Raw genomic sequence first — 86,530 nt, 5'->3', positions numbered from 1 at the left:
GCGCGCCCCCCAGCGGCTCTTCGACCCGCCCCCCCGGCGCGGCGCCGGCGCCGCGCGCCGATTCGCGGATCGCGCGGCGCTCGACCTGGGTCGAACCGCAAGGCACGCAGATGATGATGCGCGGCGACGGGCGGAAGAACTTGGAGTCGTGCACCATGCGGATGAACTGCTTGAGCATCTGCTCGGTGACGGTGAAGTCGGCGATCACGCCGTCCTTCATCGGGCGGATGGCTTCTATGTTGCCCGGCACCTTGCCCAGCATCTGCTTGGCTTCCTTGCCGACCGCCTGGATCGTCTTCTTGCCGTTCGGGCCGCCTTCCTGGCGGATGGCCACGACCGATGGCTCGTCCAGGACGATGCCCAGGCCGCGGACGTAGATCAGCGTGTTGGCGGTGCCGAGGTCAATCGCCAGGTCGTTCGAGAAGTAGCTGCGTAAAAAACCAAACATGTGTGTCCTGATGCGCATCAAGGTGCGCCTAAACATTGATCGGGATGTCCTTGCCGCGCCTGTTCGATCGAGCACCGCGGTCTTTTCATGCGCCGGCCGTGTACTGGGAGCAGCTTTCGGCACGACAACGCATTAGCCCGCCATTCTACCTTATAATTTGACGTTTACATGCCGAATACAGGGGCTTTTACCCCCCAATTCGAGTGCGAGATCGGCGGTGTTTCCAAGCTTTTATCGGCTGTAGCGCGCCGTTGGCTGGTAACTTGCCAACATTCATTATTCGCTCAACCACATTTTGCGCGCGGCCCGCGCCGCGCCCGACATCATGTCCCTGACCCTTTCAGATGTAAAACGCATCGCCAACCTGGCCCAGCTCGATATGGACGAGGCCCACGCCGAGACCATGCTGGGTGAATTGAACGGCATTTTCGCGCTGGCCGAGCAGATGCAGGCGGTCGACACCAGCGGCGTGGCGCCGCTGGCGCAGCCGCTGGCCGCCATCCTCGCGCTGCCGTTGCGCCTGCGCGACGACGTGGTCACCGAGGCCAACCGCCGCGAGGACTACCAGGCGCCGGCGCCGAAGACCCAGGACGGCCTGTACCTGGTGCCGAAGGTCATCGAGTAATCCGCTTTCACGAATCGACACGCACATGCATACCAAGACCATCAAAGAGCTGTCCGCGGCACTGCACGCCAAACAGGTATCGGCCACCGAACTGGCGCGCCACTACCTGGGCCGCATCGAGGCCAGCGGCCACAACGCCTTCCTGCACGTGGATCCGGAGCTGACCCTGGCGCAAGCCGCTAGCGCCGACGAGCGCCTGGCGCAAGGCACGGCCGGCCCGCTGACCGGCGTGCCGATCGCGCACAAGGACATCTTCGTCACCCGCGGCTGGCGCACCACCGCCGGCTCGAAGATCCTGGAAGGCTATGCCAGCCCCTTCGACGCCACCGTGGTCGACCGCTTCAAGGCGGCCGGCATGGTCACCCTGGGCAAGGCCAACCTGGATGAATTCGCGATGGGCTCGGCCAACGAGAACTCGGCCTACGGCGCGGTGAAGAACCCCTGGGACCCGCTGGCCGTGCCGGGCGGCTCCTCGGGCGGCTCGGCCGCCGCGATCGCCGCGCGCCTGGCGCCGGCCGCCACCGCCACCGACACCGGCGGCTCGATCCGCCAGCCGGCCGCCTTCTGCGGCGTCACCGGCATCAAGCCGACCTACGGCCGCGTGTCGCGCTTCGGCATGATCGCCTTCGCCTCCTCGCTCGACCAGGGCGGCCCGATCGCCCAGACCGCCGAGGACTGCGCCCTGCTGCTGAACGAAATGAGCGGCTTCGACGAGCGCGACTCGACCAGCCTCACCCCTGACCAGGGCAATATCGGCGAGGACTACACCCGCGACCTGAACAAGCCCCTGAACGGCCTGCGCATCGGCGTGCCGAAGGAATACTTCGGCGAAGGCCTGGCAAGCGACGTCGAAGGCGCCGTGCGCGCCGCCCTGGACGAATTCGTCAAGCTGGGCGCCAGCCTGGTCGAGATCTCGCTGCCGAAGACGGCGCTGTCGATCCCGACCTACTACATCATCGCCCCGGCCGAAGCGTCGTCCAACCTGTCGCGCTTCGACGGCGTGCGCTATGGCCACCGCGCGGCCGAGTACAAGGATCTGCAGGACATGTACCGCAAAACCCGCGCCGAAGGTTTCGGCCGCGAGGTGCAGCGCCGCATCATGGTCGGCACCTATGTGCTGTGCCATGGCTACTACGACGCCTACTACGTGCAGGCGCAGAAGATCCGCCGCCTGATCGCGGACGACTTCCAGGCCGTGTTCCGCGACCAGTGCGACGTGATCATGGGCCCGGTGGCCCCGACCGTGGCCTGGGACCTGGGCGCCAAGTCGAACGACCCGGTGGCGAACTACCTGGCCGACATCTACACCCTGTCGACCAGCCTGGCCGGCCTGCCGGGCATGTCGGTGCCTTGCGGCTTCGGCGGCGCCGGCGGCAAGCGCCCGGTCGGCCTGCAAATCATCGGCAACTACTTCGGCGAAGCCAGGCTGCTGAACATCGCGCACCAGTACCAGCAGGTCACCGACTGGCACACGCGCGCGCCGGAAGGCGTGTAAGCGTAGGGTGGGGGGGGGGGCCCCCCCCCCCGGGCCCCCCCCCCCCCCGGGCCCGGGGGGGGGCGGGGGGGGGGCCCCCCCCCCCCCCCCAACCCCCACGCCTCTAACGCTTCGAATGCGTACTGGACTTCATCCCCGAACTTGTCGAGGAACATCAGCGCGCGCACGCCCTGCGCCGCGCCGTGATAGTCGCCGGCGTCGAGCTGCCTGCCGACCTGCTCGAGCATCCCCTTGCGCTCGCGCTTGAGCTGCGCATCCAGCCCGTCCAGCGCCGCGGCGTCCTTGCCGGCGCGCGCATCGTCGAGCGCTTCGCGCCATTCCATCTGCTGCATCAGGAAGGCCATCGGCATGGCCGTGTTGGACTCGGTCTGCAGGTCGACGCCGTTGATCTCGCACAGGTACTGGGCGCGCTTCTGCGGATTGCGCAGGGTCTGGTAGGCCTCGTTGGCGCGCGTCGCCCACTGCATCGCCACGCGCTTCTCGGTGTCGGAAGCGTTGACGAAGCGGTCCGGGTGCACCTGGCCCTGCACCTCGCGGTAGGCCGCGTCCAGCGCGTCCATGTCGACGGCGAAGCGGGCCGGCAGGTGGAACAGCTCGAAGTGGTTCTGCATCACGCTCAGATACGGAAGCTCTCGCCGCAACCGCAATTGTCCTTGACGTTGGGGTTGTTGAAGCGGAAGCCTTCGTTCAGTCCTTCGCGGGCGAAATCCAGCTCGGTGCCGTCGATGTAGGGCAGGCTCTTGGGGTCGACGAAGACCTTCACGCCGAAGGACTCGAACACGGTGTCCTCGGGCGACATGTCGTCGACGTACTCGAGCTTGTAGGCCAGGCCGGAGCACCCCGTGGTGCGCACACCGAAGCGCAAGCCGATGCCCTTGCCCCGGCGTTCGAGGTAACGGTTGACGTGCTTGGCGGCTTTTTCGGTCAGGGTGATTGCCATGTGGTTCTCCAGCTTGTTCAACAGTGGTTGTTACGCTGCCTTGTCGGCGTGTTTCGCCTTGTAGTCGGCGACGGCGGCCTTGATCGCGTCTTCGGCCAGGATCGAGCAGTGAATCTTGACCGGCGGCAGTGCCAGTTCTTCGGCGATCTGGGTGTTCTTGATGGCCAGCGCTTCGTCCAGCGACTTGCCCTTGACCCATTCGGTCACCAGCGAGCTCGAGGCGATCGCCGAGCCGCAGCCGTAGGTCTTGAACTTCGCGTCTTCGATCAGGCCCTGGTCGTTGACCTTGATCTGCAGCTTCATCACGTCGCCGCAGGCCGGCGCGCCGACCATGCCGGTGCCGATCGCGTCGTCGCCCTTGTCGAAGGCGCCGACGTTGCGCGGGTTTTCATAGTGGTCGAGAACTTTGTCCGAGTAAGCCATGGTGATACTCCTTGAATACAGTAATTAGTGGGCTGCCCATTGGATCGAGTTGAGGTCGATCCCTTCCTTGAACATGTCCCACAGCGGCGACAGTTCGCGCAGTTTGCCAACCTTCGCTTTCAGCAGGTTGATGGCGAAGTCGACTTCTTCCTCGGTCGTGAAGCGGCCGATGGTGAAGCGGATCGAGCTGTGCGCCAGTTCGTCGCTGCGGCCCAGGGCGCGCAGGACGTAGGATGGTTCCAGCGAAGCCGAGGTGCAGGCCGAGCCGGACGACACGGCGATGTCCTTGATCGCCATGATCAGCGACTCGCCTTCGACGTAGTTGAACGAGACGTTCAGGTTGTGCGGCACGCGGTGTTCCATGTCGCCGTTGACGTAGACTTCCTCGATCTCGAGCAGGCCCTTGGCCAGGCGGTCGCGCAGCGCCTTGATGCGCGCCAGTTCGCTGTCCATCTCTTCCTTGGCGATGCGGAAGGCTTCGCCCATGCCCACGATCTGGTGGGTCGGCAGGGTGCCCGAGCGCAGGCCGCGCTCATGGCCGCCGCCGTGCATCTGCGCTTCCAGGCGCACGCGCGGCCTGCGGCGCACGTACAGGGCGCCGATGCCTTTCGGGCCATAGACCTTATGGGCGGTGAAGGTCATCAGGTCGACCTTCAGCTTTTCCAGGTCGATCTCGACCTTGCCGACGGCTTGCGCGGCGTCGCAGTGGAAGATGATGCCCTTCGAGCGGCACAGCTCGCCGATCTCGGCGATCGGCTGAATGACGCCGATCTCGTTGTTGACCATCATGACCGAGACCAGGATGGTGTCCGGGCGGATCGCCGCTTCCAGCTGCTCGAGGGTGATCAGGCCGTTTTCCTGCGGCTCGAGGTAGGTCGCCTCGAAGCCCTGGCGCTCGAGTTCGCGCACGGTGTCCAGCACGGCCTTGTGCTCGGTCTTGACGGTGACGATGTGCTTGCCCTTGGTCTTGTAGAACTGGGCCGCGCCCTTCAGCGCCAGGTTGTTGCTTTCGGTCGCGCCCGAGGTCCAGATGATCTCGCGCGGATCGGCGCCGACGATGGCCGCGACGTGGCCGCGCGCCTCTTCGACCGCCGCCTCGGCGGTCCAGCCGTACATGTGGCTGCGCGATGCCGGGTTGCCGAACTGCTCGCGCAGGAAGGGAATCATCTTGTCCGCCACGCGCGGATCGATCGGCGTGGTGGCCGAGTAATCCATGTAGATCGGGAAGTGGGGCGCAGTCGCGAAGCTCTGCTCGGTTTTCTTGTCCAAAGGCGCGTTCATCAGTTCACTCCAGTATGCTTCAATTTTGTCCGACGGCGGCGTGGGTGCGGTGCACCACCACGACGTTCTGTTCCTTCTGCTTCTGCTGGTCGACCAGGTCTTGCAGGGAGACCGAATCGAGGTAGTCGACCATCTTCTCGTTCAGCGTGGTCCACAACTCGTGGGTCATGCACCGGGTGCCGCTGGCGGCGTCGGCGCCGTGGCAGTTTTCCTTGCCGCCGCACTGGGTCGCATCGAGCGGCTCGTCGACGGCGATGATGATGTCGGCCACCGTCACCTTTTCCGCCGGACGCGCCAGGCTGTAGCCGCCGCCCGGCCCGCGGATCGATTCGACGATCTCGTGGCGGCGCAGCTTGCCGAACAGTTGCTCCAGGTACGACAACGAAATGGCCTGGCGCTGGCTGATGCCCGACAGCGTGACCGGACCATTGCCCTGGCGCAGGGCAAGATCGATCATCGCGGTAACAGCAAAACGGCCTTTGGTGGTCAGACGCATCACAGCCCCGGTTAGTGTTAAAATATTCCTCTTGCCCAACTTAAATCCGACTGCGTCATCTCTCGATTGCAGCTTGTTAAAAACCGGATTAGTTGAACGATTTAGTCAAGTATAGCAAAACGCAAGCGTCTTGTCTTGGCAGCCCCAAAAACGGCAGCCGCCTCCCCTTCCCCGCCTTCCCCTGATGGTCTATTGCGCTTTTTTCATTGCGCCTCGAGCAGCCGCATGGGGCCGAAGAGTTCCTGCATGCCCTGGTGCTGGATAAAAGACAGGTTATACGGATGCTCGGCCGCGATCTGCGGCAGCCCGGCCGTTTCCGGCAGCTTGCGCAGCTGCTCGGCGATCTTGCCCCACAAGATCAAGGTCGGCCGCTCGGCCCGGGCCGCCAGCGCGGCCAGCACGGTCTGCAGGAAAGGCAGCCAGGCGCGCGCATCGACCGCGGGCGGGACATGGCTGCGGAACACCAGCGAGGCGTTCAGCAGTAAAAAGCCGTTCTGGTGCAGCCGGTCCTGGAGCTGGGCCAGGGTCTGGATCGCCCCGCCGGCGCGGGCGGCCTGGGCCACCGGGACCATGGCGGAGCCGCCGGTGTCGTCCGCCTGCAGCTGGCCTGCGGCGACCAGCAGCATCTTCATGAAGTTGCGCAGCGAGGTGGCGCGGTTGACGGGCTTGGAGAGGCCGGTTTCGCTCCACAATTCCTTGACCGCGCCGTCCATGAAGCAGACGCCGGTGGCGCTCTCGGCGCGCGGGTAAGGGCCTTCGCCGACCAGGACGTAGCGGACCTTGTTCAAGGGCTGGGCGAAGGCGGCGAACAGGCGGTTGTCGGTGGGCAGGTAGTCGTCGCTTGCCAGGGCCGGGAGATAGCCGGGGGTGGCGGCGGCCATGGCGTGCAGGCCCTGCTCCAGGATCGGGCGCCAGGAGGGGGCGGCGAGGGACAAGGCTTGCAGGAGCTGGGTGGGGATGGTCATGGCGGCGGGTACGGTTTGGAGGGGCGGATTGTAGCGTACGGACTGGGGGAGAGGTGCGCGGCCTGCTGGCAAACCTGGGTTCCGGCCTTCGCCGGAACGACGTGCTGAGGTTGTGGTAACGCGATACTCTGCCACCTGCTTGGAGACCGTCGTTCCGGCGAAGGCCGGAATCCAAGTTCGCGGCGCACCACCACCCTCCCCTTGCACCACCCACCCCAGGCATTCCAAGCTTCAATCTAGCGTCCGGCTTTCCCATTTCAGTGCATGATTTTCGCATCCCCTGATGGGACATCGACCAACGCAAGGAGGCAATCATGCAGACAATCCAGGACATCATGACCCCGGACGTACAAACCATTTCGCCGCAAGAAAGCGTGCGCCGCGCGGCGCAGTTGATGGATGAGCTTAACGTGGGGGCGATCCCCGTGTGCGACGGCGACCGCCTGGTCGGGATGATCACCGACCGCGACATCACCGTGCGTTCCACCGCCGCCGGCCAGGCGCCGGACCAGACCTGCGTGGCGGATGTGATGAGCACCGACGTGCGCACCTGCTACAGCACCCAGCAGGTGGACGAGGTGCTGGGCCAGATGGGCGACGTGCAGATCCGCCGCGTGCCCGTCATCGACGAGCAGTCGCACCAGCTGGTGGGCATCGTCTCGCTCGGCGACATCGCCACCAAGCACTCGGCCCAGGTCGACAGCACCCTGGACGAGATCTCGACGCCGTCCGAGCCGGACCGCTCGGTCACCCGGCACTGACGGCGCCACGCACCCGCCGCAGGCGGGTGCTTACTCCGCGTCCGGCTGGCGCGAGGGATGCGCGTCCTTGAAGGCCGGCAGGTCGGTGCACAGCGCATTGATGCGCGCGATGTTCGGGAAGGCCGCGACATCGACGTCGAAGCGCTGCGCATTGAACACCTGCGGCACCAGGTAGCAGTCGGCGATCGTCGGGCGGTCGCCGTGGCAGAACGGGCCCGCGCCCGGGTCGCGCGCCAGGTGCGCCTCGAGCGACTTGAAGCCCTCGATCACCCAGTGGCGGTACCAATCGCCCTTGGCCTGTTCCGACAAGCCCAGCTGCTTGACCAGGTAGCTCAGCACACGCAGGTTGTTGATCGGGTGGATGTCGCAGCCGATGATCTGGGCCAGTTCGCGCACGCGGGCGCGGCCCGGCGCGTCGCCCGGCAGCAGCGGCACTTCAGGGTGCGCCTCTTCCAGGTACTCGATGATCGCCATCGACTGGGTCAAGGTGATCCAGTCGTCCTGGAAAGCCGGCAGCAGGCCGCTCGGGTTGATGCGGCGGTACTCCTCCTGGTGCTGCTCGCCGCCGTTCTTCAGAAGATGCACCGGGACCGCCTGGTAGGTCAAACCCTTCAGGTTCAGCGCGATGCGCACGCGGTATGCGGCCGAGCTGCGGAAGTAGGTATAGAGCTTCATCGGTGCCTCCAGTGGTAATGCGCGACTTCTTGATCGATGGCGCCGAAGATGCTGGCGCCGCTGGCGTCGAGCATTTCGATGCGCACGGTGTCGCCGTAGCGCAGGAAAGGCGTCTGCGGGGCGCCCTGCTCGATCGTTTCGTACATCCGTACTTCGGCCAGGCAGCAGTAGCCCACGCCGCCGTTCTCGACGCTGGAGCCGTGCAGGCTGCCCTGCTTGTTCGACACCGTGCCCGAGCCGATGATGCTGCCGGCGCCCAGCTCGCGGGTCTTGGCGGCGTGCGCCACCAGCTGGGCGAAGCTGAAGGTCATGTCCTCGCCCGCGTTCGGGCGGCCGAAAGGCTTGTCGTTGAGGGTGACCTGCAGCGGCAGGCACAGCTTGCTGTCGCGCCAGGCGTCGCCCAGCTCGTCCGGCGTGACCGCCACCGGCGAGAAGGCGCTGGCCGGCTTCGACTGGAAGAAGCCGAAGCCCTTGGCCAGCTCGTTCGGGATCAGGTTGCGCAGCGAGACGTCGTTGACCAGCATGACCAGGCGGATCGCGGCGGCCGCCTGTTCCGGCGTGGCGCCCATCGGCACGTCGCCGGTGACCACGGCCACCTCGGCTTCGAGGTCGACGCCCCATTCCTCGGACTGGACCATGATCGGGTCGTTCGGGCCGACGAAAGAATCCGAGCCGCCCTGGTACATCAGCGGATCGGTATAGAAGGAGGCAGGGACCTCGGCGTTGCGCGCCTTGCGCACCAGCTCGACGTGGTTGATGTAGGCCGAACCGTCGGCCCACTGGTAGGCGCGCGGCAGCGGCGAATGGCATTCTTCCTCGATGAAGGACTCGGCCTTCTCGGCGGTGCCGGCGTTGAGCTTGTCGTAGACCTTCTGCAGCTGCGGCGCGACGTGTTCCCAATCGTCGAGGGCGCATTGCAGGGTGCGGGCGATCTTGGGGACGGCCTGGCAGGTGACGAGATCGCGGCTGACGACGACCAGGGTGCCGTCGCGGCCGCCCGTTTTGAGGGTGGCGAGTTTCATGGTGTTTCCTTTGCTAAAACTTGTTCTTCGCCATTACAAATCAAAACGTACTATCATACAAACAGTATTTTCCGCCCGATTTATCGGACTATCTTATGAATCCTACTTTACGCCAGATGCGCGCGTTCGTGGCTGTCGCCAAGACAGGCCACTTTACGCTTGCTGCTGAGTACTTACACATTACTCAATCAGCCTTGTCCGGTTTGATCAAAGAACTGGAACAGACCCTCGGCGCCCGCGTCGTCGACCGCAGCACGCGCAAGATCGGGCTCACCGATATCGGCCGCGAACTCTACCCGCTATTTAGCCAGATGATCGATGATCTCGACGGTGCGCTGGCTAACGTGGCGGACCATACGCGCCTCAAAAAAGGCATCGTGCGCATCGCCGCGCCCCAATTGATGTCCTGCACCCTGCTGCCGGAAGCGATGGCCGCCTACCGCGCGCTGCATCCCGACATCCAGGTGCGCCTGGCCGATACGGCGGTGGAGAGCGTGATCGCGCGCGTGCTGTCGGGCGAGGCGGATTTCGGCATCGGACCGGAGCGCGACCCGGCCCCTACCCTGCACGTGCGTACGCTGTTCGAGATGCCCTTCGCCCTGGTCTTCCCCAAGGGCCACGAACTGGAAGCGCAAGCGCGCGTGACCTGGCACGACGTGTCGCGCTATCCCTTCATTTCGCTGCAGGGCCAGTTCACCGAACGCCTGCTGGACGATATGCATGCGTCGTTACGCGAAGTGCCGGTCAAGCCGGCCGGCGAGGTGACCTTCATGACCACCGCGCTGGCGATGGTCGGCGCGGGACTGGGCCTGACGGTCTGCCTGCCGTATGCCGAGCGCCTGGCGACGTCCTACGGCCTGGCGATGCGCCCGATCGAGGAGCCGCAGCTGACGCGCCGCTTCTTCGTCTATACCCGCCCAGGGCGTTCGCTGTCGCCGGCCGCGGAGAGCTTCATCGACTTCCTGTTCGACCATGTGGGACGTACCTATGCCGAGGCAGCGGTGCGCGACACGCCGCCGCGTTAGAATGGCCGGCATCGCTACTTTCCACCCGCCACGATGTCCCACAACACCATCGCGATCAACCAGCGCATGGACAAGTTCGACAGCCATGACAGCGTCTGGCTGTTCGGCTATGGTTCGCTGATCTTCAAGGCCGACTTTCCCTTCCTCGACCGCCGCCCCGCCGCCATCCGCGGATGGTCGCGCCGCTTCTGGCAGGGGTCGCACGACCACCGCGGCACCGAGACCGCGCCAGGGCGGGTAGTGACCCTGGTGCCCGAACCGGGCGCGCATTGCGACGGCATGGCCTACCTGGTGACGCCGGAAGAATTCGCCCACCTCGACTACCGCGAGAAGAACGGCTACCTGCGCCTGGCGACCGACATGCATTTCGACGATGGGTCGAGCGCCGAGGGCATCGTCTACATCGCCACCCACGAGAACGCGGCCTATCTCGGCCCTGCCCCCGAGCGCGACATCGCGCGCCAGATCGCGCTGGCGCGCGGCCCGAGCGGACCGAACGCGGAATACCTGCTGCACCTGGCCCAGGCCCTGCGCGAGATGGGCAAGGCCGATGCGCACGTGTTCGAGATCGAACGCCACCTGGCTGCCTTCGGGATCAAGTCCGGCATCAAGCCGCCAAATCCTCCAGCACCTGCATGACGCGCGCCGCGCGCTGCTCGACCGTTCCCGTCAGGACGGTGAAGGCGATGCCGCGCGCGTCGAGGTCTTTCAACACCAGCTTCTGGATGCGCGTGCGCCAGTCCGCGTGTTCGCGCACGCCCGGTTCTTCTTCGTAGGGAATGTCGTCGGCGCAGACGAAATGGTGGAGGTAGCGCGTGCGGCAGTCAATGGCGTGGCGCAGGAGCGCCGGCGGCGCGGGATCCGGCACCTGGCCGAAGCAGCGGCCGAGCAGCAGGGTCGTGAGCGCGTTGGTATCGACGAATACATACGGGCCCTGCGCCTGCGCCAGGGCGGCGTCCTCGGCGTCGCGGTGGCGCTCGGCGATCTCGACGTAGTCGGCGGCGTCCAGCTGCCCGCGCTTGTCTTCCCAGATAAAGCGGCCGATCTCAGGCACGAATGCCGTGCCGCATTGCCGCGCCAGGTGCAGCGCCAGGGTCGACTTGCCAGTCGACTCGGCGCCGACGAAGACCACCAGTTTGCTGCCGTGCCGCCCTTCCATGCCTGCTTCCATCGCGCTTCCTTCCATCGGGGACCGCCATCCTAGCCGGAAGCGCGCGCAAGCTCAAGCCGCCGGCGCAATGTCCTCCAGCACCAGGTGCAGCGGTGTGGCCGGCCGCAGGGTCACGTTCAGCTGTGGTTGTGGCGCCGGCATGCCCTGCGGGACCGACAGCCTGAAGCGCTGCAGGATCATCGCCGCGATCACCGTCATCTCGGCCAGGGCCAGGTGCTGGCCGAGGCAGACGCGGGGCCCCGCCCCGAAGGGCATGAAGGCGCCGCGCGGCGCGCCCGCGCCATGCTCGAGGAAGCGATCGGGGCGGAAGCGTTCCGGTTCCGGGAACCAGCGGGCGTCGCGCTGCATCAGGCCGAGCGGCACGGTGAGGATGGTGCGCGCCGGCAGCGTCCAGCCGCCCAGGCGGATCGGCTTGAGCGCGCGGCGGCTCATCAGGATCGGCGCGGCCGGGTAGAGGCGCAGGGTTTCCTGCAGGCTGCGACCCAGGTAGCCGAGCGCGGGCAGGTCCTCTGCCGTGGGCGCACGGCCGTCCAGCACCGCCGCCACTTCGCGCCGCGCCGCCTCCTGCGCCTCGGGATGCGAGGCCATGCACCAGGCCCACCAGGTGAGCGTGGCGGCCGTCGTCTCGTGCCCGGCCAGGAAAGCCGTCATGCATTCGTCGCGCACGGCGCCGAGCGGCCAGGCGGCGCTGTCCGCGCGGTGCAGGTCGAGCAGGCGGGTCAGGAGGTCATCGGGCCAAGTCCCGTAGGGCATGCTCAGGCGGGCGGCGACATGGCGCTCGACCAGCGCCTTCAGCGCGCGCTTCATGCGGCGCTGCTCGCGCTTCCAGGGCATCCAGTCGGGCCAGCTGGCGGGCCAGAACATCTCGTCGTTCGCATCGGCGCTCAGCAGGTGGAGGGCGCGCTCGGCCAGGCGGGCATCGTCGCCGATTTCGCTCGAGAACATCATGCGCATGATGACGTCCATGGCCAGCGCCGTCAGTGCACTCTCGACCGGCATCGCAGCCGCGCCGGCCGGCCAGCGCGCCAGCGCCTGGGCGCACGCGGCGGCGATGACGGGCGCGAAGGCCTTGACCGGTTTCGGCGCGAAGGCCGGCTGCAAGGCCTGGCGCTTGGCCTGCCAGCGCTCGCCCTCCTCGATCAGCACGCTGCGCCCGTGCACCTGGGAGAAGATCTGGATACCGCGCTCCCAGCGCACGTGGGCGTCGTGCTGGTTCACCAGCAGCTCGCGCACCAGCTGCGGATCGCTGACGATCACCTGGTGCTCGGGCCAGATGCGCAGGTGCACGACATCGCCATGGGCGCCGCGCCAGTCGGCAAGCGCGGCGGGCATGTCGCGCGCCATGCGCGCCAGCAGGCTCCAGCCGGTGATGCCGGCTCGGGGACCGGGGGGCCACATGCCCGGCGGGTGGAAGTCGGGAGCGGGCGGCATGCCGTCCGCATGGAAGGGGCAGCGGGAGGAAGTGGGCGTCGTCATGTCGGGCATTCTTGTCCATCGCAGAGATCGCGTCTTGAATCCAAACGACATCGACAGCCCGCGGCAAGCTCCTTATACTCGGGCGTCATGGACCTTGCCAACCTGCACATCGCTCCGCCCTGTCCCGACCCGCTGCAGCGCGCCCCCCGTGCGTTCGACAGCGGCGGCGCGCGCGACCGGCTGATGCTGGCGCCGCCCGCGCTGCAGGGCGCGCTGGTGGCCCTGGTCAGCCGCGACATCGCGCACCTGAGGCTCGACGATGCGCAGCGCCTGTCGCACTTCCCTGCTTCTCCCATGGTCACGCTGTCGTGGTACCACGGCGTCGACGCCGGCCTGGTCGACGCGCGCGGCTGGCATGCCTTTGGCGCACGGGTCGTCATCTCGGGCAGCCAGTCGCATCCTACCGTCAGCTGGGCGCCCACGAACGGGCGGGGGCACATGGCCTGCTTCGCGCCGGACGTGGCGCAGCAACTGTTCGGGCTGGACCTGGCCGCGATCCAGGACCGCTTCCTGCCGGCGCACGAGGTGCTCGGCGCCGGATGGACATCTTTCTTCGATGCCCTGCTGGGCGCTGCCGACGACGACGCGATCATGGCGGTGCTGAGCGAATTCCTGGGCGCGCGCTGGCGCCTGGCGCAGGGCCGCGATTCCGACCGCCCTTCGCTGCGCCAGTTCGGGCGGCACTGGGTCGAGAAGCTGGCATGGCAGGCACACGAATGGCGCCGCACCACGGGCGCGCGGCAGGTGGAACGGCGGGTGAAATCCTTCAGCGGACGCTCGCTGCGGCAATGGCAGGCGCTGACGCGCACCGAAGGCCTGTTCTTCGCCGCCCGCGAACGCTTTGAGAGCGGACGCGCATTCGACTGGGCCACGCTGGCGCAGGACGAGGGTTTTGCCGACCAGGCCCATATGAGCCGTGCCGTCAAGCAGATCACGGGTTTTGCGCCGACCGAGTTCACCCAGCGCTTCATCGAGGATGAGTCGTTCTGGATCTACAGGCTGTGGGTGTGAGACGGCCTGAGGAAACGCGCTTCAGCGTCCGGCTTCGGGCCGCGGCTTGTGGTGGAAGATCCGGTCCGGGCGCAGCAGCACCATCAAGCCGCCGATGATGCCAAATACAAGCAGCGCGTCTTCATCGGCAAAAATGCCGTTGAGTACCAAAAACCAGACGGCTGCCGCTGCGACGCCCGCCGACAGCCCTATCCTTTGAATCCACCGCATGTATTCCCCTGCTACCAATCGCCACGCCTGGACGATGTTATTTTGCTTATTCGCCAGTTCCAAGAAGGGGCGTATTCTGACAGGAATTCTTTGGCGAAAATCCTCGGATCGTCACATTTGTGGAGAAAGTGACATGAGATCGGGTCAAATTCGGGGCGAGGAATAGTTGTTGCTCAACTATTAACGTGCTAGGCTGCTTTCCTATGCCGCTATAGAACGGCCGATACGATATGCGAGGAGATTCCCCATGTGGAAACAGACGCTGCTTGGCGCGCTCATGCTGTGCGCGCTGGGCCAGGCCGCGGCGCAGCAAGCCGCAGCCCCACCGCCCCAATACGACAGCGTGCTGGCCAGCTCGCTTGGCGCCGACGAGCGCGGCATGCGGCCTTATGTGTTCGTGATCCTCAAGACCGGTCCCAGCAAGATGCCGGAAGGCGCGGAGCGGACCAAGATGTTCCAGGGGCACTTCTCCAACATGGCGCGTTTGGCTGCCGAAAAGAAGCTGGTGATGGCCGGGCCGCTCGACGGTGTCGAGGGACGCCGGGGCATCTTCATCTTTGCGACGCCGGATATCGACGAGGCGAAGAAGATGGTGGCGACCGATCCAGTGATCATCAACGGCGAGATGGTGGCGGAGTATCACAAGCTGTATGGCTCGGCGGCGTTGATGATGGTGAATGATGTGCATAACAAGATTCGGAAGAAGTAGCCGGCCGGGGTAAGCCAGTGAACCAGCACTGCGAGACGACACCGAACCTGCCCAATGAGAGTCGTCCGATGTCGGCTCACATGAAGTGACTGAAACAGCGGTTCGCCACAACGGCAAACCTTCTTCACCAGGTGAAGCTGATCGCGCTGGCCGCTGCACTAAATGCGCGGTTTGATCGCCGCCGGCGGGCAGACTGCCGCGCGCAAGCGTGGTCTCCCAAGAACAATCTCGACGAATCTTGCTTGCTTGGTAAGCTGAGTCAGCTTTTCCGCAGACGCTTTTGCTGCAGAAGACCTGCTGCTGCCCCTATTGCGAGAAGCCAGAGTGAGGGTGGCACAGGTACCGGTCGAGGAATAGTGCCTGCCGTAAGTGTGCGCGAGTCCAACCAATCGGTTTCGTTCACTCCCGCGCCCCCTCCACCGAGTCCAACTAAGGTCTTGGACCAAAATTCGATTGTGGGCATTTCGTTCGAATTTCCCGAATTCTGCTGATACATACCGAACCAGAACATGCTGGGTTCAAAAACATCATTTTCTTCTTCAAGCGTCATCTCCCAACTTACCCAATCTCCATTGGAACGGTGCAAGTCACCGCGTCCCACCAATGAAAAACTGAGGCCTGGTCGGTTCACCTGGCTGACACTCATCACAAACGACCTGATGGCGCCTCGGAATAAGCCTCTGTTGTTGTCGTGATCTGTATCGGGAATCAAGGGATCGTAAATCAGAGTGAAACTTCCTCTTTCTACGTGGTCGCGATCATCATACTGCTCGAACCCTCCGGTACCCGTGTAGCCGCCGAATGCAATCTCGCCGCTGACCTGCACGAGCGGCATCGGCCCGGCCGAGCTATGGGCTGCGGCAATCGCGAGGATGAGTCCACTGATGTAGCGAAACAATAGAGAGTTCAGCACCATGTTTGGTCTCCTTGGCAGTATTGGGACGGCGACCATTGGTCGTGCAAAATATGTGCCCAAGTAATTTTGACTAACAAATCAGGTGCTTAGTTTAAAGTTGATTCCAGACCGTAAAATATGTCGACAATGGGTCATGTCCGGCTACGACGTAGCCATGCCTAATCCTCTAGCACGGAGATAACCGATAGGTTTTCAAATCATCGGAGATTCGCCGGGGGATTGTGACCGTTGCTTCTTGGCTGGTTGGAGCGTCGGAATAGCTCAGTGCAATCGCACCCTCACTCAGATCAAAACAGATCCAACTGTCCCGCCGCCTTCCCACCATGCTTGCCCGCGGCAGCCGGCACCATCAATGGCCGCCTGAACTGCGAGGTATCCAGCCGCCCGAACCGCCCACGCAATTCGCTCATGCCAAGCCGCTCGACAGTCTTGTAAAAACGCTGACGTATCAGATCCGCCCACACGCCCTCCCCCGCCATGCGCGTGGAAAAATCGCTGTCGTAATCCTTCCCGCCCCGCATGTCGCGAACGCGATTCATCACCCGCTGCGCCCGGTCGGGAAAATGTGCCTGCAGCCATTCCTGGAACAGCGGATTGACCTCGTGCGGCAATCGCAACACCACGTAGTGCGCCCCGCTCGCACCGGCATCGAAGGCCGCCTCCAGGATACGCTCGATCTCCGGCTCGGTGACAAACGGAATGATGGGCGCCACGCTCACGCTCACGGGAATGCCCGCTTCGCTCAGCGTGCGGATCGTGCGCAGGCGCCTTTCCGGCGCCGCCGCACGCGGTTCCAGCGTGCGCGAGATGCGCGGATCGAGCGTGGTCAGCGTCACCGCCGCACAGGCCAGGCGCTGCTCGGCCATGGGCGCGAGGATGTCGATGTCGCGCTCCATCAGCGAGGACTTGCTGATCAGCCCCACCGGATGCCTGCATTCATAAAGCACCTCCAGCACCCGGCGCGTGATCTTCAGCTCGCGCTCGCAGGGCTGGTAGGCGTCGGTGTTGACGCCGAGGGCGATGTTCTCGGGCACGTAGCCCGGCTTGGCCAGCTCGCGGCGCAGCAGCTCGGGTGCGTTGATCTTGGCGAACAGGCGGCTTTCGAAATCCAGCCCCGGCGACAGGCCGAGGTAGGCATGCGTCGGCCGGGCGAAACAATAGATGCAGCCGTGCTCGCAGCCGCGGTAGGGATTCAGCGAGACATTGAAGGGAATGTCGGGCGAAGCGTTGCGCGTAAGGATGCTCTTCGCGACTTCGTCGGTGACGACCGTCTTGAGCGCCGGGGCATCATCCTCGTCGTCGTCCCAGCCGTCGTCGAAGCGTTCGCGGCCGTTGACCTCGTAGCGGCCTTGCAAATTCGACACCGCGCCCCTCCCCTTGCGGGCGGCGGCAGGCAGCGGGCCGAGCATAGTCTGCTCGTCCACGGGCTCGCGGCGAATTGGGGGTTTGGGATCGGACACCTTGGCTCCATACTGTACGTTTATACAGTATGGTACGCCCACATCAGGATCGATTCAAGTGCGGGTCGTAGGCGGCTTGCTGCTGCACAAAGCCGCCAAAGGCTTCCAGCAGCGGCCGGCATGCTTCCGGATCGCCCTCCAGTTGGCCCAGCGCCAGTGCGGCCGCCTCCAGGCTCGACAGCTGGTGCGGCGCATGCGCCTTGCGGATGCGGTAGTTGGAGGGCGCCACATCCATCAGCGCCAGGCGCGGCAGGCGTTGCAGCGCCGGGTTCAGGTAGAGCATCTTGCGGCTCTTGCGCCAGGTGGCGTCCAGCACCACGAGCCGCACCTCGCCTGCCGGCAATCCCTGCCATGCGGGTGGGGCCGGCAGCAGCGGGTCGCCGGCGGTGTCAGGGTACAGCAACACAGGCTTGCGCCCGCCCGCATGCAGCAGCGCCTCCAGCTGCGCCGCGTCGAAGGTCTCGCCCACCGCCAGCTCGCTGCCGGCCACGCTCAGGTGCAGCAGGCGCGCGCTGTTCTTGGCGTTATGGACTTCCAGCGGATGCTGCAGCACCAGCAGCGCCGCCTGGGTCTCTACCGGCGCGATCCAGCGGCAGATGCAGGCGGAGGCGGCGCGCAGGCAGGTGGCGCAGGTCGGGCGTTTGGACGTGGATGGGCTCATGCGGTGATCGAACAGGAAGGCCGGCGATTGTAACGCAGTCGCCGCCTGTCCTCAGGGCGCCGGTATCCAGCCGCCGCCCAGCGCCCGGTACAGGTCCACATGGGCGGCCAGCAGGCTGGCGCGCAGCTGCAGTACGCCCACCTCGGCGCTGAAGGCGTTGCGCTGGGCGTCCAGCTCTTCCAGGTAGGACGCGTAGCCGTTGGCGTAGCGGTTGTGGGCCACGCGCAGCACTTCGCCGGCCGCCACCCGGCGCGCTTCGGCCTCTGCCAGCTGGCGCTGCAGGCCCTGCATGCCGGCCAGGGCGTTCTCGGTTTCGGCGAAGGCCGTGCGCACCACGCTCTCGTAGGCATAAACGGCGCGGTCACGGCCGCTCGCGGCGATCTCGGCCTGGGCGCGCAGGCGTCCCGCATCGAACAGCGGCGCCAGCACGCTGCCGCCGATGCTCCACAAGTCCACCGGCGACTGTAGCAGACCAGGCAGGGACCGCTCCGCCACGCCGACCGAGGCGTTAAAGCGGATCGACGGCAGCAACTGGTCGCGCGCGGCGGCCAGGCCCGCGTCGGCCGCCGCCACCAGTTGTTCGGCCTGGGCGATGTCCGGACGGCGGCGCAGCAGTTCCGAAGGCAGGCCGGGACCGGGCGCCGGCATGCGCAGCGCCGCCAATCCCGCGCCGCGCGCCACCGGGCCGGGGCTGGCGCCCAGCAGCAGGTTCAGGGCCTGCTCCTGCTGGGCGATGGCGCGTTCCAGCTGGGGCACGGCGCCGGCGGTGGCGTGCAGCTCGGCCTCGGCCTGCGACATCTCCAGGCGCGAACTGTAGCCGACCTCGAACTGGTGCCTGGCCAGCGCGAACGAACGCTGGCGCGAAGCCAGGGTCTCGCGCGCCAGCGCCAGCTGGGCGTCCAGGCCGAGCAGGTTGAAGTAGCCGGACGCCGTGCTGGACGCCACCGCCAGCGCGGCGGCATCCAGCGCCGCCTGCTGCGACAGCGCTTCGAAGCGCGCGGCGCGGGTGGTGCTGGCAAGGCGGCCGAACAGGTCGAGCTCATAGCTGGCCTGCACGCTGCCCACCAGCGAAGTCGTTTCGACCGGTTCGCCGAAGGGGCCGATGGCGCGCGCCCGCGTCGGCGAGAACGCCAGGTTCAGCGCAGGCAGGCGCGCGCTGTCGGCCACGCGCACCCGCGCCCCGTATTCCTGCAGGCGGCTGCGTGCGATCTTCAGGTCGCCGTTATTCTCGAGCGCACGCCGCACCAGCGTGTCGAGCGCCGGGTCGCCGAAGGCGCGCCACCAGTCGCGTTCCACCGCTGCGGAGGCAAGTGGGGCGGTGCGCCAGGCCTGTGGCACGACGAGCGACGACTCGGGCGCCGGCTGCGGCTTCATGGCGCAGGCCGAGACCAGCAGCGCCGCAAGCGGCAAGACCAGGTGGCGCCTCCTCATCGCGCTTCCTTGCCGGCCGAGGCGGTGTCGATCGTCGCCACCACCGACATGCCTGGCCGCAGGCGCTGCGCCAGCGGCTGGTTGGCGTCGATGCTGACGCGCACCGGAATGCGCTGGGCGATCTTGACGAAGTTGCCGGTGGCGTTGTCCGGCGCCAGCACCGCGAACTCCGAGCCGGTGGCCGGCGAAATGCGTTCGACGTGACCGCGGAGCCGGGCGTCATTCAGTGCGTCGACCGTGAAGCTGACGGCCTGGCCCAGGCGCACGTCGGCCATCTGGGTCTCCTTCATGTTGGCGATCACCCACAGCTGGTTCGGCACCAGGGCCGTGAGCTGGGCGCCGGCGTTCACGAAGGCGCCCTGGCGCACCGTCACCTGCCCCAGCTGTCCGTCGCGCGGCGCGACAATCCGGGTGTTGGCCAGGTCGATCTCGGCCAGCCTGACGGCCGCCTCGGCGCTTGCCACCGCGGCCTCGAGCGAACCGCGGCTGACGTCGACCGAGCGCTGGTTCTGGCGCGCGATCTCCAGCGCCGCTTTGGCCTGGTCGCGCGCGGCGGCGGCCTGGGCCTGGGCGGCGCGCGCGGCGTCGCGCTCGCGCGCCGACAGCGAACCATCCGCCGCCAGTTCCTCCACGCGGCGCAGGTCGGCCTGGGCCTTGCGCGCCTGGGCTTCGCTCGATGCCAGCGCGGCCCTGCCTTGCTCGATGCTGGCGCGTGCGCTGCCGCGGGTCTGGGCATAGTTCTCCAGCGCCGCGCGGCGGTTGGCCAGTTCGGCCTGGGCCTGCGCCAGGCGCTGCGCCGGGATGCGGTCGTCGATGCGCATCAGGAGCTCTCCCGCGCGCACTTGCTGGAAGTCGGCGACCCGCACCTCGACCACGTAACCCGAGAGCTGCGGGCTGATGATGGTCACCTGCCCGCGTACCAGCGCATTCTCGGTGCTCTGCAGGGCGCTGCGGAAAGGCGGCAGGCGCCAGGCGTAGAGCACCAGTAGGACGCCGACCAGCGCGACCGCGCCGAAGATCAAGGCGCTGAGCAGGATTTTGCGGGGCGAACGGGCGGCGCTGGCGGGGGTAGTCGAGGGTTCTGGCATATCAGTCGGTCACGGGTTCGGGTGGCGGCGCGGCGCCGGGCGGCGGCGCGGGCGGAGCCGTCTTGGGCGCCGGGTAGTAATGCAGCCACACGGCGTGCAGGAAGATCCATGCGGCGCTCACGGTGGCCAGGATGGCAAGGACAAGGAAGACGTCGTTGTAGGCGAGGATGTTGGCTTCGCGCGTGGCACTGCTGGACAGTGCCGCCAGGCCCTGGCGGGTGCGCGCCTGCGGGTCGGCGAGCGCACGCGCGGCCGCGCCGGCGCCCTGCTGGATGCGGCTGGCCACGAGCGGATCGAGCGAACTCAGTTGCTCAACCAGCACCGAGGAATGGAATTTTTCGCGCATCACCTGGAAGGTGCCGGCAATCGCCGAACCGAGCAGGCCGCCCAGGTTCTGGCTCAGGCCGAACAGCACGGAAAAGCTGATCAGGTTGGCGGGGTTGCCGATCACGGTGCCGATCAGCGAGATCACCGAGGGCCCGATGAACAGGGTGCCGCCGAAGGCGAGCAGGCTCTGGCTCAGGTACATCTGCTCGGGCCGGGTCTGACTGGTGGCGTGGGCGTCGAGCCAGGCGCCCAGGGCCATGAACAGCAGCGAGATCACCTGCGGCGCCATCAGGTGGTTGACGTTGACCGTGAGCGCCGATACCGCGATGCCGGCGATGGTGGCGCCCAGCACGATGGCGTACAGGGTCTGCAGCTGGTCGTTGTCCATGCCGACCGCGCGCAGGAAGCCCACCGCGCCCACGCTCTGCTCGGACAGCACGATGCGCACCAGCACCAGCGACAGCAGCAGGCGCGCGATGTTGGCGTTGGTGAGCCAGCGGATGTTGAGGAGCGGATTGGCGCGGTTGTGCTCGACGCAGACGGCGGCCGCCAGCAGCACCAGCGACACCGCCAGCGCCACGCCCAGCCAGGGCTGCTCGAACCACCACAGCACGCGTCCGAAGGTCAGCACCACGCACAGCAGGGCCACGCCCGGCGCGAACAGGGCGAAAGTGACGAAGTCCATGGGCCGGAAAGCCTTGAAGCGGTCGCCCGGCGGCAGCTTGAGCAGCAGCACGGCGGCCAGCGAGACGACCGCCAGGCCCAGCTCGAAGATGTACAGGCCGCGCCACTCGGCGATCTGCAGCAGGTCGTTGGAGAAGATGTAGGCCAGCGGCAGCGCCAGCTGGGCCGCGCCGAGCGACAGCGCGACGCCCTTCAGGCGCCATTCCTTCTTGAAGGCCTGCAGGGTGTAGTAAAGGCCGAGCGGCGTCACCGCCGCGCCCAGCATGCCGTGGGCGGCGCGCACCGCGATCGCCGAGTTCAGGTCGTTGACGAAGAGGTGGGCGAAGGTCACCAGCGCATACAGCACCAGGAAGAATTCGGTAAAAAGGCGCAGACCGAACTGTTGCCGGAATTTCACCAGCAACAGGTTCATCGACGCATTCGTCATGACGTAGGCCACCGGCAGCCAGTTGGTCTCGGTCGAGTAGGCGCCGAGCACGCCCTGCAAATTGACCAGGTTGACGACCACCAGCGCATTGCCGAGGCCGCCCGTGATGGTGACCAGGATGCCGACGAAAAGATAAGCGAAACGCAAGCGGGTCGGGTGGGCCGGCGTGGACGGCGAGCCGGGCAGCATCGGCTTTTCGTCTGGGGCCCACTGGCGCGGAGCGTAGCTGCTCATGCGTTACTCATCCGTTGTATTCCTCGGCTTTTGTTACCCACGCATGATAACCGCTCGAGAAAAAGCGCGTCGGACGCCCATCCGATAACCAAAGGGATAGCTCTTTTTGCCACACGCAAAAATTTAACGCCCGAGTTGCCGAAACGGATATTGCTCTGCCTATTCAGCCTGCCTAGAATCAATTTATTCCATGCGGAAATTGTTCCGTATCGGCAGCTGTCCAGAGTAGATATGTTAAGAGCACGTCCATCTGTCCGTACCCTCTCTTCGCTCTTCGTGGCGGCCCTGGCCATGGCGCCGGGCTTCGCGATCAACCAGGAGTTGCAGCTCGACTACCGGATGAACGAACACATCGTTCAAGTGCCGGCGGGCCCGCAAGACCGGGCAATGCTCGAGACGACCGTGTTCCAGCCGAACGGTCCCGGCCCCTTCCCGCTCATCATCATCAACCACGGCAAGGACCCGGGCCGCCCCAGCCTGCAGCCGCGCGACCGCTTCTATCACATGGCCACCGCCTTCGTGAAGCGCGGCTACGCCGTGATGGTGCCGATGCGCCAGGGCTTCGCCAATTCCACCGGCCGCTATGCCGACCACGGCTGCGACATGACCGCCAACGGCTACAGCCAGGCCGAGGACATCCGCGATACCCTCGACTACGCGCGCCAGCAGCCCTGGATCGACAAGGAACACATCGTGGTCGCCGGCCAGTCGTACGGCGGCCTGGCCACGATCGCCCTGGGCGCCCAGCCGCTGCCGGGCGTGCGCGGCCTGATCAATTTCGCCGGCGGCCTGCGCGACGACAGCGACCGCTGCGCCTGGCGCTCGCAGCTGGTGTCGGCCTTCGCCGAATACGGCGCCAGGAACACCGTCCCGACGCTCTGGATGTACGGCAAGAACGATTCGCTGTTCGGCCCGGAACTGGCCAAGCGCATGCACGCCGCCTTCGAGGGCGCGGGCGGGCGCGGGCGCCTGGTCGAGTTCGAGCCTTTCAAGCGCGACGCCCACGGCATGCTGGCCAGCCGCGATGGCGAGAAGGTATGGCTGGAAGACACCGAGAAGTTCCTGAAGCAGGTCGGGATGCCGACCGAGGTGCTGCACGAGGTGCCGCCGCCGCCCACCCCGGCCAAGACCGATTACGCGCGCGTCGACGATGTCGAGGCCGTGCCCTTCCTGTCCGAGCACGGCAAGCGCGCCTACCAGGAGTACCTGACCAAGATGACGCCGCGCGCCTTCGCGGTGTCGCCGAGCGGCGCCTGGACCTGGGCCGAGGAAGGCGAAGACCCGGACGGCCGGGCACTGGCCACCTGCAGCGCCAAGAGCACCGAGCCTTGCCGCCTGTATTCGGTCGACGACTACGTGGTCTGGACCGGCGAGCGCATCGACGCCGCCGAGAAGGCCGCGGCGACCGCCTCGCTGTCCCCGGCGCCCGCCTCTGCTACGGCATCGGCCCCGACCACCTCGGTGGGCAGCACCACGCGCTGATCCGGCCGGCAGGCTGTCAAGCCTGCCGCGCACTGTTTCCGCGCGTCCAGGCGGCCTGATGCGTTGCCACCCGACGCAGCGCAAACCGTCCCTCCCCGCCTCCTCAGACAATGTGGCTGACGGCTCATCGATTGGAGAATCCCATGTTGCGCCTTTTTCAAGCCTGCGCGGCCGCCCTGCTGGCGGCCTGCGCCTGCTGCGCGCCGGCCTGCGCCGCCAACAACTACCCCGTCATCCTGGTACACGGCGTGCTGGGCTTCGGCCCGGACGAATTCCAGCACAGCGGCTTCAATTACTGGGGCGGCTATGGCGACATCGCGCGCCGCATGCAGGTCTACCACGGCCCGCGCAACGTGTTCGTGGCGGCAGTGGGGCCGATCAGCTCCAACTGGGACCGGGCGGCCGAGCTCTACGCCCAGATCAAGGGCGGCTGCGTCGACTACGGCGCGGCCCACGTGCGCAAACATGGAACGCCGGGCCAGGCGCAAAAGCCCCCCGGTAAATGCTGGGCCGCCGACCCGGCCGACAATCCGCAGGCTTATCCGCCGGCCTTCTATCCGGCCTGGGATGCCCGGCATCCCATCCACCTGATCGGCCACAGCCAGGGCGGCACCACCATCCGCGCCCTGGTCGAACTGCTCGAGCACGGTTCGCCCGAGGACGAGGGCGACGGCGAGCTGTACCGGGGCGGCAAGCTTGGCTGGATCCGCAGCGTGACCACCATCTCGGCCCCGCACAACGGCACCACGCTCAGCGATGCCGTGTTCGACATCGCCCCCAGCCTGCGCACGCCGCTGCGCGAGCTGCTCAGCCACCGTGCGGCGCAGTGGGAACTGGCGCCGGACGGCGCGCGCGAATTCAACCGCTGGGCGCGCACCTCGCCCCAGGTTTATTACTATTCGGTGGGCACCCTGGCCACCGAGGCCGGCAGCTGGTGCTGCAACGACACCGACCGCGTGATCGCCCCCATCCAGACCACGGCCTTCCAGTACCCGCGCGCCGACATGATCCCCTACTTCAAGCTGTTCGCGGGCGAATGGATCGTGCCGTCGCCGCTGCAGCGCGGGATCGGCGGCTACACCCAGGACGCGCCGGGACGGCAGCGCATCGACAGCGACTGGTTCGCCAACGACGGCGTGGTCAATACCGTGAGCATGCGCGCGCCGAGCGGGCATCCGGTGCGGGACTACGACGGGACCTCGGTCAAGGGGAGCTGGAATTACCTGGGGACGTGGCGCGGGTACGACCACTTCGATATCTTGAACTGGCCGAACAAGGGGCCGTCGGCTGATGCGCTGTACGAGAAGATCAGCGATATTATTTTTGGGTTGTAAACGGTGCTAGATCGTCGTCCGGTGGCGGATCAGCGGTCGACTATCACCGCGTGGACGGGGAACCCGTCCACGCGTTCAACGGACGCTTTTCCTGCCTGATACGCAGACACGGCAACGATCAGTGCACGCTCCGCAAGCTGCGCGCCAGGTCCGACAACCTGTACGGCTTGCTGACAAACGCAAACTCCCCCAGCTTGCCACGGTCCAGCTTGAGCGCCGGCTGCGGATACCCCGAGGCCAGCATCACCTTGATGTGCGGGTAGTTCTCGCGCGTGAAGGCCGCCAGGTCGATGCCGTTGATCCCGTCGGGCATGACGACGTCGGTGAACAGGATGTCGACGTCGCGGCTGGCCAGCACGTTCATGGCTTCCTGGCCGCTGGCGGCGGTCACGACGTCGTAGCCCATGCTCATGAACAGCGAGGACGCCACGTCGAGCAGGTCCGGTTCGTCCTCGACGATCAGCACCGTCTCGGTGTCGGCCTTGCGGTAGTCGTGATCTTGCGAGGAGGCGGCCGGCAGGTAGATGGCGATCGTCGTGCCCTCGCCCAGCATGCTGCGGATCGCGATCTCGCCGCCCGATTGCTTGATGAAGCCATACACCTGCGACAGGCCCAGGCCGGTGCCCTTGCCCACCTCCTTGGTGGTGTAGAAGGGTTCGAAGGCGCGCGCCACGGTCTCGGGGTCCATGCCGGTGCCGGTGTCGGTCACGGTCAGGCGCACGTACTCGCCGGCCGGCAGGTTGTCGACCTCGCCGTCGGCCAGGACGGCGTTGGCGGTGGCGATCTCGATCCTGCCGCCCTCGGGCATGGCGTCGCGCGCATTGACCACCAAATTGAGTAGCGCGGATTCGAAGCGCGCCGCGTCGACCACGGTGTTGCGCACCTGCGGGTCGAGCTTGACCTCGAAGGCGATCGAGGTGTTGGCTGCGCGCCGCAGCACCGATTCGAAGCCGGTGATCAGGCGGTTCACGTTGCGCGTCTCGGGCTGCAGCGGCTGCTGGCGTGCGAAGGCCAGCAGCTGCTGGGTGAGTGTGGCGCCGCGGTCGATCGCGCGCCGCATGCTGTCCAGGGTCTTGAGGTCGCTGCCGTGCTGGCGCTGCATGGTCAGCACTTCCAGTCCGCTCGCGATCACCGACAGCAGGTTGTTGAAGTCGTGCGCGATGCCGCCTGTGAGCTGGCCGATCGATTCCATCTTCTGCGACTGGAACAGCGCCGCCTGCGCCTTCTCCAGCGCTTCGGCCGCCTGCTTTTTCTCGGTCAGGTCGCGCGTGATCTTGGCGAAGCCCAGCAGCTCGCCGTTCTCGTCGCGGATGGCGTCGATCACCACGTGGGCCCAGAAGCGGGTGCCGTCCTTGCGCACGCGCCAGCCTTCGGCCTCGTAGCGGCCGACCTGGCCCGCCGTACCCAGGGCGCGCGCCGGCACCCCGGACAGGCGGTCCTGGTCGGTGTAGAAACGCGAGAAATGGCTGCCAATGATCTCGTCATAGGAATAGCCCTTGATGCGCTCGGCCCCCACGTTCCAGTTCGTGACCACGCCTTCGGGCGACAGCATGTAGATCGCATAGTCAGTCACACCCTGCACCAGGATGCGGAAGCGCTGCTCGCTCTCGCGCAGGGCATCCTCGGTCTGCTTGCGCTCGGTGACGTCGCGGGTGATCTTGGCATAGCCCAGCAGGGCGCCGTGCTCGTCGTAGATCGGATCGATCACCACGTGGGCCCAGAAGCGGGTGCCGTCCTTGCGCACGCGCCAGCCCTCGGCCTCGAACTTGCCGTCCTCCAGTGCATGCTTCAGCGCGCGCGCGGGCAGGCCGGTGGCGCGGTCCTCGGGCGTGTAGAAACGCGAAAAATGCTGCCCCAGGATCTCCTGCTCGACATAGCCCTTGAAGCGCTGCGCGCCGGCGTTCCAGCTCGCGACATAGCCCTGCGGATCGAGCATGTAGATCGCGTAATCGCTGATGCCGGAGACCAGGTACTGGAGCCGTTGCTCGTCGGTGATGGATTGCTGGACGGGGGGCGAAATACTGTCCATATGGAGAGTGCTTCCTGAAAAGATGGACCTAAAATGATCCTATCATACTACCGCTCATCTTCGACCGCCCACGCGCCTGGCTGGCCGCGGCGCGTCAATACGGTCCCGCGCCTTTGTAAAAGGGGTCAGCGGTTTCGCGTTACAATACTGTCCTGTTCCCCAAGTTCGTTTCCTCAAGGCACCATGACCCCGGCAGCGCCCGAACAACTCGACCTGACCGCCTGCGATCAAGAGCCGATCCGCACCCCCGGCAGCATCCAGCCGCATGGCTTCATGCTCACCCTGTCGCCCGCCCCCGCGCTCGAGGTCCTGCAGGCCAGCGCCAACCTGGCGCAATGGACCGGCCTCGACGCCGGGCAGGCTGCGGGCAAGCCGATGGCGCGCGTGGTCGGCGAGGCAGCGCATGCGCGCCTGGCCCCGGAACTGTCGCGCGGCGCCCTGGGCGCCCGCCCGCTCTATCTGGGCACCGTCAGCCTGGAGAACGGCGCCCACTTCGACGTGCTGGCCCACCTGTGGGACGGCCTGGTCATCGCCGAGTTCGAACGGGTCGACCGTCCGCAGCCGGCGGATTTCCGCCACCTCTACCCGCTGATCAGCGATTTCCTCGCCAAGGTCAACCAGCATGCCTCGATCCCGGCCCTGACCGACCTGGCCGCGCGCCACGTGCGCTCGGTCACCGGCTTCGGCCGTGTCATGGTGTACCAGTTCGACCCGGACGGCCACGGCCGCGTGGTGGCGGAATCCAAGGCGGACGACTACGATTCCTACCTCGGCCAGTCCTTCCCCGCGAGCGACATCCCGGCCCAGGCGCGCGAGCTGTACACCCTGTCGCCGATCCGCCTGATCCAGGACGCCAACTACCAGCCGGCCGCGCTGGTCCCGGCGCGCAATCCGGTCACTGGCGCCGCCAACGACCTGTCCTTCGCGGCCCTGCGCAGCGTCTCGCCCGTGCACCTGCAATACATGCGCAACATGGGCACGCTGGCCTCGATGTCGGTGTCGCTGATCGTCAAGGGCAAGCTGTGGGGCCTGATCTCCTGCCATAACGCCACGCCCTGCCCGGTGCCGGTCGAGCAGCGCACCGCCTGCGAGCAGCTGGGCCAGATCCTGGCGCTGTGCATCGAATCGCGCGAGGACGCGGCCGAGCTGCAGTTCCGCCTCGACGTGCGGCGCGTGATGGTGGAGCTGATGGGCCACCTGACCAAGGGCAGCGACTTCCTCGAGAACATGAGCCGGGTCTTCCCCGAGCTGCTGCGCTTCGCGCGCGCCGGCGGGGTGGCGATCGTCGCCGACGAGCGCATCATGACCTATGGCGACACCCCGGACGAGGAGGCGATCCGCGCCCTCTCGACCTGGCTCGCCCTGCAGGGTCATACCGAGGTATTCCATACCAGCCACCTGGCGGCCAGCTACCCGCCGGCGCGGGACATGATCCGCAACGCCAGCGGCCTGCTGGCGCTGCCGATCTCGCGCATCCACAAGCACTACCTGCTGTGGTTCCGTCCCGAGCTGGTGCAGGTCATCGAATGGGCCGGCAACCCCTACGAGAAGACCGCCCCGCCAGGGGCCCCGACCCAGCTTTCGCCGCGCCAGAGTTTCGCCGCCTGGCGCGAGACCATCCACGGCCACAGCCTGCCCTGGCACCAGGCCGAGATCGAGCTGACCGTCGAATTCCGCTCCGCCCTGCTGGGCATCGCGCTCGAGCGCGCCGAACAGATGGCCGAACTGGCCGAGGAACTCGGGCGCGCCAACAAGGAACTGGAAGCCTTCTCCTACTCGGTCTCGCACGACCTGCGGGCGCCGCTGCGCCACATCGTCGGCTTCTCCGACCTGCTGCTGGAGTCCAACGGCGCCGAGAATCCGGACCGGCGCCAGCGCTTCCTGAAGAACATCAAGGAATCGGCGCGCCTGGCCGGCAAGCTGGTCGACGACCTGCTGTCCTTCTCGCAGATGGGCCGCGCGGCCCTGCGCCCGACCACGGTCGACATGAACGACCTGGTCTCGGCCTGCATCGACAAGCTGGGAATCGACATGGGCAGCCGCAACGTCGACTGGCACCTCGAGCACCTGCCCGCGGTCTGCGCCGACCCCAGTTTCCTGCACCTGGCGGTCTACAACCTGCTGTCCAACGCGGTCAAGTTCACCGGTGGACGCGACCCGGCCGTGATCCGGATCTGGGCCGACGAAGGCGAGCACGAAACCGTGTTCCACGTCGCCGACAACGGCGCCGGCTTCAACATGGATTACGTGCACAAGCTGTTCGGCGTGTTCCAGCGCCTGCACCGCATGGAAGACTTCCAGGGCACCGGCATCGGCCTGGCCAACGTGCGCCGCATCGTCGAGCGCCATAACGGCCGCGTGTGGGCCGAATCCGTGCAGGGCGAAGGCGCAACCTTCTCGTTCAGCATTCCGAAACAAACCCCAACCCCGTAAGGCCGCATCATGCTCAAGCCCATCCTGCTGGTGGAAGACAACCCCCACGACCTCGAGCTCACGCTCATCGCGCTGTCGAAAAGCCAGCTGGCGAACGAAGTCGTGGTCGTGCGCGACGGCGCCGAGGCGCTCGACTACCTGAACCGGCGCGGCGAGTTCGCCGAGCGCCCGGTCGGTAACCCGGCCGTGATCCTGCTCGACCTGAAGCTGCCGAAAGTGGATGGATTGGAAGTGCTGAAGGCGATCCGCGAGACCGAGCTGCTCAAGCCGATTCCTGTGGTGATGCTGACCTCGTCCAAGGAAGAGCAGGACGTGATCCGCAGCTACGCGCTGGGCGTGAACGCCTACGTGGTCAAGCCGGTGGACTTCAACGAGTTCGTGCGCGCGATCGCCGATCTCGGCATCTTCTGGGCCGTGCTGAACGAGCCGCCGCCGGGATCGCGCCGCTACGTCAAGCCCAAGTGAGCTTCGTCCGCCGCCTTGCCCACGCCCCTGGCTGAAGCGCGCCGCGCGCCGCGGCGCAGCAGGTGGCGGATGCGCGCGCTGAGCGCATCCGGATGATAGGGTTTCTGCAGCAGGTGCACCGAGGCATCCAGCTTGCCCTCGTGCGCCAGCACCCCTTCGGCATAGCCCGAGGTGTACAGGATCTGGGCGCCGGGCAGGCGCTCGCGCACGATCTCTCCCAGTTGCAGGCTGCTCACCGGTCCCGGCATGATCACATCGGTGAACACCAGGTCGATATGGCGGCCGCTGTCGATGATCTCCGCCGCACTGGCGGCGTCGCCCGCCTCCAGCACCTGGTAGCCGAGCGCGGACAGGATGCCGCAGGTCGCGGAGCGCACGTCGTCCTCGTCTTCCACCACCAGGATGGTTTCCAGTCCCCCGGCCAGGAGCGGCGCATGTTCGGGCTCGTCCGCAGCCGGCGCCGCGTCGCTGCGCGGCAGGTAGATCGACACCGTGGTGCCGCGCCCCGGTTCGCTGCGCAGGACGATCTCGCCGCCGGACTGCTTGACGAAGCCATAGGCCATCGCCAGTCCCAGGCCGGTGCCCTGCCCGGTCGGCTTGGTCGTGAAGAAGGGCTCGAAGGCGCGCTGCATCACGTCGGGCGGCATGCCCTTGCCGGTGTCGCTCACTTCCAGCACCACGTAGTCGCCGCGCTGCACTTCTGGAGGCAAGGCGCTGCGGCCGTCGTCGCCGTAGGCGTTGCGCGCCGTGATGGTCAGGGTGCCGCTGCCGGCCACGCTGTCGGACATGGCGTCGCGCGCATTGATCGCCAGGTTCAGCAGCACGTTGCCGAGCTGGTTGGGATCGACCGTCACGCTGCCCAGGTCGGGAGCGATCTCGGTGAGCACGCGGGCGCCCGGCCCCAGGACGCGGCGCATCATGTCGTCCATCTCGCGCAGCAGGCTGCCGGGATCGATCACCACCGACTGCAGCGGCTGGCGCCGCGCGAACGCGAGCAGGTGGGCGGCCAGCTTGGCGCCGCGCTCCACGCCGTTGAGCGCCATCTCGACGCGGGTGCGCCCGGCGTCGCTCATGCCGCCGATCAGCTTGAGCAACTGGAGGTTGCCGCCGATGATCTGCAGGACATTGTTGAAGTCGTGGGCCACGCCCCCGGTCAGCTGGCCGATCGCTTCCATCTTCTGGGCCTGGTGCAGGGCCGACTGGCTGGCGGCCAGCTGTTCCTGGCTCAGGCGCAGCGAGGCGAAGGCCTGGTCGCGCTGGCGCCGCGCGCTGCAGGCGCCGCTGTGGTAGCGCACGCGCGCCACCAGCTCGCGCGCATCGGGCCACTTGACCAGGTAGTCGTTGGCGCCCACGGCGAAGGCCTTGGCCTTGATGTCGGGATCGTCCTCGGACGAGAGCAGGATGACGGGAATGTCTTCGGTCTCGGGATCGGCGCGCAGCCTGGCGGTGACGTCGAAGCCGTCGAGCCCGGGCATGCGCAGATCGACCAGCACCACCGTCGCCTTCAGCTCGCGCGCCACCTCGACGGCGCGCGCCGGGCTCGATTCGTAGCACAGCGTATGCTTGATGCAGCCCTCGAGGCCGTGGGCGATGATGTCCTGCGCAAACGGCTCATCGTCGATCAGCAGCACGGAGCAGGTGGAGGAATCGTCATCGATCATTGCAACGGCATCGCTTTCAGGGCACGGGGTATGCTGGGTGTTACCAGATTCTTACCAAATCTGTTGCAAAATGGTAAGCGTTAATTCTACACCATTAACTTGTCACAAGTACCGGCCCATCCGTGGCGTGCGCGGTATTGACAGGCGCTACCTTGCAAGGCCTGCGGACGCCTCCATCTGGAGGAGGAGCCAACGAGTCGGAGCACGCATGAGCGACGAGCTGTGCCCCTTGTGCGGGAGGCCGCTGGGAACGGAGAACATCGACCGCCACCACCTGGTCCCGAAAACCTTCAAGGGCAAAGAGCAATTCCCGATACACAAGATTTGCCATCGCAAGATTCACTCGGCATTTACCGAGCGGGAACTGTTGAATACATACCATACCTGGGAAGCCTTGCGCGCACACGAGGACATCCGGTCCTTCATCGCCTGGGTGGCGAAGAAGCCGCCGGGCTTCTACACTCGTACCTATACGGCCAACGACAAGAAGCGGCGCCGCTGACGGGACTGCCCGGGAGGACGAGGCATGGACATCGACTGGGAACACTTTACGCCCTGGATGGCGCTGGCCGGAGGCGTCCTGATCGGACTGGCGAGCGCCGCCTTCCTGCTGCTGAACGGGCGCATCGCGGGCATCAGCGGCATCCTGGGCGGCTTGCTGCGCCCCGCCCCGGGCGAGCGCGCCTGGCGCCTGGCCTTCCTGGGCGGGCTGGTGGCCGCGCCCCTGCTCTACGGACTGCTTGCACCGCTGCCGCCCGTTCGGATCGACGCCGGGCTGCCGGCCCTGCTGCTGGCCGGCCTGCTGGTCGGCATCGGCACGCGCTACGCCGCCGGCTGCACCAGCGGCCACGGCATTTGCGGGCTGGCGCGCGGCTCGCCGCGCTCGCTGGCCGCCACCGCCGCCTTTACGGGCGCCGGTTTCGCCACCGTCTACCTGCTGCGCCACATCCTTGGCTGAGGCGCATGAACGCTCTCACCGCATTGTTTTCCGGCCTGGTGTTCGGCCTCGGCCTGGTCGTGTCCGGCCTGAGCAATCCGGCCAAGGTGCTCGGTTTCCTCGACCTGGCCGGCCGCTGGGATCCCTCGCTCCTGTTCACCATGGGCGCCGCCCTGCTGGCGGCGGCCCCGGCCTATGCCCTCGCCAAGCGCCGGCGGCGCAGCCTGCTGGGCGAACCGCTGCGGCTGCCGTCCGCCACCGCCATCAGTCGTCGTCTGGTGCTGGGCAGCCTGGTGTTCGGCATCGGCTGGGGCATCGCCGGCTATTGCCCGGGTCCGGCCCTCGCCTCGCTTGCTACAGGCGGCTGGAAGCCCCTGCTCTTCGTCGCAGCCATGCTGGCGGGCATGGCCGTGTACGAACTGGCCGAACGCAGGAAGCATTAATCGCCGCCCTGGCAGTTTTTCCTTGACAAGGAGAGCGGCAGAATATTTCATCTTGGGCAAGTTCAACTTCGGGGCCCGCTTCCCGGTTCATCATTTGCCCATGCACTTCCACGACTACCTGCGCCATGACGCCACTTCCCTTGCCGCTCTCGTTGCCGAGGGCGCCGTCACGCCGCAGGCGCTGCTGGACACGGCGCTGGCGCGCCACGCCGCCGTCCACGGCAGGCTCAACGCCGTGTGCCGGCTGATGGAGGATGAAGCCCGGGCCCGGCTCCAGGGCCCGCTGGCCGGTCCCTTCGCCGGCGTACCCTTCCTGATCAAGGACGGCCTGCAGGATTACGCGGGACTGCCCACCACCAACGGCAGCCGTTCGATGCGCGGCTACGTGCCGCGCGAGCATGCGGCCGTGGTGCGCCGCTACCTCGATGCCGGCCTGGTCGTGTTCGGCAAGACCAACCTGCCGGAGTTCGCCTTGAAAGGCGTGACCGATCCGCTGCTGTCCGGCCGCACCAGCAATCCCTGGAACCTGGACCATACCCCGGGCGGCTCGAGCGGCGGCGCGGCCGCGGCGGTGGCCGCGGGCATCGTGCCGATGGCGGCCGGGAACGACGGCGGCGGCTCGATCCGCATTCCTGCCGCCTGCTGCGGCCTGTTCGGGCTGCGCCCCTCGCGCGGCAGGGTGTCGGCCGGGCCGCATGCCGGCGAGATCTGGTTCGGCGCCTCGAGCGAAGGGGTGCTCTCGCGCAGCGTGCGCGACAGCGCGCGCGCCCTCGACCTGCTGCAGGGCGCCGAGCCGGGCGATCCCTTCGTGATCGCGCCGCCCGCCGCACCCTACGAGGAACTGATGCGGCGCGCGCCCGGCCGCCTGCGCATCGGCTTCAGCGCCGCCTCGCCGATCGGGGCCGAGGTGCATCCGGAAGCGGTGGCCGCGGTGCGTCACGCGGCCAGGCTGCTGGCCAGCCTGGGCCACGAGGTGGAAGAAGCGGCGCCCGAGATCGACGGCGCGGCCCTGGCCAAGAGCTACCTGCACATCTACTTCGGCCAGGTCCCGGCCATCGTGGCGCGCAACAAGGCCCTCGGCATCGAGGGCGGCGAGGTCGAGCCGATGACCCGCCTGCTGCTGACGCTCGGCAGGGCGACGAACGCGCCCTCGCTGACCGAGCAGCTGGCGCAGTGGAATACCTATGCGCGGGCGCTCGGGCGTTTCCACCAGCGCTACGACATGCTCCTCACGCCGACCCTGGCCCATCCTCCAGTGAAGCATGGCGCGGGCGACCTGCCCGCCTCGCAGCAGGCGATGCTGGGCTTCCTGCAGCGCAGCGGCGTGCTGGGACTGCTGGCGCGCCTCGGCCTGCTGGACGCCACGGTCGACGGCATCGCGCGCGACAACCTGCGCTACGTGCCTTTCACCCAGCTGTCGAATCTCACCGGCACGCCCTCGATGTCGGTGCCCCTGCACTGGACGGCCGACGGCCTGCCGCTGGGCGTGCAGTTCGTCGCGCCTTTCGGACGCGAAGACAGCCTGCTGCAGCTGGCCGCCCAGCTGGAACAGGCCCAACCCTGGTTCGAGCGGCTGCCGGCCATGACCCGGGCATGAGGCAGGCATGACGCATGACCCGGCCTTCGCGCTGCGCTTGCGCGACCTGGCGCGCCTGCGCCGGGTGCGCGACCGCATCGACCGCGACTACATGCAGCCGCTGAACGTCGAGGAGCTGGCGCGCGGCGTCCACATGTCGGCCGGGCACCTGAGCCGCCAGTTCAAGCTTGCCTACGGGGAGTCGCCCTATTCCTACCTGATGACGCGGCGCATCGAGCGCGCCATGGCCCTGCTGCGGCGCGGCGGCATGAATGTCACCGAGGTCTGCTTCGAGGTCGGCTGCTCCTCGCTCGGCACCTTCAGCACCCGCTTCACCGAACTGGTCGGCGTGCCGCCCAGCGTCTACCGCAGCAGCCAGCCGCCCCAGGCCCTGGACGGCATCCCGCCCTGCGTCGCCAAGCAGGTGACGCGACCGATCAGGAATCAAGAAGCGCCGCTTGACCCGCCCGGCTAAGCTGGCGTCTCCATCCACCTGAAAGAGGCTCACACCATGGACATCTCCATCCACTCGACCTTCCTCCCGCACCAGGACGCGGAAACCTCGCTCGCCTTCTACCGCGACGTCCTCGGCTTCGAGGTGCGCAAGGACGTCGCCTACGGCGCCATGCGCTGGATCACCGTCGGCCCCGTCAACCAGCCCGGCACCTCGATCGTGCTGGCGCCGGCCGGCGTGGCGCCGGGCGTCACCGACGAGGAGCGCCGCACCATCGCCGAGATGATGGCCAAGGGGACTTATGCGATGCTGCTGTTCGCCACCCGCGACCTGGACGCCGTGTTCGATCGCCTGCAGGCGCGTGAGGCCGATATCGTCCAGGAGCCGACCGAGCAGCCCTATGGTGTGCGCGACTGCGCGGTGCGCGATCCGGCCGGGAACATGCTGCGCATTCAGCAACTCCGCTGAGCTTGTTGTTGCCAAAATGAACAGTTACACTGGGGCACGACCATTCTTCCGGAGTGCCCCAGATGTCCCTGTACAAACTGCTTCCGATCGCCGCTCTCCTCCTGGCCGGCGCCGCTTCCGCGACCCCGGCCAATGACCCGGCGCACGCCAAGGCGCGCGAGCTGCTGGAGCGCACGGTGAACATCCCGACCACGCCCGGCAGCCCCAAGCTGATCGAGATGGCGAACTACCTGGCGGGCGAATACCGCAAGGCGGGTTTCCCGGAGGCCGACATCAAGGTCATGCCCTACGAGAAGGTGGCGGCCCTGATCGTACGCTGGCGCGCGCCGAACCCGAGCGCGCGGCCGATCATGCTGATGGCCCATATGGACGTGGTCGAGGCGCGCCGCGAGGACTGGGGCGACACGGACCCGTTTGTCTTCACCGAGAAGGACGGCTACTACTATGGCCGCGGCACCAGCGACATCAAGCAGGGCATCGCGGCCACCTCGGCGGCGCTGATGAAGCTCAAGGCCGAAGGCTTCCAGCCGACGCGCGACATCATCGTGTTCTACACCGGCGACGAGGAAACGGTCAGCCATGGCGCTGAACTGGGCGCGACCGAATGGCGCAATCTGCTCGACGTCGAATTCGGCCTCAACGCCGACGGCGGCGGCGGCGCCTTCGCCCCCGACGGACGGCCGCTCGGCTTCTCGCTGCAGTCGGCCGAGAAGACCTACGCCACCTATACCTTCACCGTGCGCAACCGCGGCGGGCACTCGTCCAAGCCGCGCGCCGACAACGCCATCTATGCCCTGGCGAACGCCCTCGCGCGCCTGGAGAAATACCGCTTCACGCCGGTGATGAACGAGACCACCCGCGCCTATTTCGCCGGCCGCGAGAAGACCGAGCGCGGCGCCCTCGGCAACGCGATGCGCGCCTGGCTCAAGAACCCGAAGGACGGCCGCGTCGCCGACCTGATCGAGGCCGACGAAGGCGAGACCGGCCTGACCCGCACGCGCTGCGTGGCCACCCGCCTGGCCGGCGGCCATGCCGACAACGCCCTGCCCCAGCTGGCCACGGCCACCGTCAACTGCCGCATCATGCCGGGCGTCTCGCCCGATGCGATCAAAGTCGAGCTGGAAAAGATCGCGGCCGACAAGAACGTGGCCGTGACCCGCAACGACCAGGCCGTGTCCTCGCTCGACTCGCCGCTGCGCGCCGACGTGGTGAATGCCTACACCGACGCGGTCAAGGCGCGCCACCCGAACTCGCCGGTGTTCCCGGAAATGAGCGCCGGCGCCAGCGACGCCAACCCCTTCCGCATCGCCGGCATCCCGATCTATGGCGTCGACGGCTCCTGGGGCATCGTCCCGACCGACATGCGCGCGCACGGGCGCGACGAACGGCTGCCGGTCAAGGCGCTGGACGACGATGTCGACCACTGGGTGTTCATGCTGCGCCGCCTGGCGGGCAAACCCTGAACCGGTGGCGGACATGGCGCTTGACCTCGACCTAAGTTGAGGTTTTACACTGCCGCCATGTCCATTCCCTGAAGGAGTTCGCACAATGATCGACCTGTCCTGCTACTTCGACCTGATCGGCTACCGCCACGAGGGCAAGCCCGGCATCGCGGCCCTGAAGGCGCTGCAGCTGCGCCATACCCACACGCTGCCCTTCGAGAACCTGAACCCGCTCACCGGCCTGCCGGTCAGGCTGGACATCCCTGCGCTGCTGGACAAGTTCACCCAGGGGCGCGGCGGCTACTGCTACGAGCACAACCTGATGTTCGGGCATGCCCTCGCCAGCCTGGGTTTCGCGACCCGGCCGCTGGTGGCCCGCGTGCGCCTGAACGTGCCGCAAGAGGTGATCACGCCGCGCACCCACATGCTGGTGCTGGTCGAGGCCGAAGGCGAAACCTGGATCGCGGACACGGGCTTCGGCCGCGCCACGCTCACCGCGCCGCTGCGCCTGGCGCCCGGGCTCGCGCAGTCCACGCCGCATGGCGAGTACCGCGTGATGGACGACCCGGCCGGCTACCGCCTGGAAGCCCGGCTCACGGGCGACTGGGAGCCGCTCTACATCTTCGAGATGGCGCCCGCCTACCAGCCGGACTTCGAGATGAGCAACTGGTACGTCTCGACCAACCCGGCCTCGCATTTCACGCGCGACCTGGTGGCCGTGCGCACCACGGCCGGCGGACGCCACGTCATCAACAACACGCGCTACAGCTTCTATGGCCTGGACGGCGCGCCGAGTACCCGCCAGCTCGAGAGCGTGGACGAGATCGTCGGGCTGCTGGAGACGGAATTCGGCATCGTCACCGCGGGCGTTCCCGGCCTGCGCGCGCGCCTCGGCGGCATCGTCGACAAGGCCCGCGCGGCTGGCTGAAAACTAAGCAGGACCCGGGCCACGCGCGGCTCTTTGGCAGGCCGCATTGGCCAGGTCGGCGATGGGCGACAGGATGGCGGGGTCGAATTCCTCGGCCGGTTCGCCCGCGCGCAGGCGGCGCGGCCAGTCGGCGTGCGTCAGCGCGCCGCGGCCCAGCGACACCAGGTCGGCTTCGCCGCCGTCGAGCAAGCCGGCCGCGCGCGCGGGATCGTGCAGCGAACCGTTGGCGATCACGGCCAGCCCGGCATGCCGTTTCGCCAGCGCGGCCAGGCTCGGGCCGCTGCCGAAGGCGCTCTTCCAGGCTTCGAATTCGGTGGTGTGCAGGTAATCGACCGGCAGCCTGCCGAGCGCGCCGAAAATGGCCGCCGCATCGGCTTCCCCGCCGGCCCATTTGTGCTCGAAATCGTTGACCTTGGCCTGCGAAATGCGCACGCCCACCGCGAAATCGTCGCCCACCGCATTGCGCACCGCTCCCGCCACCTCGAGCAGAAGCTGCAGGCGGCGTTCGAGGCTGCCGCCATAGCGGTCCTCGCGCAGGTTGATTCCGTCGCTCAGGAACTGGTCGAGCAGGTAGCCGTTCGCGCCGTGGATCTCGACGCCGTCGAAGCCGGCCTCGCGCGCCCGCGCCGCCGCGTCGGCAAAGCCGCGGATCGCATCCAGGATGTCCGCCTCGGTCATGGCCTGCGGCAGGCGGTAGGGGCCGTTGCCGCGGTAGAAATGCATCTGTTGCCCCTTCGGGCGCACGACGGAGGGGCCGCGCGTCTCGCTGCGGTAGGGATTCCCTTGCGACAGCGCGCCCGCATGCATCAGTTGCGCGACGATGCGCGCCCCGCCCGCGTGCACGGCGCGCACCAGCGGCGCCCAGGCGTCGCGCTGCACGCCGTCGGACAAGCCGGGCTGGTACAGGTAGCCTTGCGAGTAGGCCTTGTCGGTATAGATCCCTTCCGTGATCACCAGGCCGAAGCCGCCTTCCGCGAAGGCGCCGTAGTAGGCCTGCATCTCGGCAGTGGCGGAGCCGTCGGCGGTGGCGCTGACGCGCGTCATCGGCGCCACCGCGAGACGGTTGGGCAGCACCAGGCGGCTAATCGCGAAGGGTTCGAACAATTGCTGGTGCGGCGCGCAGCCGCGCAGGTCGCTTGCACCCATCTCAGCGCTCCCCGCCGGCGCGGACGGCGGCGATGGCCTCGATCTCGATCATCGCCCTGGGATCGTACAAGGCCTTGATCTCGGCGATGGTGTCGGCCGGATAAGGCGCGGAAAAGAAGCGGCGGCGCAGTTCCACGACCTCGCTGAAATTGCCCATGTCGGTCACAAAAATCGTGACCTTGATGACGTCCTTCAGGCTGGACCCGCCCGCTTCGAGCGCGCGGGCCAGGTTGGCGAAAGCCTGTTCGCCCTGGGCGCGAAAACCGCCGTCGACGATCTTGCCGTCGTCGCCCGCGCCGGCCTGGCCGGAGATGAACAGCAAGTCGCCGAATTTGATGCCCTGCGAGAGCAGGAAGGGTTCGTAGTTGTCGGGTTGGGTGATGACGCGCTCAAACATGATGGACTCCTTGGATGAATGCCCCTGGACCTGTCCCATGGGGCGATAGCGGAACGATAGGCCTCGCTCCTCGCGTTGACAAACGCGAAGTTGTCAGGCATAAGCTGAATTTATTTCACCTATCGAGCCATGCGGCGACTTCCTCCCCTCTCGGCATTGCGCGCTTTCGAAGCGGCGGCCCGGCGCGGCAGCTTCAAGCTGGCGGCCGACGAACTGGCGGTGACGCCGACCGCGATCAGCCATCAGATCCGCTCCCTGGAGGAGTACACCGGCCTCGCGCTGTTCGACCGGCAGGTGCGCAAGGTGGTCCTGACCGAGGCCGGCCAGGCGCTCTACCCCGTGCTGCGCGACGGCTTCAATGCCTTCGAGATGGCGCTGCAGGGACTGGACAACAGGAAGGCCCGCCGCGTGGTGACAATCTCGGCGACGAACGCCTTCATGGCGCGCTGGCTGGCGCCGCGGGTAGCGCGCTTCCGCCGCCTGCATCCGGACATCGACCTGGAGCTGCATGCCTCGGACCAGGCGGTCGACCTCGGCGCCGACCACGCCGACCTGGCGATCCGCTACGGACGGGGGCCCTATCCGGGCATGGTGACGGAAGCGCTGTTCACCGACCGCTTCGCGCCGCTGGCCAGCCCCGCGCTGGGCGTGGCCGCGCCGGCGGACCTCGGCGCGCTGCCGCTGATCGATTTCAAGTGGAGCCGCCAGCATCCGCTCAATCCGACCTGGAAGAACTGGTTCGCGGCCGCCGGCCTGCCCTGGCGTGCGCCCAAGGGCGGGCTGCGTTTCTCGGACGAGGGGCACGCGATCCAGGCCGCGCTCGCGGGCCAGGGGATCGCTCTGCTCAGCCTCGAGCTGCTGGCGGACGAGATCGCGGCGGGGCGCCTGGTGCAACCGTTCGGCCCCGCGATCCCCGGCCACACCTACCACCTCGTGCGCAGCGCGGGCCACGCGCCGGCGCCGCAGGTCGAGGCCGCGCTGGACTGGTTGCGTACAGAAGCGGCCGGCCACGGCTGAGCATCTAAGCGCTGTCTGCCGAGCCTGGCCACAGTTAGTCTGATTCGTAGGGTGGACGGCTTCGCCGTCCACGCGGTGATAGGTAGAGGCTCCGCTTTCGTGCGGGATGATCTCGACGCAAACTATCACCGCGTGGACGGGGAACCCGTCCACCCTACGAATCGCGTCAACAATCGAGTTATCGCCTCCGGGTTCGGTCAGACAGACCCTAGGCGTCCGGACGCAGCGCCGCCAGCGCCTCGACGGCGCCGATGATCTCCTCGTTCTGCAGGGCCGCGAAGCCGAGCAGCCAGCCGTCCTGCCTGCGCTCGCCCATGTAAAGCGCCGACAGCGAAGGCGTGGCGATGCCGCGCGCCGCCGCCTGGCGCGTGAGCGCCGCCTCGCTGCCCGCCGGCAGGCGCACCGCCAGCTGCAGGCCGCCGGCGCCTGGCAGCGGCGTCATCCAGTCCATGCCCGCCGCGCCCAGCCGCTCGAGCAGCAGCGCGCGCCGGCTGGCGTACAGCAGCCGCATCTGGCGCAGGTGGCGCGCGAAGTGGCCGTGGGCGATGAACTCCGCCGTCACCGCCTGCGCCAGCTGGGCGCTGTGGCCGTCCATCACCGTGCGCGCCTTCACCGCCGGCTCCACCAGCGCGGGCGGCAACACGGCGTAGGCCAGGCGCAGCGAGGGGAACAGCACCTTCGAGAAGGTGCCCAGGTAGATCACGCGGCCATGGCGGTCCAGGCCCTGCATGGCCGGCAGCGGACGCGCATCGTAGCGGAACTCGCTGTCGTAATCGTCCTCGACGATCCAGCCGCCATCGCGCTGTGCGGCCTCCAGCAGCGCCAGCCGGCGTGCGAGACCGAGCGTGGCGCCGGTCGGATACTGGTGCGAGGGCGTCAGGTAGGTGAGCCGCGCCGCACGCGCCGGGACTGCCATGCCTTCGGCGTCGACCGCGGCCGGCAGCAGCCGGGCACCGGCGCTGGCGAAAGCGTTGCGCGCACCGACATAGCCCGGCTCCTCGATGTGCACCGCGTCGCCCGGATCGAGCAACAGCATGGCCAAGAGCTGCAACGCCTGTTGCGAGCTGGTGAGCACCACCACCTGCCCGGCGTCGCAGCGCACGCCGCGCGACTGCGCCAGGTAGCCGGCGATCGCTTCGCGCAGCGGTGCGTAACCCTGCGGGTCGCCATAGCCCATCAGCGCCTCGCCCTGGCTGCGCAACTGGCGCGCCGTGATCTGGCGCCAGGTCTCGACCGGGAAGGCGCGCAGGTCGGGGCTGCCGGCGCAGAAAGCGCGCGGTACGAGCGGGTCACGGCAGCCGCCGGTCCCGACGATGGCGGCGCCGCGGCGCGACAGCGTTGCCGCTGCTTGTGCAACGCGGGCGGGGGCCTGCCAGCCGGGCGAAGCGATGGAGACGACGGTGCCATGGCCAACGCGACGCGTCACATAGCCTTCGGCCTCCAGTTGCGCATAGGCCGCCTCCGCGGTCACGCGCGAGATCGCCAGGTCGGCCGCCAGCACCCGCGTGGCGGGCAGGCGCGCGCCCTGCCCCAGCTCGCCGCGCCGGATGGCGCCGCGCAGGGCCGCACAGACGCGCTCGCGCAGCGGCAGGCCGGGCTGGTCGTGGCTTTGGAACAGGTTGATCCAGAGGGCGGGCGTAGTCTGGGATTCCGGCATTGGTCTTATCGATGACTGGAAATTGGCATCCGCCATCATGCCATGCGCGCCCTAGAATGACAGCGTCCCCAATACAGGAGCCATCCATGTCCATCCCTTCGCTGGTGCTGCAATTCCCCGCCCCCGATCCCGAGCAGAGCGCCGCCTTCATGCAGGCCAAGCTGGCCTACCACACCGACTCCGCCGACCTGGCGCAAGACCTGCTGAACGGGGTCAACGCCATCGTGGTGATCGACACCCGCAGTCCGGACCTCTATGCGGCCGGCCATATTCCCGGCGCGATCAGCTTCCCGCACCGGACCATGGACGACCACAGCACCTCATCGCTCGAGCGCGGCAAGACCTATGTCGTTTACTGCGACGGCATCGGCTGCAATGGCTCGACCAAGGGCGCGTGGAAGCTGGCGCGACTGGGCTTCAAGGTGAAGGAGCTGCTGGGCGGCCTGGACTTCTGGAAGCGCGACGGCCATCCACTGGCCACCGGCATGGAGCCGGGCCGCCTGGGCGCTTCCGCGCAGTGCGGCTGCTGACGCGGCTCAGGCGCCGGCCACCTGCGCCGCGATCGCGTCGCCCACCTCCACGGTAGGCGCCTGCCCGCCCAGGTCGGCGGTGCGCGGCCCCGCGCGCAAGACCTGCTCGACGGCCGCCAGGATGGCGTCGTGCGCGGCGCGCAGTTCCGCGCCCGCATCCGGCGCGCCGGCCAGGAAGTCCAGCATCATGGCGCCGGACCAGATCATCGCCACCGGGTTGGCGATGCCCTTGCCCGCGATGTCCGGCGCCGAGCCGTGCACCGGTTCGAACAGCGACGGGAAGCGCCGCTCCGGGTTCAGGTTGCCCGATGGCGCCAGGCCAATGGTGCCGGTGCAGGCGGGACCGAGGTCGGACAGGATGTCGCCGAACAGGTTGGACGCGACCACCACGTCGAAGCGGTTCGGCTGCAGCACGAAGCGCGCGGTGAGGATGTCGATGTGCTGCTTGTCGACCGCGACGGCCGGGTAGTCGCTGGCGATCGCGTCGGCGCAGCCGTCCCACCAGGGCATGCTGATGGCGATGCCGTTCGACTTGGTCGCCACCGTCAGGTGCTTGCGCGCGCGGGCGTCGGCCAGCTCGAAGGCGTAGCGCAGCACGCGGTCGGTGCCGTGGCGGGTGAAGACCGATTCCTGGATCACCAGCTCGCGCTCGGTGCCGGGGAACATGACGCCGCCGAGGTTCGTGTATTCGCCCTCGGTATTCTCGCGCACCACGAAAAAGTCGATGTCGCCGGGCTTGCGGCCGGCCAGCGGGCAAGGCACGCCGTCGAACAGACGCACCGGGCGCAGGTTGATGTACTGGTCGAATTCGCGGCGGAACTTCAGGAGCGAGCCCCAGAGCGAGATGTGGTCCGGCACGGTGGCGGGCCAGCCGACGGCGCCGAAGTAAATCGCGTCCATGCCGGCCAGCTGGTCCTTCCAGTCGGGCGGCATCATGTCGCCGGTTTTCAGGTAATAGTCGCAGCTGGCCCATTCGAAGTGGGTGAATTCCAGCTGCAGCTTGAAGCGCCGGGCGGCGGCCTCCAGGACCTTGAGGCCTTCGGGGAGGACTTCCTTGCCGATGCCGTCGCCGGCGATGGCGGCGATCTTGAATGGGCGGGTCATGGGGGCTCCTTTCGAAAAAAGGCATGGTACCGCTATTTCATCCACTACTCTGCGCTCCGTCATCCCCGCGAAGGCGGGGACCCAAGTTTGCGTGCAGGACGACAACGTTGATCCTGGCTGCTCAACGGAATTGGGTCCCCGCCTTCGCGGGGATGACGTGCGAACGGTAGGGGCCAAAAGAAACACCGATACGCAGCCCGCCGCGCCAAAAACAAAAGGGCCGCATTCACATGCGGCCCTTCGAATTCTGGCTCCCCGACCTGGACTCGAACCAGGGACCTGCGGATTAACAGTCCGTCGCTCTACCGACTGAGCTATCAGGGAAAAGAGGCCGCATTATAACGGCTGGTTCCGGGTTTGACCAGTGCCGGCTTTCAATAATCGATGGAGCGATGGAAAGCCCCTCTCCCAGCAGGCTGGGTTGACAGCACGCACATGCTAAATGATAATTATTCTCATTATCATTCGCACTAACAAAAAGAAACCCATGCCCATGCCTGTCATCCCGAAGCGCAGCCTTGCCAGCCTGCTCGTCCTGTCCACCCTGATTCCCGCAACCGCCCAGACCGCTACCGAAGACACCGCCCAGGTGCGCGTCACCGCTACCGGCTACCGCACCACCGGCACCAAGTCCGACCTCAAGCCGCTGGAATCGCCGATGAGCTACGAGGTCTACGACAACGAGCTCCTGAGTTCGCGCCAGGCCGACAGCGTCAACGAAGCGCTGCGCTACGTGCCGGGCGTGACGCCGGAAAGCCGCTCGACCGTCACCATCTTCGACCAGTACACCATCCGCGGCTTCGAAAGCTACCGCAACTACTACGACGGCCTGCCGCTGCAGTACGACGGCTTGTGGAACCTGGTGCCGCAGGTGGACGCCTTCGCCACCGAGAGCGTCGAAGTGCTGAAAGGCCCGGTGTCGGTGCTCTACGGCTCGGCGCCGCCGGGCGGGATGGTCAACCAGACCGCCAAGCAGCCCCGCTCCAAGCAGGAGACCCTGGTGCGCGCCCGCATCGGCACCAATGCCTTGCGCGAACTGGCCCTGGACAGCACCGGTCCGCTCTCGCAGGACGTCGATTACCGCGTGGTCGCGCTGGCGCGCGAGCGCGACGGCCAGCAGGTGACAACCAGGGAAGAACGCCGCCTGTTCGCGCCCTCGCTCACGTGGCGCATCAGCCCCGCGACCCGCCTCAACCTGAACCTCTACTACCAGGATGACCCGGCCCTGGTTCCCTCGACGCCGCTGCCGGCGACCGGCACCCTGCGCGACGCGCCCTACGGCCGCCTGGACGCCGACACCTTCGCCGGCGACGCCGTCTGGTCGGGCATGGAGCGCGAGACGCTGCTCTCGGGCTGGAAGTTCGAGCACGCCTTCAACGACAGCGTGAGCTTCCTGCAGAACTTCCGCTATACCAAGGCCGACGGCTTCCAGCGCAACACTTACAACAACGGCCTGCTGGCCGACAAGCGCACACTGCTGCGCTCGGCCTACTTCACCGACGAATCGATGCGCGGCTACGTGGTCGACAACCAGTTCGCCTTCCGCTTCGCTACCGGCGCCTGGACCCACCGCGTGCTGGCCGGCGCCGACTACCAGAAACTGCGCACCAGCGTGCGCTATGGCGACACGCTGGGCACCGGCACGCCCTCGATCGACCTGGGCAACCCGAACCACCACCTGTTCGACGTGGCTGCCCTGCCCTTCGGCTTCTACACCGAGCGCCACGGCATCCGCCAGTCGCAACTGGGCTTCTACCTGCAGGACGAAGCCAAGCTCGGCCCCCTGACCCTGCTCGGCGGCCTGCGCCGCGACCGCTACCGCAGCGAAGACGCCAAGCAGTCGAGCTACGACGGCTTCCCCTCGAGCGGCGTCACGGCAATCGCCCAGGAACGCACCAGCGGCCGCATCGCCGCGATCTACCAGGTCGGCAACGGCCTGGCGCCCTACCTCAACTACTCGACCTCGTTCGAGCCGGCTTCCGGCGTCGATTCCCTCACCGGCGCGGCCTTCAAGCCGACCACCGCCAAGCAGATGGAAGCCGGCGTAAAGGTCCGCTCGCAGGACGGCCGCACCCAGCTGACCGCGGCCGGATTCGAGATTCGCAAGCAGAACGTGGTGGTCAACACGCCCGACTTCATGCAGTACACCCAGAACGGCGAGGTGCGCTCGACCGGCGTGGAAGTCTCGTGGAACCAGGCTATTAGCGACAAGCTGGACTTTACCCTGGGCCTGACGCGCCTGGACATGGAGGTGACCGAGAACGCCTCCGATCCTTCGCTGGTCGGCAAGACCCCGGTGTGGGTGGCCGGCAAGCAGGCCTCGCTGTGGCTGAACTACCAGCCGATGGATGCGCTCGACCTCAGCGCCGGCGTGCGCTACGTGGGCGAGAGCCAGATGAATGCGGCGAACAGCGCCACCGTGCCTGCCTACACCGTGTTCGACGCGGCCGCGATGCTGCGCCTGAACAAGACGTGGCGCCTGGGCCTCACCGCCAGCAACCTGGGCGACAAGCGCTACGTCGGCGCCTGTCACAGCGCGCAGAACTGCTGGATGGGCGCCGAGCGCAGCGTCGAGCTGACCCTGCACGCCGCATTCTGATTCGGAGGATCGCATGAGTTTTCGCGCCTGGTACGCCGTGCACAAATGGACCAGCCTGATCGCGACGCTGTTCCTGCTGATGCTGTGCCTGACGGGGCTGCCGCTGATCTTCTCGCACGAGATCAGCCACCTGCTGGGCACCAGCGCCGATGCGCCGCAACTCGCTCCTGGACAGTCGGGCCGCGCCAGCATCGACGCCATCGTCGCCGATGCCCAGGCGCGCCGTCCGCGGGACGTGCCGCAGTTCCTGGTGGCCGAGGCGGACGAACCGGACCTGCTCTATGTGCGCATGGCCGACCGCATCGATTCGCCGGGCCTGACGGCCTTCTACACCTACGATGCGCGCACCGGCGACTTCCTGAGCGAATACCCGCTCGGCCAGGGCTTCATGGACGTGATGCTGCGCCTGCACGTCGACATGTACATGGGCATCGGCGGCACCCTGTTCCTGGGCTTGATGGGTTTGCTGCTGGCGGCCTCGATCGTGTCGGGCATCTACGTGTACGGGCCCTACATGAAGAAGCTGCGCTTCGGCAGCATCCGGCGCAACCGCGCCACGCGCCTCAAGTGGCTCGACCAGCATAACCTGCTGGGCATGGTGACCCTGGTGTGGCTGCTGGTGGTCGGTGTGACGGGCACGATCAATGCGCTCAACCAGCCGATCTTCGCGGCCTGGCAGGCGAGCGAACTGAAAGCCCTGGCGGAACCGTTCAAGGGCCAGCCGGCGGTGACGGGGGCCGTGTCCGCCGACGCGGCCGTGAAGGCGGCCTTGAAGGCCGCGCCGGGCAAGACGCTTGGCTTCATGGCCTATCCGGGCAACGACTTCGCCACGCCGCAGCACTTCATGGCCTTCATGCAGGGGAACACGCCGGTGACCTCCAAGCTGCTGTCGATCGTGATGATCGACGCGCGCACGGGCGAGGTGGTGACGACGGGTGAGATGCCGTGGTACGTGTCGACCCTGATGCTGTCGCAGCCGCTGCATTTCGGGGATTATGGCGGGATGGCGCTCAAGGTCCTGTGGCTTGGGCTGGATCTGCTGAGTATCTGGGTGCTGTGGAGCGGCTTGATGCTGTGGTGGAAGCGGCGCTCCGTGACGGCGGAGCAGAAGCAGGCCATGCTTCAAGGCCTTCCCGAGCAGGCCATCGGCTAAGCCGGAGTCCGCCCACCCTCTTGCCGTTTTCCCTGTTAACGTCATCCCGGCGAAGGCCGGGATCCAAGTTTGTTCGCGGACCAACAACCGCATTCCCATGCGGGTTTTTCAGTCTTTGCCTCCTGGGGCATCAAGGCAGGTGCTTCAGTGTCAACTGCAACTGCACGTCCCGTCCCTTGCTGTCCTTGAAGTCGAAGGACTTCCGCTCGTCCAGAGGCAAATCCAGCTTGACGGGAACGGCCAACTGGCCGGCGCACTGGACTTTGCCGGTAATCACATTGACGACACCGGGGGAAGCTCCGTTGAGATCGAGCCTGTAGCCGCAACCAGCCTGCGTCGACGCGGCGTTGAAGCGCACCTCCCCGCCACGCAGAAGCGACACCGTGGATTTTCTCGCTGGTTCGGCCTCGCCATCGACCGTCAGGTTCGCAACGAGTTGATGCTTCTGGCAATCGCCACCACCCGAACCGCGAACCTCTCCGACAGCAGGAAAAATCACATTGGCGAATTTCGCGGCAACGCCGTCTTCCCATCGTTCCTCTTGGGCAGCGGCATGGATGATCCAGGCGGAGTGACGGACCACCGGGACATCCAGTGCCTGCGGCGCGTCGAGAAATGCAAGCTCTTCATCCCCTCCGGAGTGGCAGGTACGATGCTGGCTGGCGTAGTCCAGCCAACTGACGACGCGATGATCGGGCCCTTCGCGCTCGACATGGGAGGTCGAGAACGAGTCCTGCACCGTGTGCAGGAGTGCGCCCAGGGCCATCGCCCGCACCTGGTCCCCGGTCAGGTCGAGCGTCGCGAGCTTCTTGTAGTCCCCGATGTTGGCAAACAGATCCTTGACCGTCCAGCCAGCATTCTTCTTGAGCCCCGCAAAATGGCGCGCGAAGGTGTAATCGGCTTTCAGTCCCGCGAGCCGCGCGCCGGGCCTGATCCTGCCGGTCGCGACATCGTAGGCAAACCGTGCCCAGTCCAGCACATCCATGCGCGTCTCCTCGTATGAACGCGAAGCCGGACTCATTGCGTGCAAAAACTGCAGGTCGCCGTAGTGGCTGCGATGCTGGAGTGGATCGGTCGGTTTCACCTCCATGCCGGCTGCCTGGAACATCCAGAAGAACCAGGTTACATGCTGAAGAGAATGGAAAAAGTTATTCGGATCGTCGTTCCAGTGTACGCCGTCGATGACGGTGTCGACGTCCAGCCCGGCGACCTTGCCGTCTCCCCCTGGTTGGCATGCATGTGCCTCACCAGTAAACTGGGCCGCGCACCGGTAGGCCATACGGCTGATCCGTTCATGAGCAGGAGCCGAAAACCGGTCGACGAAATCCCAGTATTTCCGGTTGTTCTTGCGAACGTCTTCCACAGTCGTGGTCGCCGGATTGATGGGAAACGCGCCGCACTGGGCGGCGGCCATGACGAGCGCCAGCAGCCATATTCTTCTCATGATCCGCCCTCCAAGCGTATTGAAAGATTAATAATATCTTCGAAGACACCCGGAAATCTCACACAAGATCACGCCGCTTCTGGCGCACAAAACGAAAAGGGCCGCATCTTGCGATGCGGCCCTTCGAATTCTGGCTCCCCGACCTGGACTCGAACCAGGGACCTGCGGATTAACAGTCCGTCGCTCTACCGACTGAGCTATCAGGGAAAGGAGGCCGAATTATACCTGCTTCTTCCGGTTTGGCAAATGCCGAGATAACAAAAAGAAATCAGCCCTTCACCTCGGCCCTGGCGCGCGCCACCAGCCGCGTCAAAGCATCCAGCACGAACTCCGGTTCCGACATCTGCGGGAAATGCCCGCTGCCCTTGGCGACGACGCGCTCGCCCAGCGGCGACAAGGCCGCCAGCCCCAGCTGAGTGCGTTCGCGCTCGCGCACCGCCGCGTCCGGCATCAGCCAGCGCGGCAGCCGCTTGCCGCCCGAGATCACCGTGACCGGCACCGCGGGAAACGCCGGCGCCTCCGCGATATCCTTCACCGTCTCCAGTTCATTGCGGATCTCGTCGTTCGGATCGCGTGGCGAGAGCCGGTCCAGGAAGCCCACGAAGGCGCGCTGCAGACGGGACTGGTAACGCTTCATCACCGTGACGTCTTCCGGCGCGGTCGCCTCGAGGAACAGCACTCCGCAGACCTCGTCCGCGAACTCGCGCGCGAACAGGTTGGCGTGCAGCCCGCCGAAGGAATGGCCGACAAGCAGGAAAGGCGGCTTGACCTCCGCCGCCAGCAGCAGCTGGCGCAACTGGGCCACGACGGTCTCGCCATACTGCGGCTCGCGCGGCTTGGCGCTGCCGCCCACGCCGGGGCGGTCGTAGGCGAACACGGTGCCGAGCTGTTCGATAGCGGGATAGAGCTTGTACCAGGAATCCAGCGGCCCGCCTGCGCCGCTCAGCAGCACGATAGAGGGGCTGCCCTGCCCCGAGGCGGAGAAGCGGAGCATCTGGCCCTCGATCAGGGTGGCATGGCTCTTTGGCAAATGTTTCACGCGGCAGTCCTTATTCGACACGATGCGGCGAGGCTACCCGCCCCCTCGCCGCGACGCAACCCGATTCCGATGCATATCATCGGCGCAAAAACAAAAAGGCCGCATCGTGCGATGCGGCCTTTCGAATTCTGGCTCCCCGACCTGGACTCGAACCAGGGACCTGCGGATTAACAGTCCGTCGCTCTACCGACTGAGCTATCAGGGAATAGGTAAGCATTATATGGCTGCCGGATCAGGTCTGTCAAACTCACGCCTGTTTCCGAAACCACATTTGCTGCTCTCCAGAACCGGACAACAGTTCCAGAGAGCCGCGATTTTAGAGAACTTTGGCGATGGCGTCAACGACGCGGTCGATGTTCTTCGAGTTCAGCGCAGCGACGCAGATGCGGCCGGTGTCCACCGCGTAGATCGACTGTTCGCGCAGCTTGCCGACCTGCTCTTTCGTCAAGCCCGAGTACGAGAACATGCCGACCTGCTGGCGCACGAAACCGAAGTCGCTGCCCGGGGCCTTGGCCTTGAGCTTCTCGACCATGGCGCCGCGCATGTCGCGGATGCGCACGCGCATCGCCGCCAGCTCGTCTTCCCACAGCTGGCGCAGTTCCGGGTTCGCCAGCACGGTGGCCACTACCTTGCCGCCATGGGTCGGCGGGTTCGAGTAGTTGGTGCGGACCACGCGTTTCACTTGCGACATCACGCGCGCGGCTTCCTCGGCGCTGGTGGCGACGATCGACAGCGCGCCGACGCGCTCGCCGTACAGCGAGAAGGACTTCGAGAACGAGTTCGAGACCAGCAGCGGCATGCCGGTGTCGGCAAAGCGGCGCACCACGGCGCCGTCTTCGGCGATGCCGTTGGCGAAGCCCTGGTAGGCCATGTCCAGGAACGGCACCAGGCCGTTCTCGCGCACCACCTCGATCACCTGGCCCCACTGGTCCTGGGTCAGGTCGGCGCCGGTCGGGTTGTGGCAGCAGGCGTGCAGCACCACGACCGAGTTCTTCGGCATGGCCTTGAGCGCTTCGAGCATGCCTTCGAAGTTCACGCCGCGGGTGCGCGGGTCGTAATAGGTGTAGTTGTTGACAACGAAGCCGGCGCTTTCGAACAGCGCGCGGTGGTTTTCCCAGCTCGGATCGCTGATGTAGATTTCCGCGCCCGGCACGAAACGCTTGAGGAAATCGGCGCCGATCTTGAGTGCGCCTGTGCCGCCCAGGGCCTGCACGGTAATCGCGCGCTTCTCTTGAATTACGGCGCTGTCGGCCCCAAATACCAGCTCTTGCACGGCCTTGTCGTACGCCGCCAGCCCGTCGATCGGGAGGTAGGTACGCGGCGCCGGCTGTTCCATCAGCTTCGCTTCCGCCTTTTGCACGCACTGCAGCAAAGGCACCTTGCCATTGTCGTCGTAGTACACGCCCACGCCGAGGTTGATCTTCTCGGGGTTCGTGTCGGCGTTGAATGCTTCGGTAATGCCCAGGATCGGGTCGCGCGGGGCCATTTCAATGGCGCCGAAGAGGCTGGCAGAGGCGGTGGAAGTCATCGTGATAAACTGAATTTGGCGGCTGTTCGCAGCGGTTGTATAGACAGCGACACTACTGCAAGATACGTGCTGCAGTGCCGCAAGCGGACTCCCATTCTAGCAAAGGTCTGAAAGTATGGCTGATCTATCCATCGCAACTTCTCCCGAACCCACCGTCATCACCTACCCTGGTTCGCCGTTCAAGCTGCACCAGCCCTTCCCGCCGGCGGGCGACCAGCCGACCGCGATCGAAGGCCTGGTCGAAGGCATCAACGACGGCCTGATGTACCAGACGCTGCTTGGCGTGACGGGCTCGGGCAAGACCTACACGATGGCCAACGTGATCGCGCGCGCCGGCCGTCCCGCGATCGTGTTCGCACCGAACAAGACCCTGGCGGCCCAGCTGTATGCGGAGTTCCGCGAATTCTTCCCGCAGAACGCGGTCGAGTATTTCGTCTCCTACTACGACTACTACCAGCCGGAAGCCTATGTGCCGCAGCGCGACCTGTTCATCGAGAAGGACTCGTCGATCAACGAGCATATCGAGCAGATGCGCCTGTCGTGCACCAAGTCGCTGATGGAGCGGCGCGACGTGGTCATCGTGGCCACCGTGTCGGCGATCTACGGTATCGGTAATCCGAACGAATACCACAAGATGATCCTGACCCTGCGCCACAAGGACAAGGTGGCGCAGCGCGACATCATCGCGCGCCTGATCCAGATGCAGTACACGCGCAACGAGATGGACTTCTCGCGCGGCTCCTTCCGCGTGCGCGGCGACACCATCGACATCTTCCCGGCGGAGCACGCCGAGCTGGCGATCCGCGTCGAGATGTTCGACGACGAGATCGAGTCGCTGCAGCTGTTCGACCCGCTGACAGGCCGCGTGCGCCAGAAGATCCCACGCTTCACGGTCTATCCCGGCTCGCACTACGTGACGCCGCGCAGCACCGTGATCCGCGCCGTGGAATCGATCAAGGCCGAGCTGCGCGACCGCCTCGAGTACTTCCGCAACGAGAACAAGCTGATCGAGGAACAGCGCCTCGAGCAGCGCACCCGCTTCGACCTCGAGATGCTGGCCGAGATCGGCTTCACGAAAGGCATCGAGAACTATTCGCGCCACCTGTCCGGCGCCATGCCAGGCGAGCCGCCGCCGACCCTGATCGACTACCTGCCCAAGGACGCGCTGATGTTCATGGACGAGTCGCACGTGATGATCGGCCAGCTCAACGCGATGTACAACGGCGACCGTTCGCGCAAGACCAACCTGGTCGACTACGGCTTCCGCCTGCCGTCCGCGCTCGACAACCGGCCGCTCAAGTTCTCCGAGTTCGAGGGCAAGATGCGCCAGACGATCTTTGTCTCCGCGACGCCGGCCGAGTACGAGAAGGAGCACGCCGACAACGTGGTCGAGCAGGTGGTGCGCCCGACCGGCCTGGTGGACCCGAAGGTCATCGTGAAACCCGCGCTGTCGCAGGTGGACGATTTGATGAGCGAGATCACCGACCGCATCGCCAAGGACGAGCGCGTGCTGGTCACCACGCTGACCAAGCGCATGGCCGAGCAGCTCACCGAATACCTGAGCGACCACGGCATCAAGGTGCGCTACCTGCACAGCGACATCGAGACCGTGGAGCGCGTCGAGATCCTGCGCGACCTGCGCCTGGGCACCTTCGACGTGGTGGTCGGCATCAACCTGCTGCGCGAAGGCCTGGACTTGCCGGAGGTGTCGCTGGTGGCGGTGCTGGACGCGGACAAGGAAGGCTTCCTGCGTTCCGAGCGTTCTCTGATCCAGACCATCGGCCGCGCGGCGCGTAACCTGAACGGCGTGGCGATCCTGTACGCGGACCAGATGACCGATTCGATGAAGCGCGCCATCGACGAAACCGAACGCCGCCGCGCCAAGCAGATCGCCTTCAACGAGGCGAACGGCATCACGCCGAAGGGTGTGCAGAAGAAGATCAAGGAAATGATCGACGGCGTGTACAGCAACGCCGCGCAACGGGCCATGGTCGAGGGCGTGCACGAGGATGCGGCGACCGCCAAGGTCGAATCGATGAGCGAGAAGCAGATCAGCAAGGAGATCAAGCGCCTCGAGAAGCTCATGGTGGACCACGCCAAGAACCTCGAGTTCGAGAAGGCGGCACAGGTGCGGGATCAGCTGCATGTGCTCAAGCAGCAGGCGTTTGGGGCGCCGGGGGCGGATAATGTGGTGTCGATGTTGGGCAAGTAAGCGGTTCGGCAAATCGCTTCATTTGTCAGCTTAAAAAGCGTCATCCCCGCCTGCGCGGGGATGACGTTTACGCGTTGCGGGCCGAAGGAGTTACCGCATCAGCACTTCGCCGGCCTCCCGAACATCCTCGGATCAAACCCGAACGACCGCGCGATACTCAGCTCCACCCGTCCATACGCCGGATGCTCCGGATTGATCACCAGGTTCCACCCTTCCCGCACGATCACCGACGGCACCCGCATGTAAAGGAACTCGCAGTCCTTCAAGAAGTTCGTCCCGAAGTTCGCCGCACTCCCCGCATCCTCGAGATCGTCCCAGCCATTCGGCAGCCGTTCGGGCGGCATATCGACACCCAGGCCCGGATCATCGGGCAGGTCGACCGCCACCAGCACCAGGTCCGGCTCGTCGCCTTCGCTGTGCACGAATTTCTCGAGCACCGCCAGCTCCGCCGTCATCGCGCTGTACAGCGCCGCGCAGCCTTCGTCGTGCCAGTGCCCGCCGCTCTTCTTGGCGCCCTCGCACGAACGATCGAGGGCCGCGCCTTCGTTGGCAATTCTCCAGGTTCTCATGGGATCCAATCGGTTTTCGCTTTCGGAACCAGCATACAACGAGGCCTGCGGCCCGGCGCGCACGGATGGTGCACCGGCGGAGAGTCAGCGGCGCGCTTCCTTCACCTCGCCCAGCAGTTCGAGCAGCCGCGCCAGGTCGGCCGGCTTGACCATGTGGTGGTCGAAGCCGGCGTCGCGCGCGCGTTTCTGGTCCTCTGGTTGGCCGTAGCCGGTCAGCGCGATCATCACCGTGCCCGCCATCTCCGGCATCGCGCGCAGCTTGCGCGCGAGCTCGTGGCCGTCCATGTCGGGCAGGCCGATGTCGAGCAGGGTGACCTCCGGACGATCCTTGGCGACGTGTTCCAGCGCGCCCTTGCCGTCGTACTCGATGCTCACGTGGTGGCCGTGCATCTCGAGCAGGGTCGCCAGCATCTGCGCGGCGTCGACGTTGTCGTCCACCACCAGCACGCGCAGGCCGTCGTCGGTGTTCACGGGTTCCGGCTCGGGCGCGGCTTGCAGCACCATGGGGGTGGACAGGAGCGGCAAGTGCACGATGAACTCGCTGCCGCGCCCCACGCCCTCGCTGCGCGCCTCGACGCGGCCGCCGTGCAGCAGCACCAGGCTCTTGACCAGCGCCAGGCCGATGCCGAGGCCGCCCTGGGATCGGTCGGGCGTGCGCTCGGCCTGGATGAACAGGTCGAAGATGTAGGGCAGCACCTGCCGGTCGATGCCCTGACCGTTGTCGCACACCGCGATCACCACGCCCTCGGCATCGCGCCGGACGCGCAGCACGAGCAGGCCGCCCGGCGCGGTGTACTTGGCGGCATTATTCAAGATGTTGGAGAGCACCTGGATCAGGCGCGTGCGGTCGCCCGCCACGTGCAGCGCGACGTTCTCGATCTCGGTGCGCAGCTCGTGGCGGCGGGCGTCGATCAGGGGCCGTACCTGCTCCACCGCTTCCGCCAGGATGTCGTGCAGGTCGAGGTCTTCCTGTTCGATGCTCACCAGGCCGCGCGTCACGCGCGACACGTCCAGCAGGTCGTTCACCAGGTCGGTCATGTGCTCGGCCTGGCGCGCGATGATGTTGCTGGCGTTGCGGATCCCCTGGGCATCGAGCTGGCCGCTTTGCAGGAGCTGGGCCGCCGTGGTGATCGGCGCCAGCGGATTACGCAGCTCGTGGGCCAGCATGGCCAGGAACTGGTCTTTCTGGCGGTTGGCGGCGCGCAGCTCGTCCTCCACGCGCTTGCGCGCGGTGACGTCGCTGCCTTCGACGAAAATCCCTTCCACGTCGCCCTTGGCGTCGCGGAAGGGCTGGTAGACGAAGTCGATGTAGCGTTCTTCCAGCGGCGCGTTGGCTTCGCGCTGGATACGCACCGGCAGGTCGTGGCCGACGAAGGGCTGGCCCGACCGGTAGACCTCGTCGAGCAGCTCGAAGAAGCCCTGCCCCGCCACCTCGGGCAGCGCCTCGCGCGCCGGCTTGCCGACCAGCTCGCGCTGGCCGATCAGCTCCAGGTAGGAGTGGTTGGTGAGTTCGAACACGTGGTTCGGGCCGCGCAGCACGGCGATGATGCCCGGCGCCTGCTCGAACAAGGCCATCAGGCGCTGGTTCTCCGCCTCGCGGTAGCGCTCGGCCAGGACCTCGGCCGTGGCCTCCACGCAGGCGCAATACATGCCGGCCACGGTACCGCCTTCGTCGCGCACTGGCGAATAGGAAAAGGTGAACCAGGTGTCCTCGTCGTAGCCGTGGCGGTGCATCCGCAGCGGCAGCCGGTCCATGTAGGTCGACTCGCCCCGCAGCGCGCGCACGATGAGGGGATGGATGTCGTCCCAGATCTCGCCCCAGATGTCGTGGAAGCGCATGCCCAGCGAGGCCGGATGCTTTTCACCGAGGATCGGCACGTAGGAGTCGTTGTACAGGAAACCGAGCTCGGGTCCCCAGGCGACGAACATGGGGAACTTCGAGTTGAGCATGAGGCCGACGACCGTGCGCAGCGCCTGCGGCCAGTCGCGCGGATGACCCAGCGGCGAGCCGGACCAATCGTGCGAGCGCATCATGGCGCCCATCATGCCGCCGCCACTCAGGAAGGGCAGCCATTCGGAAGGTATCGCGTGTTCCTGTTTCATTCTCGGTGGGAGCAGGTAAAAGACGCGTCGTGGACGCGTCAGGCGTCTATCGCAGTGTGCCAGAATTGTCCGGCATCCTTCCGCACGGCTGACCGGCTTACAGCGTCTTGACGAACTCGCGGATACCGCCGAGCAGCATTTCGATCGACATCGCCGTGAGGATCAGGCCCATCAGGCGCTCGAAGGCCGTCATGACCTGCGGCCCCAGCTTCTGCTGCAGGCGCTCGGCGCTCAGGAACACGGCCAGCCACACGATGCCCACCGCCGCCAGCGCGGCGACATGGACCATGGTTTCGGAGAAACTGGTCGAGCTGAACAGCAGCACGGTGGCCAGGGCCGACGGGCCGGCCAGCGCCGGGATCGCCAGCGGCACGATGAAGGGCTCGCCATGTTCGCTGCGGCCCAGCACGCCGTCCGGATGCGGGAAGATCATGCGGATCGCGATCATCAGGAGAATGACGGCGCCGCCGATGCGCAGCGAGACCGGGCTCAGGTGCAGCGCTTCGAGGAAGTGCTGGCCGAAGAACATGAACACCAGCAGCAGCAGGAAGGCGATCGCGCATTCGCGCACCACGATGCGCGGACGGCGCTGCGGAGCCACGTCCTTGAGAGCGGCGGCGAACAAGGGAACGTTGCCGAAGGGGTCGGTGACGAGGATCAGGAGGATGAAGGTCTGGAAGAAGCTTTGGGTCATGGGATTCTTGTTGTTGGATTACCCGAAAGTAACGAATGAGAGCATCTTAACATCCCGCACGCCTGCGCCGCGATTCGCGCAGGGTCGGCGGATTTCCGCCGACGCGTGATCGTTGGCATATGAAATTCCTCGACCGTGCCGGCGCTGGGTGAACGCGTCGCGGCGAAGCCGCCAACCCTACGATAGTGCCAAAGAAAAAGGCAGGAAAAGGCTTCCGCCCTTCCCTGCCCCATTCGGTATGCCTACCGAAGAATTACTTCTCGAACTTCTTCATCCAGGCCGCCAGCTGGTGCGGACGCAGGCCGTCGTAGTCCTCGAACGGCTGGTGGATCCACGGGTTGTGCGGCAGGTCTTCCAGGTGGTAGTCCGGCTTGAAGCTTGACGTGCCCTTGACCCAGATGACGGCCGATTTCACTTCCGAGACGTCCGGGTAGTTGGTCTGCAGGTGCTCGCGCACCTTTTGCAGGGTCACGCCGGAGTCGGCCAGGTCGTCGACCAGCAGGATGCGGCCGGCCAGCGGGCCCTTGGTCATGGTCATGTACTTGGCGATGTCCAGGTTGCCCTGCTTGGTGCCGGCTTCTTCGCGGTAGGAGCTGGTCGACAGGATCGCCAGCGGCACGTCGAAGATGCGCGAGATCACGTCACCGGGACGCACGCCGCCGCGCGCCAGGCACAGCACCATGTCGAACTTCCAGTTCGATTCGTAGACTTGCAGCGCGAGGCGCTCGACCAGGCGGTTGTACTCGTCCCAGGAAACCCAGAGGTCCTTTTCGGTCGATGCAGGGGTGTTCATGTTCAGGCTATTCCTATTTTTATAATTTGAATCAGGCTGCGAACGGGTGGCGCAGCACGATGGTTTCTTCGCGGTCCGGGCCGGTCGACACCATGTCGATCGGGATGCCGACCAGTTCTTCGATGCGCTTGATGTAGGCGCGCGCATTGGCCGGCAGGTCTTCCATCGACTTGGCGCCGACGGTCGATTCGGTCCAGCCCGGCATTTCTTCGTAGACCGGCTGGCACAGGGCGGCTTCTTCGGCGCCGACCGGGAAGATGTCCACGTCGCGGCCGTCGATCTTGTAGCCGGTGCACAGCTTGAGCGACTCCAGGCCGTCCAGCACGTCCAGCTTGGTCAGGCACATGCCGGTCACGCCGTTGATCTGGACCGAGCGGCGCAGCAGCGCGGCGTCGAACCAGCCGCAGCGGCGCGCACGGCCGGTCACGGTGCCGAACTCGTGGCCCACGCGCGACAGGTGCTCGCCGACGCCCTGGTCGGTCGGCAGTTCGGCCGGGAACGGGCCCGAACCGACGCGGGTGGTGTACGCCTTGGTGATGCCCATGATGTAGTGCAGCATGCCCGGGCCCACGCCGGCGCCTGCGGCGGCGTTGCCGGCCACGCAGTTGGACGAGGTGACGAACGGGTAGGTGCCGTGGTCGACGTCGAGCAGCGAGCCTTGCGCGCCTTCGAACAGCAGGCTGCCGCCAGCCTTGTGGGCGGCGTACAGGGCCGACGAGACGTCGCCGACCATCGGGCGCAGGCGCGGCACCAGGGCCATCGCGTCGTCGAAGGTCTGCTGGAAGTCGATCGCCTCGCCGCCCAGGTAGTTCACCAGGACGAAGTTGTGGTACTCAAGGTTTTCCTTCAGCTTCTCGGCGAAGCGCTCTTCGTTGAGCATGTCGGCGATGCGGATCGCGCGGCGCGCCACCTTGTCTTCGTAGGCCGGGCCGATGCCCTTGCCGGTGGTGCCGATCTTGTTCTCGCCGCGCTTGGCTTCGCGCGCCTTGTCGATGGCGACGTGGTAAGGCAGGATGACCGGGCAGGCTTCCGAGATCTTCAGGCGCGACACGACTTCGACACCGGCCGCGGCCAGCTTGTCGATCTCGCGCAGGACGTCCGGCACCGAGACCACGACGCCGTTGCCGATGTAGCAGGCCACGCCTTCGCGCATGATGCCCGAGGGGATCAGCTGCAGCGCGGTCTTCTGGCCCTTGATCACGAGGGTGTGACCCGCGTTATGGCCGCCCTGGAAGCGCACCACGCCGGCGGCGTGGTCGGTCAGCCAGTCGACGATCTTCCCCTTGCCTTCGTCGCCCCATTGGGTGCCGATGACGACGACGTTCTTTGCCACGTTAGTATTTGACATCACTTAACCTAAGTTTTTGAGAATCCAATTTCCGTTTTCGAGGACGAGCACGCGGTCGCACTCGAACTCGTCCTGAACATTGTCGTGACCCGGCATGCTCTGGATCACGACTTCGCCTGCCTTGCGCAGGTCAGCGATTTTTTCCCGCAGTTCCGGGGCGTTGCCCCAGGGCGCGCGGATGGAATGCTTGCGCTCGGCGGTCGGCAGCAGGCGCGCCAGCTCGCGCAGGTCGAGCGAGAAGCCGGTCGCGGGACGCGCACGGCCGAAGGCCTCGCCTACGTGGTCGTAGCGGCCGCCGCGCGCCACCGCGTTCGGCAGGCCCGGCACGTAGAGCGCGAACATGGCGCCGCTTTCGTACTGGTAGCCGCGCAGGTCGGCCAGGTCGACCGCCACGTCGGCGCGGCCGATGGCCGAACCCGCCAGCGCGGCCAGTTCGGCCAGCGCGCGGGTGATGCCCGGCAGGGCCGGCAGCATTTCCTTGGCGCGCGCCAGCACGTCGATGTCGCCGTACAGCTGGGGCAGCGCCAGCAGGGCCTGGCGGGTCTGCGGGTAGTAGTTCTTCGAGATCTCGTCCAGGCTGGCGGCATCCTTGGCGCGCAGCAGGCAGTAGATCTGGGTTTCGTCGCGCCGCGCCGCCGGGTCTTCCGCCAGCAGGGCGCGCAGCACCCCGACGTGGGACAGGTCCAGGCGCACGTCGGTGAAGCCGGCCAGGGCCAGCGAGCCGAGGGCCAGTTCCTGGATCTCGGCATCGGCCTCGAGGCCGGCGTGGCCGTAGATCTCGGCGCCGATCTGCACCGGCTCGCGGGTCGCGTGCAGGCCCGACGGACGGGTATGCAGCACCGAGCCGGCGTAGCACAGTCGGGTGACGGAATCGCGGTTCAGCAGGTGGGCGTCGATGCGGGCGACCTGGGTGGTCATGTCAGCGCGCAGGCCGAGCAGGCGGCCGGTGAGCGGGTCCACCACCTTGAAGGTCTTGAGTTCGGTGTCCTGTCCGGCGCCGGCCAGCAGCGAGTCGGTGTACTCGAGCAGCGGCGGCATCACCAGTTCGTAGCCGTACAGCCGGAAATTATCCAGCATCAGGCGGCGCAGTTCCTCGATCTTGCGCGCTTCGGACGGCAAGACATCGGCAATATTCTCAGGCAATAGCCAATTCGGCATGGGCAACAGCGGTTGGGTGATGGATTTTAAAGAGAGCAACGACGTGACGGCAACAGACGTGCCGACGCGCGGCGCGAGCGCCGAATCGGTGATTTTAACCGAAAACGGCGGTTAACTGGCGGGGAATGCTTGTTTGACAGGATGCGGGTTGGCAAATTGCCACGATAGACAAGTTGCTTATTTCTGTCATTCAGGGTGCGAAGGGCGTTCGTGGTGCGCAAGGAACTTGGGTCCCCGCCTTCGCAGGGATGACGTTCGGAGGGAGCGGGTGCAAGGCGACGAAGCCTTCAGCACAACTGACCTCCAAACCGTCATCCCTGCGAAGACGGGGACCCAAGTTTGTATGATCTGCCACCCTGCCCGCCCTCACCCCAAGTGTGAGCGGACAGAACAAGCATTACTTCGAGCCCGGCTGCTTGAAGTACTTGAAGAACTCCGAATTCGGATCCATCACCAGCACATCGTTCCGGTCCTTGAAGCTGGCGCGATACGCCTCCAGCGAGCGGTAGAACTTGGCGAACTCCGGATTCTTGCCAAACGCTTCGGCATAGATCACCGACGCCTTCGCATCGCCGTCACCCTTGATCTTCTCGGCCTCGCGGAAGGCTTCGGCGATGATCACGGTGCGCTGGCGGTCTGCATCGGCGCGGATCTGCTCGGACTCGGCGGCGCCGGTCGAACGCAGCTCGTTGGCGACGCGGACGCGCTCGGCGCGCATGCGTTCGTACACCGAGTTGTTGATCTGCTCGATGTAGTCCACGCGCTTCAGGCGCACGTCGACGATGCCGACGCCGATTTCCTTGGCCTCGGCCACCACCTTCTGCTGCACCGCCGCCATCACGGCGCCGCGTTCGCCCGAGATCACTTCGCGCACGGTGCGCTTGGTGATCTCGTCGTTCAGGGCCGCCTTGATGATCTGCGACATGCGGTCGCGGGCGCGGCTTTCGTCGCCGGTGAAGCTGATGTAGTACAGGCGCGGGTCGACGATGCGCCACTTGACGAAGGCATCCACCAGGATGTTCTTCTTCTCGGCCGTGATGAAGCGGTCGGCGTCGGGCGTGTCGAGCGTCAGGATGCGCTTGTCCAGGTAGATCACGTTCTGGAACGGCGGCGGCAGCTTGAAATGCAGGCCCGGCTCGGTGATCACGTCGCGCACCTGGCCCAGGGCGAAGACGATGGCGAAGCGGCGCTGGTCGACCACGAACACGGTGGACGACAACAGCATCAGGGCAATAAAGCCCGCCACGAAAAAGGTTACGAGGCGGTTCATCAGCGGCTCTCCCGGTCACGTGAGGAATCGCGGCTGCGCTCGTCGCGCTGGCGCACCGAATCCATGGCTTGCGTTACTTCCGGCGTCGGCTGGGACTGGGGTACCTGCACCGGGCCGGACTTGTTGCCGACGGCGGAATCGTTGGCGGCGCTCTGCGCGAGCAGCTTGTCGAGCGGCAGGTAGATCATGCCGCTGTTGTTGCGCGTATCGACCATCACCTTGGTGGTGCTGGTGAAGATCTGCTGCATGGTGTCGATGTACATGCGGTCGCGCGTCACGCCCGGGGCCTTGCCGTAGGCGGCCACCACCTGGTTGAAGCGGGCGGCGTTACCGGTCGCGTTCTCCACCACCATCGAGCGGTAGGCTTCGGCGTCCTGCTGCAGGCGGAAGGCCTGGCCGCGCGCCTGCGGGATCACCTGGTTGGCATAGGCCTCGCCCTCGTTCCTGGCGCGGGCGCGGTCCTGGCCGGCGCGCACGGCGTCGTCGAAGGCGGTCTGCACCTGCTCCGGCGGCTGCACCGCCTGCATGGTCACGTTGGTGATCAGGGCGCCCAGCGCGTAGCGGTCGACCATCTGCTGCAGGATCGCATGCACGTCGGCGGCCACCTTCTCGCGGCCTTCGTAGAGGACGAAGTCCATCTTGTTCTTGCCGACCACTTCTCGGATGGCGGTCTCGGCGACCTGGCGCACGGTGTCGTCCTGGTCGCGGTTGTTGAACAGCCACTGGACCGGGTCCTTCAGCGTGTACTGCACCGCGAACTGGATGTCGATGATGTTCTCGTCGTCGGTGAGCATCAGCGACTCTTGCGGCTGCTTGTTGCGGACGTTGGCGCGGTAGCCGATCTCGGCGGTGCGGATCTGCGAGACATTGACCGTCTCGTGCGCCTGGAAGGGATAAGGCCAGCGCCAGTTGAAACCGGCCGAGGTGGTGTGGCTCAGCTTGCCGAAGGTCGTGACGACCCCGGTCTGGCCTTCCTGCACGATGAAGGCGCCGCTGGCCAGCCAGATCAGGCCGACGATGACGGCGACCACGCCGGCGGTGACGCTGGCGCCGCGCATGTCGCCGCGGCCGGGTCCGCCATTATTGCCGTCGCCGCCATTGCCGCGGTTGCCGAACATGCGGTTCAGGCGGGCGTTGAAGTCGCGCCAGAGCTGGTCGAGGTCGGGCGGACCTTCACCCGGACGGCGGCCCTCCTGGGCCTTGCGGTCATCGTCGGGATTGCGGCCCCAACGCGGATCGTTCAGCGACATTTTGATGCCGAAACGTTTTAGTAAAGAAACAAGCATAGGCTAGTGTGGCCCGTGATGGGTGGAAGTTGGCATATTGTCGGCAGGACCGCCCAGCGAACCGCCCACCGAGGGTTCGTCCAGTGCGAAATCGAGTACGGAGTCCTGCGCTTCGTTTTGTTGCTGCCCGGGTTCGGCCAGGGCCGCTTCGACGATCGCGCCGCGCAGCAGGTCCAGGCCGGCGCCACTATGGGCGCTGATGAAAACGCGGCTGATCTTATCATATTCATCACGCTCGACCCCGGGCTCCAGCCCGGCCGCGTCGATCTTGTTCCAGACCAGGATCTGGGGCACATGATCGGCGCCGATCTCGCGCAATACCTCGTTGACCTGCTCGATCTGCTCCATGCGCACCGGTGAGTTGCCGTCGACCACGTGCAGCAGCAGGTCGGCGTGGATGGTTTCCTCGAGGGTGGCGCGGAAAGCCGCGACCAGCTGGTGGGGCAGTTCGCGCACGAAGCCGACGGTGTCGCTCATGACGACGCTGCCGACCTCGTCGCCGAGGTAGAGGCGGCGGCTGGTGGTGTCCAGGGTCGCGAACAGCTGGTTCGCGACATAGACGCCGGCCTTGGTGAGGGTATTGAACAGGGTCGACTTGCCGGCGTTGGTATAGCCGACCAGCGACACCGAGAAAGTCTGGTTGCGTCCGCGCGCGCGGCGCTGGGTCTCGTGCTGCTTGCGCAGCTTGGTCAGGCGGGCGCGCAGCATCTTGACGCGTTCGCCGATCAGGCGGCGGTCGGTCTCGAGCTGGGTTTCACCTGGGCCGCGCAGGCCGATACCGCCCTTCTGGCGCTCCAGGTGGGTCCAGCCGCGGATCAGGCGCGTGGCCAGGTGCTGCAGCTGGGCCAGTTCCACCTGCAGCTTGCCCTCGTGGCTCTTGGCGCGCTGGGCGAAGATGTCGAGGATCAGGCTGGTGCGGTCGACCACCCGGATTTCCAGGCGGCGTTCCAGGTTGCGCTGCTGGGCCGGCGACAGCGCGTGGTTGAAGATGACGATGTCGATGCGCTCGGCCTTGCAGGCCATCGCGATTTCGTCGGCCTTGCCGCTGCCGACGAAGTGGGCGGGATCGGGACTGGCGCGCTTGGCCGTGATCGTGGTGATCGGCTCCGCGCCGGCGGAGCGCGCAAGCAGCGACAGCTCTTCCAGGCTGGCGGCAAAGTCGCCAGCGCCAAAATCGATGCCGACCAGCGCTGCGCGCATGGAAGGCGTGCCGGGGGCGTCAGCCATCGGCCTTACTCGGCTTCGGAGTCGAGGTTGAGGTTGACGGCGCGGGCCGGCACAACGGTGGAAATGGCGTGCTTGTAGACCATCTGGGTCACGGTATTACGAAGCAGGACGACGTACTGGTCGAAGGACTCGATATGGCCCTGCAGCTTGATGCCGTTGACCAGGTAGATGGAGACGGGGACGTGCTCCTTGCGCAAGGCGTTCAGGAATGGGTCTTGTAACAGTTGCCCTTTGTTGCTCATAACAGCTCCGTAATGTTGTTGTAGTTTAAAAATTGTGGCGATTTGCCGGATTTCAAGTGTCAAGGCGACATTCCGCTGTAGCGAATGAAAGCCCTAAGCTACTGTAACCTGTTTTGCCACTTTTTGTCGTACTGCTACGGCTATTTCTGTTCCTTGGCAAACGGGTTCTTCCCGCTCTTCAGTTCGATGCGCAGCGGGGTGCCGACGAGGTTGAACGTATCGCGGAAATGTTTCTCCAGGTAACGTTTGTACGGCTCGGTGATTCCCTCCAGCGCATTGCCGTGGATGACGATGATCGGCGGATTCTGGCCGCCCTGGTGCGCATAGCGCATCTTGGGACGGATGCTGCCCTTGCGCTTGGGCTCCTGCTTTTCCACGGCTTCCTGCAGGGCGCGGGTGAGCTTGGGCGTCGACAGGTTGGTGGTGGCGGCCTTGTAGGCCGACTCGACCGACTTCATCATCTGCGGAATGCCGGTGCCCTTCAGCGCCGAGATGAAGTGGGTCTTGGCGAAGCCCAGGAAGTCCAGCTTGCGGTCGAGGTCGATCTTGACCTGGTCGCGCTGGTGCGACTGCAGGCCGTCCCACTTGTTGACCACGACCACGAGCGCCCTGCCCGCTTCCAGGATGAAGCCGGCGATGTGGGCATCTTGCTCGGAAATGTCCTGCTGCGCATCCAGCAGAAGGATGACCACGTTGGCGTCCGAGATCGACTGCATCGTCTTGACCACCGAGAATTTCTCGATGGCTTCGAAAATCTTGCCGCGGCGGCGGATGCCGGCGGTGTCGATCAGGGTGTATTTCTTGCCGTCGCGCTCGAACGGCACTTCGATCGAGTCGCGGGTGGTGCCCGGCATGTCGAAGGCGATCACGCGCTGCTCGCCGACCAGGGTATTGATCAGGGTCGACTTGCCCACGTTCGGGCGGCCGACGATGGCGATCTTGATCCCGTGGTCCGGGTGCTCCGGCTCGTCCTCTTCGTCGGGACGGTCGGCGAAGGCGATGTCCAGGGCTTCGCGCACCAGGTCGTGCACGCCGTCGCCGTGGGCGGCGGAGATGACATAGGGGTCGCCCAGGCCCAGCTCGTAGAAGTCGGCGGTCACGGAGGTGTACTTCATGCCCTCCGACTTGTTGACCACGAGCATGACCTTGCGGCCGGCCTTGCGCAGGTAGTCGGTGATGGTCTTGTCGTGCGGAGTCAGGCCCTGGCGGCCGTCCACGATGAACACGACCACGTCGGCTTCGGCCACGGCCTGGCGCGTCTGCAGCGCCATTTCGTGCATGATGCCTTCCTTGGCGACCGGTTCGAAACCACCCGTGTCGATGACCAGGAACGGACGTTCGCCGATCCGGCCTTCGCCGTAGTGGCGGTCGCGGGTGAGACCAGGGAGGTCTGCCACGAGCGCGTCGCGCGAACGGGTCAGGCGATTGAACAGGGTCGATTTCCCGACGTTGGGACGACCTACGAGTGCGATTACCGGCTTCATGTACTTATTCTATTCGACCGCGATGGCGGTCACAGTTCCATTTTGTGTTTGAAAGATCAGGTTCGAGCCGGCAACCAATGGCGTGCCCACGATGGGGCTGCCGTCGGTGGCGGCGCGCGCCAGGAAGGAGCCGTCCTCGCGCGACAGGAAGTGCACGATGCCTTCCAGGTCGCCGACCGCGACCGCACGGCCGTAGGACAGCGGGGTCGAGAGGCGGCGGAAGGACAGCTTGTCGTTTTTCCAGCTCGAGGAGCCGGTGTCGCGGGTGAAGGCGTGCAGCGCGCCCTTGTCGTCGGCGGCGAAGACGAAGCGCTGGTCGACCGCCACGCCCACTTCGGACGAGAGGTCGCGGGTCCAGCGCGCGGCGCCGGTGGTGACGTCGAAGCAGCCCACGCGGCCCTGGTAGGACACGGCGCAGACGTCGTTCTCGAACAGCACCGGGGCGCCGCCGATGTCGGTCACGCGTTCCAGTTCGGTGGCGCCGCGCGCCACGCCGACCTCGACGTCCCAGCGCGGGGCGCCGGTCGCAAGGATCAGCGAGGACAGCTTGCCGCCCGGCTGGGCGACGATGACGTCGCTGCCGGACACGATCATGCCCGGCGCGTTGCGCAGGGTCAGCGGCGGCGCGACCTTCTGCACGGTCCATTTCTTGGCGCCGGTCTGGGCGTCGACGCCGACGATGCGGTTGTCGAGCGAGCGCGCCACCACCACGCCCTGGCTCACGACCGGAGGCGACAGCAGTTCGCTCGAGAGCTGGGTCTTCCACATGGCCTTGCCGTCCATGTCGAAGGCCAGCAGCATGCCGTCCTCGCCGCCGACCACGATCAGGTTGCCGTCGGTGCCCACGCCCGCGGTCAGGTCGCTGCCGGCCTTGATGCGCCACACGACGCGGCCGCTGGCCGCCTCGACGCGCGCGATGTCGCCGCCGCCGCCCGCCACCACCACGCTGTTGCCGGTCAGGGCCGGCGAGAACTGGTAGCCCTGGGCCTTGCCGATGTCGAGCTTCCATGCGGTGCGCACGGCCATGGAACCCTTCAGTTCCACCAGCTTGGCCGGCTGGTCGCCCTTCGGCTTGGAGGCGAAGGGATTCAGCGAATTAATGGTCGAGCAACCCGTCATCAGGGCCAGCACACCAACACCAACGAGCTTCCTGCTAATACGCATATTCTTTTACCTTGTTCCTAGACAATAGACGCAAAGCCCGCGCGCACCCTGAAGGCGCGCGCGGGCCTCTTGAAACATGGCCTTAGGCGGCCGCTTTCTGTTCCGCCGCTTTCGGCTCGGCCGGGACGGTGCCGCCGATGGCTTCGAGCTTGACCTGGACCAGCTGGCGGCCCGGGTTGTTCTTGTCCATGGCGGCCAGGGCCGCGACATAGGCCTGGCGTGCTTCGGCCAGCTTGTTCTGCGCGACCAGCACGTCGCCCTTGCGGTCGTTCACTTCGGCGGCGAACTGCGGCAGGAACTCGGTGCCGAGCAGCTTGAGCGCCTCGTCGTAGGCCTTCTCGTCGAGCAGCACGCCCGCCAGGCGCAGCTTGGCGATCGACTTGTATTCGTCATTGCCGTGGTCCACCGCCCATTGCAGCTGGGTCTTGGCGGTCTTCAGGTCCTTGGCCTCGAAGGCCGCCTTGGCGCCGGCCAGCGCGGCCATCGGGGCGTAGGCGGTGCCCTCGTACTTCGACTGGATGTCGCCCACCACGCGCTGCACCTTGGCGTTGTCGTTGGCGGTCAGCGAGGCCTGCAGCTCGTCGTACAGGGCCGAGGCTTCGACGGCCTGCTTCTGCTTGTGGCTGTTCCAGAAGTTATAGGCGGCGTAGGAGCCGAGCGCCAGGATCAGCACCCAGGTGATGATGTTGCCGTACTTGGCCCAGAATGCCTTGAAGGTCGCTATCTGTTCCTGTTCTTCGAGATCGTATGCCATTGTCTTGTCTGTTTTTCTGGTGGGTGGATCGGGTGCTGCTTACGCTTGCTTATGGGTGGTAGTGCACGTGGTCGTGATCGTGGTCGCCGACGATCTGGTCGACCACGTAGTCGACCACTTCCTCGAACGGCACGCTGGCCTGCTGCTGCTCGCCGGACTCGCCGCGCATCGCCTTGACCGCCGCCTTGCTGCTCGCGACCTCGTCCTCGCCGATGATCACGGCGAAGGCCGCGCCGCTGCCGTCGGCCTTCTTCATCTGGCTCTTGAAGCTGCCCGCGCCCGCCGGCGTTGCGCAATGTAACACAACATCCAGGCCGGCATCGCGAAGGCGCTCGGCCAGGATGAAGGCTTGCGCCTGGGCTTCCTCGCCCTGGTGGACCATGTAGACGTCGCACTGGTTCGGGGCGGCGGCTTCGCCCAGGCCCTTCATCAGCTCGATGATGCGCTCCATGCCCATGGCGAAACCGACCGCCGGGGTGGCCTTGCCGCCGAAGGTCTCGATCAGCGGATCGTAGCGGCCGCCGGCGCAGATGGTGCCCTGCGAACCCAGTTCGTCGGTGACCCACTCGAACACGGTGCGGTTGTAGTAGTCCAGGCCGCGCACCAGGCGCGGGTTGATGGTGTACTGCACCGCGTTGCGGTCGAGGATCTTCTTCAGGCCCTCGAGGTGGGCCAGCGACTCCTCGCCCAGGTAGTCGAGCAGCTTGGGCGCCGCGTTGACCATGTCCTGCATGGCCGGGTTCTTGGTGTCCAGGATGCGCAGCGGGTTGCTGTGCAGGCGGCGCTTGGCCTCGGCGTCGAGGATGTCCTCGTGCTTCTCGAGGTAGGCGATCAGGTCGGCGCGGTGGCGCAGGCGCTCGTCGGCGTTGCCGATCGAGTTCAGCTCCAGGCGCACGTTCTGGATGCCCAGGTCGTCCCACAGGCGGCGGCACATCATGATCAGTTCCGCATCGATGTCCGGGCCCGAGAAGCCCACGGCTTCGGCGCCGAACTGGAAGAACTGGCGGTAGCGGCCGCGCTGCGGACGCTCGTGGCGGAACATCGGGCCCTTGTACCACAGGCGCTTGGGGCCGTCGTAGACCAGGTTATGCTCGAGCACCGCGCGCACCACGCCGGCCGTGCCTTCCGGGCGCAGGGTCAGCTTGTCGCCATTCATCGAGTCTTCGAAGGAGTACATTTCCTTCTCGACGATGTCGGTGACGGCGCCGATGGCGCGCGCGAACAGGCCGGTTTCCTCGACGATCGGGGTGACGATCTTCTGGTAGCCGTAGCTTTTCAGGATCGTTTCGGTGGTGTTCTCGAACAGCTCCCACAGCGGTGCGTTTGTCGGGAGGATGTCGTTCATGCCTTTGATGGCGACGATTTTTTCTGGTTTGGACATATTGTTGGCTCTCTTTATCGTAGGGTGGGCGGGTTCCCCGCCCACGCGTTCAAGCGGCGCATGCACTGGTCGAACGCGTGGGCAGGAGACCTGCCCACCCTACAAATTTATTCTGTGACGGCTTCCCTGCCGTAATTCTTCTTCACGTAATCCAGCACGATGGTCTTGAACTCGTCGACGATGCGCTCGCCGCGCAGGGTGGCGAACTTCTGGCCGTCGACGAACACCGGCGCGGCCGGCGATTCGCCCGTGCCCGGCAGGCTGATGCCGATGTTGGCGTGCTTCGATTCGCCCGGCCCGTTGACGATGCAGCCCATCACGGCCACGTTCATCGCCTCCACGCCCGGATAGGTCTTCTTCCACTCCGGCATCTGCTCGCGCAGGAAGGTCTGGATGTTGTCGGCCAGCTCCTGGAACACGGTGGACGTCGTACGGCCGCAGCCCGGGCAAGCGATCACCATCGGGGTGAACTTGCGCAGGCCCATGGTCTGCAGGATCTCCTGGCCGACCACCACTTCCTTGGTGCGGTCGCCGCCCGGTTCCGGGGTCAGCGAAATGCGGATGGTGTCGCCGATGCCTTCCTGCAGCAGCACCGACAGCGCGGCGGTCGAGGCCACGATGCCCTTGCTGCCCATGCCGGCCTCGGTCAGGCCAAGGTGCAGCGGGTAGTCGCAGCGGCGCGCCAGTTCGCGGTAGACCGCGATCAGGTCCTGCACGCCCGACACCTTGCAGCTCAGGATGATCTTGTCGCGCGCCAGGCCCACTTCTTCCGCGCGCACGGCGTTCTCGATCGCCGAGGTGATCAGGGCTTCGTACATCACGGCCTGGGCGCTCCACGGGTTCGCGCGCGCCGCGTTCTCGTCCATGATGCGGGCCAGCAGCGACTGGTCCAGGCTGCCCCAGTTGACGCCGATGCGCACCGGCTTGTCGTACCTGGCGGCGATTTCGATCATCTGGGCGAACTGGGTGTCGCGCTTGGCGCCCTGCCCCACGTTGCCCGGGTTGATGCGGTACTTCGACAGCGCCTGCGCGCACTCGGGATAGTCGCGCAGCAGCAGGTGGCCGTTGTAGTGGAAGTCGCCCACGAGCGGCACGTCGACTTCCATGCGGTCGAGCTGCTCGCGGATGGCCGGCACGGCGGCGGCGGCTTCCGGGGTGTTCACGGTGATGCGCACGATCTCGGAACCGGCGCGCGCGAGCTCCTTCACCTGGATCGCGGTGCCGATCACGTCGGCGGTGTCGGTGTTGGTCATCGACTGCACCACCACCGGAGCGTCGCCGCCCATCCAGACCTGGCGGGCGCCATGGGCGACCAGCACCTTGCGGCTGGCGCGGCGCGCCAGCGGGCCGGATGGAATCGGGTCCTGGATGCAGGGTTCGTTCAGCGAAGTCATGGAATTCCGGTTTCGATTATTTCAGGGACACGCGCGCGATGGTCTTGCCCGGCACCTGGGGCAGCGCGACGCTGGCGCCGCGCAGGGTCGCGCTCACGCCCGAGGGCGCGCCGACCACCAGGTTCACCGGCTGGGTGAGCTCCAGGGTCTCGGTGCTGCCGGCCTTCACCAGGCGCGACAGCAGCGGGCGGCCGCCGCCGGCCGGGCGCACTTCGATCCACGAATCCTCGCGCACGTTCAGCACCAGCGTGTTCGCGCCGGCCGCGGCGGCAGGTGCGGCGGCGGCAGGGGCAGCGGCAGGGGCCGCGGGCGGAACGGTTGCCGGAGCGGGCGCGGCGCCCGCCGGTGCGGTCGTCACCGGCGCGTTGACCGGCGCGTTGGTCGGCGTAGTGGCCGGCGGGGCGGTGGGCGCGGTCACGCCGGGCGTGGCGCCGGTGGCGGCAGGCGCCGTACCTTCGGCGGCCGGGGCCGGCACCGAGATCAGCGGCACCGACGGGTTGTTCAGCGGGGCCTGGATGGCGCCGTTGGTGGCGGGCGCGGCCACGCCCGGGGTGGCGACGCCCGGGGTCTCGAGCACCACGCCGTCGGCCGGATTGGCGTCGGCCGCCGGACGGCTGCCCGGGATCACGCCCAGCTGCCAGGCCGCGGCGGCGACGCCACCGACCACCAGTACGGCGGCGATCCAGCCGAGCGGCAGGCGGGTACGCTTGCCGCCGATCGGGAAGCGGGTCTCGTTGAAGGCGGCCGGACGCTGCTCGCGGCGCGCCATCGGAGCGCCCGCCTGGGCCTGCGGCGGCATGTTCAGTTCGATCATCGACACCAGCGGCGCGGCGTCGATCTTGAGGAGCTTGGCGTAGGCGCGCACGAAGCCGCGCGTCACGGCCGGGCTCGGCAGCGAGGCGAAGTCGCCCGCTTCCAGCGCCACCACCTGGCGCGGCGCCAGCTTGAGCTGGTCGGCCACCTGCTCCACGGTCCAGCCCATCGCTTCGCGCTGGGTCTGGAGGGTCTTGCCCGGGTTGCCCGACGGGTTGTCCGGGGCGCCCGGCTGGTCTGCGTGCTCGTTCATGTTCTGTGTCTCACTCATCAAAGGCCCCGCGCTCGAACGCGGCGTACTCCGGCGAACCCGGGAAGCGCTTGCGCAGCTGCGCGGCCAGGCTGGCTTCGTGGGTCCGGTCGCCCAGCTTGCGCTGTACCCGCATCGCCAGCCACAGGGTATCGGCCGGCAGCGTGTCGAGTTTCGCGGTATCGATCAGGCGGTTAATGAAAAAACCGGCGCGCTGGTAGTCGCGCCGCTCGAAGTAGACCCGCGCCAGGCCGGCATTCGTGGCCTGCAGATCGGGATTCAGACGCAAGGCGTCGAGCAGGTAGCGCTCGGCCGCGTCGATATTGCGGTTCTTGATGCTGCACACGCCCGCGTTCACCAGGGCGCGCACCGGCGTGGCGTAGGCCGGGTTCTTGAGGGCGGTATCGAAATGGCGCATCGCCTCGGCCGGCTTGTTCAGCGACTGGCACAGGAAGGAGCCGTAGTTGTTCGACAGGGCCGGATTGCCGGGCGCGATGCGCAGGGCGTGCTGGTAGTTCTCGTCGGCCAGGGCCAGCTGGCCCATCTCGGTATAGATCAAGGCGCGCAGGCCGTAGGCTTCGGCGTACTCGGGATAGACGGCGATCGCCTGCTTGACCTCGTCGAGGGCGATGTCGTACTTGCCTTCCTGGTAGTAGCCGACCGCAAGCTGCACGCGGATCTGCGCGCGCTTCTCGACCGCCGTCACGTCGGACGCGGTCTTGAGTTCGCCGCCGGCGGACGCGCCGCCCGGGCCGGCGCAGGCGGCCAGCAGCGTGAGGAGCAAGGCGGCGGCGACGCGGCCGGCGGCGCGCATCAAGAAGGAATCTCCACGATGCGCCCGAAGTCGGCGCCGAATTTCTTCTGGTATTCGGCCATCTTTTCCATGCGCTCGGCGACGCGGGTGCGGTCCTGCACCTCGCCGGCCAGCTGGCCGCAGGCGGCGTCGATGTCGTCGCCGCGCGTCTTGCGCACGGTGGTCACGATGCCGGCGTCCATCAGCACCTGGGCGAAGGCCTTGATGCGCGGGTTCTTGGAGCGGGTCAGGCCGGATTCCGGGAAGGGATTGAAGGGAATCAGGTTGAACTTGCAGTTCACGCCCACCACCGGGTCGTTGACCAGCGCGATCAGTTCGCGCGCATGCTCGTCGCTGTCGTTGTAGCCGTCGAGCATGCAGTATTCGAAGGTGATGAAGTCGCGCGGGGCGAACTCCAGGTAGCGCTTGCACGAGGCCAGCAGCTCGCGCAGCGGGTATTTCTTGTTCAGCGGCACCAGCGCGTCGCGCAGGGCGTCGTTCGACGCGTGCAGCGACACGGCCAGGGCCACCGGCACGTCCTGGGACAGCTTGTCGATGTTCGGCACCACACCCGAGGTCGACAGGGTCACGCGGCGGCGCGACAGGCCGTAGGCGTTATCGTCAAGCATCATCTTGAGCGCGGTGACGGTTGGCTCGTAGTTCAGCAGCGGCTCGCCCATGCCCATCATCACCACGTTGGTGATCTGGCGCTCGCCCTTGGGACCGGGCTCGATGCCCTTGGTACGGCGCAGCTCGAACTCGGCCATCCACAGCTGGCCGATGATCTCGGCCACGGTGAGGTTGCGGTTGAAGCCCTGCTTGCCGGTGGAGCAGAAACGGCAGTTGACGGCGCAGCCGGCCTGGGTCGAGATGCACAGGGTGCCGCGGTTCTCTTCCGGGATGAACACGGTCTCGACCGCGTTGCCGTTGCCGACGTCGACCAGCCACTTGCGGGTGCCGTCGCTGGAGGTGTGGTCGCTGATGATGCCGGGGGCGCGCACTTCGGCGCGGGTCTTGAGCTTTTCGCGCAGCGACTTGGCCAGGTCGGTCATGCTGTCGAAGTCCGATGCGCCGAACTGGTGGATCCAGCGCTGCAGCTGCTTGGCGCGGAACGGCTTCTCACCCAGCTCGGCGCAGTAAGCCACGAGTTGCGCGGGATCGAAGTCCAGCAGATTGGTGAGAGTCGTCATGATGTTCAATACCTAAAAAATGATGCATTCCCCGCTCGCCGGGCCCGAGGCATCGGGCGAGCGGTTCTTATTGCTTGAAACCGATTACTTCAGCTCTGGGAAGAAGTAAGCGATTTCGACTTTTGCAGCTTCGACAGCGTCCGAACCGTGCACCGCGTTGGCGTCGATCGAATCGGCGAAATCGGCGCGGATGGTGCCTTTTTCAGCTTTCTTCGGATCGGTCGCGCCCATCAGGTCGCGGTGCGCCAGGACGGCGTTTTCGCCTTCCAGAACCTGGATCATGACCGGGCCCGAGACCATGAAGCTGACCAGGTCGTTGAAGAAGCCGCGCTCTTTGTGAGCGGCGTAGAAACCTTCAGCCTGCTCGCGGGTCAGCTGGGTCATGCGCGCTGCAACGATCTTCAGGCCAGCGTTTTCGAAGCGGGTGTAGATTTGGCCGATCACGTTTTTTGCAACTGCGTCAGGCTTGATGATGGACAGGGTGCGTTCGATTGCCATTGTAAAAACTCCAATAAAAAGAAAGGTTAGAATCGAGAAATTCGTTAGAACTTTGGAACTCAATCAACCTTTAATTTTACCATATATCCCCCATATAGAGGCTATTGCGGCCAAGGCAAGCGGAGTGTTACAGTGACGGCGAAAAACCGTCGCGCTCCACCCCGCCCCTTTCAGGCCAGATTAAGCCGGCTCGAGTAGACTGAGCGTGACGTACCTTTTATCCAACCGGAGGCATTATGTTCCCTAGTACGCAACAGCATCGTACCGTCGACCTGACCAAGGGTGGCCAGGTAGCAACGCGCAACAAGGTGTTGCGCAACACGTACTGGCTGCTCGCGCTGTCGATGATCCCGACCGTCCTGGGCGCCTATGTCGGCGTGTCCCTGCAGCTGCCGATGTTCAGCGGCTTCATGGGCTTCATCGTCTTCATGGCGATCGCCTTCGGCTTCATGTTCGCCATCGAGAAGACCAAGAACTCGGCGGCCGGCGTGGCCTTCCTGCTCGGCTTCACCTTCTTCATGGGCCTGATGCTGACCCCGCTCCTGCGCCACACCCTGGGCTATTCCAATGGCGGCAGCCTGATCATGACCGCCTTCGGCGGCACCGCCTGCGTGTTCGCGGTAATGGCCAGCATCGCCACCACCAGCGAGCGCGATTTCTCGGGCATGGGCAGCTGGCTGATGGCCGGCGTGGTCGTCCTGATCCTGGCGGCCGTGGCCAACATCTTCCTGCACATCCCGGCGCTGACCATCGTGATCTCGGTGCTGGCGATCGCCATCTTCTCGGCCTTCATCCTGTTCGACGTGCAGCGCATCGTCAACGGCGGCGAGACCAACTACATCACCGCGACCCTGGCGATCTACCTGGACGTGTACAACATCTTCACCAGCCTGCTGCGCCTGCTGGGCATCGTGGGCGGGGATGACTGATTGTTGTGGGTATGATAAAAAACCGGCCTGAGGGCCGGTTTTTTTATGGGTGCGTGGTGCACGGGTGAGCTAACAATGTGCGACCAACTTGGGTCCCCGCCTTCGCGGGGATGAGGGATCAAGCGTTATTGACAACTTCAAACGCAGCCATCGCCTTCAAGGCCGTCACCCCCGCGAAGGCGGGGGCCCAAGTTTCACGAACAGTCGAGACGCTTACTGCTCGCCACCCTGTTCCGCGACGACGACAGCACCCGCATCGAAATCCGCCCCCGACACCGGCTTCGGCCCCAGCTCGAACACCCCCACCGACTCCACGTGCGAGGTATGCGGGAACATGTTCACCACGCCCGCCTTCTTCATCACATAGCCCGCCTTGTGCACCAGGATGCCCGCGTCGCGCGCCAGGGTCGACGGGCTGCAGGACACGTAGACGATCCGCTGCGGCATCAGGTGCTCGTGGGTCTCGCGCAGGTCGGCCAGCGCCAGCGACAGGGCCATGGCGCCGTCGCGCGGCGGGTCGATCAGCATGCGGTCGAACTTGCCCAGGGCGACCAGGTCGTCCTTGGTGACTTCGAACAGGTTGCGGGTGTAGAAGGTGGTCTTCTCCGCCACGCCGTTGGCCTTGGCGTTGTCCAGGGCGCGCGTGGTCAGCGCAGTGCTGCCCTCGATGCCCACGACTTCGCGCGCCTTGGTGGCCAGCGGCAGGGTGAAGTTGCCCAGGCCGCAGAACAGGTCGGCCACGCGCTCGTCCGGCTGCACGTCCAGCAGGCGCAGCGCCTTCGACACCAGCACCCGGTTGATGTGGTGGTTCACCTGGGTGAAGTCGGTCGGCTTGAACGGCATCCGGATGCCGAACTCGGGCAGCGTGTAGTACAGCTCCTTGCCTTCCGGGTAGTAGGGATAAGCGGTGTCCGGGCCTTTCGGCTGCAGCCACCACTGGATGTTCCACTGGTCGGCGAAGGCCTTCACCAGGGTCTCGTCGGCCGGGGTCAGCGGCGCCATGATGCGCAGCACCAGCACCGTGGTCTCTTCGCCGATCGCCACCTCGATCTGCGGCATCTGGTTGTAGATCGAGAGCGCGCCGACCAGCTCGCGCAGCGGCACCAGCATCCTGGCGACGTGGTCCGGCAGGATCTCGCAGGTGGTGATGTCGGCCACGTAGGACGAGCTGCGCTCGTGGAAGCCGACCAGCACCCCACCCTTCTTGGCCACGTAGCGCACCGACAGGCGCGCGCGGTAGCGGTAGTCCCAAGTCGGGCCGTACATCGGGCGCATGATGGTCTCGGCCTTCACTTTTCCGAGGTGCCACAGGTTGTCCTCGAGGACGCGCTGCTTCATGGCGACCTGGGCCGACGGCTCCAGGTGCTGCATCGAGCAGCCGCCGCAGTAGCCGAAGTGCTGGCACTTGGGCTCCACGCGCATCGACGAGGCGCGCTGCAGGGTGACCAGGCGGCCGGATTCCCAGTTCTTTTTCTTGCGCAGGGTCTCGAAGCTGACACGCTCGCCCGGCAGCGCGCCTTCGACGAAGATCACCTTGCCCGGCGTGCCGTCCTCGTTTTCCAGGTGACCGACGCCGCGCGCGTCGCCGTCAAGGGCTTTGATGTCGATGAAAGTTTCTTGCATGATGAAAGCGAAATGGGAAGGGGCGCAGGACAGGCTGCGCAAGGAGTCACAAACAAAAAATGGCCGAAAACGGCCCGGCGGGCATCATAGCAAGGAATTGGGGTGGGCGCTACCGGGGGGGTTATTGCTATGCCATGTGACGGGCTGTGCGGCTGTTCGGACGGTGCAGAACTTGGGTTCCCGCCTTCGCGGGAATGACGGTCTTTGAGCAGGAGGTACTGCTTGCTTTAGCCCTATCGCATGAGCCGTCGTTCCGGCGAAGGCCGGAACAATGCCACTGACATTATTCCCCTAAGTTTGCATGCATACCACCAGCTCAAACGACGCTACAACAACGAATCCCTCAACACCCCCCGCGCCGCCATCGCCCGCTTGAGCTTGACCAGCGCCTCCTGCTGGATCTGCCTCACCCGCTCGCGCGTCACCCCCATCTCCTCCGCCAGGGTCTCGAGCGTGGCCGGGTCGTCGTTGTCCAGCCCGAAGCGCCGCGTCACCACCAGGCGCTGCTTGTCCGGCAGCCGGGCCAGCCAGTCGCGCACCAGCACCGTCATCTCGTGCTGCTCGGCGCGCAGGTCCGGGCTGTCCTCGGCTTCGTCGGGCAGCATGTCCATCAGGCTCGATTGGGGATCGTTGTCCAGCGGCGCATCGAGCGAGGCCGCGTGCTCGGACAGGGTCAGGATGTCCTGCACCTCCTCCACCGGCCGCCCGACCAGGCTGGCGATGTCCTCGGCCGAGGCGTCCTTGCCGTCGTGCTTTTGTGCCTCGAGGTGGTACTTGGCGCGCAGCACCTGGTTCAGCTCGCGCACCATGTGCACCGGCAGGCGCACGGTGCGCGCCTGGTTCATGATGGCGCGCTCGATGCTTTGGCGGATCCACCAGGTGGCGTAGGTCGAGAAACGGAAACCGCGCTCGGGCTCGAACTTGTCGATGGCGCGCATGAGGCCGATGTTGCCCTCCTCGATGAGGTCGAGCAGCACCACGCCGCGGTTGATGTAGTGCTTGGCGATCGAGACGACCAGGCGCAGGTTGTGCTCGATCATCTTCTGGCGCGCGGCGAAGTCGCCGGCCTTGGCGAGGGTAGCTGTGTGGGTTTCCTCGCTCGGCGTCAGCAGCGGCCGCGCGCCGATCTGGTTGAGGTAGTGCTGGGTGGTGTCGGTCGCGAGCTCGGCCTGCAAGACCTTGCGCAGCTCGTCGACCGTGTCCACTGCGGATTCGATCTCGGGCGCGCCGGGGAGCATGCCCTCGGCGCTGTTGCCGTCAGCCGCAAGCGCGCCCTCGCTTTCCGGTTCGTCCGGAAACTCGTCCGTAACATCCTGGTCTGGCGAGTGCGGCGATTGCGTCATACCCTTCCTATCGGCCGGGCAAGAACCTCGAAGGATCGACGGGTTTGCCCTGCTGGCGGATCTCGAAATGCAACTTGACCAGTTCCGCGTCGGAATCGCCCATTTCGGCGATTACCTGTCCCTTGGCCACGTTGTCGCCTTCCTTGACGACGATCTTGCGGTTGTGGGCGTAGGCCGACAACAGGCTGTTGCTGTGCTTGACGATCACGAGGTTACCATAACCCCGGATGCCGCTGCCAGCATACATTACCTTGCCCGCGCCGGCGGCGACCACCTGCTGGCCCATGCGGCCGGCGATGTCGATGCCCTTGTTGCGGCCTTCGTCGAAAGTGGCAATGATGCGGCCCTCGGACGGCCACATCCAGCTCAGTCTCTCGTCGCCGCTGGCGCCGGCGGGGGTGCCCGCAGGCACGGCCGGGGCCGGCTGCGGCGCCGGTTCCACGCGCGGCGCCTGGTCTTTCTGCGCCTCGGCGACCGTGGTCTCACTGTACGGCTTCTTGTCGGCGCGCGGCGCAGTCTTGCGCGGCGGCTGGCTGGCCGGCGGCGGCATCGGCACCGGCGAGGTGGTCACTGCGGTCTTCTGGCCTTCCGGCTGCGCCACGCGCAGCACCTGGCCGACCTTGATGTCGTCCGGATCGCGCAGGTTGTTCCAGGCGACCAGGTCGCGGTAGTTCTCGCCATGGTCGAGGGCGATGCGCAGCAGGGTATCGCCCTTGCGCACGGTGTACATGCCCTTCTCGTCCTTCGGCTCCTCGGCGCGCGCCGGCGCCGGACGGGTCTGGGTGGCCGGGGTGCGCTCGACGATCGGCGCCTGGCGGGTGGTGGAAGTACAACCGGCCACGAGGCCGAGGACAATCGTCAGAAGGGCTAAACGAGGTGCTTGTTTCATTGTCATTCTAGGTTCTGGTCGACAGACGGCGCGGCGCCGTTACACGGTGCCTGGGCGCAGCGGCACGAAGTGGCAGGCTTCCAGCGTTTCGCTGGTCCACTCGGATTTGCCGGTGCGGGTGATGCGGTGCAGGTGCTGGACCTGCCCGCCGACAGGGGCGACGAGGTGCGCCCCGATGGCCAGCTGCTCGAGCAGTGCGCGGGGCACCTCGAGACCGGCAGCCGCCAGGATGATGCCATCGAAAGGCGCCACCTGGGGCATGCCCAGCATGCCATCGCCGTACTGCAGACGAAGGTTGGAAATACGCAAGGGCCGCAAGTTGGTCTTCGCGAGCTCGTGCAAGGGCTTGATGCGCTCGATGGAATACACCTCCTTCGCGACGAAGGACAAAACCGCGGCCTGGTAGCCGCAGCCGGTGCCGATCTCGAGCACACGTCCCAGCTGTCCGCCGGCGCGCATCGCTTCGATCATGCGCGCGACGATGTAGGGCTGGGAGATCGTCTGGTTGTGGCCGATCGGCAGCGACGCATCGATGTACGCCTGGGCCGACAGGGCCGGTTCGATGAACAGGTGGCGCGGCACCGTTTCCATGGCGGCCAGCACCTTGGGATCGAGCACGCCCTGGCGCGCGACCCGCGCCACCATGGCGCGGCGCACCGCCTCGCTGGCGGCCAGCTCGGAACGCTGGGCCGCCGGCGCGCTCGGCGCGGCCTGGGCATAGCCCGGCGCACGCGGCGACGGACCCGGCGCGGGCGGCGGCGCAGGTCTGCCTTGGCCATGGGCCGCGGTGCGCGCCGCGTTCTGGGTCGCGGTCTGTGGTGTGGCCACCGGCGCCGGCGTGCCCGGCTTGCGGGTGGTGCCGGTCACCGACGACAGCGGGAGCGGGAAGGTGCTGCGCTGGTCTTTCATGCGATTCCCTGTGCCAGCAGTTCCAGCTGGGATTGATGGGTCAGGTCGATCTGCAGCGGCGTGATCGACACGCGGCCTTGTTGCGTGGCATGGAAGTCGGTGCCCTCGCCCGCATCGCGGCAAGCGCCAGGCGCGCCGATCCAGTAGATGTCGCGTCCGCGCGGATCCTGGGCGCGGATGACCGGCTCGGCCTGGTGCCGGCGGCCGAGCCGGGTCGGGGTCAGCGGACCGAGTTCCTCGTAGGGCAGGTTCGGAATGTTGACGTTCAGCAGGAAGGGCGAGGTGAGCATCTCGAAGCGCCGCTCGACGATGTCGCGCGCCACGCGGGCCGCGGATTCGACGTGGGCCCAGCCGTGGTTCACCTGCGAAAACGCGATTGCCGGAATGCCGAACAGGAAGGCTTCGGTGGCGGCGGCGACGGTGCCCGAATACAAGGTGTCGTCGCCCATGTTCTGGCCATTGTTGATGCCGGAAACGACCAGGTCGGGCGGCGCATCGAGCATCGCCGTCAGTGCGATGTGGACGCAATCGGTCGGCGTGCCATTGACGAAATAGAAACCATTACCAGCGCGCTGGACCGACAGGGGACGGTCCAGGGTCAGGGAATTCGACGCGCCCGAGCGGTTGCTATCGGGGGCCACGACCACGATCTCGGCGATCGGCGCGAGCGCTTCCGCCAGCGCAATGATGCCTGGCGCAAGGTAGCCGTCGTCGTTACTGATAAGGATTCGCATGTACGGGATTTTACCTGAAGCAACGCTCTTGTCGCTCGCTTCGGGCCTTAATTTCACATTTTAAGATGCTTTCCGACACGATTTCACACATTTCTTGCCGTATTTACATCGTGCTCCGTGAACCACGCGTCAAGGGTTTTAGCAGGCTTTGCAACACACCGTCCCGGCTTGCAACGCCCTCTTCTTTCTTTGCCAATACCGACCCGCCGTGGCCTTGCGCTTGTGTTAGCATCGAGCGGATCGTTGCCTCGATGACATCTTCAGCGTCGAGGCGCGTCATGGCGCATTCCGCGCCTGTGCAAGGATTTCCTGTTTTGACAACTGCTATCGCCACTTATCGCGGTCCATGGCGCATGCCGCTTGCGCTGTCGGTGTCCCTGCTGGTGCACGCCCTGCTGCTGAGCCTGAGCCTGGGCGGCGCCGGCATGGGCCTGCCGGGGTTCCAGCTGCCGTGGAAGGAACGGCGCCTGGAGGCGGACGCCTTGCGCATCCTGCTCACGCAGGCGCGGCCTGCGGTTGCGGCTCCGGCCGCGGCGGAGCCGAAGCCCGCCGCCCCGCCCGCCCTGCCCGCTGCACCTTTGCCCCTGGAGCAAGGTCCCGCCGTTCCGGTGGCGACGGCGCCCACCCCACCATCGGGCAGCGCCCGCGCCGAAGGAAGCTTCGTCGCAGTTCCGGCGCCGGCCACGCTTCCTGGACCGGCTGACGACCCGGTGGATCCTGCGCCGCGGCACGCCGAACAGGATACCCAGCGCAGGACAGCCGAACAGGCCGACGAACGCTCGCGGCAAGCGGAACTGGCGGCCAGGCAGGCGGCGGCGCTGCAGGAGGCCGGGCGCCTGGAGGCGCAGCGGGAAGAACAGGCCCGGCAGGAGGCCGCGCGGCTGCAACTGGAACGGGCGGAATCGGCGCGCAAGGAAAGCGAGCGCCTGGACATGGCGAGGCAGGAGCGCGAACGGAACGAGGCGGCGCAGCGGGAGGCCGTGCGTTCCGAAGCCGTGCGGCAAGAGCAGGCAAGGCTGGCGCAACTGGAAGCGGCGAGAAAGGAAGCGGAGGGCCAGGAACGCGCACGGCAGGAGCTGGCACAGGCCGAGGCCGCCCGCCAGGAAGCGGCGCGTCAGGAAGCCTTGCGGCAGGAGCAGGCCAGGCTGGCGCAACAGGAAGCCGACCGGCAGGAGGCCGCGCGCAGGGACGTCGCGAGGCAGGAAGCGGTGCGCCAGGAAGCCGCGAGACAAGAAGCCGCCAAGGCGGAACTCGCCCGGCAGGAAGCGGTGAAACAGGAAGCTGCCAGACAAGAAGTTGCACGGCAAGCAGCTGCACGGCAGGAAATCGCCCGGCAGGAAGCGGCACGGCAAGAGGCTGCGCGCCAGGAAAGCGCCAGGCAGGAAGCTGCGAGGAACGAAGCCGCGAGACAAGAAGCTGCACGACAAGAAGCTGCACGACAAGAAGCTGCACGACAAGAGGCTGCACGACAAGAAGCTGCACGACAAGAGGCTGCACGACAAGAAGCTGCCCGGCAAGAAGCTGCCCGGCAAGAAGCCGCGAAGCAGGAGGCTGCCCGGCAGGAAAGCGCACGCCGGGAACTGGCGCAGCGCGAGAAGGCCGAGCAGGAGGCGCAGCGCGAGGAGCGCCTGCGCGCGATCGGCAGGCAGCTGGCGGAGGAAGCCGCGCAGCGCAAGGCCGCGCCGAATCCCGCCGCCAGCCCTTCCCTGCCGGCGGCAAGCAGCCTGCGCCGCGGCTGGATGTTCGGCCGCGCCGACCCGAATGCCGACCTGGTCCAGTACGCGGCGGCCATGAGCCGCAAGATCGAAATGAACATGACCTTCGACATGGTGCGCGACGCGGTGAAACAGGCGCATGCCCGCCCGGTCGTGACGGTCGCCGTGCGCGCCGACGGCTCGGTCGAGAAAATCACCTTCGTGGTATCCAGCGGCGTGGCCGCCATCGACAAGCTGATACGCGAGGTGGTGGCCAGCCAGGCGCCTTATGGCGCCTTTCCGCCCGCGCTGGCGCGCCAGTACGATGTGATCGAGATCCGCCGCACCTGGATCTTCGACATGGCGATCCGTCTGGAATAAGGGCGGAATCCAAAGACAGCGCCAATGCGGGAGCAGTATGATGGCGGCACCAGTCCACCTTCTTTTGGAGCGGCCATGTCCACCCGACTTGCCTCTTGCAGTTGCGGCCAGCTGTCGGCACGGGTCGAGGGCGATCCTGTGCGCATCTCGATCTGCCACTGCCTGGCCTGCCAGCGCCGCACCGGCGGCCCCTTCGCCGAGCAGGCCCGGTTCCCGCGCGAGAACGTGACGGTTGCGGGCCAGTCGACGGCCTTCGTGCGCGTCGGCGGCTCAGGCTCGCGTGCCACCTTCCACTTCTGCCCGCACTGCGGCGCCACCGTCTACTACACGGCTGAAGGGCTGGAAGCCTACGTGACGATCCCGGTCGGCGCCTTCGCCGATCCAGGCTTTCCCGCGCCGACGGTGTCGGTCTACGAGGAGCGAATGCACAGCTGGGTGGTGCCGCCTCCCGAGGCCGAGCATTTTCCCTAGAACGCCTTGGGAACGCCGGGCGCGGAGCGCGCCGCGCCCTCCTGGCGCCCGGTCACGCGTTCCCGGCGGTCAGCGGCGCCACCACCTGGGCGCCTTTCGGCTTGCGGCTTCCATTGAGCAGCACCCCGACGATGGTGTGGCGCACCAGGAGCTGGTAAGTGAGCAGGCACACGGCGGTCGTCGCCGCGACGTTCAGCAGCATCTTGGACATCACGCCCAGCGGCAGGCTGTAGACCATGGCGCCAAAGCCGATCGTGCCGAGCATGTGCACCAGGAACACCCAGTATGAACTCTCGGAGATATAGCGCAGCACGCGGTTCTGGCTTGGCAGATAGCGCAGGAACAGGCCGATCAGGGCGAAACTCCACAGCCAGCTGGTGAGGTTATACAAGTAGGCGATGCCCGCTTCGATATGGGGAATGCGGGTCGGATCGCTGGTGAAGACGACGAAGGCGCAGACGACGGCGACGAAGACCGCCAGGCCGGCGATGGCCTTGTGCCAGCAGGTCTTCACGAGAAGCGGGAACAGCGCATCCTGGTGCCGGTGTGCGAGCAGCCCGGCGACGAAGAACAGGCCGTTGTGCACGATCTCCGGCAGCTGCGGGATGAAGGAGCCGCTCGACGCCATCACGCCGGCGCGGTAGAACGAGCCGACGATCGCCAGCGGAATGGTAAGGAAGAACACGCCCCACCAGCGCGTGGCGAGTGCGCGGAAAGCCGCGTCGACTGCACGGTGCACCCGCGCCGGCAGCGCGGCCCAAGCTGGCGCCAGCAATGCGGTCAGGACGCAGAACCAGATCAGGTAGTACAGGAACCACATGTGCATCGTGTTGAATGGCGAGGCGCCGGCGCTTTTCTTCGCCAGCAGCGTAATGTCGATGCCCACCGTGCCGCGCGCCATGATATGCACGTACACGAGCATCAGCACCGTGGTGCAGACGATGAGCACGGGCCAGAAGATGGCGAAAGGCAGCGCCAGGCGTCGCATGCGGTGCTTCAGCATCGCGCGCGGCCCGCGCCGCGCGACGAGCAAGGCAACGAAGAAGCCGGCCAGGATGAAGAACACCGGCATGCGGAAAGCGTGGATGAAAATGAGGATCAGGTCGGCGATGGGCGAGGTCTGCGCGTCGCGCCACGGCAGCGGCGACGGACCGGTGGTGTGGTTGATGGCGACGTGCAGCAAGATGCCGAGCCACATCATCACGGCGCGTAGGTTGTCGAATGCGTGGAGGCGGCCAGGCTGGTCCATGTGTCGGCTTTCTTGTCCCTGTTTGATGGAGGCGGCCGTGTTGCCGGCCGCTCTTGATTTTAAGTGATGCGCCTGCACTAGTTGCCGTCGATATTGCCGGCATCAAGGCAGTTGCGTCACTTTATGTGGGATAGGTAGGCCTGCGTGGTCGATGCCGGCAGCCCGGGCGTTTCCACGGCGCGCTTGCATATGGCTCGCACGCTCCCGCCGCGCTCCGCCTCGCCCTCGCCTGGCCTAGTCGCGCGCCGTGCGCCACTCCTGCCGCTTGGCCGGTTCCTCATGCTCGGGGCAATTGGTGAGCCTGATCTTGCCGTGCTTTTCGATCATGTCGATGCTGGTGGTCGGCGCGCGTTCGGTGATGCAGTAGGTGCCGTTGCCGGTGATGACGCGTGTGCGGCGCGCGCCGTCGCCCGTGTTGTTCACCAGTTCCTCGACCTTGGGCGCTTCCCACAGGCGCGGCGGCGCCATGGCATGCGCGTGTTCCATGCCTTTGCGCAGGCGGATCTGCGGGCTGTCCGGCGGCGCGACGATGAGAGGCCGGTTTTGCTTGCGCAGCTCGCGGTCGATGCTGCCGATGCTGCGCCTTGCGTTGTCCATGATCGATCCGGTCACCGGGGAAGCCGGCGCCGGCGCTGCGGGCGCTGGGTCGGAAGCCGACGGCTGCGAAGAGGACGCGACCCCAGGGTCCGCAGCGGGAGTGGCCGATGAAACCGCAGCCGGTCCAGGATGGGAGGAGTGCTCTCGCGCCGGCCACGAACGCATGCGTACATCACCGGCGCGCGGGCGGCCACGTGCAACGTCGACCTGGACGGAGCCTGCCGCCTGGGCGCGCGGCGCGGAAACCTGCGTGTGGATCCACTGGACCGCAATGCTGGTCTCTTCCTGCTGCTGCGGAGGCGGCACGCGCGTCATTTGCCAGAGCAGGACCAGGACCCCATGGACCAGGACCGTGGCCAGGGCGCCGGCCAGGCGGCGGTCCTGGCCGGGAGCGGCCGGTCCGCGCCAGGCTGGGAAGGAGTTGTCCATGGTGCGACAGTATAGCGATCCGCACCAGTTCGCTTACTCACCAATTTACGCACCAACCCATTCGCCAACTCATTCGCCGAAGCACTCACCAAAGCACTCACCAACTGAGTCGCCAACCGAGGCGCCAACCGGGGCGCCGAGCCGCTCACCAATTACCCGCCTTGCCACCCGCATGGCGCGTCCAGGCGCCCTCGCGCCGCGGGACTGTTCGCCCTCAGCGCAGGGGCAAGGGATGGTCGCGCGCCGCTTCGATCAGCGCTCCCTCGAGCGACGAGACTTCGTCCTGGGTGAAGGACAGCAGCGCATCCTTGTCGCCATCCTGCAGGTAGACCTGCTTGATCATGGCCGCGCCGCGCCTGCGCAGCGGGTCGGCCACGCTGGGCTTCAGCACGGCATGGCGCAAGCTGTCCGCCAGCAGCCGCGCTTCGCGCGGACTGCGGCTGTCGATCAAGTTCTGCAGCTGGGCCAGCTTGTGACCCAGGCTGTCCGAGACCGGTGCGCCGTCCCCGGCCTTCCTCTCCCGCGCCAGGCTGGGCTGCGGCCCGTGCCGGCCGTCGTCCCTGGCGCCCGCCGGGTCGTCTCCTTCGGCCTGCTCCAGGTGCCGGCGCAGTTCGGCGACCTGTTCGCGCAGGCGCCGCGCCGCTTCGGTCTCGCCCTGCTGGCCAAGGGTCGAAGCCAGCCGCAGCTGCATGTCGAGGGTCTCCGGATGCCCGGCGCCCAGATGGCGCTCACGCGTGCGCGCCAGCGATTCCTGGATGCTGCGTACGGCCGCCAGGTCGCCCTGGGCGGCCAGGATTTCGGCCAGCGCCTCGCGCGCGGCCAGGGTGCCGGCGGCGTCCGCGCCGTCATGGCGCTCGCGGGCGCGCAGCACGGCCTCCAGCAGGCGGCGGGCATTGCCGAGTTCGCCCATCTCGCCGAGCAGCTGGGCCAGGCGCTGGCCGCAGCGCAGCGTGTCCTCGTGCTCTGCGCCGAGCTGGCGGCGGCGCGCGTCCAGCACCCGTTCGCAGACGATGCGGGCGCGCCCGGCCTCGTGCTGCTGCGCAAGGCTGAGGGCCAGGTCTTCGAGGCTGTCCAGTGTGGCCGGGTGCTCGTCTCCCAGCGCCCGCTCGCAGGCGGCCACCACCTGCTCGTGCAGCGCCAGCGCGCGCTCGGCCTCGCCCAGGCCGGCCAGCACGCGCGCCAGGCGCGAACGCGCGGACAGGGTTTCGGGGTCGTCGGCGCCGACACTGCGTGCGCAGGACTGGACCAGCAGCTCGTACTGGCGGCGCGCCTCGTGCAGCACGCCGGTGTCGAGCAGCAGTTCGGCGACACCGGCGCGCGCGGTGCGCAGGGATGCGTGGTCCTCGCCGAAGGCGCGCTCGCGCAGGGCCAGGCATTCCTCGAGGCAGGCGCGCGCCTCGTCGTAGCGGGCCTCGCGGCGGCACAGGGCGCC

General features: G+C 66.5%; 81 protein-coding genes, 3 tRNA genes and 1 pseudogene. 27 read left to right on the top strand and 58 right to left on the bottom strand.

Annotated elements, in window-relative coordinates; all coding sequences use genetic code 11:
• Positions 1 to 448 (bottom strand): rod shape-determining protein (locus tag KBW98_RS08650; protein WP_211519714.1); only part of this gene is annotated, 448 nt, incomplete at its 3' end.
• Positions 449 to 773: 325 nt separating this feature from the next.
• Here KBW98_RS08650 and gatC point away from each other — a divergent pair.
• Together gatC and gatA are read left to right on the top strand one after the other, a co-directional pair.
• Positions 774 to 1,073, top strand: coding sequence for an Asp-tRNA(Asn)/Glu-tRNA(Gln) amidotransferase subunit GatC (gatC, locus tag KBW98_RS08645; RefSeq protein WP_211519713.1), 300 nt, complete (start codon positions 774 to 776; stop codon positions 1,071 to 1,073).
• Between the two features lie 25 nt (positions 1,074 to 1,098).
• A complete protein-coding gene (gatA, locus tag KBW98_RS08640; protein ID WP_211519712.1) occupies positions 1,099 to 2,568 on the top strand; it encodes an Asp-tRNA(Asn)/Glu-tRNA(Gln) amidotransferase subunit GatA in 1,470 nt (489 codons plus the stop codon).
• Positions 2,569 to 2,666: 98 nt separating this feature from the next.
• Here the strand turns inward: gatA and hscB are convergent.
• The 6 genes and pseudogenes from hscB to KBW98_RS08610 all read right to left on the bottom strand — a co-directional run.
• Positions 2,667 to 3,179 (bottom strand): annotated as a pseudogene (hscB, locus tag KBW98_RS08635) (Fe-S protein assembly co-chaperone HscB); the annotation flags it as partial.
• Between the two features lie 5 nt (positions 3,180 to 3,184).
• Positions 3,185 to 3,508, bottom strand: a complete 324-nt coding sequence (gene iscA / locus KBW98_RS08630) for an iron-sulfur cluster assembly protein IscA (RefSeq protein WP_211519711.1) — start codon at positions 3,506 to 3,508, stop codon at positions 3,185 to 3,187.
• Between the two features lie 30 nt (positions 3,509 to 3,538).
• A complete protein-coding gene (iscU, locus tag KBW98_RS08625; protein ID WP_211519710.1) occupies positions 3,539 to 3,931 on the bottom strand; it encodes a Fe-S cluster assembly scaffold IscU in 393 nt (130 codons plus the stop codon).
• A 24-nt stretch (positions 3,932 to 3,955) separates the two neighbouring features.
• A complete protein-coding gene (locus tag KBW98_RS08620) occupies positions 3,956 to 5,212 on the bottom strand; it encodes an IscS subfamily cysteine desulfurase (RefSeq protein ID WP_211519709.1) in 1,257 nt (418 codons plus the stop codon).
• Between the two features lie 19 nt (positions 5,213 to 5,231).
• Positions 5,232 to 5,708 carry a Fe-S cluster assembly transcriptional regulator IscR gene (gene iscR / locus KBW98_RS08615; protein ID WP_211519708.1) on the bottom strand — a complete coding sequence of 159 codons (477 nt, stop codon included), beginning with the start codon at positions 5,706 to 5,708 and terminating at the stop codon, positions 5,232 to 5,234.
• A gap of 203 nt (positions 5,709 to 5,911) precedes the next feature.
• Positions 5,912 to 6,673 (bottom strand): uracil-DNA glycosylase, encoded by a 762-nt coding sequence (locus tag KBW98_RS08610; RefSeq protein WP_211519707.1) that lies wholly within the window; start codon positions 6,671 to 6,673, stop codon positions 5,912 to 5,914.
• Positions 6,674 to 6,987: 314 nt separating this feature from the next.
• Here KBW98_RS08610 and KBW98_RS08605 point away from each other — a divergent pair, with 314 nt between their 5' ends.
• Positions 6,988 to 7,434: a CBS domain-containing protein gene (locus KBW98_RS08605; RefSeq protein WP_211519706.1), complete on the top strand. Its 447-nt coding sequence runs from the start codon at positions 6,988 to 6,990 to the stop codon at positions 7,432 to 7,434.
• Between the two features lie 30 nt (positions 7,435 to 7,464).
• On the opposite strand, the gene maiA is transcribed toward KBW98_RS08605, so the two are convergent.
• Positions 7,465 to 8,109, bottom strand: coding sequence for a maleylacetoacetate isomerase (maiA, locus tag KBW98_RS08600; RefSeq protein ID WP_211519705.1), 645 nt, complete (start codon positions 8,107 to 8,109; stop codon positions 7,465 to 7,467).
• The gene (locus tag KBW98_RS08595; protein ID WP_211519704.1) at positions 8,106 to 9,131 is read right to left on the bottom strand and encodes a fumarylacetoacetate hydrolase family protein; all 1,026 of its coding nucleotides are present in this window, start codon (positions 9,129 to 9,131) and stop codon (positions 8,106 to 8,108) included. Before KBW98_RS08595 ends, maiA begins: the two co-directional genes overlap by 4 nt.
• Positions 9,132 to 9,226: 95 nt before the next feature.
• On the opposite strand from KBW98_RS08595, the gene KBW98_RS08590 reads away from it, so the two are divergent.
• A complete protein-coding gene (locus KBW98_RS08590; protein WP_211519703.1) occupies positions 9,227 to 10,156 on the top strand; it encodes a LysR family transcriptional regulator in 930 nt (309 codons plus the stop codon).
• A 33-nt stretch (positions 10,157 to 10,189) separates the two neighbouring features.
• Positions 10,190 to 10,795 carry a gamma-glutamylcyclotransferase gene (locus KBW98_RS08585; protein WP_211519702.1) on the top strand — a complete coding sequence of 202 codons (606 nt, stop codon included), beginning with the start codon at positions 10,190 to 10,192 and terminating at the stop codon, positions 10,793 to 10,795.
• Here KBW98_RS08585 and KBW98_RS08580 read toward each other — a convergent pair.
• Both KBW98_RS08580 and KBW98_RS08575 read right to left on the bottom strand, forming a co-directional pair.
• Positions 10,764 to 11,327: an AAA family ATPase gene (locus tag KBW98_RS08580; protein WP_229429060.1), complete on the bottom strand. Its 564-nt coding sequence runs from the start codon at positions 11,325 to 11,327 to the stop codon at positions 10,764 to 10,766. The genes KBW98_RS08585 and KBW98_RS08580 overlap by 32 nt on opposite strands.
• Before the next feature lie 51 nt (positions 11,328 to 11,378).
• Complete coding sequence (locus KBW98_RS08575; protein WP_211519701.1) at positions 11,379 to 12,803, bottom strand: cytochrome P450; 1,425 nt, start codon at positions 12,801 to 12,803, stop codon at positions 11,379 to 11,381.
• An 87-nt stretch (positions 12,804 to 12,890) separates the two neighbouring features.
• Between KBW98_RS08575 and KBW98_RS08570 the strand changes: the two genes are divergently transcribed.
• Positions 12,891 to 13,814 (top strand): AraC family transcriptional regulator, encoded by a 924-nt coding sequence (locus tag KBW98_RS08570; protein WP_211519700.1) that lies wholly within the window; start codon positions 12,891 to 12,893, stop codon positions 13,812 to 13,814.
• A 21-nt stretch (positions 13,815 to 13,835) separates the two neighbouring features.
• On the opposite strand, the gene KBW98_RS08565 is transcribed toward KBW98_RS08570, so the two are convergent.
• Positions 13,836 to 14,087: a hypothetical protein gene (locus KBW98_RS08565; protein WP_211519699.1), complete on the bottom strand. Its 252-nt coding sequence runs from the start codon at positions 14,085 to 14,087 to the stop codon at positions 13,836 to 13,838.
• 184 nt (positions 14,088 to 14,271) lie between these two features.
• Between KBW98_RS08565 and KBW98_RS08560 the strand changes: the two genes are divergently transcribed.
• Positions 14,272 to 14,733 (top strand): YciI family protein, encoded by a 462-nt coding sequence (locus tag KBW98_RS08560; protein ID WP_211519698.1) that lies wholly within the window; start codon positions 14,272 to 14,274, stop codon positions 14,731 to 14,733.
• Between the two features lie 259 nt (positions 14,734 to 14,992).
• Here KBW98_RS08560 and KBW98_RS08555 read toward each other — a convergent pair whose 3' ends face one another.
• The 6 genes from KBW98_RS08555 to KBW98_RS08530 form a co-directional block, all read right to left on the bottom strand.
• Positions 14,993 to 15,649, bottom strand: a complete 657-nt coding sequence (locus KBW98_RS08555; RefSeq protein WP_211519697.1) for a hypothetical protein — start codon at positions 15,647 to 15,649, stop codon at positions 14,993 to 14,995.
• Between the two features lie 287 nt (positions 15,650 to 15,936).
• Positions 15,937 to 17,058, bottom strand: a complete 1,122-nt coding sequence (locus tag KBW98_RS08550; protein ID WP_211519696.1) for a PA0069 family radical SAM protein — start codon at positions 17,056 to 17,058, stop codon at positions 15,937 to 15,939.
• Positions 17,059 to 17,152: 94 nt separating this feature from the next.
• The gene (locus tag KBW98_RS08545) at positions 17,153 to 17,770 is read right to left on the bottom strand and encodes a tRNA-uridine aminocarboxypropyltransferase (RefSeq protein WP_211519695.1); all 618 of its coding nucleotides are present in this window, start codon (positions 17,768 to 17,770) and stop codon (positions 17,153 to 17,155) included.
• Positions 17,771 to 17,821: 51 nt separating this feature from the next.
• Positions 17,822 to 19,201 carry an efflux transporter outer membrane subunit gene (locus tag KBW98_RS08540; protein ID WP_211519694.1) on the bottom strand — a complete coding sequence of 460 codons (1,380 nt, stop codon included), beginning with the start codon at positions 19,199 to 19,201 and terminating at the stop codon, positions 17,822 to 17,824.
• Positions 19,198 to 20,289: an HlyD family secretion protein gene (locus KBW98_RS08535; protein WP_211519693.1), complete on the bottom strand. Its 1,092-nt coding sequence runs from the start codon at positions 20,287 to 20,289 to the stop codon at positions 19,198 to 19,200. Before KBW98_RS08535 ends, KBW98_RS08540 begins: the two co-directional genes overlap by 4 nt.
• Before the next feature lies 1 nt (position 20,290).
• Positions 20,291 to 21,961 (bottom strand): MFS transporter, encoded by a 1,671-nt coding sequence (locus tag KBW98_RS08530; RefSeq protein WP_211519692.1) that lies wholly within the window; start codon positions 21,959 to 21,961, stop codon positions 20,291 to 20,293.
• A gap of 231 nt (positions 21,962 to 22,192) precedes the next feature.
• Here KBW98_RS08530 and KBW98_RS08525 point away from each other — a divergent pair, with 231 nt between their 5' ends.
• A complete protein-coding gene (locus KBW98_RS08525; RefSeq protein ID WP_229429059.1) occupies positions 22,193 to 23,443 on the top strand; it encodes a dienelactone hydrolase family protein in 1,251 nt (416 codons plus the stop codon).
• 143 nt (positions 23,444 to 23,586) lie between these two features.
• A complete protein-coding gene (locus KBW98_RS08520) occupies positions 23,587 to 24,777 on the top strand; it encodes a triacylglycerol lipase (RefSeq protein WP_211519691.1) in 1,191 nt (396 codons plus the stop codon).
• A gap of 118 nt (positions 24,778 to 24,895) precedes the next feature.
• Here the strand turns inward: KBW98_RS08520 and KBW98_RS08515 are convergent, their stop codons facing one another.
• Positions 24,896 to 26,806, bottom strand: coding sequence for a PAS domain-containing sensor histidine kinase (locus KBW98_RS08515; RefSeq protein ID WP_211519690.1), 1,911 nt, complete (start codon positions 26,804 to 26,806; stop codon positions 24,896 to 24,898).
• 183 nt (positions 26,807 to 26,989) lie between these two features.
• Here KBW98_RS08515 and KBW98_RS08510 point away from each other — a divergent pair, with 183 nt between their 5' ends.
• Both KBW98_RS08510 and KBW98_RS08505 read left to right on the top strand, forming a co-directional pair.
• Positions 26,990 to 29,239, top strand: a complete 2,250-nt coding sequence (locus tag KBW98_RS08510; protein ID WP_211519689.1) for an ATP-binding protein — start codon at positions 26,990 to 26,992, stop codon at positions 29,237 to 29,239.
• 9 nt (positions 29,240 to 29,248) lie between these two features.
• Complete coding sequence (locus KBW98_RS08505; RefSeq protein WP_211519688.1) at positions 29,249 to 29,704, top strand: response regulator; 456 nt, start codon at positions 29,249 to 29,251, stop codon at positions 29,702 to 29,704.
• Here the strand turns inward: KBW98_RS08505 and KBW98_RS08500 are convergent.
• Positions 29,686 to 31,365: a response regulator gene (locus KBW98_RS08500; RefSeq protein ID WP_211519687.1), complete on the bottom strand. Its 1,680-nt coding sequence runs from the start codon at positions 31,363 to 31,365 to the stop codon at positions 29,686 to 29,688. The genes KBW98_RS08505 and KBW98_RS08500 overlap by 19 nt on opposite strands.
• 208 nt (positions 31,366 to 31,573) lie before the next feature.
• Here KBW98_RS08500 and KBW98_RS08495 point away from each other — a divergent pair, with 208 nt between their 5' ends.
• The 8 genes from KBW98_RS08495 (at position 31,574) to KBW98_RS08460 (ending at position 37,613) form a co-directional block, all read left to right on the top strand.
• Positions 31,574 to 31,867 carry an HNH endonuclease signature motif containing protein gene (locus KBW98_RS08495; protein WP_211519686.1) on the top strand — a complete coding sequence of 98 codons (294 nt, stop codon included), beginning with the start codon at positions 31,574 to 31,576 and terminating at the stop codon, positions 31,865 to 31,867.
• Between the two features lie 24 nt (positions 31,868 to 31,891).
• Positions 31,892 to 32,323, top strand: a complete 432-nt coding sequence (locus KBW98_RS08490; RefSeq protein WP_211519685.1) for a YeeE/YedE family protein — start codon at positions 31,892 to 31,894, stop codon at positions 32,321 to 32,323.
• Between the two features lie 5 nt (positions 32,324 to 32,328).
• A complete protein-coding gene (locus tag KBW98_RS08485) occupies positions 32,329 to 32,745 on the top strand; it encodes a DUF6691 family protein (RefSeq protein WP_211519684.1) in 417 nt (138 codons plus the stop codon).
• A gap of 100 nt (positions 32,746 to 32,845) precedes the next feature.
• On the top strand, positions 32,846 to 34,342 hold the full coding sequence (locus tag KBW98_RS08480) for an amidase (protein ID WP_211519683.1): 1,497 nt from the start codon (positions 32,846 to 32,848) through the stop codon (positions 34,340 to 34,342).
• A gap of 7 nt (positions 34,343 to 34,349) precedes the next feature.
• Positions 34,350 to 34,796 (top strand): helix-turn-helix transcriptional regulator, encoded by a 447-nt coding sequence (locus KBW98_RS08475; RefSeq protein WP_211519682.1) that lies wholly within the window; start codon positions 34,350 to 34,352, stop codon positions 34,794 to 34,796.
• A gap of 36 nt (positions 34,797 to 34,832) precedes the next feature.
• Positions 34,833 to 35,243: a VOC family protein gene (locus tag KBW98_RS08470; RefSeq protein ID WP_211519681.1), complete on the top strand. Its 411-nt coding sequence runs from the start codon at positions 34,833 to 34,835 to the stop codon at positions 35,241 to 35,243.
• 62 nt (positions 35,244 to 35,305) lie between these two features.
• On the top strand, positions 35,306 to 36,706 hold the full coding sequence (locus KBW98_RS08465; protein ID WP_211519680.1) for a M20/M25/M40 family metallo-hydrolase: 1,401 nt from the start codon (positions 35,306 to 35,308) through the stop codon (positions 36,704 to 36,706).
• 85 nt (positions 36,707 to 36,791) lie between these two features.
• A complete protein-coding gene (locus KBW98_RS08460) occupies positions 36,792 to 37,613 on the top strand; it encodes an arylamine N-acetyltransferase (protein ID WP_211519679.1) in 822 nt (273 codons plus the stop codon).
• 3 nt (positions 37,614 to 37,616) lie between these two features.
• Here the strand turns inward: KBW98_RS08460 and KBW98_RS08455 are convergent, their stop codons facing one another.
• Positions 37,617 to 38,759: an NADH:flavin oxidoreductase gene (locus KBW98_RS08455; RefSeq protein ID WP_211519678.1), complete on the bottom strand. Its 1,143-nt coding sequence runs from the start codon at positions 38,757 to 38,759 to the stop codon at positions 37,617 to 37,619.
• Position 38,760: 1 nt separating this feature from the next.
• The gene (locus tag KBW98_RS08450) at positions 38,761 to 39,156 is read right to left on the bottom strand and encodes a RidA family protein (protein ID WP_211519677.1); all 396 of its coding nucleotides are present in this window, start codon (positions 39,154 to 39,156) and stop codon (positions 38,761 to 38,763) included.
• Positions 39,157 to 39,285: 129 nt separating this feature from the next.
• On the opposite strand from KBW98_RS08450, the gene gcvA reads away from it, so the two are divergent.
• Positions 39,286 to 40,173: a transcriptional regulator GcvA gene (gcvA, locus tag KBW98_RS08445; RefSeq protein WP_211519676.1), complete on the top strand. Its 888-nt coding sequence runs from the start codon at positions 39,286 to 39,288 to the stop codon at positions 40,171 to 40,173.
• 208 nt (positions 40,174 to 40,381) lie between these two features.
• On the opposite strand, the gene KBW98_RS08440 is transcribed toward gcvA, so the two are convergent.
• A complete protein-coding gene (locus KBW98_RS08440; protein ID WP_211519675.1) occupies positions 40,382 to 41,830 on the bottom strand; it encodes a PLP-dependent aminotransferase family protein in 1,449 nt (482 codons plus the stop codon).
• A gap of 86 nt (positions 41,831 to 41,916) precedes the next feature.
• Between KBW98_RS08440 and KBW98_RS08435 the strand changes: the two genes are divergently transcribed.
• The gene (locus tag KBW98_RS08435) at positions 41,917 to 42,360 is read left to right on the top strand and encodes a rhodanese-like domain-containing protein (RefSeq protein ID WP_211519674.1); all 444 of its coding nucleotides are present in this window, start codon (positions 41,917 to 41,919) and stop codon (positions 42,358 to 42,360) included.
• Positions 42,361 to 42,366: 6 nt separating this feature from the next.
• Here KBW98_RS08435 and KBW98_RS08430 read toward each other — a convergent pair whose 3' ends face one another.
• Together KBW98_RS08430 and KBW98_RS08425 are read right to left on the bottom strand one after the other, a co-directional pair.
• Positions 42,367 to 43,464 (bottom strand): tartrate dehydrogenase, encoded by a 1,098-nt coding sequence (locus KBW98_RS08430; protein WP_211519673.1) that lies wholly within the window; start codon positions 43,462 to 43,464, stop codon positions 42,367 to 42,369.
• Between the two features lie 248 nt (positions 43,465 to 43,712).
• A tRNA-Asn gene (locus KBW98_RS08425) sits at positions 43,713 to 43,788 on the bottom strand.
• 163 nt (positions 43,789 to 43,951) lie between these two features.
• Between KBW98_RS08425 and KBW98_RS08420 the strand changes: the two genes are divergently transcribed.
• Entirely contained in the window at positions 43,952 to 46,063 is a 2,112-nt protein-coding gene (locus KBW98_RS08420; protein WP_229429058.1) for a TonB-dependent siderophore receptor, read from the top strand.
• A 13-nt stretch (positions 46,064 to 46,076) separates the two neighbouring features.
• Positions 46,077 to 47,216: a PepSY domain-containing protein gene (locus tag KBW98_RS08415; protein ID WP_211519672.1), complete on the top strand. Its 1,140-nt coding sequence runs from the start codon at positions 46,077 to 46,079 to the stop codon at positions 47,214 to 47,216.
• A 130-nt stretch (positions 47,217 to 47,346) separates the two neighbouring features.
• Here the strand turns inward: KBW98_RS08415 and KBW98_RS08410 are convergent, their stop codons facing one another.
• From KBW98_RS08410 to KBW98_RS08390, 5 genes are all read right to left on the bottom strand, one after another.
• A complete protein-coding gene (locus tag KBW98_RS08410; RefSeq protein ID WP_211519671.1) occupies positions 47,347 to 48,660 on the bottom strand; it encodes a zinc dependent phospholipase C family protein in 1,314 nt (437 codons plus the stop codon).
• 131 nt (positions 48,661 to 48,791) lie between these two features.
• Positions 48,792 to 48,867, bottom strand: a tRNA-Asn gene (locus tag KBW98_RS08405).
• Positions 48,868 to 48,928: 61 nt separating this feature from the next.
• Positions 48,929 to 49,699 carry an alpha/beta fold hydrolase gene (locus KBW98_RS08400; RefSeq protein WP_211519670.1) on the bottom strand — a complete coding sequence of 257 codons (771 nt, stop codon included), beginning with the start codon at positions 49,697 to 49,699 and terminating at the stop codon, positions 48,929 to 48,931.
• A 129-nt stretch (positions 49,700 to 49,828) separates the two neighbouring features.
• Positions 49,829 to 49,904 (bottom strand) — tRNA-Asn (locus tag KBW98_RS08395).
• A 111-nt stretch (positions 49,905 to 50,015) separates the two neighbouring features.
• A complete protein-coding gene (locus KBW98_RS08390) occupies positions 50,016 to 51,227 on the bottom strand; it encodes an amino acid aminotransferase (RefSeq protein WP_211519669.1) in 1,212 nt (403 codons plus the stop codon).
• A 115-nt stretch (positions 51,228 to 51,342) separates the two neighbouring features.
• On the opposite strand from KBW98_RS08390, the gene uvrB reads away from it, so the two are divergent.
• The gene (gene uvrB / locus KBW98_RS08385) at positions 51,343 to 53,439 is read left to right on the top strand and encodes an excinuclease ABC subunit UvrB (RefSeq protein ID WP_229429057.1); all 2,097 of its coding nucleotides are present in this window, start codon (positions 51,343 to 51,345) and stop codon (positions 53,437 to 53,439) included.
• Between the two features lie 98 nt (positions 53,440 to 53,537).
• Here the strand turns inward: uvrB and KBW98_RS08380 are convergent, their stop codons facing one another.
• The 19 genes from KBW98_RS08380 to ndk all read right to left on the bottom strand — a co-directional run bounded on the left by KBW98_RS08380 (position 53,538) and on the right by ndk (position 73,850).
• Positions 53,538 to 54,008 (bottom strand): RES family NAD+ phosphorylase, encoded by a 471-nt coding sequence (locus tag KBW98_RS08380; protein ID WP_211519668.1) that lies wholly within the window; start codon positions 54,006 to 54,008, stop codon positions 53,538 to 53,540.
• Positions 54,009 to 54,092: 84 nt separating this feature from the next.
• The gene (locus tag KBW98_RS08375) at positions 54,093 to 56,111 is read right to left on the bottom strand and encodes an ATP-binding protein (protein ID WP_211519667.1); all 2,019 of its coding nucleotides are present in this window, start codon (positions 56,109 to 56,111) and stop codon (positions 54,093 to 54,095) included.
• Between the two features lie 97 nt (positions 56,112 to 56,208).
• Positions 56,209 to 56,805: a MarC family protein gene (locus KBW98_RS08370; protein WP_211519666.1), complete on the bottom strand. Its 597-nt coding sequence runs from the start codon at positions 56,803 to 56,805 to the stop codon at positions 56,209 to 56,211.
• Between the two features lie 253 nt (positions 56,806 to 57,058).
• The gene (locus KBW98_RS08365; RefSeq protein WP_211519665.1) at positions 57,059 to 57,598 is read right to left on the bottom strand and encodes a phosphoribosyltransferase; all 540 of its coding nucleotides are present in this window, start codon (positions 57,596 to 57,598) and stop codon (positions 57,059 to 57,061) included.
• A gap of 31 nt (positions 57,599 to 57,629) precedes the next feature.
• Complete coding sequence (locus tag KBW98_RS08360; protein ID WP_211519664.1) at positions 57,630 to 58,946, bottom strand: adenylosuccinate synthase; 1,317 nt, start codon at positions 58,944 to 58,946, stop codon at positions 57,630 to 57,632.
• Positions 58,947 to 58,949: 3 nt separating this feature from the next.
• The gene (locus KBW98_RS08355; protein WP_211519663.1) at positions 58,950 to 60,104 is read right to left on the bottom strand and encodes an ATP phosphoribosyltransferase regulatory subunit; all 1,155 of its coding nucleotides are present in this window, start codon (positions 60,102 to 60,104) and stop codon (positions 58,950 to 58,952) included.
• Between the two features lie 397 nt (positions 60,105 to 60,501).
• Positions 60,502 to 61,374 carry a protease modulator HflC gene (hflC, locus tag KBW98_RS08350; RefSeq protein ID WP_211519662.1) on the bottom strand — a complete coding sequence of 291 codons (873 nt, stop codon included), beginning with the start codon at positions 61,372 to 61,374 and terminating at the stop codon, positions 60,502 to 60,504.
• Positions 61,374 to 62,660, bottom strand: a complete 1,287-nt coding sequence (hflK, locus tag KBW98_RS08345) for an FtsH protease activity modulator HflK (RefSeq protein WP_211519661.1) — start codon at positions 62,658 to 62,660, stop codon at positions 61,374 to 61,376. The genes hflC and hflK overlap by 1 nt, the downstream gene beginning before the upstream one ends.
• Positions 62,661 to 62,663: 3 nt before the next feature.
• The gene (hflX, locus tag KBW98_RS08340) at positions 62,664 to 63,860 is read right to left on the bottom strand and encodes a GTPase HflX (RefSeq protein WP_229429063.1); all 1,197 of its coding nucleotides are present in this window, start codon (positions 63,858 to 63,860) and stop codon (positions 62,664 to 62,666) included.
• Between the two features lie 32 nt (positions 63,861 to 63,892).
• Positions 63,893 to 64,129: an RNA chaperone Hfq gene (gene hfq / locus KBW98_RS08335; RefSeq protein ID WP_026354376.1), complete on the bottom strand. Its 237-nt coding sequence runs from the start codon at positions 64,127 to 64,129 to the stop codon at positions 63,893 to 63,895.
• A 140-nt stretch (positions 64,130 to 64,269) separates the two neighbouring features.
• A complete protein-coding gene (gene der, locus KBW98_RS08330; RefSeq protein ID WP_211519659.1) occupies positions 64,270 to 65,613 on the bottom strand; it encodes a ribosome biogenesis GTPase Der in 1,344 nt (447 codons plus the stop codon).
• Between the two features lie 9 nt (positions 65,614 to 65,622).
• Positions 65,623 to 66,777: an outer membrane protein assembly factor BamB gene (gene bamB / locus KBW98_RS08325; protein ID WP_211519658.1), complete on the bottom strand. Its 1,155-nt coding sequence runs from the start codon at positions 66,775 to 66,777 to the stop codon at positions 65,623 to 65,625.
• Between the two features lie 82 nt (positions 66,778 to 66,859).
• On the bottom strand, positions 66,860 to 67,531 hold the full coding sequence (locus tag KBW98_RS08320) for a tetratricopeptide repeat protein (RefSeq protein WP_211519657.1): 672 nt from the start codon (positions 67,529 to 67,531) through the stop codon (positions 66,860 to 66,862).
• Between the two features lie 49 nt (positions 67,532 to 67,580).
• The gene (gene hisS / locus KBW98_RS08315) at positions 67,581 to 68,912 is read right to left on the bottom strand and encodes a histidine--tRNA ligase (protein ID WP_211519656.1); all 1,332 of its coding nucleotides are present in this window, start codon (positions 68,910 to 68,912) and stop codon (positions 67,581 to 67,583) included.
• A gap of 107 nt (positions 68,913 to 69,019) precedes the next feature.
• Positions 69,020 to 70,306 (bottom strand): flavodoxin-dependent (E)-4-hydroxy-3-methylbut-2-enyl-diphosphate synthase, encoded by a 1,287-nt coding sequence (gene ispG, locus KBW98_RS08310; protein WP_211519655.1) that lies wholly within the window; start codon positions 70,304 to 70,306, stop codon positions 69,020 to 69,022.
• 16 nt (positions 70,307 to 70,322) lie between these two features.
• Positions 70,323 to 71,372, bottom strand: a complete 1,050-nt coding sequence (locus KBW98_RS08305) for a helix-turn-helix domain-containing protein (RefSeq protein ID WP_211519654.1) — start codon at positions 71,370 to 71,372, stop codon at positions 70,323 to 70,325.
• A gap of 10 nt (positions 71,373 to 71,382) precedes the next feature.
• On the bottom strand, positions 71,383 to 72,183 hold the full coding sequence (gene pilW, locus KBW98_RS08300; RefSeq protein WP_229429062.1) for a type IV pilus biogenesis/stability protein PilW: 801 nt from the start codon (positions 72,181 to 72,183) through the stop codon (positions 71,383 to 71,385).
• Positions 72,183 to 73,352 (bottom strand): 23S rRNA (adenine(2503)-C(2))-methyltransferase RlmN, encoded by a 1,170-nt coding sequence (gene rlmN / locus KBW98_RS08295; RefSeq protein ID WP_211519652.1) that lies wholly within the window; start codon positions 73,350 to 73,352, stop codon positions 72,183 to 72,185. Before rlmN ends, pilW begins: the two co-directional genes overlap by 1 nt.
• An 84-nt stretch (positions 73,353 to 73,436) precedes the next feature.
• A complete protein-coding gene (ndk, locus tag KBW98_RS08290) occupies positions 73,437 to 73,850 on the bottom strand; it encodes a nucleoside-diphosphate kinase (protein ID WP_211519715.1) in 414 nt (137 codons plus the stop codon).
• Positions 73,851 to 74,086: 236 nt separating this feature from the next.
• Here ndk and KBW98_RS08285 point away from each other — a divergent pair, with 236 nt between their 5' ends.
• Positions 74,087 to 74,779, top strand: coding sequence for a Bax inhibitor-1/YccA family protein (locus KBW98_RS08285; protein ID WP_211519651.1), 693 nt, complete (start codon positions 74,087 to 74,089; stop codon positions 74,777 to 74,779).
• 213 nt (positions 74,780 to 74,992) lie between these two features.
• Here the strand turns inward: KBW98_RS08285 and rlmD are convergent, their stop codons facing one another.
• The 6 genes from rlmD to KBW98_RS08255 all read right to left on the bottom strand — a co-directional run bounded on the left by rlmD (position 74,993) and on the right by KBW98_RS08255 (position 80,557).
• Positions 74,993 to 76,402 carry a 23S rRNA (uracil(1939)-C(5))-methyltransferase RlmD gene (rlmD, locus tag KBW98_RS08280; protein WP_229429056.1) on the bottom strand — a complete coding sequence of 470 codons (1,410 nt, stop codon included), beginning with the start codon at positions 76,400 to 76,402 and terminating at the stop codon, positions 74,993 to 74,995.
• Between the two features lie 326 nt (positions 76,403 to 76,728).
• Complete coding sequence (gene rpoS / locus KBW98_RS08275; protein WP_211519650.1) at positions 76,729 to 77,745, bottom strand: RNA polymerase sigma factor RpoS; 1,017 nt, start codon at positions 77,743 to 77,745, stop codon at positions 76,729 to 76,731.
• A gap of 7 nt (positions 77,746 to 77,752) precedes the next feature.
• The gene (locus KBW98_RS08270) at positions 77,753 to 78,634 is read right to left on the bottom strand and encodes a peptidoglycan DD-metalloendopeptidase family protein (RefSeq protein ID WP_211519649.1); all 882 of its coding nucleotides are present in this window, start codon (positions 78,632 to 78,634) and stop codon (positions 77,753 to 77,755) included.
• 39 nt (positions 78,635 to 78,673) lie between these two features.
• Entirely contained in the window at positions 78,674 to 79,543 is an 870-nt protein-coding gene (locus tag KBW98_RS08265) for a protein-L-isoaspartate(D-aspartate) O-methyltransferase (RefSeq protein ID WP_211519648.1), read from the bottom strand.
• Entirely contained in the window at positions 79,540 to 80,277 is a 738-nt protein-coding gene (gene surE, locus KBW98_RS08260) for a 5'/3'-nucleotidase SurE (RefSeq protein WP_211519647.1), read from the bottom strand. Before surE ends, KBW98_RS08265 begins: the two co-directional genes overlap by 4 nt.
• 103 nt (positions 80,278 to 80,380) lie before the next feature.
• Positions 80,381 to 80,557 carry a hypothetical protein gene (locus KBW98_RS08255; protein ID WP_211519646.1) on the bottom strand — a complete coding sequence of 59 codons (177 nt, stop codon included), beginning with the start codon at positions 80,555 to 80,557 and terminating at the stop codon, positions 80,381 to 80,383.
• Positions 80,558 to 80,591: 34 nt separating this feature from the next.
• On the opposite strand from KBW98_RS08255, the gene KBW98_RS24060 reads away from it, so the two are divergent.
• Together KBW98_RS24060 and KBW98_RS08245 are read left to right on the top strand one after the other, a co-directional pair.
• Positions 80,592 to 82,352: a histone H1-like repetitive region-containing protein gene (locus KBW98_RS24060; protein WP_211519645.1), complete on the top strand. Its 1,761-nt coding sequence runs from the start codon at positions 80,592 to 80,594 to the stop codon at positions 82,350 to 82,352.
• Between the two features lie 75 nt (positions 82,353 to 82,427).
• The gene (locus KBW98_RS08245; RefSeq protein ID WP_211519644.1) at positions 82,428 to 82,823 is read left to right on the top strand and encodes a GFA family protein; all 396 of its coding nucleotides are present in this window, start codon (positions 82,428 to 82,430) and stop codon (positions 82,821 to 82,823) included.
• Between the two features lie 52 nt (positions 82,824 to 82,875).
• On the opposite strand, the gene KBW98_RS08240 is transcribed toward KBW98_RS08245, so the two are convergent.
• From KBW98_RS08240 to KBW98_RS08230, 3 genes are all read right to left on the bottom strand, one after another.
• Positions 82,876 to 84,072: an acyltransferase family protein gene (locus tag KBW98_RS08240; RefSeq protein ID WP_211519643.1), complete on the bottom strand. Its 1,197-nt coding sequence runs from the start codon at positions 84,070 to 84,072 to the stop codon at positions 82,876 to 82,878.
• A 234-nt stretch (positions 84,073 to 84,306) separates the two neighbouring features.
• Positions 84,307 to 85,098 carry a hypothetical protein gene (locus KBW98_RS08235; RefSeq protein ID WP_211519642.1) on the bottom strand — a complete coding sequence of 264 codons (792 nt, stop codon included), beginning with the start codon at positions 85,096 to 85,098 and terminating at the stop codon, positions 84,307 to 84,309.
• 214 nt (positions 85,099 to 85,312) lie between these two features.
• Positions 85,313 to 86,530: tetratricopeptide repeat protein (locus tag KBW98_RS08230; RefSeq protein WP_211519641.1), on the bottom strand; the 1,218-nt coding region annotated here is incomplete at its 5' end.

Origin of the sequence: Massilia sp. ST3 (assembly GCF_018119405.1) — a bacterium.
Taxonomy (GTDB): Bacteria; Pseudomonadota; Gammaproteobacteria; order Burkholderiales; family Burkholderiaceae_D; genus Telluria.
The sequence above is the reverse complement of the archived record's forward strand: the minus strand, read 5'-3'. Positions and strand labels throughout refer to the sequence as shown.

Excerpts from the sequence above, each read along its gene's own strand:
- gatC (WP_211519713.1), top strand. The coding sequence starts at position 774 with ATGTCCCTGACCCTTTCAGATGTAAAACGCATCGCCAACCTGGCCCAG.
- gatA (WP_211519712.1), top strand. The coding sequence starts at position 1,099 with ATGCATACCAAGACCATCAAAGAGCTGTCCGCGGCACTGCACGCCAAA.
- iscA (WP_211519711.1), bottom strand. The coding sequence starts at position 3,508 with ATGGCAATCACCCTGACCGAAAAAGCCGCCAAGCACGTCAACCGTTAC.
- iscU (WP_211519710.1), bottom strand. The coding sequence starts at position 3,931 with ATGGCTTACTCGGACAAAGTTCTCGACCACTATGAAAACCCGCGCAAC.
- KBW98_RS08620 (WP_211519709.1), bottom strand. The coding sequence starts at position 5,212 with ATGAACGCGCCTTTGGACAAGAAAACCGAGCAGAGCTTCGCGACTGCG.
- iscR (WP_211519708.1), bottom strand. The coding sequence starts at position 5,708 with ATGCGTCTGACCACCAAAGGCCGTTTTGCTGTTACCGCGATGATCGAT.
- KBW98_RS08610 (WP_211519707.1), bottom strand. The coding sequence starts at position 6,673 with ATGACCATCCCCACCCAGCTCCTGCAAGCCTTGTCCCTCGCCGCCCCC.
- KBW98_RS08605 (WP_211519706.1), top strand. The coding sequence starts at position 6,988 with ATGCAGACAATCCAGGACATCATGACCCCGGACGTACAAACCATTTCG.
- maiA (WP_211519705.1), bottom strand. The coding sequence starts at position 8,109 with ATGAAGCTCTATACCTACTTCCGCAGCTCGGCCGCATACCGCGTGCGC.
- KBW98_RS08595 (WP_211519704.1), bottom strand. The coding sequence starts at position 9,131 with ATGAAACTCGCCACCCTCAAAACGGGCGGCCGCGACGGCACCCTGGTC.
- KBW98_RS08590 (WP_211519703.1), top strand. The coding sequence starts at position 9,227 with ATGAATCCTACTTTACGCCAGATGCGCGCGTTCGTGGCTGTCGCCAAG.
- KBW98_RS08585 (WP_211519702.1), top strand. The coding sequence starts at position 10,190 with ATGTCCCACAACACCATCGCGATCAACCAGCGCATGGACAAGTTCGAC.
- KBW98_RS08580 (WP_229429060.1), bottom strand. The coding sequence starts at position 11,327 with ATGGAAGCAGGCATGGAAGGGCGGCACGGCAGCAAACTGGTGGTCTTC.
- KBW98_RS08575 (WP_211519701.1), bottom strand. The coding sequence starts at position 12,803 with ATGACGACGCCCACTTCCTCCCGCTGCCCCTTCCATGCGGACGGCATG.
- KBW98_RS08570 (WP_211519700.1), top strand. The coding sequence starts at position 12,891 with ATGGACCTTGCCAACCTGCACATCGCTCCGCCCTGTCCCGACCCGCTG.
- KBW98_RS08560 (WP_211519698.1), top strand. The coding sequence starts at position 14,272 with ATGTGGAAACAGACGCTGCTTGGCGCGCTCATGCTGTGCGCGCTGGGC.
- KBW98_RS08555 (WP_211519697.1), bottom strand. The coding sequence starts at position 15,649 with ATGGTGCTGAACTCTCTATTGTTTCGCTACATCAGTGGACTCATCCTC.
- KBW98_RS08550 (WP_211519696.1), bottom strand. The coding sequence starts at position 17,058 with ATGCTCGGCCCGCTGCCTGCCGCCGCCCGCAAGGGGAGGGGCGCGGTG.
- KBW98_RS08545 (WP_211519695.1), bottom strand. The coding sequence starts at position 17,770 with ATGAGCCCATCCACGTCCAAACGCCCGACCTGCGCCACCTGCCTGCGC.
- KBW98_RS08540 (WP_211519694.1), bottom strand. The coding sequence starts at position 19,201 with ATGAGGAGGCGCCACCTGGTCTTGCCGCTTGCGGCGCTGCTGGTCTCG.
- KBW98_RS08535 (WP_211519693.1), bottom strand. The coding sequence starts at position 20,289 with ATGCCAGAACCCTCGACTACCCCCGCCAGCGCCGCCCGTTCGCCCCGC.
- KBW98_RS08530 (WP_211519692.1), bottom strand. The coding sequence starts at position 21,961 with ATGAGCAGCTACGCTCCGCGCCAGTGGGCCCCAGACGAAAAGCCGATG.
- KBW98_RS08525 (WP_229429059.1), top strand. The coding sequence starts at position 22,193 with ATGTTAAGAGCACGTCCATCTGTCCGTACCCTCTCTTCGCTCTTCGTG.
- KBW98_RS08520 (WP_211519691.1), top strand. The coding sequence starts at position 23,587 with ATGTTGCGCCTTTTTCAAGCCTGCGCGGCCGCCCTGCTGGCGGCCTGC.
- KBW98_RS08515 (WP_211519690.1), bottom strand. The coding sequence starts at position 26,806 with ATGGACAGTATTTCGCCCCCCGTCCAGCAATCCATCACCGACGAGCAA.
- KBW98_RS08510 (WP_211519689.1), top strand. The coding sequence starts at position 26,990 with ATGACCCCGGCAGCGCCCGAACAACTCGACCTGACCGCCTGCGATCAA.
- KBW98_RS08505 (WP_211519688.1), top strand. The coding sequence starts at position 29,249 with ATGCTCAAGCCCATCCTGCTGGTGGAAGACAACCCCCACGACCTCGAG.
- KBW98_RS08500 (WP_211519687.1), bottom strand. The coding sequence starts at position 31,365 with ATGATCGATGACGATTCCTCCACCTGCTCCGTGCTGCTGATCGACGAT.
- KBW98_RS08495 (WP_211519686.1), top strand. The coding sequence starts at position 31,574 with ATGAGCGACGAGCTGTGCCCCTTGTGCGGGAGGCCGCTGGGAACGGAG.
- KBW98_RS08490 (WP_211519685.1), top strand. The coding sequence starts at position 31,892 with ATGGACATCGACTGGGAACACTTTACGCCCTGGATGGCGCTGGCCGGA.
- KBW98_RS08485 (WP_211519684.1), top strand. The coding sequence starts at position 32,329 with ATGAACGCTCTCACCGCATTGTTTTCCGGCCTGGTGTTCGGCCTCGGC.
- KBW98_RS08480 (WP_211519683.1), top strand. The coding sequence starts at position 32,846 with ATGCACTTCCACGACTACCTGCGCCATGACGCCACTTCCCTTGCCGCT.
- KBW98_RS08475 (WP_211519682.1), top strand. The coding sequence starts at position 34,350 with ATGACGCATGACCCGGCCTTCGCGCTGCGCTTGCGCGACCTGGCGCGC.
- KBW98_RS08470 (WP_211519681.1), top strand. The coding sequence starts at position 34,833 with ATGGACATCTCCATCCACTCGACCTTCCTCCCGCACCAGGACGCGGAA.
- KBW98_RS08465 (WP_211519680.1), top strand. The coding sequence starts at position 35,306 with ATGTCCCTGTACAAACTGCTTCCGATCGCCGCTCTCCTCCTGGCCGGC.
- KBW98_RS08460 (WP_211519679.1), top strand. The coding sequence starts at position 36,792 with ATGATCGACCTGTCCTGCTACTTCGACCTGATCGGCTACCGCCACGAG.
- KBW98_RS08455 (WP_211519678.1), bottom strand. The coding sequence starts at position 38,759 with ATGGGTGCAAGCGACCTGCGCGGCTGCGCGCCGCACCAGCAATTGTTC.
- KBW98_RS08450 (WP_211519677.1), bottom strand. The coding sequence starts at position 39,156 with ATGTTTGAGCGCGTCATCACCCAACCCGACAACTACGAACCCTTCCTG.
- gcvA (WP_211519676.1), top strand. The coding sequence starts at position 39,286 with ATGCGGCGACTTCCTCCCCTCTCGGCATTGCGCGCTTTCGAAGCGGCG.
- KBW98_RS08440 (WP_211519675.1), bottom strand. The coding sequence starts at position 41,830 with ATGCCGGAATCCCAGACTACGCCCGCCCTCTGGATCAACCTGTTCCAA.
- KBW98_RS08435 (WP_211519674.1), top strand. The coding sequence starts at position 41,917 with ATGTCCATCCCTTCGCTGGTGCTGCAATTCCCCGCCCCCGATCCCGAG.
- KBW98_RS08430 (WP_211519673.1), bottom strand. The coding sequence starts at position 43,464 with ATGACCCGCCCATTCAAGATCGCCGCCATCGCCGGCGACGGCATCGGC.
- KBW98_RS08420 (WP_229429058.1), top strand. The coding sequence starts at position 43,952 with ATGCCCATGCCTGTCATCCCGAAGCGCAGCCTTGCCAGCCTGCTCGTC.
- KBW98_RS08415 (WP_211519672.1), top strand. The coding sequence starts at position 46,077 with ATGAGTTTTCGCGCCTGGTACGCCGTGCACAAATGGACCAGCCTGATC.
- KBW98_RS08410 (WP_211519671.1), bottom strand. The coding sequence starts at position 48,660 with ATGAGAAGAATATGGCTGCTGGCGCTCGTCATGGCCGCCGCCCAGTGC.
- KBW98_RS08390 (WP_211519669.1), bottom strand. The coding sequence starts at position 51,227 with ATGACTTCCACCGCCTCTGCCAGCCTCTTCGGCGCCATTGAAATGGCC.
- uvrB (WP_229429057.1), top strand. The coding sequence starts at position 51,343 with ATGGCTGATCTATCCATCGCAACTTCTCCCGAACCCACCGTCATCACC.
- KBW98_RS08380 (WP_211519668.1), bottom strand. The coding sequence starts at position 54,008 with ATGAGAACCTGGAGAATTGCCAACGAAGGCGCGGCCCTCGATCGTTCG.
- KBW98_RS08375 (WP_211519667.1), bottom strand. The coding sequence starts at position 56,111 with ATGAAACAGGAACACGCGATACCTTCCGAATGGCTGCCCTTCCTGAGT.
- KBW98_RS08370 (WP_211519666.1), bottom strand. The coding sequence starts at position 56,805 with ATGACCCAAAGCTTCTTCCAGACCTTCATCCTCCTGATCCTCGTCACC.
- KBW98_RS08365 (WP_211519665.1), bottom strand. The coding sequence starts at position 57,598 with ATGAACACCCCTGCATCGACCGAAAAGGACCTCTGGGTTTCCTGGGAC.
- KBW98_RS08360 (WP_211519664.1), bottom strand. The coding sequence starts at position 58,946 with ATGTCAAATACTAACGTGGCAAAGAACGTCGTCGTCATCGGCACCCAA.
- KBW98_RS08355 (WP_211519663.1), bottom strand. The coding sequence starts at position 60,104 with ATGCCGAATTGGCTATTGCCTGAGAATATTGCCGATGTCTTGCCGTCC.
- hflC (WP_211519662.1), bottom strand. The coding sequence starts at position 61,374 with ATGAACCGCCTCGTAACCTTTTTCGTGGCGGGCTTTATTGCCCTGATG.
- hflK (WP_211519661.1), bottom strand. The coding sequence starts at position 62,660 with ATGCTTGTTTCTTTACTAAAACGTTTCGGCATCAAAATGTCGCTGAAC.
- hflX (WP_229429063.1), bottom strand. The coding sequence starts at position 63,860 with ATGCGCGCAGCGCTGGTCGGCATCGATTTTGGCGCTGGCGACTTTGCC.
- hfq (WP_026354376.1), bottom strand. The coding sequence starts at position 64,129 with ATGAGCAACAAAGGGCAACTGTTACAAGACCCATTCCTGAACGCCTTG.
- der (WP_211519659.1), bottom strand. The coding sequence starts at position 65,613 with ATGAAGCCGGTAATCGCACTCGTAGGTCGTCCCAACGTCGGGAAATCG.
- bamB (WP_211519658.1), bottom strand. The coding sequence starts at position 66,777 with ATGCGTATTAGCAGGAAGCTCGTTGGTGTTGGTGTGCTGGCCCTGATG.
- KBW98_RS08320 (WP_211519657.1), bottom strand. The coding sequence starts at position 67,531 with ATGGCATACGATCTCGAAGAACAGGAACAGATAGCGACCTTCAAGGCA.
- hisS (WP_211519656.1), bottom strand. The coding sequence starts at position 68,912 with ATGTCCAAACCAGAAAAAATCGTCGCCATCAAAGGCATGAACGACATC.
- ispG (WP_211519655.1), bottom strand. The coding sequence starts at position 70,306 with ATGACTTCGCTGAACGAACCCTGCATCCAGGACCCGATTCCATCCGGC.
- KBW98_RS08305 (WP_211519654.1), bottom strand. The coding sequence starts at position 71,372 with ATGAACGAGCACGCAGACCAGCCGGGCGCCCCGGACAACCCGTCGGGC.
- pilW (WP_229429062.1), bottom strand. The coding sequence starts at position 72,183 with ATGCGCGCCGCCGGCCGCGTCGCCGCCGCCTTGCTCCTCACGCTGCTG.
- rlmN (WP_211519652.1), bottom strand. The coding sequence starts at position 73,352 with ATGACGACTCTCACCAATCTGCTGGACTTCGATCCCGCGCAACTCGTG.
- ndk (WP_211519715.1), bottom strand. The coding sequence starts at position 73,850 with ATGGCAATCGAACGCACCCTGTCCATCATCAAGCCTGACGCAGTTGCA.
- KBW98_RS08285 (WP_211519651.1), top strand. The coding sequence starts at position 74,087 with ATGTTCCCTAGTACGCAACAGCATCGTACCGTCGACCTGACCAAGGGT.
- rlmD (WP_229429056.1), bottom strand. The coding sequence starts at position 76,402 with ATGCAAGAAACTTTCATCGACATCAAAGCCCTTGACGGCGACGCGCGC.
- rpoS (WP_211519650.1), bottom strand. The coding sequence starts at position 77,745 with ATGACGCAATCGCCGCACTCGCCAGACCAGGATGTTACGGACGAGTTT.
- KBW98_RS08270 (WP_211519649.1), bottom strand. The coding sequence starts at position 78,634 with ATGAAACAAGCACCTCGTTTAGCCCTTCTGACGATTGTCCTCGGCCTC.
- KBW98_RS08265 (WP_211519648.1), bottom strand. The coding sequence starts at position 79,543 with ATGAAAGACCAGCGCAGCACCTTCCCGCTCCCGCTGTCGTCGGTGACC.
- surE (WP_211519647.1), bottom strand. The coding sequence starts at position 80,277 with ATGCGAATCCTTATCAGTAACGACGACGGCTACCTTGCGCCAGGCATC.
- KBW98_RS08255 (WP_211519646.1), bottom strand. The coding sequence starts at position 80,557 with ATGACGCGCCTCGACGCTGAAGATGTCATCGAGGCAACGATCCGCTCG.
- KBW98_RS08245 (WP_211519644.1), top strand. The coding sequence starts at position 82,428 with ATGTCCACCCGACTTGCCTCTTGCAGTTGCGGCCAGCTGTCGGCACGG.
- KBW98_RS08240 (WP_211519643.1), bottom strand. The coding sequence starts at position 84,072 with ATGGACCAGCCTGGCCGCCTCCACGCATTCGACAACCTACGCGCCGTG.
- KBW98_RS08235 (WP_211519642.1), bottom strand. The coding sequence starts at position 85,098 with ATGGACAACTCCTTCCCAGCCTGGCGCGGACCGGCCGCTCCCGGCCAG.